Source organism: Aureispira sp. CCB-QB1 (assembly GCF_000724545.1).
Taxonomy (GTDB): Bacteria; Bacteroidota; Bacteroidia; order Chitinophagales; family Saprospiraceae; genus Aureispira.
Genome location: NZ_JHBV01000041.1, coordinates 115,344 through 230,686 on the forward strand (window position 1 = coordinate 115,344; position 115,343 = coordinate 230,686).

General features: G+C 36.8%; 84 protein-coding genes (2 of these 84 cut by a window edge). 42 read left to right on the forward strand and 42 right to left on the reverse strand.

Going from position 1 to position 115,343, the window contains the following annotated elements; all coding sequences use genetic code 11:
* Window positions 1-1,294, forward strand: partial view of an XrtN system VIT domain-containing protein gene (locus CG11_RS20995; protein WP_052598812.1) — the 3' portion only. The gene continues 1,208 nt to the left of window position 1, outside the view; 1,294 of the gene's 2,502 nt are visible here — the last part of the coding sequence; its start codon lies beyond the left edge, outside the window; its stop codon occupies window positions 1,292-1,294.
* A 23-nt stretch (window positions 1,295-1,317) separates the two neighbouring features.
* Window positions 1,318-2,616 (forward strand): exosortase N, encoded by a 1,299-nt coding sequence (xrtN, locus tag CG11_RS21000; protein WP_052598813.1) that lies wholly within the window; start codon window positions 1,318-1,320, stop codon window positions 2,614-2,616.
* A gap of 18 nt (window positions 2,617-2,634) precedes the next feature.
* On the opposite strand, the gene CG11_RS21005 is transcribed toward xrtN, so the two are convergent.
* Both CG11_RS21005 and msrB read right to left on the reverse strand, forming a co-directional pair.
* On the reverse strand, window positions 2,635-3,804 hold the full coding sequence (locus tag CG11_RS21005) for a hypothetical protein (protein WP_052598814.1): 1,170 nt from the start codon (window positions 3,802-3,804) through the stop codon (window positions 2,635-2,637).
* 126 nt (window positions 3,805-3,930) lie between these two features.
* Window positions 3,931-4,464 (reverse strand): peptide-methionine (R)-S-oxide reductase MsrB, encoded by a 534-nt coding sequence (gene msrB / locus CG11_RS21010; protein ID WP_231512825.1) that lies wholly within the window; start codon window positions 4,462-4,464, stop codon window positions 3,931-3,933.
* 280 nt (window positions 4,465-4,744) lie between these two features.
* Between msrB and CG11_RS21015 the strand changes: the two genes are divergently transcribed.
* From CG11_RS21015 to CG11_RS21040, 6 genes are all read left to right on the forward strand, one after another.
* Window positions 4,745-5,569: an enoyl-CoA hydratase/isomerase family protein gene (locus CG11_RS21015; protein ID WP_052598815.1), complete on the forward strand. Its 825-nt coding sequence runs from the start codon at window positions 4,745-4,747 to the stop codon at window positions 5,567-5,569.
* Between the two features lie 357 nt (window positions 5,570-5,926).
* Window positions 5,927-6,550: a class I SAM-dependent methyltransferase gene (locus CG11_RS21020; RefSeq protein WP_052598816.1), complete on the forward strand. Its 624-nt coding sequence runs from the start codon at window positions 5,927-5,929 to the stop codon at window positions 6,548-6,550.
* A gap of 391 nt (window positions 6,551-6,941) precedes the next feature.
* Window positions 6,942-7,652: a leucine-rich repeat domain-containing protein gene (locus CG11_RS21025; RefSeq protein WP_052598817.1), complete on the forward strand. Its 711-nt coding sequence runs from the start codon at window positions 6,942-6,944 to the stop codon at window positions 7,650-7,652.
* A gap of 104 nt (window positions 7,653-7,756) precedes the next feature.
* Complete coding sequence (locus tag CG11_RS21030) at window positions 7,757-9,148, forward strand: acyclic terpene utilization AtuA family protein (protein WP_052598818.1); 1,392 nt, start codon at window positions 7,757-7,759, stop codon at window positions 9,146-9,148.
* 10 nt (window positions 9,149-9,158) lie between these two features.
* Window positions 9,159-9,464, forward strand: coding sequence for a hypothetical protein (locus tag CG11_RS21035; RefSeq protein ID WP_052599047.1), 306 nt, complete (start codon window positions 9,159-9,161; stop codon window positions 9,462-9,464).
* A 3-nt stretch (window positions 9,465-9,467) separates the two neighbouring features.
* On the forward strand, window positions 9,468-9,860 hold the full coding sequence (locus tag CG11_RS21040; protein WP_052598819.1) for a group III truncated hemoglobin: 393 nt from the start codon (window positions 9,468-9,470) through the stop codon (window positions 9,858-9,860).
* On the opposite strand, the gene CG11_RS21045 is transcribed toward CG11_RS21040, so the two are convergent.
* Entirely contained in the window at window positions 9,844-11,316 is a 1,473-nt protein-coding gene (locus CG11_RS21045) for a PLP-dependent aminotransferase family protein (protein ID WP_052598820.1), read from the reverse strand. The genes CG11_RS21040 and CG11_RS21045 overlap by 17 nt on opposite strands.
* A 172-nt stretch (window positions 11,317-11,488) precedes the next feature.
* Between CG11_RS21045 and CG11_RS21050 the strand changes: the two genes are divergently transcribed.
* The 4 genes from CG11_RS21050 (at window position 11,489) to CG11_RS21065 (ending at window position 15,040) form a co-directional block, all read left to right on the forward strand.
* Window positions 11,489-12,217 (forward strand): JAB-like toxin 1 domain-containing protein, encoded by a 729-nt coding sequence (locus CG11_RS21050; protein WP_052598821.1) that lies wholly within the window; start codon window positions 11,489-11,491, stop codon window positions 12,215-12,217.
* Window positions 12,218-12,391: 174 nt separating this feature from the next.
* Window positions 12,392-13,063 carry a pyridoxamine 5'-phosphate oxidase family protein gene (locus CG11_RS21055; protein ID WP_052598822.1) on the forward strand — a complete coding sequence of 224 codons (672 nt, stop codon included), beginning with the start codon at window positions 12,392-12,394 and terminating at the stop codon, window positions 13,061-13,063.
* Window positions 13,064-13,414: 351 nt separating this feature from the next.
* A complete protein-coding gene (thiH, locus tag CG11_RS21060) occupies window positions 13,415-14,527 on the forward strand; it encodes a 2-iminoacetate synthase ThiH (protein ID WP_052598823.1) in 1,113 nt (370 codons plus the stop codon).
* Window positions 14,528-14,554: 27 nt separating this feature from the next.
* Entirely contained in the window at window positions 14,555-15,040 is a 486-nt protein-coding gene (locus tag CG11_RS21065) for a GyrI-like domain-containing protein (protein WP_052598824.1), read from the forward strand.
* Between the two features lie 47 nt (window positions 15,041-15,087).
* Here CG11_RS21065 and CG11_RS21070 read toward each other — a convergent pair whose 3' ends face one another.
* The 5 genes from CG11_RS21070 to CG11_RS21090 form a co-directional block, all read right to left on the reverse strand.
* A complete protein-coding gene (locus CG11_RS21070) occupies window positions 15,088-15,609 on the reverse strand; it encodes a hypothetical protein (protein ID WP_052598825.1) in 522 nt (173 codons plus the stop codon).
* Window positions 15,610-15,853: 244 nt separating this feature from the next.
* Window positions 15,854-16,411 carry a thioredoxin family protein gene (locus CG11_RS21075; RefSeq protein WP_052598826.1) on the reverse strand — a complete coding sequence of 186 codons (558 nt, stop codon included), beginning with the start codon at window positions 16,409-16,411 and terminating at the stop codon, window positions 15,854-15,856.
* A 2-nt stretch (window positions 16,412-16,413) separates the two neighbouring features.
* Window positions 16,414-17,436 carry an endonuclease/exonuclease/phosphatase family protein gene (locus tag CG11_RS21080; RefSeq protein ID WP_052598827.1) on the reverse strand — a complete coding sequence of 341 codons (1,023 nt, stop codon included), beginning with the start codon at window positions 17,434-17,436 and terminating at the stop codon, window positions 16,414-16,416.
* A 77-nt stretch (window positions 17,437-17,513) separates the two neighbouring features.
* Window positions 17,514-19,154, reverse strand: coding sequence for a T9SS type A sorting domain-containing protein (locus CG11_RS21085; RefSeq protein ID WP_052598828.1), 1,641 nt, complete (start codon window positions 19,152-19,154; stop codon window positions 17,514-17,516).
* Between the two features lie 207 nt (window positions 19,155-19,361).
* Window positions 19,362-20,732 carry an MBL fold metallo-hydrolase RNA specificity domain-containing protein gene (locus CG11_RS21090; RefSeq protein ID WP_052598829.1) on the reverse strand — a complete coding sequence of 457 codons (1,371 nt, stop codon included), beginning with the start codon at window positions 20,730-20,732 and terminating at the stop codon, window positions 19,362-19,364.
* 172 nt (window positions 20,733-20,904) lie between these two features.
* On the opposite strand from CG11_RS21090, the gene CG11_RS21095 reads away from it, so the two are divergent.
* From CG11_RS21095 to CG11_RS21105, 3 genes are all read left to right on the forward strand, one after another.
* Window positions 20,905-21,984: a glycosyltransferase family 4 protein gene (locus CG11_RS21095; protein ID WP_052598830.1), complete on the forward strand. Its 1,080-nt coding sequence runs from the start codon at window positions 20,905-20,907 to the stop codon at window positions 21,982-21,984.
* Window positions 21,985-22,156: 172 nt separating this feature from the next.
* Complete coding sequence (locus CG11_RS21100; protein WP_052598831.1) at window positions 22,157-23,245, forward strand: bifunctional 3-deoxy-7-phosphoheptulonate synthase/chorismate mutase type II; 1,089 nt, start codon at window positions 22,157-22,159, stop codon at window positions 23,243-23,245.
* Window positions 23,245-24,063, forward strand: coding sequence for a sulfurtransferase (locus CG11_RS21105; RefSeq protein ID WP_052598832.1), 819 nt, complete (start codon window positions 23,245-23,247; stop codon window positions 24,061-24,063). Before CG11_RS21100 ends, CG11_RS21105 begins: the two co-directional genes overlap by 1 nt.
* A gap of 97 nt (window positions 24,064-24,160) precedes the next feature.
* Here the strand turns inward: CG11_RS21105 and CG11_RS21110 are convergent, their stop codons facing one another.
* The 3 genes from CG11_RS21110 to CG11_RS21120 form a co-directional block, all read right to left on the reverse strand.
* Complete coding sequence (locus CG11_RS21110; protein ID WP_197043902.1) at window positions 24,161-26,281, reverse strand: T9SS type A sorting domain-containing protein; 2,121 nt, start codon at window positions 26,279-26,281, stop codon at window positions 24,161-24,163.
* 224 nt (window positions 26,282-26,505) lie between these two features.
* Complete coding sequence (locus CG11_RS21115; protein WP_052598834.1) at window positions 26,506-27,507, reverse strand: bifunctional heptose 7-phosphate kinase/heptose 1-phosphate adenyltransferase; 1,002 nt, start codon at window positions 27,505-27,507, stop codon at window positions 26,506-26,508.
* Window positions 27,508-27,748: 241 nt separating this feature from the next.
* Window positions 27,749-28,588 carry a LexA family transcriptional regulator gene (locus CG11_RS21120; RefSeq protein ID WP_052598835.1) on the reverse strand — a complete coding sequence of 280 codons (840 nt, stop codon included), beginning with the start codon at window positions 28,586-28,588 and terminating at the stop codon, window positions 27,749-27,751.
* 471 nt (window positions 28,589-29,059) lie between these two features.
* Here CG11_RS21120 and CG11_RS21125 point away from each other — a divergent pair, with 471 nt between their 5' ends.
* From CG11_RS21125 to CG11_RS21140, 4 genes are all read left to right on the forward strand, one after another.
* Window positions 29,060-29,356 (forward strand): hypothetical protein, encoded by a 297-nt coding sequence (locus tag CG11_RS21125; RefSeq protein WP_052598836.1) that lies wholly within the window; start codon window positions 29,060-29,062, stop codon window positions 29,354-29,356.
* Window positions 29,357-29,841: 485 nt separating this feature from the next.
* The gene (locus tag CG11_RS21130; RefSeq protein ID WP_063833176.1) at window positions 29,842-33,552 is read left to right on the forward strand and encodes a T9SS-dependent M36 family metallopeptidase; all 3,711 of its coding nucleotides are present in this window, start codon (window positions 29,842-29,844) and stop codon (window positions 33,550-33,552) included.
* A 275-nt stretch (window positions 33,553-33,827) separates the two neighbouring features.
* Window positions 33,828-37,574, forward strand: a complete 3,747-nt coding sequence (locus CG11_RS21135) for a T9SS-dependent M36 family metallopeptidase (protein ID WP_052598838.1) — start codon at window positions 33,828-33,830, stop codon at window positions 37,572-37,574.
* Between the two features lie 377 nt (window positions 37,575-37,951).
* Window positions 37,952-41,716: a T9SS-dependent M36 family metallopeptidase gene (locus CG11_RS21140; RefSeq protein ID WP_052598839.1), complete on the forward strand. Its 3,765-nt coding sequence runs from the start codon at window positions 37,952-37,954 to the stop codon at window positions 41,714-41,716.
* Window positions 41,717-41,751: 35 nt separating this feature from the next.
* Here the strand turns inward: CG11_RS21140 and CG11_RS21145 are convergent, their stop codons facing one another.
* The gene (locus CG11_RS21145) at window positions 41,752-42,534 is read right to left on the reverse strand and encodes a hypothetical protein (protein WP_052598840.1); all 783 of its coding nucleotides are present in this window, start codon (window positions 42,532-42,534) and stop codon (window positions 41,752-41,754) included.
* Window positions 42,535-43,084: 550 nt separating this feature from the next.
* Between CG11_RS21145 and CG11_RS21150 the strand changes: the two genes are divergently transcribed.
* The 6 genes from CG11_RS21150 (at window position 43,085) to CG11_RS21175 (ending at window position 50,705) form a co-directional block, all read left to right on the forward strand.
* Window positions 43,085-43,441, forward strand: a complete 357-nt coding sequence (locus CG11_RS21150) for a hypothetical protein (RefSeq protein WP_052598841.1) — start codon at window positions 43,085-43,087, stop codon at window positions 43,439-43,441.
* Window positions 43,435-43,998 carry a T9SS type A sorting domain-containing protein gene (locus tag CG11_RS21155; protein WP_052598842.1) on the forward strand — a complete coding sequence of 188 codons (564 nt, stop codon included), beginning with the start codon at window positions 43,435-43,437 and terminating at the stop codon, window positions 43,996-43,998. The genes CG11_RS21150 and CG11_RS21155 overlap by 7 nt, the downstream gene beginning before the upstream one ends.
* Window positions 43,999-44,116: 118 nt before the next feature.
* Entirely contained in the window at window positions 44,117-45,586 is a 1,470-nt protein-coding gene (locus CG11_RS21160; protein WP_156039847.1) for a vanadium-dependent haloperoxidase, read from the forward strand.
* A 104-nt stretch (window positions 45,587-45,690) separates the two neighbouring features.
* Complete coding sequence (locus CG11_RS21165; protein ID WP_052598844.1) at window positions 45,691-46,053, forward strand: DUF4180 domain-containing protein; 363 nt, start codon at window positions 45,691-45,693, stop codon at window positions 46,051-46,053.
* 65 nt (window positions 46,054-46,118) lie between these two features.
* The gene (locus tag CG11_RS21170) at window positions 46,119-47,396 is read left to right on the forward strand and encodes an alpha/beta hydrolase-fold protein (protein ID WP_052598845.1); all 1,278 of its coding nucleotides are present in this window, start codon (window positions 46,119-46,121) and stop codon (window positions 47,394-47,396) included.
* Between the two features lie 186 nt (window positions 47,397-47,582).
* Window positions 47,583-50,705 (forward strand): hypothetical protein, encoded by a 3,123-nt coding sequence (locus tag CG11_RS21175; protein ID WP_052598846.1) that lies wholly within the window; start codon window positions 47,583-47,585, stop codon window positions 50,703-50,705.
* 27 nt (window positions 50,706-50,732) lie between these two features.
* On the opposite strand, the gene CG11_RS21180 is transcribed toward CG11_RS21175, so the two are convergent.
* The 8 genes from CG11_RS21180 to nusB all read right to left on the reverse strand — a co-directional run bounded on the left by CG11_RS21180 (window position 50,733) and on the right by nusB (window position 58,302).
* Window positions 50,733-51,686 carry an acyltransferase gene (locus CG11_RS21180; RefSeq protein WP_052598847.1) on the reverse strand — a complete coding sequence of 318 codons (954 nt, stop codon included), beginning with the start codon at window positions 51,684-51,686 and terminating at the stop codon, window positions 50,733-50,735.
* 122 nt (window positions 51,687-51,808) lie between these two features.
* Window positions 51,809-52,807, reverse strand: coding sequence for a CdaR family protein (locus CG11_RS21185; RefSeq protein ID WP_063833164.1), 999 nt, complete (start codon window positions 52,805-52,807; stop codon window positions 51,809-51,811).
* On the reverse strand, window positions 52,758-53,132 hold the full coding sequence (gene yajC / locus CG11_RS21190; protein ID WP_063833165.1) for a preprotein translocase subunit YajC: 375 nt from the start codon (window positions 53,130-53,132) through the stop codon (window positions 52,758-52,760). Before yajC ends, CG11_RS21185 begins: the two co-directional genes overlap by 50 nt.
* A 67-nt stretch (window positions 53,133-53,199) precedes the next feature.
* Window positions 53,200-54,405, reverse strand: coding sequence for an ankyrin repeat domain-containing protein (locus CG11_RS21195; protein ID WP_052598850.1), 1,206 nt, complete (start codon window positions 54,403-54,405; stop codon window positions 53,200-53,202).
* Window positions 54,406-54,410: 5 nt separating this feature from the next.
* The gene (locus tag CG11_RS21200) at window positions 54,411-55,616 is read right to left on the reverse strand and encodes an ankyrin repeat domain-containing protein (protein WP_052598851.1); all 1,206 of its coding nucleotides are present in this window, start codon (window positions 55,614-55,616) and stop codon (window positions 54,411-54,413) included.
* Between the two features lie 106 nt (window positions 55,617-55,722).
* On the reverse strand, window positions 55,723-56,274 hold the full coding sequence (locus CG11_RS21205) for a DUF1573 domain-containing protein (protein WP_063833166.1): 552 nt from the start codon (window positions 56,272-56,274) through the stop codon (window positions 55,723-55,725).
* A gap of 276 nt (window positions 56,275-56,550) precedes the next feature.
* Window positions 56,551-57,186, reverse strand: a complete 636-nt coding sequence (locus CG11_RS21210) for a hypothetical protein (protein WP_052598852.1) — start codon at window positions 57,184-57,186, stop codon at window positions 56,551-56,553.
* Between the two features lie 177 nt (window positions 57,187-57,363).
* A complete protein-coding gene (gene nusB, locus CG11_RS21215) occupies window positions 57,364-58,302 on the reverse strand; it encodes a transcription antitermination factor NusB (RefSeq protein ID WP_052598853.1) in 939 nt (312 codons plus the stop codon).
* Between the two features lie 181 nt (window positions 58,303-58,483).
* Here nusB and CG11_RS21220 point away from each other — a divergent pair, with 181 nt between their 5' ends.
* The 7 genes from CG11_RS21220 (at window position 58,484) to CG11_RS21250 (ending at window position 66,463) form a co-directional block, all read left to right on the forward strand.
* Window positions 58,484-59,239 carry an acyl-[acyl-carrier-protein] thioesterase gene (locus CG11_RS21220; RefSeq protein ID WP_052598854.1) on the forward strand — a complete coding sequence of 252 codons (756 nt, stop codon included), beginning with the start codon at window positions 58,484-58,486 and terminating at the stop codon, window positions 59,237-59,239.
* Window positions 59,240-59,390: 151 nt separating this feature from the next.
* Window positions 59,391-61,544 carry a tetratricopeptide repeat-containing sensor histidine kinase gene (locus CG11_RS21225; RefSeq protein WP_052598855.1) on the forward strand — a complete coding sequence of 718 codons (2,154 nt, stop codon included), beginning with the start codon at window positions 59,391-59,393 and terminating at the stop codon, window positions 61,542-61,544.
* 1 nt (window position 61,545) lies between these two features.
* Window positions 61,546-62,202, forward strand: a complete 657-nt coding sequence (locus tag CG11_RS21230) for a response regulator transcription factor (protein WP_052598856.1) — start codon at window positions 61,546-61,548, stop codon at window positions 62,200-62,202.
* 257 nt (window positions 62,203-62,459) lie between these two features.
* Window positions 62,460-62,657: a hypothetical protein gene (locus CG11_RS21235; RefSeq protein ID WP_052598857.1), complete on the forward strand. Its 198-nt coding sequence runs from the start codon at window positions 62,460-62,462 to the stop codon at window positions 62,655-62,657.
* 2 nt (window positions 62,658-62,659) lie between these two features.
* The gene (locus CG11_RS21240) at window positions 62,660-64,678 is read left to right on the forward strand and encodes a hypothetical protein (RefSeq protein WP_052598858.1); all 2,019 of its coding nucleotides are present in this window, start codon (window positions 62,660-62,662) and stop codon (window positions 64,676-64,678) included.
* Entirely contained in the window at window positions 64,656-65,648 is a 993-nt protein-coding gene (locus CG11_RS21245) for a hypothetical protein (protein WP_052598859.1), read from the forward strand. The genes CG11_RS21240 and CG11_RS21245 overlap by 23 nt, the downstream gene beginning before the upstream one ends.
* 62 nt (window positions 65,649-65,710) lie before the next feature.
* Complete coding sequence (locus tag CG11_RS21250) at window positions 65,711-66,463, forward strand: hypothetical protein (protein ID WP_052598860.1); 753 nt, start codon at window positions 65,711-65,713, stop codon at window positions 66,461-66,463.
* Between the two features lie 596 nt (window positions 66,464-67,059).
* Here the strand turns inward: CG11_RS21250 and CG11_RS21255 are convergent.
* Complete coding sequence (locus tag CG11_RS21255; protein ID WP_052598861.1) at window positions 67,060-67,638, reverse strand: Crp/Fnr family transcriptional regulator; 579 nt, start codon at window positions 67,636-67,638, stop codon at window positions 67,060-67,062.
* A gap of 19 nt (window positions 67,639-67,657) precedes the next feature.
* On the reverse strand, window positions 67,658-68,125 hold the full coding sequence (gene ybaK, locus CG11_RS21260) for a Cys-tRNA(Pro) deacylase (RefSeq protein ID WP_052598862.1): 468 nt from the start codon (window positions 68,123-68,125) through the stop codon (window positions 67,658-67,660).
* An 88-nt stretch (window positions 68,126-68,213) separates the two neighbouring features.
* Between ybaK and CG11_RS21265 the strand changes: the two genes are divergently transcribed.
* A complete protein-coding gene (locus CG11_RS21265; RefSeq protein WP_197043903.1) occupies window positions 68,214-69,164 on the forward strand; it encodes a hypothetical protein in 951 nt (316 codons plus the stop codon).
* A gap of 50 nt (window positions 69,165-69,214) precedes the next feature.
* On the opposite strand, the gene CG11_RS21270 is transcribed toward CG11_RS21265, so the two are convergent.
* Window positions 69,215-70,315 (reverse strand): pectin acetylesterase-family hydrolase, encoded by a 1,101-nt coding sequence (locus CG11_RS21270; RefSeq protein WP_052598864.1) that lies wholly within the window; start codon window positions 70,313-70,315, stop codon window positions 69,215-69,217.
* A 721-nt stretch (window positions 70,316-71,036) separates the two neighbouring features.
* Between CG11_RS21270 and CG11_RS21275 the strand changes: the two genes are divergently transcribed.
* Window positions 71,037-74,339, forward strand: coding sequence for a glycosyl hydrolase (locus tag CG11_RS21275; RefSeq protein WP_052598865.1), 3,303 nt, complete (start codon window positions 71,037-71,039; stop codon window positions 74,337-74,339).
* Window positions 74,340-74,421: 82 nt separating this feature from the next.
* On the opposite strand, the gene CG11_RS21280 is transcribed toward CG11_RS21275, so the two are convergent.
* The 3 genes from CG11_RS21280 to argH all read right to left on the reverse strand — a co-directional run bounded on the left by CG11_RS21280 (window position 74,422) and on the right by argH (window position 78,965).
* Window positions 74,422-76,137, reverse strand: coding sequence for an ABC transporter substrate-binding protein (locus CG11_RS21280; protein WP_052598866.1), 1,716 nt, complete (start codon window positions 76,135-76,137; stop codon window positions 74,422-74,424).
* Window positions 76,138-76,495: 358 nt separating this feature from the next.
* The gene (locus tag CG11_RS21285) at window positions 76,496-77,458 is read right to left on the reverse strand and encodes an amidohydrolase family protein (RefSeq protein WP_052598867.1); all 963 of its coding nucleotides are present in this window, start codon (window positions 77,456-77,458) and stop codon (window positions 76,496-76,498) included.
* A gap of 172 nt (window positions 77,459-77,630) precedes the next feature.
* Window positions 77,631-78,965, reverse strand: coding sequence for an argininosuccinate lyase (gene argH, locus CG11_RS21290; RefSeq protein WP_052598868.1), 1,335 nt, complete (start codon window positions 78,963-78,965; stop codon window positions 77,631-77,633).
* Between the two features lie 269 nt (window positions 78,966-79,234).
* On the opposite strand from argH, the gene CG11_RS21295 reads away from it, so the two are divergent.
* A complete protein-coding gene (locus CG11_RS21295; RefSeq protein WP_052598869.1) occupies window positions 79,235-80,401 on the forward strand; it encodes a lipopolysaccharide assembly protein LapB in 1,167 nt (388 codons plus the stop codon).
* 100 nt (window positions 80,402-80,501) lie between these two features.
* Here the strand turns inward: CG11_RS21295 and CG11_RS21300 are convergent, their stop codons facing one another.
* From CG11_RS21300 to CG11_RS21335, 8 genes are all read right to left on the reverse strand, one after another.
* Window positions 80,502-81,053 (reverse strand): hypothetical protein, encoded by a 552-nt coding sequence (locus tag CG11_RS21300; RefSeq protein WP_052598870.1) that lies wholly within the window; start codon window positions 81,051-81,053, stop codon window positions 80,502-80,504.
* Between the two features lie 424 nt (window positions 81,054-81,477).
* The gene (locus tag CG11_RS21305; RefSeq protein WP_052598871.1) at window positions 81,478-82,068 is read right to left on the reverse strand and encodes an FKBP-type peptidyl-prolyl cis-trans isomerase; all 591 of its coding nucleotides are present in this window, start codon (window positions 82,066-82,068) and stop codon (window positions 81,478-81,480) included.
* A gap of 134 nt (window positions 82,069-82,202) precedes the next feature.
* Entirely contained in the window at window positions 82,203-84,017 is a 1,815-nt protein-coding gene (locus CG11_RS31015; RefSeq protein ID WP_052598872.1) for an FKBP-type peptidyl-prolyl cis-trans isomerase, read from the reverse strand.
* 109 nt (window positions 84,018-84,126) lie between these two features.
* Window positions 84,127-84,612, reverse strand: coding sequence for an FKBP-type peptidyl-prolyl cis-trans isomerase (locus tag CG11_RS21315; RefSeq protein ID WP_052598873.1), 486 nt, complete (start codon window positions 84,610-84,612; stop codon window positions 84,127-84,129).
* Between the two features lie 106 nt (window positions 84,613-84,718).
* Complete coding sequence (locus tag CG11_RS31020) at window positions 84,719-86,071, reverse strand: FKBP-type peptidyl-prolyl cis-trans isomerase (protein WP_052598874.1); 1,353 nt, start codon at window positions 86,069-86,071, stop codon at window positions 84,719-84,721.
* A gap of 254 nt (window positions 86,072-86,325) precedes the next feature.
* On the reverse strand, window positions 86,326-89,445 hold the full coding sequence (locus CG11_RS21325) for a T9SS type A sorting domain-containing protein (RefSeq protein WP_052598875.1): 3,120 nt from the start codon (window positions 89,443-89,445) through the stop codon (window positions 86,326-86,328).
* A gap of 4 nt (window positions 89,446-89,449) precedes the next feature.
* A complete protein-coding gene (locus CG11_RS21330) occupies window positions 89,450-90,709 on the reverse strand; it encodes a hypothetical protein (protein ID WP_052598876.1) in 1,260 nt (419 codons plus the stop codon).
* Between the two features lie 424 nt (window positions 90,710-91,133).
* Complete coding sequence (locus tag CG11_RS21335) at window positions 91,134-92,078, reverse strand: FKBP-type peptidyl-prolyl cis-trans isomerase (protein ID WP_052598877.1); 945 nt, start codon at window positions 92,076-92,078, stop codon at window positions 91,134-91,136.
* 274 nt (window positions 92,079-92,352) lie between these two features.
* Here CG11_RS21335 and CG11_RS21340 point away from each other — a divergent pair, with 274 nt between their 5' ends.
* On the forward strand, window positions 92,353-92,754 hold the full coding sequence (locus CG11_RS21340; RefSeq protein ID WP_052598878.1) for a hypothetical protein: 402 nt from the start codon (window positions 92,353-92,355) through the stop codon (window positions 92,752-92,754).
* A gap of 72 nt (window positions 92,755-92,826) precedes the next feature.
* Window positions 92,827-93,618, forward strand: a complete 792-nt coding sequence (locus CG11_RS21345; protein WP_052598879.1) for a DUF4625 domain-containing protein — start codon at window positions 92,827-92,829, stop codon at window positions 93,616-93,618.
* Window positions 93,619-94,360: 742 nt separating this feature from the next.
* On the opposite strand, the gene CG11_RS21355 is transcribed toward CG11_RS21345, so the two are convergent.
* Complete coding sequence (locus CG11_RS21355; RefSeq protein WP_231512826.1) at window positions 94,361-97,321, reverse strand: pitrilysin family protein; 2,961 nt, start codon at window positions 97,319-97,321, stop codon at window positions 94,361-94,363.
* Window positions 97,322-97,711: 390 nt separating this feature from the next.
* Here CG11_RS21355 and CG11_RS21360 point away from each other — a divergent pair, with 390 nt between their 5' ends.
* Together CG11_RS21360 and CG11_RS21365 are read left to right on the forward strand one after the other, a co-directional pair.
* Window positions 97,712-99,727, forward strand: a complete 2,016-nt coding sequence (locus tag CG11_RS21360) for a M1 family metallopeptidase (protein WP_052598881.1) — start codon at window positions 97,712-97,714, stop codon at window positions 99,725-99,727.
* Window positions 99,728-99,759: 32 nt separating this feature from the next.
* Window positions 99,760-100,647: a hypothetical protein gene (locus CG11_RS21365; RefSeq protein ID WP_052598882.1), complete on the forward strand. Its 888-nt coding sequence runs from the start codon at window positions 99,760-99,762 to the stop codon at window positions 100,645-100,647.
* A 15-nt stretch (window positions 100,648-100,662) separates the two neighbouring features.
* On the opposite strand, the gene murF is transcribed toward CG11_RS21365, so the two are convergent.
* From murF to topA, 3 genes are all read right to left on the reverse strand, one after another.
* Window positions 100,663-101,970: a UDP-N-acetylmuramoyl-tripeptide--D-alanyl-D-alanine ligase gene (gene murF, locus CG11_RS21370; protein ID WP_052598883.1), complete on the reverse strand. Its 1,308-nt coding sequence runs from the start codon at window positions 101,968-101,970 to the stop codon at window positions 100,663-100,665.
* 200 nt (window positions 101,971-102,170) lie between these two features.
* A complete protein-coding gene (locus tag CG11_RS21375) occupies window positions 102,171-102,920 on the reverse strand; it encodes a class I SAM-dependent methyltransferase (RefSeq protein WP_052599049.1) in 750 nt (249 codons plus the stop codon).
* A gap of 158 nt (window positions 102,921-103,078) precedes the next feature.
* Window positions 103,079-105,715, reverse strand: coding sequence for a type I DNA topoisomerase (gene topA, locus CG11_RS21380; RefSeq protein ID WP_052598884.1), 2,637 nt, complete (start codon window positions 105,713-105,715; stop codon window positions 103,079-103,081).
* A gap of 786 nt (window positions 105,716-106,501) precedes the next feature.
* On the opposite strand from topA, the gene CG11_RS21385 reads away from it, so the two are divergent.
* From CG11_RS21385 to CG11_RS21395, 3 genes are all read left to right on the forward strand, one after another.
* Window positions 106,502-107,035, forward strand: a complete 534-nt coding sequence (locus CG11_RS21385; RefSeq protein ID WP_052598885.1) for a DUF4442 domain-containing protein — start codon at window positions 106,502-106,504, stop codon at window positions 107,033-107,035.
* 99 nt (window positions 107,036-107,134) lie between these two features.
* Window positions 107,135-108,100 (forward strand): DUF1152 domain-containing protein, encoded by a 966-nt coding sequence (locus CG11_RS21390; RefSeq protein ID WP_052598886.1) that lies wholly within the window; start codon window positions 107,135-107,137, stop codon window positions 108,098-108,100.
* Window positions 108,101-108,123: 23 nt separating this feature from the next.
* Window positions 108,124-108,660: a hypothetical protein gene (locus CG11_RS21395; protein ID WP_052598887.1), complete on the forward strand. Its 537-nt coding sequence runs from the start codon at window positions 108,124-108,126 to the stop codon at window positions 108,658-108,660.
* A 61-nt stretch (window positions 108,661-108,721) separates the two neighbouring features.
* On the opposite strand, the gene CG11_RS21400 is transcribed toward CG11_RS21395, so the two are convergent.
* The 4 genes from CG11_RS21400 to CG11_RS21415 form a co-directional block, all read right to left on the reverse strand.
* Entirely contained in the window at window positions 108,722-111,847 is a 3,126-nt protein-coding gene (locus CG11_RS21400; protein ID WP_063833167.1) for a glycoside hydrolase family 2 TIM barrel-domain containing protein, read from the reverse strand.
* A 220-nt stretch (window positions 111,848-112,067) separates the two neighbouring features.
* On the reverse strand, window positions 112,068-114,185 hold the full coding sequence (locus CG11_RS21405) for a fibronectin type III domain-containing protein (protein WP_052598889.1): 2,118 nt from the start codon (window positions 114,183-114,185) through the stop codon (window positions 112,068-112,070).
* A gap of 270 nt (window positions 114,186-114,455) precedes the next feature.
* On the reverse strand, window positions 114,456-114,920 hold the full coding sequence (locus CG11_RS21410) for a GNAT family N-acetyltransferase (protein WP_052598890.1): 465 nt from the start codon (window positions 114,918-114,920) through the stop codon (window positions 114,456-114,458).
* A 46-nt stretch (window positions 114,921-114,966) separates the two neighbouring features.
* A protein-coding gene (locus tag CG11_RS21415) for an acyl-CoA dehydrogenase (protein ID WP_052598891.1) crosses the window boundary here: on the reverse strand, window positions 114,967-115,343 show its end. It continues 1,924 nt past the right edge of the window; the window shows 377 of its 2,301 coding nt (coding positions 1,925-2,301); its start codon lies beyond the right edge, outside the window; it ends in the stop codon at window positions 114,967-114,969.

Below are 115,343 nucleotides of genomic sequence, written 5' to 3' on the forward strand. Positions count from 1 at the left end.
ACCCTCTCGGCTAACCACTAGAGGCAAAGCGGATAGTGCTTATGTCAATATTGTTGGTGTTGAAAGAAGAGATCCTGCTCTGTTGCATTGGCAAGAAGGCAACCAGTTGACGGTGACTGTTTTTCCTTGTACCTCCAAAGAAGATCGGATTTTTAAGATTGGTATTACTAGCCCTTTAGTAGTAGACGACTCTGAATTGGTATTGGCTCCCATCACTTTTGAGGGACCTACTGCCGTATTTGCCGAAGAAGAGCAACAAGTGGACTTTCCGATACAAAGAAATAAAACGTACCAAACCCACTTCAATGGTTCTATCACTTGCGATAAAATACCACTCAGTAAAGAACCTTTTTATTTCAATCACCAAAACTTTAACGTACGGGAATATCAAACCCAACAACGACATTTTGAGCCTCAGCACATCTACTTAGATGTCAACAAAAGTTGGTCGGAATCAGAATTCACACAAGTGTGCAATAGTTTTATCAGCAAGCCTATTTTTATGTTTGATAATGGTGTGTTAATACAAGTTGATGCCTATAGTTTAGATGCTTTTAAAAATGCTCAAAACAACAATTTTAGTTTGTTTCCTATCGAATTGATTGAGCATCCTGAAACAGCGCTATTGGTGAGCAAATCTACTTCAAAGTCGCCCAATTTAAGCGATTTAAAAGAGACCCATTTGGGGCATACAACGATGACTTATTTAGAACAAAAAGAAGCTCCTATTGCCTTTTACAATCTCTCTTCTACCTTATCTCCCTATTTGCAAAGTCTAAAAGAGTTTTATGTATTTGACTATGCGCAAGGTTCGATTCAAGAACTGAGACAATTGGCAAAACAACATCAATTTCCTCTGCAAATTACCAATTCAAAACAAGTTGTTCTACATCAAGCCAATATGCTGATACAACAAAAAAGCACTGACAATCCAACTATTTCTAAAGCACCAGATCATTTAATGCGTTTATTTTCTTACCACCAAATTCTCAAAAAAATTGGCAAAGGTTATTTTTTGAGTGGCTACGAAAACCAAGATTTGGTCAATATTGCTAGTACGGCACATATTGTTTCGCCTATTTCAAGTATGATTGTTTTAGAAACTCAAGAAGACTATGAGCGATTTGATATTGAAGCAAACGAAGAAGGATTGGGCAACGCTTCTAACAAAAAGGGGCTTAAAAATGCTTCTAACAACAGTTCTGGTGCGGTTCCTGAACCACATGAATGGTGCTTTATCATCTTGATTACGCTTGGTATTCTATTCGTTCAAGTCAAAAGAATTCGCCCTTAAACCTACTTTTTATATCTTTTGTAATGCTAAACTCTAAAAACAAATTAATTGGAAGTTTCCTAGCACTGACCTTGCTTATTGGTATTCCTGTCTGGCAAGATTACCTGCATGGAAACTTCCTTTTTTATTTTACGCTTTTATTGGGTCCTTATATCCTTTATGTTCAACAAAAAGAAGTGGCTAGTACTCGCTATGCGTGGGCTAGTATTTTGTGTGGAATGGGGCATTTAATTTTAGGAATTAATATTTTATACCTGAGTGCTGCTTTGTTTTTTGTCCTATTTATAATTGAGTGGCAATATGGCAAATTGAATGCCCTATCTATTTATTGGATATTCATTTTATCTCCTTTAACCATTTTTTTGTTTGGTGTTTTTAGTTTTCCTATTCGGTTAGAATTGTCTAGGATAGCGAGTGGGTTACTGCAATTCGTACAACCCAATTTAACTTGTCAAGGCAATATCATTGTTTTAAATGGGGCAGAATTTTCTGTAGACGAAGCCTGCATGGGATTAAAAATGGTCAGTTACAGCTATCTAGTCTTTTTAGTATTCATTGCCCATTTTGAAAAAAAACACCAAGTCATCTTATCCAAACCCTTTGTAATAATGCTCTTGAGTGTAGGAACACTTCTAATTTTGTTTGCTAACCTTATTCGAATTATTACCATCATCCTATTTCAAGCAATGCCTGACACCATCCTACACGAAGGTATTGGTTTGATTAGCTGGCTGGCTTATGTCATCCTTCCTTCTTTTTGGTTGATTCGTTTTAGCATTTGCTATTTTGGAAAAAATTATATCATCCAAAGTCCTAAGCAACTTCCAGTAAAATCAGTCCTCTTGGTATCAACTACTGCTCTTGTTTTATTAACCTTGGGCAGTTATCAAGCACTTACAAAAGATAAAACACCTCCTAAAGCAACAATTCCTATTCAACTCAAAGGCTTTGAAAAACGTATTGCAAAAGATGGTGTGGTACAACTAAGGAACGAAGTAGCACTAATCTATATCAAACCCTCTTGCGCTCCGTATCGTGCCGACCATGCTCCCAATATCTGTTGGAAAGGCAGTGGCTATAGTTTTAGTAAAGAACAACTAAGAACAATAAAAAACAAAACGGTACTAGCCGCCCAATTAAAAAAAGGAGAAGATATACTTTATACCGCTTGGTGGTACGACAACGGTCTGCACCAAACAGCTAGCCAAGTTGAATGGCGTTGGAATACACTACAAGGCAACGGCAACTATCAATTGATGAATGTAACGGTAGAAAGTCCTGAGTTGTTAGATGATTATATCTGCTTATTGATGACACAATAATCTAAATTTTTATTTGAATTACTTTGTAGGATCTGGCAACATTTTAATATCTATCAAAGCTTTTCCTTCTTCATAACCAATCGTGGTCAACATTGGGCGGTCGATCACCCACCAAGGTTGGGTTGGATTCACTTCTAATTCTGCCTTGCCATTTTTCCAACGAACCGTAACACTTCCTGTAGCATTGTTATTTTGCCCCGCAATATCTAGTACAAAGTTTGAGGTGTAAGCCCCTTCAAAGGGTCTTCTCAGGTCAGGTAATGCAGGCGAAAAAGTAATGGTTGCTCCCGCTTTTTCTTTGTTCCATTGTTGCACATAAGCAGATTTAAGCTCCAATGTTTCTGTGCCCTCAAATTCATAGACCAATGAACGGAATTCATTTTGTTGTTTGACAACTGTTTTATTGGCTGCCTTTTGGATCGACCAATATTGCAAAACAGGTTTGCCCGTAGAAGGGTGCACTGTCGTCAACCTCCCTTCTCCCTCCACTCGCATTTCAAAAGCACCAGAACTCGCCCCTCCTTGTGTTTGTGTCAATGCCATTTGAAAAGGAACCAATCCTAGCAACTTATCCATTTTGTAGGGTTGACCATTGTACGATATCCCCGCTTTTTTGCCAAAATCTCGATATGGCAAATGCAATGCAACCAATAATTGATTTCTAGAATGCCCCATCGTAGAGCCATTTTTCTTTTTCAATTCTGTTTGAGGTCGTTTGCCTTGATACCAAGCTTCTACTTGTTCTCCTTTTATATTTTCATAAGAAAATGATAAATCCAACATCTTATCAGTACTCTTATCGTTTACTTTAACAGGGTAAGACTTACGCACAACAGGAAGTTCTGGCAACCAAGCTTCTATATTCGGCAAATCCGCTACAATATATTGATCTAAAGAACCTTCCTCTGCGTCTTTCATAATCCACAAATCCCCATCAGGGGTCTCTAACTTGGCATATTCATGCATATTCCAATCGGGATGCTTCGAAACTAATATCAAATCCAACTCATATGTTGCTGCCCAAATTTGTATTGGCAGTACAGGAAACCCTACCAAAGGTGCACCTTGATACTTGACCGAATGTGCCTCTTGATTTAAAACTTCTTGGCGTTCTTGTGATGTCAAGGCAGGTCCTTCGGGCAGCATTCTTTTCAAGCTTTTGCAAGCGGTTACAAATTGAAATAACATAAGTAGTAAAAATAGTTTTGATAAAAATTGCATAGTAAATACGAAAAATTCGAGGTATAAAAAACGAAAAAGAGGCTACCTATTTTAGGTGCCTCAACAAGATATTAAAAGATTTTATAATTTTGTCTACTTTCCTGTTTTCTCAAAATTCAGAGCAGCGGAATTAATACAATAACGCAAACCTGTTGGATCTGGACCATCGTCAAAGACATGCCCTAAATGACCATCACAACGACCACAGGTAACCTCTGTCCGAACCATTCCATAACTATTGTCTCTATATTCTGTTACATTTTCACTGGCGACAGGTTGATAATAGCTAGGCCAGCCTGTTCCTGATTTAAATTTGGTATGCGAATCAAATAAAGGCAAGTTGCAAGCTGCACAGTGGTACATTCCTTTCTCTTTATGATCCCAATATTTTCCAGAAAAGGCACGTTCTGTCCCTTTTTCTCTTAAAATTCGATATTCTTCTGAAGTTAAGATAGCTTTCCATTCTTCTTCCGTTTTTTCTATTTTTCCAATCCCACTACTATCAGTCAGTATACTTCTTGTCGCATTTTGTTCGACTTTGGTAGGAACAGCTTTGGTTTTAGATTGACAAGATATCAAGGCTATAATAGCGATTAAGATACTTGCACCAAACAATAATCGATTCATTAGCATATATTTAGAATTAATAATTAACTGCATAGCATTTTCAAAAAACACATACCAAATTACTAAATCCGACTCTCAAAGGAACGAACGAACAGCACATTGGGGTATTTATGAAATATTATTTTCACACAAAATAGTGTTAAAGCAGTTTACAAAGTATTCAATATTAATACCTCAAACAATACAAACGCTATATTGTTATTAATAGTCCACTAATTTTTTAGTTTTTTAACTATCTTGTAACAGTATTCACCAAATAATCATCCATCCTTCACCATTTATGATTTACACCAAAGCACAAACAAAAGGTATTCATCAACAAACATTTGCCTATCTCAATGTAATAGAACAAAACCATGTCTTGAATATCACCTTAAATCGTCCCAAACAGAAAAATGCACTTAACGAAGTCCTTACAAGAGAGTTAGCTTATGCTATTTCATACGCACAACATGATAACAATATTTGGGTCGTAACGCTCGGTGCAGAAGGCAATGTTTTTTGCGCAGGCGCTGATTTAAAAACTTTTATGGGGCACAAAGATGTTGATTCTGGCTCCACTATCCCTGATACAGGGCAAGAAATTATCTTAGGAGATTTATTTGATAATTTGCACAAACCTTGTATTGCTAAAGTTGGTCATCCTGTCTATGCAGGCGGCTTCTTGTTATTAGCAGGCTGTACGCACGTTGTGGCTACTACCTCTAGCACATTTACTTTATCAGAGGTTAAGCGAGGAATTTGGCCCTTTCAAGTAATGGCAAGTTTATTAAAAATCATGCCCGAGCGGAAGGTCTTGGATTGGTGTATGACAGGAGGCAGCTGGTCTGCACGATATGCTTTTGAAGCGGGATTGGTAACCATGCTAGTTGAAGATGGCGATTTAGAAGAAAGTGTGGATGCTTTAGTGACTCAAATTTGCAAAAACTCACCTTCTGCCATTCGCCTTGGATTAAAAGCCCTTCAAGAATTAAAAGAAGTAGCACCTCAAAAACAGCATCAATTTCTACACCAACGCTTGATGGAAGTGATCCAAACTAAAGATGCTCAAGAAGGTATAAGTGCATTTCGAGAAAAGCGTCTCCCTAACTGGTCTGGTGAATAGATTAATTGGATAAATTTATTACTTCTGTTCAAAAATTAATATAAAACGGTTAGTAAAGGTAATAGTAGTTCGTTGCTTTTTTACTTTTTTAGCTCGCTACGCTCGTGAGATCGCAAGCTTAGTTACCAAAAAGATAAAAAAGCACATTTATATTAGCTTGATAATCAAAATTTTAACACAAAACGCAACAAAGGCGCAACTTGCTGATTATCAACTGCGAAGCACTCATGCAATAAACTAATAAAGTTTACTTCGTGAGCGCTGCGCTTTTAGTTAGCTTCGCTGCTACTGCGTGGTTTCAACGAACTATTGGGTAAATGAATGGAGAATTAATTGAAATCGAGAAAAATACAAATTATGAAATGGTATGACATTTTTTCCAACATATACGACTCGTCATTAGAAAAACTCTACTTTGAAAGTAGAAAGAGGGCTGTTGAGTTGTTAGACTTGAAATCGGGTCAAACCCTTCTTGATGTTGCCTGTGGAACGGGAGCCAACTTCAAACACATTCAAGAGGCCAATAATGAGATAAAAATTTATGGAACCGATTTTTCGAGTGGAATGCTTAGAAAAGGGCAAAGTTTGATTGAAAAAAATAATTGGATGAACATCTCCTTATTTCAAGCAGATGCAAGAGAACTAACCCCCGATTTTATAAAGAAACAGATTAACAGAGAACAATCCTTTGATAGAATCATTTGTGTTTTGGGACTGTCCGTAATTCCTGATTGGGATAATGTTTTAGATAAGTTACTTCTGCTGTTAAAAGAAAATGGAAAAATTGTAATCGTAGATGTTTTTGCAGAAAAAAGAAATTTTAATACATGGCTTGTAGAAAAAATTGCACGAGCAGATTTGAATAGAAAAATATGGCAAACGCTCAAAGAGAAAACGAACAATTTTGAATACGAATATTTACCAGTAAAAGAAAGCAAAGTAGGAGGAAAATTATTTGTTGCTGTTGGAAATAAAAATTAGAAACTACTGCAATATTGTGTATAAGTAATAGCAATTTAAGTAATAAAACGAAAGTATAAACATAAAATAAAGCCCCGTATAAACCTGAAAAGTTAGTGAGTAGAAATCCGCTACTACTCATACACGAGAACGTTTATGTACGGTTTTATAAAAAATCATTACTCCGTTGAAAAATCGTATTAGTTTGATTATCAGCAAGATGCACTTTTATTAACCTTTACACTAAAAGACTGATAATCAAACTAATGCAAGATGCTTTTTTACGTTTTTCATAGGAAAACTAAAAAATCAACGGAGTATTAAAAAATAATACAACATCGAATTACAAGAGAAAATATTACAGCTTTTAAAAAGCTCTGATTCCGCAAATTATCAACTTGGCTTAACTCTATTGTCAGCCAATCCTGCCTATCTCAATCGAGCAATTAAAAAATGGCTTTTGCAAGATACGTTGCTTACAAATGAAGATTTTGATTTGTATTTTTCTAGTTCTAACTACAACGGGGCAAAGTTACTTAAACTTGCTCGGCATAATTTGGCAATTGTCATTAATAAACTAGAGCATATTGATTTGAGTTGCGTTCAAAATTTTGACGGTTTGGAACAATTAACTCAATTAAAAGAAGTGCGTTTTTTTGACAACAAACTACAAGAATTACCTACACCACTTTTTGCCCTAAAAAATTTAGAGAAATTATACATTCGTACCAATCCACTATTGGACTTTGAACAAGTTTGTTTACAACTTAAGAGTTTTCCTAAATTAAAAGAGTTGTATTTAGAAAACAATACTTTGAAAACTGTTCCTAATAATTTAAAGCATCTTCCACATTTGGAACACTTGCGGTTCAACAATCGACAATTTCGTTTACAAAATGAAATTCAAGAAATTCCTAGTTTTCTACTCACATTTAAACAGTTAAAAGCCTTGCATTTTGAAAAAAATCCCATCCAGCAAATACCTTCTAATCTATTTGACTTTGCACAACAACAATTAAAAGAATTCACACTTGGCAACTACGCATTCAATAATGGGCTTGAAGCAAAAGCCTATTTAAACCTATTCAAAGTACATGGTCTAAAAACCTGTCAAGACAATTAATTTTTTTCCAATTCCTTGATTTAATTCTCCTCAACTCTTATAGTTTTTGTATCTTTCTGATATTGGGCAACCAAGCTATTTTTAGATTAAGAAACCAACTATAAATGAGCAATAAAATCGTTCGGATTGCAGGAACACAAGGCTTTTATGGAGATAGTCCAATGGGAGCAATTACAGTGGCTATGCAAGAAGCAGCCGACTATCTGATGCACGATGCATTGGCAGAGCTGACCTTATCCATTTTGCAAAAAGATAAACTCCGAGATCCTAATTTAGGCTATGCTAGAGATGTTGAATTTCATGCTGCCAAATTATATCCCATCACTTTGGCTAAAGGCATAAAAGTAGTTACAGATTCTGGAGGACTAAATCCTCATAGTGCCGCTAAAAAAGTACAAGAAATTTTACATCAACAAGGCATAAAAGACGCTAAAATTGCTGCAATTGATGGCGATGATATGTTGACGAAACTAGAACAACTAAAAGCAGATCAACTTCCTCTTATCAATTTAGACACAGGCACCTCTTACCACGACTCTAGTTTTCCTCCCACCCATGCCAATGTCTATATTGGTGCTCAATGTATAAAAGATGCCCTAACACAAGGTGCTGACATTATTCTAGCTGGACGAGTTGCTGATCCTTGCTTGGCCTTAGGAATTTTAGCGTATGAATTTGACTGGGATTTGGAAGGAAAAACACAGAAAACATTGGATCAACTTGCCAATGGAATTATGGTTGGGCATATTTTAGAATGTGGTGGGCAAGCTTCTGGTGGCAATGCCTATTCCGAATGGCTTGGAAGAGATTACCAATTTAGTCATTTGGGCTATCCAATTGCTCATGTTGAAGCCGATGGTAGTGCAACAATTACAAAATTAGAAAACCAAGGCGGCAAAGTAACTCGGAATACCATTCGAGAACAATTGGTCTATGAAATCCACAATCCTCGAGCCTACATTACTCCTGATGTAACGGTTGACTTTAGTCAAATTCAGGTTCAAGAAATTGCGTCCAATCAAGTTCGGGTTAGCAATGCAAAAGGGAAGCCTCGCCCTGAAATGCTAAAACTTTGTATTGGTCAAATGGAGGGTTACGTTACAGAACAGTTGTTTTATTTTTCTTACCCTTATGCTTATGATAAAGCCAAAGCCTTTGTTCAGGCAGTTAAAGAAACTTGGGCAACGCTTCCTTTTCAATATGAGGAATTGCGAGTCAATTATCTCGGTATTAATGGCATTCACGAAGATGCTGCTCCTATACTCCCCAAAGATACGATTGATAACATGAATGAAATTGGAGTGAGAATTGCGTTTCGCCATCAAGATAAGAAAGTTGGCAAACTATTGATTCAATCGATTGTTTGCTTAGGATTAAATGGTCCTCCAGGTTTGGCAGCCAGTATGAATTGGGGTAAAGCTGCGTCCATTCGTCTAGGATTGTTTCCTACCCTCATTCCAAGAAAATATGTTGTTCCTAAAATTACGTTGTATTAACATGAAAAAGATAAAATTAATTGACCTTGCAGCTGCCCGTTCTGGCGATAAAAATGATATTTGTAATATTGGTGTTCTAGCCAATAGTTTGGAACATTATCACTTGCTAAAAGAGCATCTGACTGCTGAAAAAGTTAAAGCACACTTTGGTAACCTTATCAAAGGAAAGGTGGTGCGTTACGAATGGGATGCTTTGGAAGCACTCAACTTTGTTTGCTACGAAGCACTAGATGGTGGCGCTTCTCGCTCCTTGCGAGTCGATACTTTAGGGAAAAATTTCTCTAGCCACTTATTGCGAATGGAATTAGAAATTTAACAGATGACTTCAACAAAAGATATACAAACTAGAGCTGACGTAGAGCACTTGATTAGAACTTTTTATGAAAAAGTATTGGTAGACAAAACCATTGCCTTTATTTTTATAGATGTTGCTCAAATTGACTTAGACAAGCATTTTCCTCACTTATTTGATTTTTGGGAAAATATTTTGTTAACTCCCAATGGATACAAAAGAAATGTGTTGAAAGTACACTTAGATTTAAACCAAAAAGTTCCCCTTCGCCAAGAGCATTTTGAACGTTGGCTAGAACTATTTACCAACACCGTAGATGAGCTTTTTGAAGGAACAGTTGCCAATAATGCCAAAAATAAAGCCTTGTCTATTGCTACGGTGATGCAAACAAAATTGCACCGGTCTAAGGGTTTGTTGTAACGATAGATTTTTTAAAAATAAGAACCGCTTCTTCCAATTCATCCAGCGTCATAGAAGTAAATCCCAATCGAGTTGCTTTTAGGTTCGGTACATTAATAGTATACCCCTCTCCTGAAGAAAAGAAAAGCCCTTGTCGAAGGGCTTTTTGGGCACTGCTTTGCACATCTATTTGGTTGTCAAAAACAGTCCAAATGGCCATTCCTCCATTGGGTTTGTCAAAATAAACGACATCACTCATATAAGTTTTTAGCAATTCATCCAAACGATCTCTTCGCTGCTGATAGATGCGCAACGATTTTCGAATGTGTCGCTGAATTTCTCCAGTTTGAAACAGCTCTGCTATCGCTTTTTCGAGCGGAAAATCTCCTTGTCGATCAATAACCCTTCTCAACCTAGCCATCTCATTAATCAAATCAGGATGGGCGGCAACAAAACCTACCCGAAAAGCAGGTGCCATTACTTTACTCAAAGAGCCAATATAAATAACGTGCTTCAACTGATCGATACTCGCCAAAGGCAGGATTGGATTTCTCTGATAATGAAAGTCATAATCGTAATCGTCCTCTATAATAGCAAAACTATGCTCTTGCGCCAATTTTAATAGTTTTAATCTCCTATCAGCACTCAAGGTCACCGTTGTTGGATGATGGTGGTGGGAAGCAACATAAATTGCCCGTATTGGTTTATGCCGACAATACTGTTCCAACTGCTCTACAACAACTCCTTGCTCATCAACATCAATATAAACCAATTCTGCCCCTAATTCTTGAAACATCATATTTGCAGTACTATAATTTAACCTACCAACGACTACAATATCTTTGGGTTTCACTAGAATCTGCGCTACCATATAAAGCCCCATGACAGAACCTCTCGAAATTAACATATTATCTACCCCTAGTGCAATTCCCCTCGTACTTTGAAGATACTCTACCAATTCTGTTCTCAGCTCCAAGCCTCCTTTTGTTGTTCCATATACCAATCCTTTTTTAAAACTAGAGCGCTGAATGACCGATCGGTACGCCCTTCCCAAAGCTGTCAACGGAGCCAAACGAACATCTGGTACGCCATCATTGAACTGCAAACGACTAAGTGGCATAGGATGAGCAGGCTTTATATACCTAAGTGGTTGTATCGCATAACCAATTTTATTAGAAGCTGTATTTCCTTCTCTTTTCAACTCTTGTGCCTTTATGGTAGGAATTTTTTGATGTACAAATACACCACGCTTCGGACGTATTTCTACCCAGCCCTGCGCCTCTAATTCCTCATAAGCAACTGTAATGGTATTTCTGTGGACTTCTAACAATTGCCCCAACACTCTAGAACCTGGCAATTTTGTTTCTGCTGATAATTTTCCTTGTTGGATTAGCTTGGCAAATGCTTCTACAATCTGTAAATAAATAGCTGTCTTGCTTGAGCGACAAATTGGAATTAAGTTTTTGTAAGGCAACATAACTGGACTATTAAACTTATAAAAAGTGGACTAAATAAATAGTCCTATAAAGCTATAATTTTGTGTCTACAAGTCCTAATTAATCGGATAAAATTCTTTCAACAGTTCCGTCTATCATTCGTCCATTTGTCGAAGTTTATTCCATCTATTTTTAACACGAACAACACGCTTTATGAGTACCACAATGCCCCTTCATTGGATAATATTTCTAAGTACCTTCTTTACCATCAACTCTAGTTTACTAGGCAGACCTTATAGCACTTTATTACACGACTACACCATCAACGAGAAAGGTCGTATTAATCTTATTAAAGAGACCAAAGATAGTTTTGATCGGCTGATTTTGGTGATTGGAAAAAGAAGCAACATCTATTATCAAAAACAAAAAGGAACCATTTTAAATCGTCACATTTTATTAAAAAAAGGCATCTTACAGCATACAATACCACTCAAAGGACGAGCCAATGGACAGCATTTTAAAGGATTGCAAATCTCCTTTAGAGAAGATTTTGAAGGAGCAAAACGCTTATTTGAATTCTTAGCTGATCATACTTCCATAGAGTGGTCTTTGCTTTCTATTGGAATTAATAAACAATCCAGAAGTTTTATCTATACGACCTATAGCGACAAACTAGAATTCTTTGGGTCTATAAAAGTTCATCACCTACTCAATTACCCCAAAAAGATTGACTTTTTAAAACATTATCACAATCATCCTAGGGCTGTAAATGATCCAATAGGCAAACACGCTTTCCCTTCTAATTCAGATTTAGATTTCAGGAATAAAGTATTAAAAAAGGAACTTTCATTGGTGGAGTTTCTGATTCGAACGGATGGTTTTTATGTAGACTATAGTAACCCTAAGGAGTGGTATAAAAATAAAACAGAAGAATGGTTGTAAACCTATTGTTTCAAAAGTGACCTAGTAACTTTATAAAAACTGGATTCAAAAAATAGTCCTAAAACAGCATAGATTTACACTCTACTTTACGGCACAAAAAACGAAAAACCACAACCACGTAGTAGAAACATAGCTAAACTCAATATATACGAATTCTAAAAACACGATTGACTAATGGAAAAAAAATCATTGCAAAGTCCCCGCACCAAAATAAAAAGAGTCCCCAAACGCGGCTTATACGATCCAACAAGCATCTACAACGTTTTGGATGCAGCTTATTTAGCCAATATTGGATTTAATTACCAAGAACAACCGTTTGTCATTCCAACGCTCTATGGTCGGTTGGGAGAATACTTATATATACATGGTGCTGCTAGTAGTCGTATGCTAAAAAGCATTGTTAGCCAAACTATTTGTCTAAGTGTTTCATTGGTTGATGGCTTGGTATTAGCCCGTTCTGCATTTCACCACTCCATGAATTACCGTTCCGTTAATTTACTAGGCAAGCCAATTGTTGTTGACAGCCCCGAGGAGAAAGAATTGGGGTTAAAAATCATCTCCGAACACTTAATTCCCAATCGCTGGGACGAAGTTCGTCCTCCAAATTCAAAAGAGTTAAAAGGAACGACTGTTTTAAAACTAAAAATTGAAGAAGGGGCTGCCAAAATACGAGTCGGTCATCCCAAAGATGAAAAAGAAGATTATAATTTACCCATTTGGGCAGGTCAAATTCCATTGCAAACAAGTACTTTAAAAGCTATTCCAGATGATCGGCTTGATCCTACTATTCCTATTAGTAATAGTGTCCAAAAATACATTCAAAAGCATTCAAAACTTGTTGAATAGTTTGCATATTCAATATACAAGCCCTTTTAAGACCCTATCTTAGAGGGGCATTTTTCCATCTCATAGATTTAATTTGATTTTGTGTAGAATAATCATTTTATAAATAACTGTTTATAATGATAATCAAGCAACTCACCTTCATTGTTATATAACAATTCTACAAATTGCTTTTTTCATACGCTAACTTTAATCCTCCAATAAATAGCTTTTCTAATATCTATCCTTTACTTTTGTGGTTAGTAGCTTGTGCATTTCTTTAACAATCATATTACAATCCAAAGCACATTTTGCACAGACTATTGACATACAAGCATTCTAAAAAGAAGTATTTGAGAACAGAGTAGAGAAACAATGAGTAGTTTTAAAACAATATTTGATCAGCACGATTGGAATACCGTGAAAGCTAGTATTTACAGCAAAACTAGTGTAGATGTAGAACGTGCTTTGACTGCCTCTAAACGTACCATAGAGGATTTTAAAGCCTTAATATCCCCAGCAGCGGCCCCTTATTTAGAGCAAATGGCGCAGTTGAGTCATGAGTTAACACTCAAACGGTTTGGGCGAACGATGCAACTCTACATTCCGATGTACTTGTCCAACGAATGTCAAAATATTTGCACTTATTGCGGCTTTAGTTTAGACAATAAAATTGCACGACGCACACTTAATGGCTTTGAAATCTTGCAAGAAATTGAAACACTAAAAGGCATGGGCTATGAACATGTTTTGTTAGTAACAGGAGAAGCCAACAAAACCGTAGGCGTTGATTATTTCAAAAAAGCATTAGAAATTGTTACCCCTCATTTTGCGCATGTGTCTATGGAAGTTCAACCGCTAGACCAAGCAGATTATGAGGTTTTACTTCCGATGGGCTTGAATACCGTTTTAGTCTACCAAGAAACGTATCATCAAGAGGATTATAAAAAACACCACCCTAAAGGAAAAAAGTCTAATTTTTATTATCGTCTAGATACGCCCGATCGTTTGGGCAAAGCGGGGGTTCACAAAATTGGCTTGGGTACATTAATTGGCTTGGAAGATTGGCGGACAGATAGTTTTTTCACGGCTTTGCATTTAGATTACTTAGAACGAACCTACTGGAAAACCAAGTACACCATTTCGTTTCCTAGGCTGCGTCCTTTTTCGGGGGGCTTAGAACCAAAAGTAGCTATGAATGATAGAGAATTGGTACAATTAATCTGTGCGTATCGCATTTTTAATGAAGAGGTAGAACTTTCTATTTCTACTCGTGAAACAGAAATTTTCCGTAATAATATTATTAAGCTAGGGATTACTTCTATGAGCGCAGGATCTAAGACAAATCCAGGGGGCTATACGGTAGAACCTCAATCTTTAGAACAGTTTGAAATTTCGGACGAACGCTCTCCCGCTACAATTGTTAAAATGCTAAAAGAACAAGGCTACGAACCCGTTTGGAAAGACTGGGAAATGGCTTACAATTAACTATATTTCATTTAGATATTAAAATACATGGAACCAAGAATAGAGTTTTTGCCACAAAAAAAACTAGTCGGCAAATCAGTAGAAATGAGCCTAGCCAATGACAAAACGGTTGAGTTATGGAAAAGCGTGATGCCTTTGGTCAAAACCTTGCCTAATAGTGTTAGTAATGAGTTGTTTTCGATCCAAGTATACGATACAGCAATTAGCTTTGATAACTTTACTCCTGAAACCAATTTCACCAAATGGGCAGCCGTTGAGGTTAGTCATTACAAACAGATTCCCGAAGAACTTTCCTCTTTTACATTGAGTGGTGGTCTGTACGCTATTTTTGTGCACAAAGGCGCTCCAGAGGACTTTCCTAAAACGAGCCAATACATTTTTGGTCAATGGCTTCCGCAATCCGATTACGAATTGGATCAACGAGAACATTTTGAGTTGTTGGGCGACAAGTACAAGAATAATTCTCCCGACTCTGAAGAAGAAGTCTGGATTCCTATTCGTTTAAAACGATAAGATTGTTTAAACTGGGCTTTAAATATTAAAGCCCAGTTTAAACAGCCTTAACTAGCCCCTTCATACAATCGACAAACAACAGCCCCAGAGTCGCCTGTTAAAAACAAAACTCGATATGTCTTATCTGCTGATAGGTTATATACCAACATTCCATCTTCTCGAACTTCGTTAGGCTCCCCCAATAATTCTTTTAAGTCGTTCACAGACATCACTTGAACCGCTTCGTCTATATTTGGCTCTACTATATTATCCTCTAACAAATCAACAGGGCAACTCGGTAATATTGTTTCAAATTTATTAAAAACGCCTTGCCTATCGGCACCATCCAATGCTTTGAACTTGACACACAAACCCAATACATCATTGGTTAGTTGACTTTGATCAAAGGTAGCTTGAGGCTCCGTCTCTACAACCTCTTCCTTCATAATGTCTTTTACCAATGCCTTGTCCGCCTCCGATAATTCTTTGGATGGCTCTGCATCTTGTGAGGTTTCAGAAGGAGTATTTTCACAAGCTACAGTTATCAATAAAAATAATGTTACTATAAAATAGAATCGTTTGGTACTCATTTTTTTGAATATTTATGGTGATTAGAATGTTTGTTGACCATTATACACAAAAAGAACCTACAGTCAATAGTTAGAATTGTAGGTTCTTTTTGCTTTTGGTACGCTACATAATGCTTTCTTACATAACAAATGAAATGCACATTTTGTTAAACAAAAGTCAGCTTATGTGTAAATCATACTCTTGCCTTCTATCCTATTAGTAGTTAGCTACGCTGCTACTTCGTGGTTTCAACGAACTATTGTCCTATTTCAACCATTTTATATTACAACCTGCGCTAGGATATTGTTTTTCTGTTACAGGCTCTCCTGCCAACACAGCATCAATTGCTGCTCTCAAATCCTCTCCAGTGACAGGAATATCGGTGTTGGGGCGTGAAGTGCACAAACGTCCTCTATAACGCAACTTTAGTTCTCCATCAAAAACGTAAAAATCTGGTGTACAAGCAGCATCATAAGCCTTAGCAACTACCTGCGTAGCATCGTACAAATAAGGAAAAGGATATCCCACTTCTTCTGCGAGTTCTTTCATTTTTTCGGGACTATCTTGTGGATAGTTCTCCACATCATTTGAACTAATAGCGACAAAAGAAACACCTTTTGCCATGTATTCAGTAGACAATTTTACTAATTCTTCATTCACGTGCAAGACATAAGGACAATGATTGCAAGTAAACATAATAACCGTTGCCTTATCAGATTGGATGGATTCCAAACGAACTTCTTTTCCTGTAACGGTATCCAATAATGCAAAATCGGGAGCTTCTGTTCCTAACGGAAGCATATTAGACTCTGTAAGTGCCATTTTTATTGTTTATTTTTATAATGATTATAATCACGATCTTCTAGCTCTATTGTTGCTACAACTTGAGCATGATCTGATTCCCAACAATTTATTTTATTATTTGCAAAGGTTTGATCAACAATATGATCGTTAAAAGTACGGACATAAACAACTCGACCAACTCTATTCGGATTTTCCTTTACCAGCTCTTGGCTAACCATAATGTGGTCCAAACTTTCGTAATGCCCATTATGAATATGCGTATAATAAACATCTTGCGAAGACTGTCGAGCTTGAATATCTTTGACATGATACAACAAAATATCCCATAATTTTTTCTTTTGCTCCATTGACCAAAAGCGTGGTGGCGCTTGCCCAGATATAATCTGTGTGGTTACCGATGTATGCGTATCGTTCAAATCGCCCAAAGTAATCACAGGATGGTCTCGCTCTCTCAAGCTTTCCATCAAAATAGTACGCAAGGCATTTGCCTCAGAAGCTCTTAACAACAACGATCGCGCTTCTCCTTTGGATATTTCTAGTGGATCATGTCGATCCACAACGCTATCGGGAATTAGAGGACGCTTAGACTTTAGATGCGCTACAAATACAGTTAAAGGTAGCCCTGAAGGTAGTTCTACCTCCGCCTTCAATATCGGTCTAGAAAATTCGGTAAAAGGAACAACCAAACCATCAACCTCTAACTGTTCTGGAAAATCGGAATAGACCGTATAAGAACGAATGGGGTATCTAGAAACAATTGCTACAGCGGGACTACCACCTTTTCGAGCTCCCATAACAATATCGGCACCTTTATACAAAGGATGCTGCTCTACAATTTCCCTTAGAGAAGTTTCATCAAATAGCTCTTGAAAGCCAACAATATCTGCATCCATTTTGGTAAGCTGCAAAGAAATCCAAGTTTTTTTCTTCTCATATTCCTCTTGAGTATAAAAACGTTTACCGTAGAATTTTGTATTCGGCTGAATTAAGTTCAACAGATTAAAAGAGGCAACTTTTAATGTTTTTATATTGTGATGACCCATAATAGATTTTTGTTAAAGTTATTTGTTCTTGTTTTCTATAAGCATTCTCATCCTAAACATATCTTTTGATAGAAATGTTATTTCACAATAACGACTTTATGTGATTCTACATCTTTGTCTGTCACAATATTAATAAAATTAACTCCTGAACACAAATTAGAAACATCCACTTTAAAATTTTGATCCTTTACATTGGTGTGTGATTGGCAGCGTTTTCCTCTAGCATCATAAATTTCAATCGTTACAGCTTCCGTCAACACTTCTTTAAAGCGAACAGTCACATAATCTTGTGCTGGATTAGGGGCTACAACTGCTGCAGGTGCTCTTGGTACATCCAAAACTTTATTAGTTGCCAACAACAAAGGATTATAATTGGGTATAATAATGCATTCCGAACCATTTGCTGGACGCCACAAAGGAACGCCTGTTGGTAATAATGTTCCTTGATCATCATCCAACAATTGAGGCACATTTGCCATGCTATCAGGAAAAGGAACTACGGTTTTGATTTGAATACGTTGCTTATTAATATTTACAAAAAAGAAACCACTAATTTGCTCTACGTCCTGTGTTACATTGGGAATTGGCGCATAAGCCGTTCTTGGAGGTGCTCCCCAAGATCCATCTCCTAAAAAGACAGCTCCAATGCTATCGTCTCTCACTAAATTATGATAACTACTACTCGCTGTTGCATCATACTTAAGTGGATAAGTCGTCTTGAGTACGTGCGTATGCGATTCACAAGCCAAACGTACGCCATAAGTAGCAAATTCCGAAGCCCAACAGTTAATTAAGTCTGTACGAGCCGAATAGTTAGCATGTGGTACCATTGGTTGGTGGTACTGCACAATCTTCCAATAAGGAGTGTTAGAAGGCATGCTATTTTGCTGCAAGTCATTCACCAACCAATTTTTTTGAATAACATCTGTGCACGCATCAGAAGGCTCTGAATTTAAGGTGTACAAACGAAATAAATTGCCTCCAAAATTAGTTGCATAATAAATATCTGTATTAGAAACATCAAATAATCTATCCAAATCTACAGCATCTTCGTGATTTCCCAAAGCATGAATAATTGGTGTGATACGTCCATCGGGACCATTTGCCAAATCCCAGTCGTTCATCCACTCTTCCCAATCATCATCACTATCAAAGGGAAAGACATCATAATTTCGAATATAATCACCTGTAAACGCTACAAAATCAGGGCGTATTTTTCCAACGATTCGGTTCAGATCTTGTCGAGTTTCACGACAACCATTTCCCCAACAAGCAGGATCGCCTACCCCAAAAATATTTACTCGTTGCCGAGAATCACCACCCGAAATAAAAGAAATAGGTTGATTTGGATCATCCGAAATTGTACGGAAAGAATACCTTGCAGAAACGGAAGAACTTCCATGCTGAATAACAAAATAATAAACGGTTCCTGGTTGTAAATTTGTCAAACGAACAAAGTAATGATTATTTCCTTTGTGGCTTGTACTTCGATCAACTGTCTTTGTTAAAGCGTAAGCGGCATAGTTGGTACCATGATCCGTTGTATCATAATAAACAGTTCCTACTATTCCTGACCAACCCAAAGCAATCGTTGTAGATGGATCGTCTCGATAGGTCGCTCGAATCCATTTCGGTTGCGCAAATGCTTCTTGAACAAAAAGAAGTATAAATAAAGCCAACAAAAGTTGGTATGCTTTTTTAGTGTATGCTATCTCCATAGTAATTGACTTAACTTTTTGGTTATTTTTTTTATTAAGCTTAAAGGTACTATAAATATGTTGATTTGAAAATTGCTTTTTGTAACTATTTATTTAATTTATATGGTCTTTTAAATTAACATTCATATAGCATTGGCAACTTAAAAACATTACTGCGTGGCTAGATGGCATTGCATACATGCTACACAGTTCATTATCTGATACACCTTACTCCAAATCATAATTTTCTCCCAAACTTGGAATCTCAATATTATTAAATCCTCGTTCTTCCAAATATTGCTTAAATTCCGCTTGCACCTTGTATTCTCCATGTACTAAAAACAGTTTTTTTAAGCTCCTTTGGTTTTGCAAAAAGTTAAAAAGCTCAACTTGATCAGCATGAGCAGAAAATGAAACCAAACGCTTTACATTGATACGTACATTTTTACGCTCTCCATATAGATAAACGGTTGAATCCCCTCTTAGCAACTTTCCTCCTAACGTATTAGGAGAACAATAACCGACCATCAAAACGGTGTTCTTAGAATCTTCTACCAAATGAAACAAATGACGTCGTACCCGCCCAGAAGTCATCATTCCAGAAGAACTAATAATAATACAAGGCTCCTCCGATTCTGCAAGACGGTTTGCCAAACCACCACGTTTTACATAATTCAAGCCCGAAAAGCCAAAAGGATTAGGATCTTCCATCAAATAATCGTGCAGCTGTTCATCATAACATTCAGGATGGGTTCTGAATATATCAACAGCATTAATAGCCAGGGGGCTATCGATATACACAGGAATTTCAGGCAACTTCCCAGCAGTTTCTAATTGATCCAACATATAAATAAGACTTTGTGTTCTTCCTACACTAAACGCAGGGATTAGCAATTTCCCTTCATTTAAAACACAAGTCTCCCTAACAACATACAATAAGTCATTTAAGTCTGCAGTAAGATTCTGGTGTACCTTCCCTCCATAAGTAGATTCGCAAATCAGATAATCTACCTCTGGCATAGGAATAGGATCTTTTAAAATGGGGCGTTCATTTCTACCAATATCACCTGTAAATCCAAATAAAACTGGCGCAGCACCTTCTTCTTCTATCTTTAGAGTGACACTTGCCGAGCCCAAAATATGCCCCGCATCTCTGAAAAACACCTCTAATCCTACTTCGACAAAATGCCAACGTTCGTAACTTAAACCTGTAAAGAAATAAAGTGCTATTTTGGCATCTTCACAAGTAAACAACGGAGGATTGTTCTCATCTGCCTCGTTTTCTTGAATTTTGCCTGCATCCATCAACATAATAGAAGCCAAACTTCGTGTAGCGTGCGTACAAAGAATCTGCCCTTTAAAACCATCTTTTACCAACTTAGGTACTCGTCCAATATGATCAATATGCGCATGTGACAGAATAAGAAAATCAATTTCTTTGGGGTTGAAATAGGACCACTGCTCGTTGAAATTATGCATATCCGCTTCATTTCCTTGATACAAACCGCAATCTAGAAGGATTTTATGTCCATTTTTTAAAGTCAACAAATGACAACTACCTGTTACGTCTTGAGCAGCACCACAGAATTTTACGTTCATATCTTTAGGACTTTTTATTGTGAGAAGATTAGTTTAAAGTAATCATTTTTTTTACAATCTCATGTAGTTCACCCAAAAAGATTCTAAAGCGTTGATTAAACATTATTATATTCTAATCCATCTCACTTTTTTTATAGCTTTGCAGCTCGGTTTCTTCCGATAAACAACAACTATGAAAAAAGTACTATTTATGGGACTACATCGTCCCGACCGTTCTCCTTCTCAACGTTACCGCTTTGAGCAATTTCAACCCTATTTAGAAAAGCAGGGATTTGAATTTGAATATTTTTATTTGATTCGTGCCCAAGACGACCAAAAGTTTTATGGTGCAGGCAATTACATCGCCAAGATCGGCATTTTAATTCGCAGCATTTTAAAATTGTGGTTCAAATCTTTTCAGGCAAAAAAATACGACTTTGTTTTTGTGCAACGAGAAGCATTTATGTTGGGAACTGTTTTTTTTGAAAAGCGTTTTGCAAAAAAAACAAAGATGTTGTTTGATTTTGATGACTCTATTTGGTTGCAAAATGTCTCTGAAGGCAACAAAAAGCTTAGTTTTTTAAAAGATGCTGCTAAAACTCAAAAGTTAATCGCTATTTCAGATATGGTTTTTGCAGGCAATTCTTTTCTAGCAGACTATGCCAAACAATTTAACCCCAACACCAAACTAGTTCCAACAGTAGTTGATAGTGATAACTACAAGCGAGCAACAGCTGCCTCTAAGGAAAAAATCTGTATTGGTTGGAGTGGAAGTTTTTCGACCATTCCTTATTTTGAATATGCCTTGCCTGCTCTAAAAAAGATTAAGGAAAAGTATGGGGATAAAGTTTACTTTAAAGTTATTGGGGATGCCAACTACTATAATAAAGACCTTGATATACATGGAGTTGCTTGGTCTAGCAATAGTGAAGTATTTGAATTGTCTGAAATAGATATCGGAATTATGCCATTGCCTAATGATGAGTGGACAAAAGGTAAATGTGCCCTCAAAGGTCTCTTATATATGTCTTTGGAGCAAGCCGCTATATTATCGGATGTTGGTGTCAATAGTGAGGTTATTGAAGATGGAGTCAATGGCTTTCTTGTTTCTACGACAGAAGATTGGGTAGAAAAACTTTCTTTACTTATTGACAATCCTCAATTGCGCCAAGAAATAGGCAGAAAAGGTCGCCAAACAGTCTTAAATCACTATTCTGTTTTATCAGAACGAGATAATTATGTCCAATATTTTAATGAATTGTTGGCTTTATAAGCCTTCCTTTATTTATTCACAACTATAAATTCTGATTGAATATTATTAATAATACGCACGACTACTAATTGGTTGTGAGATACCGCAACTCTAGACGGTATTTATTGTTACACTAAAAATTACTTTATCGTTGTAGAATATTGCTTTTAAAAATACCTTTTTATATACACATATGAATATAATCAACATAAAAGACTGGAAATTAGGAATTCAATTATCCAAAGAAAAACCTTTTCTAATCTCTGGTCCTTGTTCAGCAGAAACAGAAACACAAGTATTGCAAACCTGTACTCAGATTGCCAATTTAGGAGTAGATGTTTTACGTGCTGGAATCTGGAAACCAAGAACTAGACCTGGTTCCTTTGAAGGAATTGGAAAAAAAGCGTTGCCTTGGCTTGTAGAGGCGGGAAAACAAACCAACTTACCAGTTTGTTGTGAAGTTGCCAATGCAAACCATGTCGAAGAAGCCTTAAAACATGGCATTGATATCTTATGGCTTGGTGCTCGTACTACGGTCAACCCATTTGCTGTTCAAGCAATTGCGGATGCTCTACAAGGTGTAGACATTCCAATTATGATTAAAAATCCTGTCAATCCAGATTTAGAACTTTGGATTGGTGCCATTGAGCGCATTGCACAAGCTGGCATTCAGAAAATTGCTGCCATTCATAGAGGTTTCTCAGTTTATAATGCTCCTAAATATAGAAATCAACCACAGTGGGAAATTCCTATTGAGTTGCGCAGAAGGATAGCTAACTTAGAAATTATTTGCGACCCGAGTCATATTGCTGGCAAGAGGGACTTATTATTTGAAATTGCTCAACACGCCCTTGATTTAAATTTTGATGGGTTGATGCTAGAAAGTCACATTACTCCAGACACCGCTTGGAGTGATGCACAACAACAAGTCACTCCAGAAGGATTGCAAACTTTAATGAAACAACTCATCACTAGGCAGCTAGACACGGACAACCTAGATTATTTAAACAAAATAAACCATTTTAGGACTTTAATTGACAATCTGGATACACAAACGCTGCATTTGTTATCTCAACGCATGGAAATTGTCCGACAAATTGGGTTACACAAAAAAGAAAGCAATATTGCGATATTACAAATCGAACGGTGGCTCAATGTGCGCAATAGCGCCTTAGAAAAAGCTGCTTCCTCTAACTTATCCGAATCTTTTGTTGAGGATATTATTAATACGATTCATAAAGAATCTATTCGTCAACAAACAACCATCATGCGTAAAGACTAATGAATCAGACTATCGTATCTATTGATTGGCTTTTTCAGCACATAGGCGATCCCAACCTAGTAATTTTAGATGCCAGTCTAAAGCAAAACCAAGCAAATTTGAAAACGAATTTTTCCAATCTAAAGATAAAGGGAGCTCGTTTTTTTGATTTAAAAAATATATTTTCACGTCAAGACTCCGATTTACCAAACATGGTCTTGTCTCCCCAATATTTTGCTTTAGAATGTCAAAAATTAGGCATTAACCAAGATAGCACTATTGTTGTTTATGATAATTTGGGCATTTACTCAAGTCCTAGAGTTTGGTGGATGTTTCAACTTATGGGGCATACCAATATCGCTGTTTTAGATGGAGGACTTCCTGCTTGGGTATCCGCCCTATACCCTACAGAAATTTATTCAGCCGATTCGACCACATATAAACTAGGAAATTTCATAACAAACTATAACACAGGGTGGTTGGTGAATCAATCGCAGCTTACACAACACTTATCCGACACAACAGCCATAATCATTGATGCTCGAAAGGAAGCTCGTTTTTGGGGCAAGGCTCCAGAACCTAGACCGAATTTACGTTCTGGTCATATTCAAGGTTCGATTAATATTCCCTTTACAAAAGTTTTGCACAGTGGTTTTTTCAAAGAAAAAGAAGCTTTATTAACACTTGCACAGTCTTTAAATTTAGGTAAAAAACGACTTATATTTAGTTGTGGGTCTGGCACTACTGCTTGTATTCTTTTACTAGCATTCCAAACTGTTCTAAAAAATCCTATGGCACTTTATGATGGTTCATGGTCCGAATGGGGAATTAAAAATTGATACATAATATAAAAAAGCACAAGATACCAAAAAAAAGAAGGGCAGCCCCAATAGGCTGCCCTCTTTCATTATATGTTGAACTGTAGTAACTTCTAGATTAGTCTACTACTACTTTTTCAGTCCAGTTTTTATTTCCAGCTTTAGCTGTAAGCATATAAACACCTGCAGGCAATTCAGAAATATCAATGCTTTGTGTTTCTTTAGTAACATTTAAACTTTGAGTAACGTTTAATACGCGACCAGCAATATCCGTTAAAATGTACATAACATCTGTAGCTTCTTCTGCTTCAAAGTTAAAGTTTAATACATCTGTAGCTGGGTTAGGGAATACACTAAATGTAGCACCTTCAGCAGCATATACAGTAGATACAGAAACAGGATTCACAGGCTTAACTCCCAAGAACAATCCGATAGAAGGAACGATATCTGCTCCAAAACCAGTCCAGAACCAATCTGTTGTACCAGCAGCATCAACAACCTTCAATGGAGAAGGGTTGTTAACAGAATCTACACGAGTCATAGCTGCGTTCATGTAGAAGTTATTCTCATCAGCACCCAACCATGGCACATCGTCACTATCAAATGTAGCTGGACCTGTTGTCAAACTTGGATTTGTCAAGATAGAAACATAGTAGAAACCATTGTCTTTCAATCCTGGCATTGCTCCAGAACCTGTTGCATTAACAAAGTTAGTAACTGTAGTTAAACCATAATCACCAGCTGCTACAGTAGTACCCAAACCTGTCAATGAAATTGTTCCAATACCAATTTGAGTCAACAAAGCACCATCATTCAATGTTCCTGTAGAAGGATCCATCTCATATACATTACAGAATAATGTTTGGCTAGCAGCTCCAGAGAAATTATTTGTTAAACGGTAACGGAAAGAAACAGAATCAATTGTAATTGTATCACTTTCACCTCTAGGGAAGAAATATACAGAACCGTACTCCCAAGAAGAGAAAGGACCACCACCTGGGAAAATAGATCTAGAAGAGAATACAGCACCATCGTTAGCTGATAATCTAGCTTTAGAAATATAGTTTCTCAAAGGAGCAGCATCGTCTGTAATTGTAAACGTATGTCTAGCAGTGTCATTAGCAGCATTTCCGTCTGCATTTTTGTGATCCACCCAATAAGTAACACGGTAAGCACCTGCACCATATGTGTTGATGAAGTTGATGTCATCCAAATAGTCAATTTGAGTTTCTCCACTTACATTACCACCAGGTAAAGAATCATAGTACATTACATCTGTGTAAATACCTTGAGTAGTTGCTCCTGTAACAGCATCTGTAAAATCAATATTGATGTGAATAGCAGCAGAATCACTAGGAACGATGTCTTTGTATCCTACGTTGATTGCTTTAGATCCCCAGAACCATTCTCTGATGTCATTGGCATGAACGATGTTGTTCAATGCGTTGTATGGGTTTCCACCAACTTTTACATTGTCACCGCTACCAATCAATAAGTTACTTCCTGCCTCAGCACCACCTAGAGCAATATCATAAACTGGTGCTGTTTCAATTGTAACGTCATCAACGATTGCAAAGTAGTAATTGCCATCAAAAGTGAAACGAATACGACATTGAGACAAGTTAGCAACACCTGCTGTCACGTTTGTAAATAAAACACGAGCAAAATCTTGTGTTAAATCTGGAACTGCTGATCTAAAATCTTCTGTTGCAGCCCAAGTTTGACCATCATCTACAGAAACAGCAATAGACAATTCAGTCATTTGGAAGTTTCTATACAAAGTGTAAAATTGGATTGTCAACGCAGAATCGGTATAACCAGTAAGGTCAATTCTTGGAGAAATTAACTCACCTCTGTGAGCAGCAGGAGAAGTCCCTGTACCTTGTACTCCACCACCACCATTATCCAAGAAGTCTGAATCAAACATCGCCACACCATTAGGTTGAGATGGAGAGCTAATAGGAGTTGTTCCTCCCCAGTATGCTCCTGAAGAGTACCCGTTAAGATCTCTTGTCCAGTAAGCATTACCAGGAGTAACAGCCCCACCATTTTCATTTACACTTAGAGCAGTCCAAGTTGTTGGATTGTCTCCCGCTGTAAACGAAGTTGCGTTCGTGAACGGATTACTGAACTCAGCATCTGCAACACCGGTTGCAGAACCTACGCCCCAAATTTTAGTTTGTGCGTCAGCAGTTGTTCCCATAAAGAAAACAGCAAATGCTAATGCACAAAAACGCATAAGATTAATTTTAACCATAATAGATTTGTACTTTAATATAAATTAAATAATGAATTCGCAAAATTTATGTACCATTCCAATTATTCTTCGGCAAATTTAAGATTCTACCGATTTAATAATAGGTAAAAGTAAATCATTTTTTCCAAAGTTGTAAATTTACTCTTAATATTTTCATAACATTCATATTTTTTTGACGTTTGGCTGACGACTCGAAGCCTAAGAATTTACATTTTATTAATCAATTCTTCATATTCGCTTAACAAAGCTGCTTTATCAACAGGAACCACTCCTACCTTCTCGCAAACCTGCCCTCCTGCAATATTTGCCAACGTCACAGCTTGTTTTATCTCCAAGTTAGCAGCTACCCCCAACGACAAAACACTAATTACAGTATCTCCAGCCCCGCAAACATCAGCTACTTGTCGCTCTTCTGTTGGCAACAAACCATCTTCTTTAGGAGTGTGATAATACATACCTTTTGCTCCTAGTGTTATTAATGTATGTGTATTTTTTAAATGCTTTTTGATTGTTTGAGCAGCTTCCCTAAGTTCAGGTAATTCTGGATTGTGTTCTGATATCGTCAAATTCAAACCTTCGTTAATCTCTCTCAAATTAGGTTTAAACCAATCCACTCCCAAATAAGCTAAAAAATTTGCCTTTTTGGGGTCTGCTAAGGTTTTTATATGTTGTTTTTTTGCTATTTTGAGTATTTGAAAGATAAAATTGTCCGTCAATAAGCCTTTATTATAATCTTGAAAAACAATGGCATGTATCGTTTCTTTCTCCAAAAGGGCGACTACCTTATTAATAAGTTTAGTTTCCAGATCTTTCCCAATCCAAGCGGTCGTTTCTCGATCGTATCGAAGTAATTGTTGATTTCTTGCTAAAACTCTTGTTTTACAGCTGGTTGTTTTTGCCCTATCTTTTGTTATTAAAGCTGTATTTAAAGCTGTATTTTCTAACAACTTGATCAGTTGTTCACCATGCTGATCTGTTCCAATAACAGATAATAGATAAGGAGTTGCTCCCATTGATTGGATATTTAAAGCAACATTTGCGGCCCCGCCTAGTCTGTACTCTTCCGTCTGATGGACAACAACTGGGACAGGTGCTTCAGGCGAAATACGATCTACTTTTCCTATCAAATAATGATCGAGAATCACATCTCCAATAATTAAAATTTTCAGATCATCAAAACACGTCTTCCAAAGTAGTTTGTCTGCCATTAAAAACAATTTAGCTTACATCAAAACAAAACATAAATACAATAGTTCACAAACAAACAGAATGTTTTGCTTAAAACCAATAGATTTCGGAATCTTTTTTTGAGTTTTGAAAGCATTCCAAAATTAGGCACAAGCATCTATGCAGTTTAAAAAACTAACAATCAAACAATTAAAACTACTTAATAAAAACATAGCCCAAAACTCCCCCCCCTGCTTCAGACTCGAAAAATCATAGGGCTACTTATTTCTTTTTAATCGAGGCTAATTCTTCTATAGTTTTGTAAAGATTTTCTATAATTGTAGATTGTTGCATCATGGTATCTTTTAAATCACCGACTTCTTCTCTTAGAATATTTTTAATATTCTGAGGAGAAGGTAAGAAAGGGCTTATTTTAGCTCTGACATACCATATTTCTTTAATTTCGCTTAATTTGACATCGAAGGGTTCATAATAAGCATTGTCAGAAAATAGTGTCAATGCTTTATCAGCTTTAATTTTATTGTGGACTCTTTTAACCAAAACATCACCATGTGTCACAATAACATACACATAATTTTTCTTAACTGATGTTTCCCAAAGAGTCGGCTCCAAATAGCTACATATAACCTTATCTCCTTCATAAAGTGTTGGCTCCATACTATCTCCTGCTACATCAAAAGATCGATGAGTACCTACCTTATACTTGTAATCTGGTAAGGAATAAGAGGGCAAATTCTGTACAAAAGTTGGATCACCTAGATCGGAGGCATACCCTGCCTGTGCAGGCATAGGAACATGCACAATTCGTTCGTCATTCTGTGGATCTGTTACGATAGTCAACACGCGAAAATCTTTGTGAGCTTCTTCTTTCATAAACATAGGTCCTTCTCCTGTAAACAAATAAACAGGATTGACTTTATATTTCTCTATAGCCTTTCGAAGCAACTCTATTGTCACATCTCTTCGATTTTTAAGAATTTCGCTCAAACTTTGAGGCAAATAATCTAAAGACAGTGCAAATTGACGACTAGAACGTATTCTTTGGTCTTTCTTTAACTTATTGTGACAATTTATAAAACGCTGTGTTACAACACTATTCATAACCTTAATACTTTAAAAGTAGAAAATATTGATCCCTTCTAATATGAGTAGGCTCAAAAATCAAATCTAACAGATAATCAACATGATGTATTTCGAAAATACAAAATTTTTAGAGATTTGATTTTTATTGAGATTTAACCTTTAATTATATTGCGTATTGAATCTACGCAAAAGACTGACAACTGTAAATGTAGCAGATTATAGAGGAATAAGCAATTATTTACGCAAATAAATTAAACAATCTATTATTTTAGTATAAAAGTGATAGTTTTTATCTCTTTTTTAGAACACTTGTCTCTGATTTGAATTGTACATTAATTTAAAATGTACTTTAAGTTAAATAGGAATTAAATTTCTTTTCCTCTCTCTATTTATTTTTTTTTACATTCTCTCAACCCATGAATCAATAATTAACTGCATTGCTAAGTAAATAAAACTACTTAACTAATTACTAACAAGACAATAATTTTCATGGAACAACTATATATGATCGAATTTGAGTTGTTGAATGCTTTTACAAAAGAGTTTACTGACAACATTCCACATCAACAAGTTTTTGTCAATTCATTTATAGAAAAAGGCATTATAAAATCGTACACCTTGGCATTGAACCGTTCTAAGCTTTGGATGGTCGCTAAAGCAGACAATGAATTTGAAATTATGACCTTGATCAATCAACTACCACTGACTGAATTCATGATACCTTCAATTTCACCACTAATGTTTCACCATACAAAGGAACGAAAACGCACTTTTTCTCTAAACTAAAGACAACCTTTCTAGAACCCCTTATTATAAAGTTCTCATTGATTACTTTTTTTACATTTTTGCCCGAAACATAAAAACCTCAAAAAAAAGGTTTCTAAATTTCTATTCCTTTTTCTTTGAGTCTCTTTTTTTGTCATTTTTTTTGCTTTTAAGTATTTATTTAATAGAGTTTAATATAAAAAAGGTATTTCTATCAAACTATTTTTATAATAGATATAATATTGAGTCTTTGGAGAACAATTTCACTTTGTCATATTCCTATCAAATAATTTGGATTCCTTTTTTATCCCCCTATAAACACGTACTTTGAGCAACACAACAAATTCATATTAACGAGTTCCTTACTTTACATATACGATCTACAAATTATGTCGTTTTCATGAAATCAACTTTAGTCAAGTTGATCAATGTTCAATTGGGTAAACATTTACAACAACTCAGAAAACGATGTTAATTCAATAGATCGTATAAATTTATATCTCAACATGAAAGTACTACAAATTGCACTATTGTACCTATTAGGAAGCACCTCTCTTTTTGCCCAGAGTTCATCAGAAATCATTCAAGCATTTTTAGAACAAAAACAACAAGAACTTCACCTTACCTCTGAAGACATCACAGGATGGACAGTTACTAACCATCACAAATCTAAGCAAAGTGGCGCTACACATGTTTATATACGGCAAATGCATCAAGGTATTCCTGTTTTTAATGGAGTAGCCAACTTTGCGCTCAAAGATGGTAAAGTCTTTAGCATGGGGAATAGATTAGTAGATCATATTGCTCAAAATAGTAACTACACAACACCTACAATCTCTCCCCAACAAGCCATTCACTTAGCAGCCAAGGCATTAAATTTGCCTAAACCGACAGGATTAAAAACGATTGACGCCTTAAGCAATAAACACTTCATTTACAACAGCGGTAATATTTCACTAGAAAACATCCCTGTTCAACTAATGTATTATTCAACAACAACAGGAGCCATTCGATTAGTTTGGGACTTATCAATTTATACCTTAGATGCTGCTCATTGGTGGTCAGTACGTCTTGATGCTCAAACAGGTGATTTATTAGATCAAAACGATTGGGTAACCCATTGCCGTTTCGACAACTCGCCTTTTAGCAAATGCAAGCATCATACGCATCAACCGCAATCTTACCAAGCACCAGAAAAAATGTTGGCTCCAAACCAATATACAGTTTTTGCTTTGCCTACCGAAAGTCCTTCTCATGGAACTAGATCTATTGTTACGGCTCCTTCCGACACTGCTGCTTCTCCTTTCGGTTGGCACGATACCGATGGCAATATTGGTGCTGAATATACAATTACAAGAGGGAACAATGTGCATGCCTATGAAGATACTTCCGATACCAATAGTCCTGGCTATAGTCCTGATGGTGGCTCTATTTTAGAATTTAACTTCCCTTACACCAATGGAGCTCAACCTCCAACGTATATAGATGCCGCTGTTACAAACCTCTTTTATATGAATAATATGATGCATGATATTTGGTATCGTTATGGGTTTGATGAAGCTAGTGGCAATTTTCAACAAAACAACTACAATAATGGTGGATTAGCAGGAGACTATGTTCGTGCAGAAACCCAAGATGGTAGTGGAATCAACAATGCGAACTTCGCCACTCCTCCAGATGGGTTACGCCCTAGAATGCAAATGTATATTTGGCCATTTAGTAGTAATACTGGGCATTTTTTAACCATCAATAGCCCAAGCAATCTAGCTGGTACTTATATGGCTTCAAGTGCAGCCTTTGGTCCTGAACTTCCTGCTATTCCAATCACGGCAGATCTTGTTGTGTTAGAAGATGCTGTATCTCCAACCAATGATGGTTGTGACAGTATCGTCAATGCAGCACAATTAAATGGAAAAATTGTACTAATAGACCAAGGTACTTGTAGTTTTGCAGAGAAAGTTTTGGCAGCACAAAATGCTGGTGCAGTTGCCGTTGTTATTGTCAATAACCTAGGCTTTCTTTTTGTAATGGGCGGTACCCCTAGTAGTCCTATCACAATTCCTTCGATTATGATTTTGCCATCTAGTGCGAATCCTATCAAAACAGAACTCCTCTCTGGTCCAGTTTCTGGTTCTATTGATAACGCTGGCATTAGTGACAAGGACAGTGACTTAGATAATGGAATCATCGCACATGAATATGGTCATGGTATCTCAACTCGTCTTACTGGTGGAGGAAGCAACTCAGGATGTTTACACAATGCAGAACAAATGGGTGAAGGATGGAGCGACTGGTTTGGTCTCATGTTGACCTTAGAACCTGGTGATCAGGGCACAGATGTTAGAGGTATTGGCACTTACGTCAAAGGAGAACCCAATACAGGACCTGGTATTCGTCCTGCACCTTATTCTACTGATTTTGCTGTCAATCCATATACTTATGGCAATTCTAATAATGCTAGTGCAATTTCTCAACCTCATGGCGTTGGGTTTATATTTGCTACTGCTCTTTGGGATTTGAACTGGGCTTTGATTGATTTTTATGGCGGTACGCCTGACCCAGATGTGTACAATGGTACAGGAGGAAATAATATTGCTATGAATTTAATTATTGAAGGATTAAAATTACAACCTTGTAGCCCTGGTATGATTGATGGTCGAGATGCTATCTTACAAGCAGATCAATTGTTATACAATGGCGCACATGAATGCCTTATTTGGGAAGTTTTTGCCAAGCGGGGCTTTGGTTTTAGTGCCAATCAAGGAAGTTCTGCTAGTCGAGTAGATCAAACGGAAGCATTTGATCTTTCCCCTGTTTGTATGATTGCCGCAGCTCCACCAATTGCAGCATTTACACCTAGTTCATTAAATAGTTGTGTTTCTATAATTTCATTTACAGATTCTAGCACCTCTACTCCTCAACAATGGTTGTGGGACTTTGGCGATGGTGCTACCTCTAACCAACAGAATCCATCTCATGCTTATATCTCAGATGGTGTTTATGATGTTCAATTGATTGTTACCAATAATATGGGCAGTGATACGATGACACAACAAATTACAATCACATTACCGCCCGCTCCAATTGCGATTGGCGATGAAGTATGCCCAGGAGATACAGCTATGTTAGTCGCTACAGGCAGTGGAACTATTCAATGGAAAGATATGACTAATACGATTATTCAACAAGGAGATACATTATGGGTTCCTAATGTTGGCTCTATCCGAAGATACTACGCAGAAAATCTAACAGGCACTCCCTCTCAATTTATTGGTGCTCCGGATAGCTCTATTGGTATGGCTACGCTAGACAACTCTCCTTATGGTGCTTTAAATTTCAGAGCTGATCAAGCTTTAGAAATTGTTTCTACGTGGGTGTATGCCGAAGGAGACGGTGTACGAACCTTTCTCTTAGCAAAAGACGAAAATACAACGGGAACTGTTCCAACAACTGTTATAGATGATGCCACTGTATTTTTGCGTGCAGGATGGCAAGAAGTGTTGCTTAATTTATCTGTTCCTGATTCTGGAAATTATAATTTAGGAAGTGAAACACCCGATCTCTATATCAACACAACAGGCGCTTCTTACCCGTACACTATTCCTGGTTTAATATCAATCAATAGCAGTTCTTCTTCAAGTGCACCAAACGATAGTTATTATTATTTTTATAACCTACAAGTTAGGGAACCGCGCTGTGTGTCTCCTCAAGATACAGCATTTGCTATTCCAGTATCTAGTTACTTCACCTATACAAATACCAACAATACATTTACTTTTTCAGACGGATCTTCTGGGGCAACTTCTTGGTTTTGGGATTTTGGTGATGGAACAACATCTACACAGCAAAACCCTGTACACACTTACCCCAACGGAAATGCTTATACAGTGTCGTTAACAATCAATGGTGACGCTTGTACTTCGACTCAAATTATCAATGGCATTTTAGGTGTTCGTACTCCCAACCAAACGATGCCAATGGTTACTTTGCTTCCAAATCCCGCTAGTGGCTGGGCTACGTTGCGCCTAAATCAAGCTGCATCAGAAGACTTGACAGTACAAATTTCAAGCATTGAAGGCAAGGTGCTTCAAACAGCGACTTTAAAAAGAGGTCTGACAGAATTCACAATGAACATAGAACAATTGCCTAGTGCAGTGTACATCGTGTCGATTTATGGCTTGAACTTCTCTGAAGTAAGAAAATTAATTAAAGAATAAAATACCTTGGGCAAAAGTCCATCATAATACATTTCCAACCAATCCCTACTATTGAAAAGTCAACAGTAGGGATTTCCTTTTTTCCAAAACTAAGGTTTCACAAAACAATCCCATTTAACTTTTTGTAAAATTTTAGCCATATATTTTCTATTTACTCAATTGATAATTTCAATCAAGTGAGTTTTTACCAAATAAAAATGTATTTTCACAACATCTCCCCGTAATACACCAATCTGATATTTTTTTACAGTACAACAAATTCAATTGTTACTATTATGAAACAACTCGCCTTTATGCTACTGAGTTTTTTGCTCAGTACAGCAACGCTTCATGCTCAAAACACTTCTACGGTTATTCAACAATTTCTAGACAAAAATCACAAAGAACAAAACTTAACTTCTCAAGACATCCTTCATTGGAGTATAACTAGTCATCATACTTCAAGTACTAGTGGTGTAACACATGTCTACATACAGCAAGAGCATCAGGGAATACCTGTATCCAACGGAATAGCAAATTTTGCTTTGAAAGATAGTAAAGTTCTTAGCATGGGAAATCGCCTAATAACTAGACTTTCTCAAAAGGCTAACTACACAACTCCAACCATTAACCCAGTTCAGGCCATTCAGCTTGCTGCCAAACAATTGGAATTAAAAACACCAACAGCTCTAAAGGCTCTAGAACCTATCAGCAAGCATCATTTTATATACAATACAGGAGGCATTTCAAAAGAAAACATTCCCGTACGATTAATGTATCATGCTAACTCTGATGATGAGGTAAAACTGGTTTGGGACTTATCCATTTACACGTTAGACGCAGCACATTGGTGGTCGGTACGAATAGATGCCCAAACAGGTATCTTGATTGATAAAAACGATTGGGTCATTCACTGCAATTTCGTTCATTCCCCATTTTCAAAATGCAATAATAAAAACCATAACACCTTTTTGAAACCACCAACTAATTTTAGTGCGCCTGAAACAATGCTGCAGCCTGATCAATATACTGTATTTGCACTACCTTTAGAAAGCCCCAGTCATGGAACTCGTTCGATTGTAACCAATCCTGCCGATACGCTTGCTTCGCCATATGGTTGGCATGACACCAATGGGGCAAATGGAGCAGAGTATACCATCACAAGAGGAAACAATGTTTATGCTTATGAGGATGCTGCTGATAATAACGCTCCAGGTTTTAGTCCTGATGGAACCAATGTTTTGGAGTTCAATTTTCCTTATAATGCAACAGCCAATCCTAGCACTTATCAACCTGCTGCCATCACCAATCTATTTTACATGAACAACATGATGCACGATATTTGGTATCGTTATGGTTTTGATGAAGCAGGTGGTAATTTTCAGTTCAACAACTATGGGCGTGGAGGCATAGCCGACGACCAAGTTTTGGCAGAAGCCCAAGATGGTGGTGGAACAAACAACGCCAACTTTGCAACACCTCCAGATGGCGGAAACCCAAGAATGCAAATGTACCTATGGAACAGTGCAGGTGGCAGCGGCGGCAATTATTTGGATGTCAATAGCCCTTCAGGCATCGCTGGTAGTTACAATGCAGCTGATGCCTCCTTTGGTCCTGGACTTCCAACGACTCCTATTACCGCTGATTTAGCTTTGATAGAAGACAATACCGCCCCTATTAACGATGGCTGTGAAACAGTTACAAATGCCGCTTCTTTGTCAGGAAAAATTGTGGTTATTGATCGTGGAAACTGTTCTTTTGTTGCTAAAGTTGAAGCTGCACAAAATGCGGGCGCTGTTGCTGCTATTATTGTGAACAATGTAGCAGGTGCTCCTTTCCAAATGGGAGGAGCTAGCAACACTATTACCATTCCATCCATTATGATTGAGCAAAATGATGGCAATGCCATTAAAGCACAAATGGCAGCAGGAATTGTTAACGCAACCATTAGCAATGGAGGGACACCTAGTAATGTAAAAGATGGAGATTTGGACAATGGGATCATTGCTCATGAATATGGGCATGGTATTTCAACTCGTCTAACAGGTGGCGCTAACAATGCCAACTGTTTGAGCAACGCAGAACAAATGGGAGAAGGCTGGAGCGATTGGTTTGGTTTAATGTTAACCATTGAGCCTGGCGATTTGGGCGCTGATGTCCGTGGTATTGGAACTTACGCATCCAATCAACCTGTAACAGGACAAGGCATTCGACCTGCGCCTTACTCCACAGATTTTGCTGTCAATCCCTATACTTATGGTGCATCTAATAATGCAGGTCAAATATCAGAACCGCATGGGGTAGGATTTATCTTTGCTACAGTGCTTTGGGATTTAACATGGGCACTAATTGACCAATATGGTGGTATCCCTGATCCTGATTTATACAATGGAACAGGAGGCAATAATATTGCTATGAACTTAGTGATCGAAGGTTTAAAACTACAACCTTGCAATCCAGGTATGATTGATGGACGAGATGCTATTCTACAAGCCGACCAATTATTGTACAATGGTGCACACAGATGTTTAATTTGGGGCGTTTTTGCTAAGAGAGGCTTTGGATATAGCGCGGATCAAGGAAGTCCAGCAAGCCGCTCTGACCAAACAGAGGCCTTTGATTTGCCTCCTATTTGTCAAACAGCAACTGCTCCGCCTGTGGCTGCATTTAGTCCCAATAGCAACAATGCTTGTATTACTACTATTTATTTTACAGATAATAGTACGGATATACCTCAATCTTGGGCATGGGATTTTGGAGACGGCAATACATCTACCATACAAAATCCTACACATACCTATAGTGCTAGTGGTGTCTACACTGTAAAACTAGTTGTCACCAATACAGTAGGCATGGACTCTACCACTCAACAAGTAACTATTGCCTTGCCTCCTACTCCTGTTGTTAATAATATTGAAGTTTGTGCAGGAGATACCGCTTTTGTTCCTGCAACAGTTACAGGAGTGGCGCAGTGGAAAAACATAGCCAATAACATTGTTTACATTGGTGATACATTGGCGGTACCTAATGTTGGTTCTACTCAAATTTATTATGTTGAAAATGCGGTTGGCGCAGCTTCTCAATATGTTGGTCCTAGTGATAATACGATTGGAGCGGGTGGCTATCATGCTTCGGCTTATCACGGAGCATTAAACTTTACAGCCAATCAAAGTTTCGAAATTGTCTCTGCGTGGGTAGACGCAGACGGTGCCGGTCCTCGTACATTCTATCTAGCCAACGGTACAAACAATGACGGAACGCCTCCTAGTGGCAATGGTATCGTAGACCAAGTCACTGTAAACTTGGCAGATGGTGTTCAACGTGTCAACTTAAATTTGATGGTGCCTGCTGCTGGTAATTATAATATAGGTGGTAATAATGTCAATTTATACAGAAATAGTAGTGGAGCCAATTTCCCTTATACTTTGGGAGGATATATGATCATCAACAATTCCTCGGCAACGACCAATCCTACTGGTTATTATTACTATCTATACGATTTTGAAGTGCGAGAGCCTCAATGTATCTCTGCCCTAGACACCGTTACCATCACTCCAGTTGTTAGTAACTTCTCTTATACCAATAACAATAATATTGTCAGTTTTACAGATGCATCTATTGGGGCAACAAGCTGGTTTTGGGATTTTGGAGATAACACGACTTCTACTCAGCAAAACCCTACACATACATACGCAACCGCAGGCTCTTACACAATCACACTAACCATTAACAACGGAGCTTGTACCAGTACACAAACGTTTTCAGTTATTGTTGGCATCAATCAAACCAACACTCAACGACTCAATATTTCCTTACTACCCAATCCAACGAGTGGGTTAGCTAGCATCCTACTAAACAAAGCCGCTAAAGAGGATTTGAATGTTTTGATAACGGATATGAGTGGTAAGACCATCCAAACAAGTTTAATTAAAACAGGGCAGAGTCATCTAGATTTAAATTTATCGGAACTCCCTGCTGCTGTCTATTTGGTGCAAATCAAAGGTGAACATTTTTCAGAAATCAGAAAATTAGTGCTTCAATAATCCCCCCTTTTTACAAGGACACAACTACAAGCCGCCTCTTTTATGCTAAGGGGTGGCTTTTTATATGTCAATAGTTCGTTGAAAAACTTTATTAGTTTGATAATCAATAAGTTGTAAATTTATTGCATTTTGTGTTAAAAATTTGATTATCAAACTAATATAAATGTGCTTTTTTATCTTTTTGGTAAAAAAGTAAAAAATCAACGAACTACTAATATGTAAAAGTCAAGTATTATTTGTTCATTTTAAGTAAAAAAAAACGAATTATTTAATTTTTTCTTAAGTCATAATCCACATCTTCTCGCTTTTCACCAAACAAAAATGTATTTTTACATGCTGCGTTCCCCTATTATAATAAAGTATATAGTTTTTTACGTATGAAATTTACCTTCCTTGTTATACTCAACTTATGGTTCCTCGTTCCTATAATAGCACAGCATCCCCAAATCATTATTCAAGATTTTTTGGAAACACATGCTGTTGAACAGAAGTTGCACCCTTCGGACATTTCTAACTGGCAAATAACAGATATGCACACATCTAGTGCCAGCAACGCAACTCATGTTTATATACAACAAACACACCTAGACATTCCCATTTCAAACGGGCTTGCTAACTTTGTCCTAAAAGAAAACAAAGTGCTCTACATGAACAATCGCTTAATAAACAATGTTCATCAAAAGGTAACTCAAACAGTTCCCACGATTTCTGCTTCACAAGCAATTCAATTAGCCGCCCAGTATTTGCAAATGGACAGTCTTGAAACACTACATAAAATAAAAACAATTCATTCTACGCATTTCATTTATGACAAAGGCAATATTTCTAGAAAAAATATTCCTGTTCGTTTGATGTACACAGCTACTACCGACACAGAAATCAAATTAGTATGGGACTTGTCTATTTACACCTTAGATGCTAAACATTATTGGTCCCTACAAATTGATGCCCAGCAAGGGACTCTAGTTGCCCAAAACGATTGGGTTTCTCATTGCAGTTTTGCACATCGGTCTTCTTCTTCTTCTTGCACCAATCATCCTACAAATATCACCAGACCTTCAACACCACAAGGCACTTTTGCTGATTTAGAAATGCAGCCCGATCAATATACCGTTTTCCCGCTTCCTATTGAAAGCCCCATTCACGGAAGCCGTTCCCTTGTTTCTAATCCCGCAGATATTCTAGCTTCGCCTTATGGATGGCACGATACAAATGCCATCGCAGGTCCTGAATACACCATTACTAGAGGAAATAATGTTTATGCTTATGAAGACACCAACAATAACAATTTACCAGGTTTTAGCCCTAATGGAAATAGCTCTCTAGAATTTAATTTTCCTTATAACCCAGGCACACACCCAAGTACCTATCAATCTGCTGCTATTAGTAATCTTTTTTATACCAACAATATGATGCATGACATTTGGTATAACTATGGTTTTGACGAAGCATCTGGAAATTTTCAAAACAACAATTATGGACGAGGAGGAAGTCTTGCATTGGACGGAGACGAACTTTTAGCAGAAGCACAAGATAGTGCCAATATGAACAACGCTAGTTTTATGACGCCTCCAGATGGAAGCAAACCTAGAATGCAACTGTTTTTATGGAATAGCACAGGAAGTAGTTTAGGAAATTATTTAACGATTAATACTCCTTCTAATATAGCAGGAAATTATACAGCAGCAGGGGCTACTTTTGGTTCTGGTTTGCCTCAAACAGCAATCGTAGCTAACTTAGTTCTAGTCGAGGACAACCTTCCTCCGATCCACGATGCCTGTGGAACCATTATGAATTCAGCTGCTTTGTTTGGAAAAATTGCTCTTATAGATCTTGGGGGTTGTAACCTAACAGATAAGATTGAAGCTGTCGAAAACGCAGGGGCTATTGCTGTTGTTGTTATAAACAATACGTCTGGTCCCCCTTTCCAAATGCTTGGTACCAATACCAACATAAGTATTCCATCTATTATGATTAGCCAAAACGATGGCATTGTCATAAAAAATGAACTTGTCAATAGTACGACCATCAATGCCTCTATAAGCAACAATGGTACGAACAACAATCTTAGAGACAGTGATTTTGATAATGGAATTATTGTTCACGAATATGGGCATGGCATTTCGAAGCGTTTAACAGGAGGCGCTAGTAATGTTAATTGCTTGACGAATCCAGAACAAACAGGCGAAGGTTGGAGCGATTGGTTTGCTCTTGTCTTAACCATTGAGCCAGGAGATCAAGGCGAAGATTCTAGAGGCTTTGGCACCTATGTCTCCAATCAAGTCTCTACAGGTTCAGGATTACGCCCAGCACCTTATTCCACAGATTTTGCTGTCAATCCATATACCTATGGCGCTTCTAATAACACCACTCAAATTTCGGCACCACATGGCACAGGTTTTATTTTTGCCACCGTATTATGGGACTTAACATGGGCTTTAATTGATGCGTATGGAGGGGTACCTGATCCCGACTTGTATCATGGCAATGGGGGCAACAACATAGCCATGCTCTTAGCCATGGAAGCATTAAAAATTCAGCCTTGCAATGCGGGTATGCTTGATGGTCGAGATGCTATTTTGAAAGCAGATTCCATTCTATATGGTGGTGCTCATAATTGCCTAATTTGGAATGTTTTTGCCAAGAGAGGCTTTGGATATAGTGCAGAGCAGGGTTCTGTTTTTAATCGTTCGGATCAAATCGAAGCCTTTGATTTGCCTATCAACTGTCAGGTAGTAACCACAGCACCTACGGCAGCCTTTAGTACCAACAGTGTTTTTTCTTGTAAACCGACCATTTCATTTTTTGATAATAGTACTGATGTACCTCAATTTTGGTTTTGGGACTTTGGAGATGGGTATACTTCTACTGCTCAAAATCCTGTCCATTCTTATCAGAATAGTGGCTCCTATATTATTAAATTAATTGTCTCGAATGGAATGGGGGCAGACTCTACTACTCGACAGGTTACTCTTAGCAATCTTCCTCCTACTCCCTCTGTAGATGATATAGAACTTTGCTTGGGAGATACGGCTGTTATTGCTACCTCTGTTTTAGGGATAGTCTATTGGAAAGACAGTGCCCATCGAGTCATTCATATTGGTGACACATTAACCGTTCCTAATGTTGGGCAAACGCAAACTTACTATGTGGAAAACGGTAGAAATGTCTTCCCATTCACTACTGGGCGTTCGTACAATACAGGAATTGGAACGTACCATTCTAGTCCCTATTTTGGAGCACTTAATTTTAGAGCCAGTCGAAGTTTTGAAATTGTTTCTGCGTGGGTAGATGCAGATGGTGCTGGTCCTCGAACCTTTTACCTCGTTAAGGGAACAAATCACGATGGGGCAATTCCTACCCCTAACTCCATTGTTGACCAAGTCACCATCAATTTAGCGAATGGAGGGCAACGAATAAATTTAGATTTTTTAGTTCCTGAAAGTGGTTATTACTATATCGGTGGCAATAATGTAGATTTGTATCGACATGAGTCCAATTCAAATTATCCTTATGTCCAAAATGGCTATATGAGCATCAATAGTTCTTCAGCCAACAACGGGGATTCCTTGAGCTATTATTACTATTTTTATGATATAGAAATTCGAGGTCCTCAATGCATTTCTACGTTGGATACCGTTACGATTACACCGATAACTAGTTTATTTTCCTACACCGATAATGGTGGCGGGGTATTTAATTTCAATGACCTTTCCTCAGATGCTAATAACTGGCTATGGGATTTTGGAGACAATACTACTTCTACCCAACAAAACCCTACACATACTTATAATAGTTCAGGTAGCTATACCGTTCGCCTAAGTGTAAACAACGGTGCTTGCACAAGTACTCAAGTCATTTCTGTAATAGTTGGTTTGCAACCTATTTCTCAAAAAAAATGGGGATTCAAAATCTTGCCTAATCCAACAGAAGGACTAGCACAAATTCTTTTGGACAAACCACTGGACGAAGATTTGGAAGTTAAAATAATGCACCTTGCTGGCAAACATATCCAAAGTTTCAACATACCTAGTGGTGCTTTGGAACTCAGCTTGGATTTGTCAACCCTTCCCAATGCTGTTTATTTGGTTCAAATTCGAGGAAACGAATTTGTAGAAGTTCGAAAATTGATCGTAAAATAACCAATACTGTCAAGCACTCAACTGCCATCATTCATTTATTCGATAGAATCAATTTTTGCTTTAATATTAACTATTTCCTCAGGAATCCAATCAAAAGAAGCATCCAATTCATAGGCTTTCTGTTTTAGGCTTAAAGCCTCTTTATATTTACCCAATTGCAATAGTAAATCAGCTTTTGAGTCATAAGGATTCGCATTTTCAGGTTCACACCTTATAAAATTATCAAATGCTTTTTCTGCTTTGTCTAGTTCCTTATTGTTGATATATGCATATCCTAAAATATTATACCCAGAACCATAATTCTGATCTAGTCTAACAGCATTTTCACCAGCAACAATTGCCTGTTTGGGATTTTTCCGAAACAGTAAAAAACAAATGGTATGGTGTAGATATTTATCTAGAGGGCACATTTCGGCTAATTTGAATAATTGGCGTTCATTATTATCCTCTGGATTCTTAAATCTATATTCTGTAGCTTCCACTAAGATTTGTTCCTCTTTAGATACTAGATGCTTGTATTTTTTGGCAAGGGTGTGATTTATCTTCTTTATCGAATCATCTGGTGAATAAATAGAAATAAAATTATACATTCTAACAAAAGTACTGTCTAGTTCTATTCCTTTTTCATAATGCTCTATCGGATTGCCATTTATCCCATTTTGAACTAAAAACCGTGCTTTCTCAAAATGCTTCTTTGCTGCTTCTGATGCTGTTGTAATCGGCACGAGACCTAATTCTACTTCTTTTTCATCCATTTGATTATTTTTACAAGATGCTGTTAATATGATTAGAATAAAAATTAAAACGTATAATTTCATTTTCCTTTTTTTATAATAAAGGTTATTTAAGTAAATTTTGTATGAGCAATAAAAAATGACCGTTAACGAAGCTTACTCCGTGAGGGCTTCGCCGTTAGACAATGATTTAGCTCGCAGGCTCGTGAGAGAGTTCTGCGCTGCTACTGCGTGGTTTCAACGGAGTAATGTTTTTTAGAATGCGCTAGGATAATTTGAGGTATTGTAACAACATACTTATAACCATAAATACTTTGTTTATTTTTGGCTTATTATCCTATTTCTAAAGTCCTCCCTACTCTAATATACATTTTTTTCACTATTTTTTACATCTTTCTAAAGCAGCTAAGTGCTGCGTAAAGTAAATTGCTATTGTCTTTATTTTGCGTTCTTATATTCTCTTGTAAGCAAAACATTTGACCTAAAAACCAAAGTATCATATATAGATTAGCAACATTTAAACAATTTTCGTCGTTATAGCAATAAACAACTTATATTCGTTCCCCCGAATAGCTGCTCTTTCTTTTACCTAGAGAAGGAGTTTTGCGCTCCTATACTCTGCAACACACATTATATGAGATATAGATTTTTTTCAGTTGTCGTTATTTGTATTTTGTTTACCCAATTAAATTTTGCACAAAACTATCAAACTATTTTTGGTTCTGACACAACACAATGGGATGTAAATTTTTGTCAATTAGGACAAAGTAGAACCGTACATAAAATAGCCATTGAAGATACCTTAATCAATGGTCTTTCATACTATAAAGTTGGAGAAAAAAGTAACCAGTCTATTGATTATAACTTAAGTGGAAACGTAGGTATTACCAATGGCTTTTTGAGAGAAGATACTAGTTTAGGAAAATATGGTTCATTGGAACTATTAATTCTTCGAGCACCTCCTCCCTTGATACAATTGAGCTATTGGTAGCTGATTTGTCTCTTAGCTTAGGAGATACTTTTGTTGTTAGACATGACAATAGAGACAGTACGGTCTTAGTCTATTCTGTTTATTACGAATCGGGTTTAAAACGGGTTCGCTTGAATTATGTTTTACCTGCTATAGCACATTTATCCAAAAAAGTAACATTTCTAGAAGGTATTGGCACCAACTTTGGCTTTGCCTATATGCATGCAACTCTTAATTTGTGTCCTTGCTTGGACTCCTATCGCAAGAATAGCACTACTGTTTATTCAAATTTTGCATGTAGCGTTATTGGTAGTACTTCTAAGGTAAATGAGCACCAACAAGCCATTCGTATAGCACCACACCCCATTCAACATAGTAGTCTTTTTTCTTTTAAGAATCCAACTTCGCAAGAAGCTCAATTAATTATTTCGGATATCTCAGGTCGAACAGTACAAACGTACACAACTACTGAAAACAACCTTCTTATACAAAAAGAACGTCTTAGTGGCTTGTACTTTTATCAGCTCAGAATAGCCCAGCAACACAATGCGCAAGGAAAAATACTTTTCTTGGACTAAGAATCGGATAAAAAAACAACAGGTATAAAAAAACATAATTATTGTATATATTGCAGTATAATACAGGCATTTTTTTACAAAAATGCCTATTTAATATATATAATCATTAAAAATAATAATGCATAAAACTTTCCTAATATTCTTAGTTGCTTTCTCCTTATTGGGATGTACCGAAAGTAAACAAACAAACGAACATAAACTCAAAGAGTCCAAAGAACCCAAAGGGGTCGAAAATGTAGCTTATAAATGGGGAAAAATAGCTCTAACAGCAACAGCAAACGACACGGAATACTTTAGACCAAGACCAACCATAACATCTCGATATTTGGCACTAATTTTTGTTGCTATTTTTGATGCATGGTCAAGATATGATGAAAAAGCCATTCCCGTTTATTTAAAAGAAGTAGACAGGAGACCAGCCAATGAACAATCCTTAAAAAATAAAGAAATAGCCATAAGTTATGCTGCATTTAGAGCCATGAACGAATATTATTACTCTGATAAAAAGCTATTTGAAGATTTCATGAGGGAATTGGGATTAGACCCGAATAATGAAAGCTTAGATCCGAGTACCCCTGAAGGAATTGGCAATTTAGCCGCCAAAACTGTTATAAAATCACGAAAAGGAGACGGAGCAAATCAATATGGAGAAGAAGAAGGTTCAAATGGTAAGCCTTATTACAATTATATGGGTTATAAACCTGTTAATTCTGTGGATAAGAATGTAGATATAAATCGTTGGCAACCAAAATACTTTTCAGATGGAAAAGGAGGGAAATTTGCTCCAAGTTGTTTGACACCTTTTTGGGACAAAGTAAAACCTATTGCCCTTAAATCTGGCGACCAATTTAGACCTGGTCCGCCACCAATGGTAGGCTCTGAACAACTAGAAAAAGAAGTTCAAGAAGTAATTGAAATGCAAGCTAATTTGACCGATTACCAAAAGGCATTGGTGGAATTTATGCGAGATGGTCCACAATCCGTACAACAAGCAGGGCATTGGCTAAAATTTGCGCAAGACGTTTCAAGAAGAGACAATCATACACTTGATCAAGATGTAAAAATGTATTTTTATAACCAAGTTGTAGCGATGGATGCCTTTATAGCTTCATGGGACTCCAAGATGCACTATGATTATGCCAGACCGTATGCATTGGTTCACCAATATTACGATAACCAAAAAATAAAAGCTTGGGGAGGTGAAGGAAAAGGCATGATTGAAATAGAAGGAAAACACTGGAGACCTTACTCCCCAGAAACATTTTTATGTCCTCCTTTTCCTAGCTATGTCTCAGGGCACAGCACCATAAGCGGCGGATGTGGAGAAGCTCTAAAAATTTGGACAGGAAGTGATGAATTTGGCTCTAATGCTCAATTGGTGGCAGGGGCAATGACAGAACCTGATAATTTAGGAGATACGATAACATTAGAATTTCCAACTTTTACCCAAACAGCAGAAATGGCTGGGATTTCCAGAGTATTGGGAGGTTATCATATTCAAGCTGATAATGTAGCTGGACTGGAATTGGGAAGAAATGTGGCTAAAGAAGCTTGGAAATTTTATAAAAAACATACTGGAGAAGAGTAACGAGATATGACTAAAACTAAACTAGTAGCAGTCCCTACTTTGGGGTTGCTGTTTTGGCTGGCTAAATATTAACAATATTAAAACAAAAGATACCTTAGCTTAAAATGAAGATAAAAACACATGAAATAAATCACTTGAAAATTGCTGAAATATCATCAGAACAAAACCTTATCAATCATGTCGAGGATGGATTAAACTTATTAGGAAATATCTACTATCAAGGATTTGACAAGGTCATCATTCATCAAAAAAACATTACTCCAGACTTCTTCGAACTCAAAAATCGAATGGCGGGTGAAATTCTTCAAAAATTTTCGACTTACCGTATTCAATTAGCTATTGTGGGAGATTTTTCAATATTCAATAGTAAAAGTCTAAAAGATTTCATTTACGAAAGTAATCAGGGCAAACAAGTTAACTTTGTTGCTTCAACAACTGAGGCACTGAAAAAATTATCAGAAAAATGACTTAGTCCCAATTATTTCTGAGCAATGATTCAAACTTAAGAAGAAAACATCGAACGATACAAAAAATGATCAACAAAGTAAACGCACTATTAATCCTAGGAGGCTTCATTTTCTTTCAGCAATTTCTAAAAGCTCAAACCAATCAACCTCAACGCTTTTTGCACAAAGTTGGTATCATAGATAGTCTTTATTCGCAGGAGTTAAATGAATCAAGAAAAATTCACATACAACTACCCAGAGATTATGACCCTAATAAAAATCAAAAATATCCAGTCGTCTTTATTTTAGATGGAGAAATATTTCTGTCTACGGTTAATGAAGTCCAAAACTATTACAGTGGTGGTTTTACTCCTGAAATGGTTCTTGTAGGCATCTCGAATCAAAGCAATAGAACTAGAGATTTGACGCCCTCAACAGTAAAGGTAAAGTATGGAATGCCGTTTCGTGACGAGAGTGGAAAAGCCGCTGTATTCAGTAAATTCATTGAAAAAGAACTCATCCCCTTTATTGAGAAAAAATATCCTGTCACTAATTTTAGAACATTAATAGGACATTCCTATGGCGGCTTGTTCACCATTTATACCCTAATACATCAACCTCACTTATTTACAAACTACTTGGCTATTGACCCTAGTTTGGATTGGGATAATCAACAACTATTAAGAGAGTCTGAAAAAATACTTGCCACGCAAAAATATAAAAACAAATCTTTGTTTATGTCTTTGAGCGGGCAACTGCACCTCCAAAATTCAACAATAACAATTGACAACGTGCTACAAGATACCACAGATTTCACATTGTTTGCCCGTTCAAATATTGCTTTCTCAAACTTGGCAAGTAAAAATGATAAGAATGGGTTGTTTTTTAAATGGAAATTTTATCCCAACGATTTGCATGGCACCATTCCACTTCCTTCTATTATGGATGGTCTAATTGCCATTTTTGAATGGTACCAGATGGAGAGTACCGACAAAATAAACTCCTTTGACACTTCTCAAGAAGAACTTCTTCGCATTATAAAACGAAGAGCAAAAAAACTCCAAAATCATTTTGGATATCCCAATCCGCCTTATCCAGAAGCGCTCTTAAATATGTCTGGTTATATGAATATGGATATGCAACAATATGAAAAAGCAAAAATGTACTTTGAACTTGCCATGCAGTATTATCCTCAAAGTGCCAATGCTTTTGACTCTATGGCTGATTATTATGAACAACAAGGCGATTATAACAATGCCATTAAATACGTCACCAAGGCACTTGAGTTAAATGCTACTAATTATTACAAACAAAGACTCGAAAAATTAGAGCAAAAAAGAGAAGAGATTAATAATGAAAAATAATCGGAAAATTTGATTCACAAAATACTTGAGGAAATAAGCAAAGAACTAAATCTATGATAAAGCCTCAATGATCTTAGAGCTTTAGCTACTAAAAAAAGTATACAATTAAAGGACTATTATAGTATAATTATGTACATTTAAGTTGCTTTTTGTTGAAACAACTGTTACATAATTATCATTTACAGAATGGAGAATCAGGAGAAAATAGCCCAACCAACTAACTATATCAGTGCTTTACCTTATTTATCAGTACTTCCCATCACCGAACAATGTTTAGACTTTTCGATCATGGACAAAGTTCAACTGGGCTTAACTGAGAATATTCTTCAACAACTCTTAAGTGAAGAAACAGAGGTTAGTGTTGCTATTCCATTGGGTATAGAAAAGAATACCGCTCCTTCTAAAATTAGCCAACACAAGGCATTACAAAAAACATTTGAAAACTTTCAACAACAAAGAAATGGTCTTTCAATTGGCTACCCTGTTGTTTTAATGGACGATGACAAATTAGGTCGTCCTATTGCTGCCCCTCTTTTCTTGTGGCGAGTGGAATTAAACATTACTCCTGACAGCAATATGGATTGGACATTGGTAGCCAATAATAATAATAAAGGTTATTTAAATCCTATTCTTAAAAATTACTTAGAAGCTCGATTTGAGTTGGATTGGGAACAAACAATAGGTCTAATAGATACTGTTGATGCTAAAGTAGTCGCAGAAACTTGTGCCACTTTAGCCACTCAGTTAAAACTAGAACACGATGTTAGTGTTCGCATTGAAGCCTGTCCGCTGCCTGATCAAATTCCAGAAAACATTATTCTGAATGCTATTATTCTAGGCAACTTTGAGCCTATTACCTTAAAAGAAGCCAAGAAACTACCCAAAAACTTAAAACCTAGGGAACGAAAGCAGTGGAAAACCAAAGTTCCAGCGCTTCCTAGCAACTCTGCACAAGACGAACTTATTGGTACTATATTCGATGGGCATCATGTTGTTGCAGAAGGAATTTCTAATACAGGAAAGACGCACATCATTGCTTCTATTTTGCCCAGTTTGTTAACAGACAAAGGAGCTGCCCTAATTATATCGCCTCAATTTTCCTCCTTTAAGGACATTCAACATCACTTAGAGCATCTTGGGATTAAAGATATTGGCATACTGTCTCTACAAGATGAAGTGCTGGACAAAGAGCGTATGATAGAGTATCTAGAGTCTATGCCCAAACGCACACGCACTATTTCTAATTTTGACAATGTCACTTATAGCAAACAGCTCAACAAATATATGCTGCTTCGATCTAAGCTAGAACAAGCTTATGATAGTGTTCACGATGCCACCATCAATAGTTGGAATTGGACAGAGCTAGTGGGGCAATGCTTGTTGAATCATCGCAAAAGTGACAAACAAATCCTAGGTCGTTTTTTGGATAATAGCTTATTTTCGTTTACAGCCAAAGAACACTATATTATCAGTCGAGAATTGAGCGAGCACTATGTTTATTACCACAAACTCGATGCCTTAAAACATCCTTTAAATGCCTTGCATGGGCGTTTTTTTAGTGACGAGAGCAGTATTGAAAGTACTCGTTCGGAAGCAAAAACAGAATTAAATCTTTATCGTTACAAAACCAATAGTTTATACCAAAGCTTTTTAGTTTTTGTTGGCAATTATGGAGAATATTTGAAGTTTCAATATCGTGACTTTGTGGCAAATATGGAGCAACAAATCGATAAAATTGAAAGTGATTTGCACCTTTATAATGATTTGTATGGAGAAGCATTTGACAAGCAAAGTAGTTTTCAGAATGCCAAACTGAAATTATTGAGTGTTTTCTCTAGACGACACCAAGAAATTCGAGCCGCTAAAGAACAATTGTTGGAAGATTACCAAACCTTACAGGAAAGTTATAAAAACAATACTTTTTTCAAAACAGAATTTCCCGATATCAAAGCAGAGTCAAAACTTGCCGATATTGAAGGGAAGTTAGAAAAGGTAAGAACTGCCTTACACGATTGGGCTTTGACAATTCCTACCTTGGTCAAAAAACGCACACAAGAATTATCAAAAGAGACAGCCTTTCCAGAAACTTTCCAAGAGCAATACGAAGAACTAGAAAGCTGGCTACAGAAGCTCATTCAACAAATTAATGCTGCGCAGTTGTTGCGCAAGGAGGTTACTGAACCCAAAGGCAAAATTTCAGCAATCGAATCGGCTTTGTTTACCATTTTGCTCCAATTTCAAAAACTGGAAAATGAATGGAGAGACATAGATGCTTATTATCAATGGCGCCGCTCTTGGTTAACCATCGATGCGAAGACTCAAAAAGTTGTTCAAGCTTTAGTAAATGCAGGTACTCAAGACTGGGTTTCTGGCTTTAGTAGTTGGTTTTATCATCAAATTCTCACACAACAATACTCGATTCATTTACCATTAGGAACTTCCAATCAGGCATTGCCTTTTGATGCCTATATTAATACCCTACAAGACATTCAAAAACGCATTAGCCAAAAAGCAAATGTCATTACCAAAGAACGTCAAGGGGAGCAAATCAAACGCATCAAAAAAGAAAAGGATTTGACCTTAACGAATGCCCGTCCAATTTTCAAAAATAAAAAAATTAAAGACCTTTTGCAGTGGATTGGATTAGAGCATATTGGTGATGTTTTTCCAATTGTTTTGGCAACACCAGAAATGGCACAACAATTACTTGGCTTAAAAGTTTCCACCTTTGATTTGGTTATTGTTGATAATGCCCACGACATTTCTTCCAAAATTGGAGTTGATTTACTAAAATTGGGTAATCAGCACCTAGTTTTAGGCAGACCAATAAATGCTGAACAAACAGAGCAAAAAAGTCTCTTGCAATGGATGTTGGCACAAAAAGGACGCCGTTACCAATACCTAGAACACATTCACTCTAAAGACGCTGCGGAACGAACGCGCATTAATAAAGGAAGTGTGCAAGATCCTAATGCTTTCCAAATTGCCGTCGCAGAATCGCTTCAAGAATATATTGCTGCCGATCGTTTGGAATTCAACAAATCAATTGAAGGAGTTGTTGTTGATTTGGTTATTACCCCCAAGTATTCTGGACAACATCCTATTGCTGTGGTTTGTGACGGTGGCTTGTTGTCTCAAGCAAAATATGATTTTCAATTGGCAGTGGATAAAATTCGCATTCTAACCAACCAAGCTTACCAAATTCAATACATTTGGTCGGTGGATTGGTGGAAAAATAATGAAAAAGCTTTGAGCCCTCTATTGGCCTTTATCATTCAATGGGATAAGCAACATGCTGGAGGAAACTAAGGAACTAATTTTGATATAAATGATGTTCTAAACAACCCAACGATTTAGGCGGGCTATCAGTGGTTTTTCAACAAACTGATGCAACAACAAACTCAGCCCCCAAACACCTATAACAATTAAAAACTGGTTCGTTTGTTTTAAATCTGGCGTACTCGAAAAATAATGTATAATGGGTATATGAACCAAATAAGCTACATAAGAAGCATTCCCTAGCTCTATAAATAGCAAAGGCAATTGAGGGCGTTTTAACGTTTCTAAGGTTAGAATTCCGAATAAAAGCAAACTACTTCCTATACCTACCGTAGCGAAAGACAAATTGCTGTAATAATCAACCACACTTAAAAACAAACAAAACCCTACAAGTATACCAAACAAACAACCATGCAACCTTCTTTTTACTGTCCATTTTTGACTTTGTTCATAAAGTATACTAGTAACAACGCCTGATAAAATCAGCCAAATATTCTGCCCCACAAAAAAGTTTAAAGGGGTTCCTTTTATCGGATAATTGGTATACTCCAATCCCAACAACAGAAACGTACCTATCCAACAACCAATTGCTATGTGTCGTGCTTTTTTCTGGCTACAATACAAAATAGCAATTGCAAATAGACTATAAAAGTACAACTCAACCGAAAGGCTCCAAGTTACTTCTAGAAACGACTTATGACCTGGCAATAAAAATACATTGGCTAAGAAACTCCAATTGAGTTGTACTGGATAGATACCAGCAAGTATTAAGATAAAAAATAGTGTCCAATAAAAAGCAAAAATTCGGATACACCGACGCTTCATAAAATAAGACGCCCTCTTTGTTCCTTTTCCAAGTTTTTCTCGGCTTGTCCAATAGATAATAAACCCACTGATCACAAATAAAATGTCAATTCCCTTGTAGCTATGACTGCCAATTCCCATATGAGCAAAAATCACAAATGTAGCTGCTATAAAGCGCAACAACTGAATGGATTGAAAATAATTCATATCAGAGAAAACTAGGATTAAGTAAAAGCATATTCAGAGTTTTAATAAGACTTTCCTTATACAAGATGCAGTCGTTACTCCAAATTACACCTTTTGTTGAGGCACAGCTAAACCTTATTAGTTTACTTTAGATTTCGACTGCGTATAATGTAATCGACCTTTTTAGGAATGCACTTTACTTGCTTGGCATACGCAGGTTTTTCTTTTAATAAAACACGAATAGAACGTTCTTTGAATATATCAATTTTAGAAAAATCAGCAATGACCTTAAAATCTTGTGCTGCCAAACGATCGTAATCACTCAAGCCAACTTGACTAGATACCTCTACCGTTTTGGGCAAAATAATCAACAACAAACTATCTGGAACATTAAGCACCTCAACAGGAACTTCTATTCGTTTTTCAGTTACCTCTTCCACTTTTGCCATACAACGAATTTTATTCGTAGATAGCGCAATACTTCCATTAGGATGTGCTTGGAGACCTATTTCAACATCTATATCTTGGTTCACTTCCGAAGGAGGTAACAATACATTGGTACGCCATTCGTTAATATCCCTAATAACAGAAGCAGGTCCCTTTATTTCAATCTTTTGAGGTTCTATTTTTATAGAATCAACAAATTGATACAAAGGTGCTAGACGCACTTGCTCTTCCAAAACAACAGGAATTACTTTGGTAGCAATATCTTCCATTTGAAGTTTAATGGTTTCTGGGTGGATGTTTAGAATTCTTGCTTTGGGAATTGATTTAAGTACTTTTGCATTCAAAGAAGAAACAGAGATTACGCGAATTTCATTGGCAGAGACAGGAATGTTGACGACTCTCTCTTTATTATAAAAAGCAAAGCCTAACAAATCCCAACCTTTGCCCTCTATATCTACCTCTAATTGGGTAGCAGGTGGATTGGTAAAAATTTTGTCTGCTGGCGTTTCATAATTTAGCTTGACAATCAAAGTATCTTTATAAGAATAGGATAATTTTGTCATTAGCCAAAAAACAAAAGCAATACTAATGCAAATCATTAGTATTGCTCGATCCGATTGAAGGAATTCTTTTATATTTTCTTTACTAAGCTTTTGCTGGCTCTTTTGAGCTGTTGGTTGCACTGGAGCTTCCATAAACAGATTTCGTTTGTTCCAAAGAAATAGCGCTTCTTTGAACAGTAATAACAGTTTTAGGCGCTATTAATAAAGTAATTTTGTCTTCTTCTAAAGAGGCAATTGTACCGTGTATGCCTCCTATCGTAACTACTTTAGAACCCTTTTTTAGATTACTAGAAAATGATTTCTGCTCTTTTTGTTCTTTTGCAGACGGTCTAATGATAAAAAAGTACATGACCAAAATTGCTGCTAACATAAATGGCCAAAACAAAGGGTTAGCACCAGCTACACCTGCTGCTTCACCTCCCGCCTCTTGCCACAAAAACAATATATTATTCATCATTTTGTTTTACAATTTAATGTTGTGTTTTGTTTTTTTAATAAAATGAAGTGGACAAATATACAAACTTCTAAGCCAATTCCATTGCTAAATCCATATCTTTCCAATGTAAAGCAATTTTAGGAGCTGTAATTCCCTCGGGGAAATGTGCCGTGGCTTGAGTAGATTCAATGGTTGTATCAGCTCCTGCTTGTTTTAGTAATTCTGCCATCTCTAATGGTCCTCCCGTATCTGCTAAATAGTGTGTTGGTGTCCAGCCATTTGCATCTTGTGCATTGACCATTTTATTTTTTGATAATTTGAAAAATGTTTTCAAACCATCTATTCGACCACTTCCTGCCACTTGGTGCAACAGCGTTATTTGATTCCAAGGTTTTTCTTCAAAACTAGCACCATGTTTATGTAATAACTTTATAATATCGCCCACTCCCGAAGAACAAGCTACTCTCAATGGAGAAATCCCTCTATCATCACTTCTTATTACCGATACGCCACCTTTTACAAGCACTTTGACAACAGCTAAAGCATTCAAATATTCTCTATGTTCAAAAGGCGCCCATTCTTGACTGGCAATTCTCTGTTGTTCCTTCAAGGTCATTAAGCGACCAGGTTTAGGCTTGTATTTATTATAATCATAATAGTACGCTAAGTAACCTTTTTGCAAGGTACAACGTACAGGCACGCCATTTACCTCATCATCATGCACCCAATTGTCCACTCTAGTACTATACAGCGTCCAAAGTGCCTGCAACAAAGCCGTGCTACCATTAGCAGTCACAGCCGAAGTATCTGCTCCTAGTCTTAACAATGATTTTACAACCCCGACATTACCTAAAGCGCTCGCAATTAACAAAGGCGTATTCCCATCTGCATCTTTAGCATCTTTGTCACAACCATTTTTCACCAAAGCTACCACCAAGCTTGCAAAGTTAGAAGCGGCTGCCAAATGAATGGCCATTGCTCCTGAAGTCGTCTGTTGAGTCTTATTCGCTCCTGCTTTTAACAATAAAGTACAAATTGCTTGATGTCCTTCCTTTGCAGCTAAATGAAGCGGATATAACTGATCTTTATCTGGCAAATTGGGATCAGCACCTTCCTTTAACAACACCTTGACTACCTCAGTGTGTCCCATCAATGCAGCAGAATGCAAAGCACCAGTATGTGCTCCCAACGCATTGGGATTAGCCCCCCTTTTTACCAAAGACAAAACATCTTTGGCTGCTCCTCCTTCTACTGCCAAAATCATCTGCTCATCCAATGAGCTTAGCTTTTTCATTCCATTTATTTTAGTACTCTTGCCAATTTAGTATCTTTCCAATGCAACGCAACTTCTTCAGCAGTACAACCAGGTGGCATACCTGCTCCTCGTCCTTCTTTGCTTTTGATGGCAGGATCAACGCCTTTTTCAAGCAATAAAGTTGCCATCTTCAAGGGTCCTCCAATATCTGCCAAATAATGCAAAGCCGTCCATCCAAAATCATCTACAGCATTTGCGTCTATTACTGCCCCTAGCTTCAAAAATTGCTCTAACCCATCTAAGCGACCACTCCCAGAAACTCGATGTAGTGGAGTAGCATTTTGATACCCACGAACATCTAGAACTGCCCCCTTGTCGTAAAGTTGTTGAATGACCAATGCCTCCCCAGTATGGCAAGCCATATTGATTGGAGTCTGTTTAGTATCATTAGCAGCATTGACATCCGCCCCTGCTTGGATCAAAAACATAGCCGTATCTAAGGCATCCAAATACCTCAAATGATTTTTAGGTCCCCAATCTTTGTTTGCGTATATTCTTTGTTCCTCAATAGTCAACAGATCGCCTAATTGATCTGCCTCACTTGGATTATAATCTCGATCACATCTAAAGCAACCCTTTTTGATTTCATAACGAATCAAGCGTTCATCTTCTTTCTCTTCGTATATCCACTCTGCTGTTCTAGTGCCGTACAACTGTCTCAAAGCCTTGATCAATGGCGTATCTCCTCCTAAGTCTTTGTTGTTCGCGTCTGCTCCTGCATCTATCAAAAGGCGAACAACTTCTGTGTTCCCCAAGCTTGCAGCAGCAGCCAAAGGGGTCAAACCATTAACATCCTGTGCTTCTATATTGGCACCTGCTTCTAACAACACAGGGATTACCGCAGCATAATTGGACGCAGCGGCTACATGCAGTGCCGTTCCCTTTTGAGAGGTCAAGGCATCAACATTAGCACCAGCATTAATTAATTGTTTGGCAATTGCCACGTGCCCTCTACTAGAAGCTAGATGTATCGGATAATATCCTTGTACATCGTTTGCATCTGCTTTTGCTCCTTTGCTCAACAACAACTCAACAACAGTACCATGCCCATTGAATGCAGCACAATGCAAAGCCCCCGAGTTGGGTCCCATTGCATTAGGACTAGCCCCTTCTTCTAGAGCTTTTTGAACTCCGTCTAAATTGCCAGTTTCTGCGGCAACAACTATTGCTTGATCTAATGTTTCATTCATAGCTTGATTTATTTAATAAGTAAAATTGTTTAATAGCCGATGAGAATTTTCAGTAGGAATACCAAAGCTCATCGGCTAGCAAATTTTAGAGCATAAAAAATAAAACTTAGCTATTTTCTTTTTCCTCTCGAGCCGCTTTGTTCTCTAATTCTTTTTTCTCCGTTTCTGGATTTTTTTCTACAGCACCGACTATTCGAATCTTCGTTTTATTAGGAATTGTATTGGCTGAAATAGTCACGGTTTTATCTTGTTCTCCATTCTTACCTTTACTACTAAACTTCACTCTGATTTCTCCACCATCACCAGGAGCAATTGGTTCTGAAGGCCACTCTGGTACTGTACATCCACAGCTTCCCTGTGCATGACCAATAATCAAGGGATTTTTCCCTACATTCTTAAACTTAAAAATATGTTCTACGGATTCTCCTTCTACTAACGTTCCAAAATCAAATACCTCTTCTTCAAATTCAATTTTAGCAGCTGTTTCTGGTGAAATAGCTTCGTCTGCGGTTACAGGATTGCTAATTAGTGATGAATTGCTAATGCCATCCATTTGTTGAACTTCTGTAGCAGTAGGCACTGTTTTTTTAGGTTCATCTGCCGATGAACAAGCCGTAAATACATAAAGGACACTCAATAACAAGATTAATTTACTCATTGTTTATTATTTTATACTATTAATTTTAGTACTTCGTGGATTAGCTCCCTGTGGTCGTGAGAGCGCAAGCTTAGTTTTTTAACTTTTTTGTAAAAAATTAAAAAAGCATCTTTGCATTATTTTAATTATCAACCCTTTAAAGAATATCGATAATCAAACTGATGCGATTTAGCTGCGCTGCTACTGCGTGGTTTCCACGAAGTAATGAATTTTTGACACTTCACAAGCTTCCTGTAGCCAATTAATGCGACAGACACCACTATGAAGCAATATTTTTTATATTTTATCTGGCTTTGACTGTTTCGAAAACTCCAATAGCCAAAGTATTCCCCCTGATATAGCCAAATTATCTTTTTGAATAACCAAAGATTTTCGATACTCAAACTGTGCTTGCAAATACAACATTTTTGACAGCCTGATGTTCACTCCTGCCCCCATGGGAATTTGAAAATCAAAATTTCCATTTCTTTGGGACAAGTACAAGCCTCCTACTCCCAACAAAATATAAGGTGCAATCAAAAAGTCTTCTTTCAAAAGGTAATCATTGTTAAACTTATAAACTGCTACCAAATCGCCTCCAAAAAACAACTCATTTCTTTTTCGCCTAGAACATGGTTGACACAAACTATCTGTCGCATCAAAAATGAGGTGATGTGCATCTATACTACCTATTCTCAAAGGCAGTCCTATATTCAAAGATTTATTAATATGCCTAAAAAAACCTATTTCCCCAGCATAATTAACATCCTCTGGATGCAATATACGCCCAGGGTTGGCTACTTGAAAAACGGTATCTAAAGTATTGTAATCTGTAATTACAAACTTATAAGTTAAGCCGTTTTTGGTTGTAGATATTTGGGCAACCACTTGCAGAGACAGGACACAACAAAACCATAGGAAAATAATACGCATTGATTGGTAGTTTGGTTAAGATTTGCTCACATGAGATGACAAGCTCTATTATTTACAAAAACTTATTCGAGCACATCCACTCAAATAAGTTTTTGTCTATTAAATGTACTAAAAATTACTACATGAAAAAAGTAATTTAATCTAGCAAATTACTACTTTTATTTAGTTTCTATTGAATCAATTTTCTTTGAGTCCTCTGCCCTCTTTGCTAATCAACCCCTTTTCCATCAAATCCTTCATCAAACGATCCAAGATACCATTAATAAAACGCTTACTTTTGTCCGTGCTATAATCCTTCGCTAAACTAACATATTCGTTAATCGTCACTTTGGTTGGAATTGATGGGAAATATAAGAACTCACAAATTCCTAATTTGAGCAACAACATATCCAACACAGCAACTCGGTCTTCGTTCCAGTTTTTTAGTTTATCAACGACTAAGTCGTGTAATTCATCGTTGTGACGAATAGCCTTGTACAATAACTCCTTTCCAAAGTCATGCACAAATTCCTCATTAGGCAATTGAGCAATATAAAACTCATCCTCTTCTGGCAAAGAACGTACAGAACGTTTGATAGCACCAAAGATCAAAGATTGATCGTCTTCTGAAGTTGGAGAAATATCTTCGAGGTGTTCCAAGAAGTGCTCATTCTCCAGCATAGATTTATATAAGTTCACCAAACAATACTGGTGTTCTCTAGCTGGCATAGGAGACATTTCTAGGTAGGAATTATAATATTCTGATTTCGCAAAGTTTTGATACAACTTGCGCACCAAGTCATCGTCAATGATGTTACTCAATTTTTCTTTTCTAATCCTAGCATGAAAATCTTCGTTCTCTCGAAGAGCTTCTAAAACAGGATTTTCATAAAGCCTAAGAGAAGCTTTTTTATCTTCTTCTGTAGGTACAAATTTTTTAGATTTTATGTCAAAATCTTTCTTTGAATAATTAGCAACCCTTATCAGGTAAAGCATATTCAACAAATACAAACGATAACTCTCTTGGACTGCTTTGAGATAATCTTTCTCTGCAATGGCAGTATTCGTATGTTCGCTTTGTAAATAAGCATATAATGTTTGCAATACCTTGATACGAATATTGTGACGACTAAGCATACTAAATTATAGATATAAGTATAGTAGTGAGATAAGAACTATTTACATTGAAGTGCAAATGTACAAAAAGTTTATAAATGCGTTGTCAATTTACTTTCTTTTTTAAGAAGAGTATTTAATTTTGTGTCCCATAATAAGACTTTATTTAAATCTATTATCCAAATTTACTCAAAATAACACCATGCCCGTTCCTAAAGAATTTATTTACGAAGGTGAATTTACCATTCGAACTAGTGAAATTGATCGCGCCAAAAAAGTCACAGCAACGGCTTTTATTGATTTAATGCAAGAAGCTGCCATGCAAAATGTTATTGAACTCAAAGTTTCTGTTTGGGACATGGCTGAGAAAAACATCTCTTGGGTTTTGATGCGCAAAAATCTTAAATTATATCGCTTACCTTCTCTTGGAGAAACCATCAAAATACAAACGTATCCTGCTGGTTTTGACAAATTATTTACTTATAGAGATTATAAAGTTTTTGATCAAAACAATACGTTGTTAGCTGAATCTTCTTCGACTTGGTTGTTAATGAATACCATTAGACGAAGTATAGCTAGAATTCCCGAAGAAATTCGTGTGAGAGGTGATTTTGACACCTCTAAATGCCTTCCTCATGCCAAAAACAAATTGCCTAAATTAACAAGAGTGGATCTACAAAAAACATTTGTTGTCAACTGGCACGATATGGATTTTAACGAACATCTTAATAATGTACGTTATATGCAGTGGATGTTTGAGACCGTTGATTATTATTTAAAACATACAGGCAAATTAGAGGAACTGGATATTATTTACAAAGCAGAGTGTTATTGGAAAGATACAGTAGAGGTAAGTACACAAAAAGTAGATGAGACGGTCTATTTACATCGTTTGGTGCGCTTATCAGATGGGGAAGAAATTGCTTTGGCAAAAACGACATGGAGCCAAGTCTTATAAATTTATATTAAAAAAATACAACTAGCCTACCCTTTTTTTCGTCCTAAAAGCAAGTGTCCTCTTTTGGTATATAGAGTATCTTTTTTATATTAAGGGTTGCTAATCAATCGTTCCCAAAGCTACAGTATTTTTTTTACTAAAAATAAGATGCATGCACCACCAATTAATTCTTGTGTTAATATTAGTAATGGCATTTCCCAAACTAATATTAACAAAATCCCCTTTGTCTCAGCTCACTTTGAGCAATTACCGAAACTACTTCTTATTCATTGCGCTCTTATTTGTTTTTAGTGTTTCAAAATCTTTTGCTCAAGAAAAGGACAACCCAGAGGCTCAACACAATCATGTAGACCAAGCCTTAATCAACCGCCTTTCTCAAAAAATCGAACAGGCAGAAAACGACTCTATAAAAACGACCTACATCATGAAACTGGCATATGCCTACCTGTACCATCTCCCTGATTCTACTATCAATGTGGCTCAAAGAGGGTTAAATATTCTAGAAGGGGATACATCTTCGTGGGTACCTGCTATACAAGTACAACTGATTGCGTTTGTAGGTCATGCCCATCGATTTGGAAGTAGTTTTACAGCAGCAGTTAATGCTTTTCAAAAAATGCTAGCGTATAGTATTTCTTGGAATGATAGCAACCTGATTGTACAATCTTATTTTAACATAGCTGCTAGTTACGCAGAACAAGAGAAACACGATTCTGCGGTTATTTTTGATTTAAAAGCATTAGAAATACAAGAAGCAACTCATTCTAACCAGTTAGGAAAAAGCTATAATAGTGTTGGTTTGGATTATTTGAATGCCAAACTATTTGACCAAGCTTTGATCTATTTTAATAAAAGTATTGCCCTAAAAAAAAAGAACAAGCAAGATAATTTATTAGGAAATACATACTTTAACCTAGGAACTACCTATAGAGATCTCGCCAAACAAGATAGTGCCCTTTATTTCTATGAGTTGGCACTTAAAAATGCCAAGATATACAAAGATAGTATCTTCATTATGCAATCTTTAGAAGCCATAGGTATCATTCACTCTATCAATGGCGATTATGCCCGTGCAAAAGAATACCTATTACAGGCTATTTCTCTTTTTAATTTTTTAAAACTTCCCTATAACAGTCGAATTGTCAATAGTTATCAAGAGTTGGCAAGGGTTTATATTACAGAGTCTAATTTTGAAGAAGCCGAAAAACTATTAAACAAAAGCAAACAAATACTTTATAACAATAAGGCTTCTATCAGCAATAGAATGAAGCAAAATTTAGAGCTTTGGCAGTTATTGGCTTGGTCAAAAAAAGATTTTGCCAATGCAAGAATTTATTCGCAAGAATATGCAGACCTAATAGATACACTGCACCAACGAAATATAGACCAAAAAGTATACAAACTTTTACTTACATACGAAGATCAACTAAAAGAGCAACGAATCAAGTCATTAGAGCAACAACAAGAAATTTCGAATTTAAAAAACGAACGACTCAACCAAAGTCTTTACTTCATGGTGATTATCATTATCGTTATGCTTCTTATTGTTGGATTTTTGTATCGTCTGAATAAATGGCGTTCAAAAGTCAATTTGGAATTGGAAACATTAAACAACACCAAAGACAAGTTATTTAGTATTATTGCTCATGACTTAAAAAATCCATTGTCTGCGTTTCGTTCTATTACTCAATCGCTATCCGAAGACATTTTTGACATCAGCCGAGACGATTTAGATTATTTTATCAAACAACTCAATACTTCTGCTAGCAATCTCTTCGATTTGCTTCAAAACTTATTGTATTGGTCTATTTCTCAAACAGGACGTCTAGAATTTCAGCCTCAGAAAATTACTTTAACTGAGACTACCGACGATGTTTTTAGCCTATTAGAAAGTAGCGCTAATATTAAGAACATTGGACTATCCAATACCATCTCCACAGAAACTGTTGCCTGGGCAGATCAAAAAATGACGCACACCATTTTAAGGAATTTAATAGCCAATGCCATTAAGTTTACCCCTAATGGAGGGAACATATCTGTTTCTTCCAACATCAATAATTCGATGTTGACTATTTCGGTGACTGATACAGGAAAAGGAATCTCACCCCATATTGCCCCAACACTATTTATGCTCAATTCTAGCAAAAACGAACGAAATGAAGTGGAAGGAAAAGGAACAGGCTTAGGACTTATACTATGCAAGGAATTAGTAGAGCAACAAGGCGGAAATATATGGTTAGAAGATACTTCTTCCTTAGGCAGCACCTTTAGTTTTACGCTTCCCACTCCATCCAAAAATATTTAAAATGAAAAGTCCCATTCATATTATCATTGTTGATGATCACCAAATTGTCATTGACGGTATTCGTGCCATGCTACTAACGAACAAAACCATCCGAGTAATTGGTACCGCCTTAGAAGCTCAAAAACTCTGGGAACTGTTGCGCCACAAACAACCTGATGTCTTGTTATTGGATATGAATTTGCCGCTTGTTAATGGCATTGAAATTACAAAAAAAATTATTGAAGAATACAACAATATACGAATATTGATGTTAACCGCCAATACAGATAAAAATACAATTTTAAAAGCTGTAAAAGTAGGTGTGCATGGTTTCTTGCCCAAAGAATGTCGAAAAGAAGAATTGCTGCTAGCTATCGAGCGTATTGCCAATGGAGAACATTATTTTGGAAAAGATATTGCTCCTATCGTGTATCAAAGTTTTGCCAATCAAGTCTCTGGAAAATCCAAACTTATCACTAATTCCAATTTAACAGAACGAGAAATTGAAGTCGTTCGAGGTTTTGCCAATGGGCAAAGCTATAAAGAGATAGGCATGGCTTTGTTTATAAGTCCTAGAACAGTCGAAACGCATAAAAAGAACATTTTCAAAAAACTCAATTTTCAGAATCAAGCCGACTTAATCAAATATGCTATCAAGGAAGGTATCATTGAGCTTTAGCCTATTCATTGAGCTGAGCAACGAATCCATATTCTAGTAAAAATACGATAGACTTTAAACCTTTCTGATATCCATCCGTAATTTTACGGACAAGAGAAATCCCGAAAAAGCGGGATTTCTCTTTTTTATTTTTTGATCGAAATTTGGTTTAAGGGAGTGAGTATTACACTAGACTTCTCCTAAACACAAAAATATTGATTGCCTCACCCAATTCAATACAAAGTATTCTCATTATCATCCTTAAAATTATTACACCAATGAAAGAATTGATTTTACTCCTCCGTAATGTAGGAGTCGAAAAGCTGCTTTTAACCAAAGCAATTCCGCTCAGTATTGCTCTATTATTAACCGAAACCTTCGTTAAGTTGGGCAGTTTCACTTTTGAATTTTTTGCTTTTGCTCTACTCTTTTGGGGATTGTCTACAATTGGTTCACTTTTCATCAAAACACCTTAATTATGAATACAATCATTATCAAAAGAATGCGGTGTTATGAAAATGAAGATGATCTTGGAGACGACGAAATCAAATTAAGAATAAAAGCGGATGGGCATCGAGGGGTTACCCTTCGAAATAGTGATTTTGACAATGGTCAAACTTGGTCGATCAATCGTTCTTATACCTTTGAGCACAAAATCACTCTAGAAGTATATGATGAAGATCCCTTAAGTAGCGATGACAAATTAGGCGTGCACACCTTTGATGGTCGGGTTTCTATGTACGATGCAACCGCTTCCTTTACTAGAGACGAGTCTGACTACGAGCTCATTTTTGATTTAATTGTGGCAGAAGATGCCCCTCAACTATTTGAGCCCAAACTAGGACGTCTTAATATCCGTGACTTCTTTAGCCGCATGGGTAGAGGACTCTTAGATATTAAACAACACCGTACTAGAATTTTAGAACCAAGCATTTATCAAATCGGAAATGAAGTGATTAGCCTAAGGGAAACGTTTAATCGCCATGCCTCGCAAGATGGTGCTAAAAACAACACGGCTTCGGTTAGAGAATGGGTGCAGACACATTGCAATTTTTTTAGTAAAAAGACCTACCATTCCAATAAACCACGTTCAAGTCAAAGAAGAACGTTTTTTCATGGAGACAATTGGCACAAGGTTTCCAATGAATTGAGCCATCAAATAGCAGGTTTTCAAGAATATAGTCGTGTTACAGCTACCGACAACCCAACTAGTCACGAAACACGCGACTGGAATTGGGACTTGTTTCCTGATCCTCAGTTTATGTATCTGCTGGGTGAAGGTATGAAAACAAAAGGGCAAGGCAACGAAATGGTTCCTTTTATACACAACGAATCAGAAACGGGATCTTTTCCTGTTCAATGGCGACCTTTTTGGGGAGAATATATTACCTTTTGGGGGCGGCATGTTTGGGATACAGGACACGCTCCTGTTCGCACAGAAATTCATCCCATGCACACCATGATCCGAGAACATACTACAGCTAGTCATATTGGTAACAATGGTGCTATTGTTCCTGTCAATCAAGCTTACATTGGAATGGGTCTATCTGGCGGCTTTCCTAATGGCACCAAAACAAGATGGAAACACGAATTTGGTGGCATTCCTAAAGGAGTTACAAGCGACTCGAAAGATTGTTGGGCTACCAATCTAAAAAAACATCCCCTCAAGTTTAAATTTTATCCTCCTGTCAAACGCCCTAGCCCTACAGCTTCTTTAGTTTTTAATATAAAGTTTTGTCAACATATTACTGTTAAGGATGGGGAGCAACTGGACGATTTTTTAAGCTTAACGCAATACGACAACCCTTCTAAAGGCGGCAAACACAAAGGATTTAGAGATTGGCATAGTATAACGGGCTTTACTCCTATTGATACTCCTATAAACTTTCAGCCAAAGGCCACTTTAATCCATGGTCCTGATGGTGCACCTGCTTACTTTGAGGTAGAGGCCAACCTATCTGGCATGACTGATATTCCTGTTGGCTATTATGCTATATTAGAATGCGGTTGGAGTGAATTAGGTTTCCATTTACTACAGGAGTATGAAGTTACTTTTGAAGAAATGAAAGTCAATATCAAAGGCAGTACGTTTGGCAATGAATGGCATTTATATTATGGTGTTAATGGCATGTGGTCTGCTTGGTGGAATGGCAAAATTCGTGCAGGCAAAACATTTAAGAAAAATACAACACACCGAGTTTGGGTCTTAGATAGAATGCCGCTTGTCATTAGGGATTGTGGAGTTGAATGGTATGGCACCGACTGGGGCAATGAAGCAATTGATAATATTAACGTTGTTATGAAAGGACCGAAACATCTAGATGCACTCAACGAAGATTATATCATAGGCGATCCTCGACACTTTAGTTTAATTAGAAGCGATAATCGTTCTACCAGATTAAAAATAAGAGGACAAGGTCGTAACCGCTTCACCTCACATGAATGGATTATTAACATTGAACGGACACAAAAACATGGCTACCTTGAATCACTCTAACATACAATCTGCCATCTTAGGGAATTCCAAATTTATGGTTGGCGACAATCCTCATTACTGGAATCCTATCGAATCGGCAATATCTCTACTAGTCACTATTTCTGGTGGTCATCAAGAGGTTTACGGCTATTACTCTGCTACAGATAATTATCTAAAGGTTCACCCTGATATTTTTAGGCAAATTTTGAAAAATACAGCTTATCAGATTTTCAAACATCAAGAAAAAAACATTGTTGATTTAATCAAAGAACATCGTTTTATAAAAAATAAAATCACAGCAGGTCCTTTCGAGAATTTGGAGAATGAACACCAGACAATTCATGCCTTGAGTCTTTTGTTAACGGATATTTCTTTTTATCAAGAATTACGTCGCAAAGGATATATGGATTGGGATGATGGAACGTATGAAGCTGCAATTATTATAGGCTATGGTTGGAGAAAAATACTCCCGATAAAAGTTAAGTTGACTCAATCTAGTGCAGACGTTCACTTTGAAACACGACAATTGATACGAGATGCTTTAAAGAGCTATCCTAAAAATACTTATTTGCAATTTGTAGCGCAGCGATATAGTTTGTCTTGGTATACGAAGAACAACATACAATTACAACAAAGTTTGGGCTATTTTCAAACTTTAGCTAACTCTAGGAAGCGGTCAGAATTAGCTGTGACTATGAAGACACTGGGACAATCGTCTTTGGTTGATATAGGGCTTAGGTATCAAAAACCTGCTTTGATTCATTCTTCTCTCAAAAAACTAGAACGAAGATTTTCATCAACGCAAAAAAATCAAAATATGATTCTTTTTGCAAAAGCTTGGGCTAGTGTTTATGACAATAAAAAAACACAGGCTAAAACGCTTGCTTTAAAAATTGCTGCCAGTCACAATTCTTTCTTAAAACACCAAGCAGTACATATCCTAAAGACACTTGGTGAAACTCGAAAAGCTGCTAGTATTTTAAAACAATAGTCAACCGACCAACTCCAATACTACTTACCAACCTAACCTTCAAATTAAAAAATTAAATTATTATGAATAGCGATATAAAATTAGATAACTCAACAATAGAAATCCTTGGCGACAATACCAAAGTGACAGGCTTACAGTTGGAAATCAACAATGAGAACAACCAATTTAAGAATAAAACAACAAATAAAATCTTTGTAGAAATTAATCCCAAACAAAGAAGCATGAATATTAAAAACGTCTTGGGAAAAGACACTATAATATTTAATGGAGATAATGCCTCCTTGGTTTTGGGAGATGCAGAGGGTAAAAATGATGGTGATTTATATATTAAAAATAGCGCAGGAAAGACAACCATCCATTTAGATGGGCAATATGGCAACCTAACACTTGGCACTAATGGCAAGGATGGTAACCTTTATCTTAGAAATCACGCAGGAAAAATAACGTCTAAGCTCGATGGTGATACCGCAACGCTTAGCTTAGGGCGGCAAAGAAGCCCTGGTAAACTTCTTCTTAAAAGTAATACTGGAGAAGATTTTGTACAGCTAGATGGCTTATTAGGTCAAATAAATTTGGGTGCTCAAGGTAGCGAGACAATTCGAATGAATGGGCTTTCAGGAGCTCTTATTTTGGGCAATAAGGAGCAAGATGGAGAACTTATTATCAAAAATCGCCAAAACAAAACAACAATTTCTATTGACGGCAATAATGGCGACCTCAAATTTTTGACAGCAAATGGCACCGTAGCTGTTTTAGCAGAACTCAAAGCATTAAGAGCAGAAATCGAACGTTTAAAGGCTCAAATCGAGCCCTAAGAATGTTGAAAAATAAAAAACTAGCACCACACCAGTGCTAGTTTTTGTCTTTACATCCCGAAATTAATATAATTAGAATTTATTACCCCTAACAAACTCTATAAGTAATTCTCAGTATTATAGGGACTTTAATACTTGATTTAACTTGTGGTTATTTGCTAGTTATAGTACTTTATGAGCCAATCATATTATTTAAACAAACCTAATAAATCGTTTATTCTCACTTTAAAAAAAGAACCAAGAACATATTGCACCGCACTTGCAACATATCCTTGGTTTTTCCTTTTAACTTTCTTCACAATTCAAAGATGCAATAAATTTACCCCACAAAAAAAGACTTTTTACAGCAATTATCTGATTTATAAAACCACAAATTATCTAAAAACACACTCCTAAAGCCTTACAAGGAGATTTTTCCCTGAAAAAAGATCCGACAATTTAGATTTATTCAAATATAAAAACCTTTATTTTTTTTGCAAAAATATGTACGTACTCCATCAGTAGTACTGTGTGAGTTCAATAAATCATTAATTACTGTAGTTAGGAATTATCTTGTTAAGGTTTGCTTTTCTTTTTAAGAATCTAGACATCCGTCATCAATGCTTTTTACTCATTCTAGAACGTAACCGAGACAGAGAGACAGGAGTAATGCCTAAGAAGGAAGCCAAGTGTTTTTGCTGAACACGCTGCATTAAGCTAGGTTCTTCTCTAATCAACCACAAATACCGCTCTTCGGGACTACAGATTAGAAAAGTTTCTAATCGTTGAAGTACTTTTACAAGAAAATCTTGAATAAATTGATTGCGCATTTGATCTATTCTAGGATTAACAGTGGCCAACCGCTCTATATCTCGATAGTCAAAAACTAACATGGTTGTAGGTTCCAAAAACTCTACAATTTGGCGACTCGGTTCCTCGTAAAAAATAAGCTCATGGGTAGAAGCAATTTCTCCTTCTTTTGCAAAAATAACAGATACTTCTTCTCCTGAACTTTTAATGCTATACCCTCTTATCAGTCCTGTTTCTATGATACCAACCTTTTTGCGAGTGGCTCCAAGTTTGATAAACTGTTCTCCTGTTTGATAGCTTTTCATAACAGAAATGGCTTCAATTTCAGCAATATCATCTGCTTTTAAAAAGGGAAAATGACTAAAAAACTCTGTTATTTTGCTCATTTATACATTCAAAAGTCAATTAAACAATTTCGACCCATTCTGCTTGAGCCAAATTATACAAATCTTTGGGTACAAGTCCAACCAAGAGACCTCTAGTTCCTGCATTAATATACAACTTTTCTAAGTCTTTTGCTTCTTCTGAAATATAAACTGAATATTGTTTTTTCATGCCAATAGGTGAGCAACCGCCCCGAACATAACCAGTATGCTTTTGCAAATCTTTAACCGCAAGCATTGCTACTTTTTTATTTTGGCTTACAGCCGCCATCTTTTTTAAAGACAAAGAAGCATCGCCAGCTACTAAGGCAACAAAAACGCCTGTCTTGTCTCCTTTCAATACTAGAGTCTTATAAATATGCGTCAAGGTTAAGCCGTTATCTTCAGCTATTTTTTGTACGTTCAAATTCTCACTATCATAAGTATACTCTATTGTATCAAAAGTTACTTTTTTCTGCTGTAACAACCGTATTGCATTGGTCTTTTTCATTCTTATTTTGTATTTTTAATATCTAGCACAACCATTTATCAACTTGATGCATCTATTTTAATAGATTTCTACTTACAAAATAATGAATATGCTACAAAGGTTCCTTCTCTTTTACTTTATTTTAATTTTTGCTAGTACAAACACCTTTGCACAAGACGGAACGTGTGTATCGGGCAATTGTCAAAATGGCTACGGTCGATTTGAATGGCACAGCGGGGAAGAGTATATTGGGAATTTTAGCAATGGCAAAATGAATGGTTATGGTGTTTTTTATTGGCAAAACAAGCGCAAATTTATTGGGGGTTGGAAAAAAGGAAAAATGGATGGAGAAGGCATTCTTTTTTATGAAAATGGTCAAATAAAAAAAGGCATTTGGAAAGCCAATACTTTTGTTCGTTTGTTGCGCAACGACTTTTCTCTTTCTAGAGAAAATATTCAGCATGGTGAGCATGAATTGTTGCAAATGTTGGTTGATCGACCTGCTCTTGCTGATATTGTCCAAAAAGATGATCTTATTTGGCAATGGGTTCTTTATAAACTAGCTGGCGAAGATGTTCAATCTCCTATTTACTGGCAAGCAAACTCAAACAAAAACTTTCCTATTCCAACTGGTGTCAATGCTGTGCATGCTTATCCTACTCCCAAATCAGAAGGACGTGTTTGGGTGGCAGATGATATTACATCAGAGGAAATGTGGGCTGGTATTGTCTATGAATTGCACAACATCAAAAATGGTCCTGAGTTTCAAAAAATTGAACGAGATGCCAAATACTTTGCTTGTAGCAGAAAAGATTATATCATGCGCTATGCTCGTTTGGAATATAAAGCAGCCCAAGAAACAGCTATTTTTTATCGTACCATCTGGCTCCCCTATTGCCAAAGCAAAGGGATCAAACCGCAACCTCAACTTTGGTTTTATTACCTCCCTGATACCTTTGAAAAATGGGCGAAAGGCTTCAAAGATCCCAGTAGTTATCCTTGGCACCCTTACTCAGGTTATTACGATCAAATTGTAAAAGACGTTGTCAAAAACTACTAACATAATCTTTCGATTTACCTAATTGACATCTGCTTAAGATTTATCGACCACTACTCATAAACATGCGTTGCTGTTCGATTTCGCAAAGCATTAATCCACTGACCATACTGCACCCCATTCACTTCTTTTTGCATGGTTCCTGGCAATAAATTAAAGGTGTGGCTCGCATCATTAACATAAAATGTCTTCCAATTGGTATGTCGTGAAAAGACAGAGTCTCTCAAATAAATTAAAGCATTTTTATAATCTATAGCAGGCAAAGGTGCAGGAACAACTGTAGACTCGGCACAATTATTAACACCATAACCATAAAATTCTCGAATAACGATATCCTCCAACGCAGATATTAACCCAAACTGAACATTGGGATGTTTGTTGCTTAGATATTCATAGATCGATTTCATAGAAGTGCTGTATTGCCCAGAAGTATAATCTGCAAAATCATCAGGGATATGGGTATGAAAAATTCCTTGCCACAAATCATCCAAGCAGTCGGGTTGAACGTTTTGATCCATTAAAACAGGACCAGAATCGTCTAAAACAGTTGCTGTAGCATTCGGAAAAGCTTCTATCACTTGATTGGCATTGATTAATGTTCCATATCCACCAGCACTAGACCCTGTCAAAAATACTTCATCCAAACGAGTTCCAAAATACGTTTTTAAAGCCTCCAAAGCCAAAGTAATGTTATTATGTCCAACCATTTTTTGATCTTGGTGTACAATATTAACATATGAATTATAACTTGTTCCACTGTGTACATCTCCCGTACAATAAGGAATATAGATATAGTTCCAGTCTTTAAATGGGTTGTAAGAACTCCCTTTGTCAAAAATTCCAAACTGCAATCCTACTGTTTGCCAACTGTCAAAAGAGATTTGACCAAAAGCACTTGGATTCGCAACACAAGTAACCGCATTAAAACAGCCGCCGCCTCCCTCTAAATAAATAATGACCTTATTGGAATTGTTCTTTAGACGTACTCCAATCCCTGTATTGCTATTGTCACGACAAATCATTCCTGGAATGGGGATAAAATGCCAAGTTTCTTTTTCTGCGGCTTCTTCAAATTCTTCTTGCAATGTTTTTTCTTTCTCGCAACTAAGGGCAGTTAAAAATACTAAAGTGATTACAAATAGGTAGCGTAGCATTGGTATCATTTTGTGGTTCGATGTATTAATTTAGTAGTTCGTTAATTAGCTCCCTGCGGTCGTGAGATCGCTATCGCTTAGTTGTTTACTTTTTTACCAAAAAGATAAAAAATCACATTTATATTAGTTTGATAATCAAAGTTTTAACACAAAGCACAACAAAGGTGTAACTTGTTAATTATCAACTGCGCAGCACTCACGAAGTAAACTAATAAAGTTTACTTCGTGAGCGCTGCGCTTTTAGTTAGCTTCGCTGCTACTGCGTGGTTTCAACGAACTATTGTTAATTTAAAAACATTTTTTTAGGTATCTAGCGAGCAGCTTACTAAAAGCCATTACAAAACAACACTATAGGAATATTAAACTAAACCTTCTTATTTTTATTTTTTTTGGGAAGGGAAATTGTAAATAATTACTTGTGTCCGTGTTTATTCTAAGGCTCATTCCATCTACTTAAACGTCAGACCTTTATTTATATTGTACAAATCTCAAATAGGACTTCAATGAGTTTAAACGTAGGCAACCTATCCATCCTACAACTATCGTTTTGCATTGGTATAAATTTCAAAATTGCTCATCGAAAAAAAACTGTGATTCAACAAAAAATATCTTTAAAATGAAAATATCTTCATATTTTGAGTAAGAATTCGGGAAACCCTCACCTTAGGTCCCCATGTCATGGCTCAACATTTCGTTTTAATTCAATTATAACATACACCTAATGAAAAAACTATTTTTATTCCTTGCCCTATGGGCAATGCCAACGCTATTTTTTGCACAAAAAGGCAAAAAGTCTAAAAAGGAAGACAAGGAACAAACAGAGAAAAAAGACAAGGGACCTAATTTTAATGCCTTAAAATTCAGGTCGATTGGTCCAGCTTTTACATCTGGTCGAATCATCGACATTGCCGTTAATCCTAAAAAACATGCGGAGTATTATGTCGCTGTAGCTTCTGGAAATGTCTGGAAAACAACCAACGCAGGCACTACTTATGAGCCTATTTTTGAAAACTATGGCTCTTATTCTATCGGCTGTATTACCTTAGCCCCTAGCAACGAAAATATTGTTTGGGTTGGAACAGGAGAAAACAACAACCAACGTTCTGTGGCTTATGGAGATGGGGTTTATAAATCGGAAGATGGGGGGAAGTCTTGGAAAAATATGGGGCTTCAAAAAAGTGAGCATATTGGAATGATTCAAGTGCACCCACAAAATCCAAATATTGTTTATGTTGCTGCCTATGGACCTCTTTGGAGTGCAGGTGGAGAACGAGGTTTGTACAAAACAGAAGATGGAGGAAATACTTGGAAAGCTATTCTAGAAATTGACGAACATACTGGAATTAGTGAGGTGCACCTTGACCCAAGAGATCCGAATGTTTTGTATGCCGTTTCTCACCAACGCCGCCGTCATGTATTCACTTATTTGGGGGGTGGTCCTGGCTCTGGTATTCACAAATCAGAAGATGGAGGAAAGTCTTGGAAAAAATTAACCAGTGGTTTGCCTTCTGGTGATTTTCTAGGTAGAATTGGCTTAGCTATATCGCCTGCTAACCCAGATTATATTTATGCAATTGTTGAAGCTTCTAAGGGCAAGGGAGGTACGTATCGCTCGACAGATAGAGGTGCTAGCTGGACAAAAAGAGGAGGGTATAGCACTTCTGGTAATTATTATCAAGAAATCTATTGTGACTTAGAAAATGTAGACAAGGTCTATTCTATGAATACTTGGTTTCATCATTCATTAGATGGTGGAAAAACATTTAAAAGAACAGGAGAAAAACACAAACACGTTGACAACCACTGTATGTGGCAAGACCCGACCAATCTAGATCACTGGATTGTAGGTTGTGATGGAGGTATCTACGAAACTTGGAACCATGCCCAAGATTGGCAATTTAAAGCCAACCTTCCTGTCACACAATTTTATAAGGTGGCAGTAGATAATGCGACTCCTTTTTACAATATTTATGGCGGGACACAAGACAACAATTCCATGGGTGGTCCAAGCCGTACAACCAACTCAGCGGGAATTGTCAACGCAGATTGGTACATTACTAATGGTGGCGATGGTTTTGAATCCCAAATTGACCCTACCAATCCTGATATTGTTTATGCACAGGCACAATATGGTTGGTTGGTGCGTTACGACAAAAAGAGTGGCGAGCGTGTGGGAATCAAACCTAGACCAGGCGAGGGTGAACTAGCGTATCGTTGGAACTGGGACGCTCCTTTGTTGATTAGCCCACACAACCCTAAACGCTTGTATTTTGCTGCCAACAAAGTATTTATGAGTGAAACCCGTGGCGACGATTGGACCGTTATTTCTGATGATCTAACGCAAAAAATAGATAGAAACGCATTAAAAGTTATGGGGCGTGTTTGGTCGGCAGAGGCTGTTATGAAAAATAAGAGTACTTCTATTTATGGTAATATAGTTGCTTTGGACGAGTCGCCTTTGCAGGAAAATTTACTATACGTAGGCACAGATGATGGATTAATACAAGTTTCTGAAGATGCTAAAACATGGCGAAAAATTGACAAAGTAGGCGCAGTTCCTACCAATACTTATGTCAATGCATTGGTTGCTTCCCAGCATGACAAGCATACGGTTTATGCTATTTTTAATAATCATAAAAATGGCGATTTCAAACCCTATATTTACAAGAGTATTGATAAAGGCGCAACATGGACGGCTGTGCATGGGGATTTGCCCAAACGTGGTAGTGTATATGACATTGCCGAAGATCATGTTGATAAAAATCTTTTGTTTGCAGGAACGGAATTTGGTGTTTTTTATAGTAAAAACGGCGGCAAGAATTGGCATCAGCTAAAAGGAGGTTTGCCTACTATTGCCATTAGAGATATTGAAATTCAAAAACGGGAGAATGATTTGGTTTTGGCATCTTTTGGTCGTGGCTTCTATGTCTTGGACGATTATACTCCTTTGCGTAATTATAAAGATGAGGACAAAAATAAGTTGGCTACTTTATATCCCATTAAAGATGCTTGGATTTTTATTGAAAGAGCTCCCTTGGGCTTGACGGGCATCGCCTCTCAAGGAGAATCCTACTATGCTGCTAAAAACCCACCTGTTGGTGCTGTGTTTTCGTACTATTTCTCGGATACGACGCTAATGACGTTAAAAGAATCTCGCTACAAATATGAGGCGCAGTTGACAAAGGACAAAAAAGATATTCGTTACCCAACTTTAGAAGAATTTCATGCCGAGGATTGGGAACAAAAACCATTTGCTATTATGACAATTACCAATAAAGCGGGTGAGGTGGTTCGTAGAATCAAAACAACACCCCACGAAGGTATGAATCGTTTGGTTTGGGACTTCCGCTATGAGTCTTTGGTTCCTGTTCAATTAAAAGAATCAAAACCTGGTCGTTATAGCTCTGCTCCTAGTGGTGCCTTGGCGGCTCCTGGCGAATATTTTGCTCAACTGTCTAAAATTCAAGCAGGGAAAGTAACCGTTTTGACGGAAAAAGTTCCTTTTACCATTAAATCACTCAACAATGCTACGCTAAGTGCCCAAGACAAGGCGGCATTAACTGCTTTTGAGGTAAAATTAACTAAAATGCGTCGAGCAGGGCGCGCTGCTAGTTCTGTTTATAACACAATGGTCAATCGCATCGATCACTTACAAAAAGGTATCTTAGAAACGCCTAATGCTGACTTAAAATTATTAGAACAAGCAGAAAGCATCCGCATTCGACTAAAAGAAATGGGTGTTGAGTTATACGGTGATGGTAGTTTGAGTGGTCGAGATATTGAAGCAGAACCAAGTTTGTTGGAGCGCATGGAAAGTCCTATTTGGAATATGTGGGGAGCTACTTCCGCTCCTTCTCAAACTGCTCAAAAGAACTATACCTTGGTTGGTAAAATGTTTGAAAAGTTTTTGGTTGATTTAAATAATCTGCGAGGAGATATTAACAAATTGGAAGAGCAATTGAATGACTTGGGTGGTCCTTATACGCCTGGTAGGATTCAAATACCTGATTGGAAAATGGAATAATCCAACGCAAACACTCTAAAGCAATAGGGCAATTGGATATATCATTCCAATTGCCCTATTTTAATTACTTTTCGTAGTTCAATTATTTCTGTTGAAACCAACGCACCACAAAACCAGGGCTAACAGGACCTAGTTCAGGATAATCAAACCCTTTTCGAATCATGATTAACTGATTGGGCACTACTAGAAATACATAAGGATGTTCTGCCACAATCTCCTCTTGCAATTCGAGGTACAACTCTTTTCTATGCTGTTCATCCAAAGTGACTAAGATTTCATCAATCATTCGATCTGTTCTAGCGTTGCCAAAACCTACCCGATTTCCACCGCCATCAACATCCGAAGACGTGTGCCACACATTTTTTAAATCATCAGAACCCGGTGTATTGACCCAAGCTAAAGCGATAATATCGAAGTTTCTTTCATTGGCAGTTGCCAACAGATCCGCAAAATCAATGGGGTACAAATCCATCTTTATCCCAATCTCTGCCAAGCTAGTTTTTAGCATCTCGCCAATCGCTTTGCGAACCACATTTCCTTTGTTGTAGTTATATTTCAAACGCAACTTTACTTGCTTGCCATCAATTTTTTTATCTAAAATATCATCTCCATCAGAATCTTTCCAGCCCGCTTTTGCCAATAGTTCTTTTGCTTTATCCAGGTCATATGTCACACCTTTTATATTAATATTGTAGTGCATTCGATGGGGTGAAATTGGCGTTTTGGCTTTCATTGCAGCACCACCGAACAATTCATTAACAATTCTATCTTGGTCTACAGCACAAGCAATTGCCTCCCTTACCCTTTTGTCTGATAACTTTGGATTTCTAGAATTAAATGCCAAATAATGATACGCAAATTGAGAAGGATCGTGAAACTCTGTCATTTTCAAATAAGCCTCATCTTCCTTAGCTTCCTTAAAACGCTTCGGAGGAACATTTCTAATAATATCCAACTCCCCCTTTTCGAATTTAGAAAATGCCCATCCTATAGAGGAAATGATGTGGTAATTAATTTTGCTGGGATAAGCTTTTAAGTATTTATTATCCACTTGGTCACCCCACCAATCGTTTTTTCGCTCCAAGCTTATCAAATCCCCAGTGGACCATTCTACCAATCGATAAGGACCGCAACCAACAACAAAACCTTCTTCACTCGAATATTTGGCAGAATTAAAATCATCAGCAAATTCATTCACGGCTTCACTATATGCCTTTCGTTTATCATCCAATTCGGGAATTGAAATTCCACGCAATACTTTTTTAGCATCATAAACGTACTCTGGCAAAATGTGAAACGAGTTGCCACTAATTGCCTCCGCCATAAACATCACTTTTTTGGAATAAATGGTAAACTTTTTAGGATCAGAGGGGTCAACCTCTACGTCTACAATAAATTCTGCTCTCAAGCGTCTACCTCCACTTTCTACCTTCTGATGCTTTAATGCTTTGATTGTGAACAAATAGTCGTTCCCTGTCACTGGACTCCCATTGTCCCACACTGCTTTGGGGTGGATTTCATAGCTTAGAGACATTCCACCTTTATATTTCCCTTTATCTAGAGTTTTGATAATTGGTCTGCGAACTGCCAAAGCTGGTTCTAGCTGAAAACTTTCTCGATTGAACTCCAGTAAACGACAAAACAAATTATCCTCAATATTCTCCGCATTGGCGGCTTTTGAGGTCAGTGGGTTCAAACCATCGGGGTCACCTGATTCGTGAACATTGATGGTAAAGTCCTTTTGCCCCAAAATAGGAAAACAAAACAACGCAATTAAAAGGGTTATTACGTATTGCATTTAGTTAAAAATTTAGTTAGAAAATATCATATTAAGCTGCCAACAATGTGCCGACCAACTCTTTCCTTATAAGCATTCAAACTAGTTTTGAAACTCTTGTATGGAATAAGAGAAACATCGCACAAAGCAATCCAGCACTCTTTCTTTATCAAAGAAATATCCAAAAATTAAGAAAAAGCTTGCTTCACACAAAAATAAAAGATAAGTTCTTATTAATCAAGGATAAAAAATCAAAAAAAACTCCTTTACAGTAATCCCTATTTATTTTTAGAGCGTCAAACTTTGGCTACAGCTAAAAAAAAGCTGCTTGAATGAAAGGTCATTCAAGCAGCTTAGAATTTTATCTTAAAAGGCTTTACTATTTCTCAATTCCCAAAACCTTCAAACCATTTTCAGTAGCGATTTTCACTAAATTATCAACATCATAGTAATGACATGCTTCTAACATCACACGCATTTCTGTCCACAAATCAGCATCAGAGAACGGCTTGTAGATATCACAAATATTATCTGTACCAAAAGCAACGGTTAAACCAGCTGGAACCATCTCATCTACTGGAGTAATTGAGTTGTGGCTTACTTGCAAACGCTCTGTACGGTTGTGGTCGATCCATGCCGTAGGACAAGAAATAATGTGCATATCCGCCTCACGACACAACTCATATACTTTGTGACGATATTTTTTAGGATGTGCCGCCAAAGAAATACAGTGGATAGCCGAAACTTTTCCTTGCATACCATGCTCAATTGTTTTGCGTGCCAATTGCTCTGTTTCCTTTTCTTCGTCCGTATTAAACTGATCAACATGTACGTGTACCAACTTTCCATGCTCTTTAGCAGCAGACATTAAAATATCTAAATGCTCCTCTTCACGACCAAAATCTTTTGCTGGCAAACCACCCACAATGTCCACAAAGTCCAAAGACATATCAAACCAATAACGAGCCTTAGGATCAATTACTCCTTTTAGTACCTGACAAGCAAAACGCATTTCAATGTCTTTACCATAAGTTTCACGCAATTTGTGTGCAGCTTTGATCGCTTTGTCCTCTATCTTCTCATCTACATCTATAAATGTACCCATCGCCTGTGTGCCTTGCTCCAATAAAACTTCAGTAGCTTTACACATACGTCTATAAATATCATCTACGGTTGCTGCCTTTTTCATTTCATCAACCAAATGCCATTTCTCTTTTAAGTAAGAATAAGAATAATTAAAATTATCCTCATTTAACGTGTAAGCTCTGTCCAAATGTGCATGTGTGTTTACCCATCCACCATTGGCTTTGATTTTGTCAAGAATTAACTGTTTTGGATTCATTGTTCTATAGATTATATGAAATTATTTTTAATAGAATTGAACTATAATTGTGCCGCAAAGTTAAAATTTTGTTTTGTAAAAGCACGAAATTCAACAAGGGAAATAAATAATATTTTGCCAAGTCAAAGCTATTCTCTCAAAATCAAAAACTTTGCATTTTGTTCTTTTTTAATTATTCGCCTAACAAATTAGCTAAAGCAGTATCCATTTTATCAAAAGAAAACTCAGCGACAACAGCATTCATCATTGCCGTAATTTTGTCGTTACACAAGTTCCCCATACTACCTTCGTGCGTATGTTGCAAATCCATAATTGGTTCAAAATTTCCTGCTTCAATATCCAAACCAACTTGTTTGTAAGCATCTCTAAAAGAAGTTCCATTTAGTACCATGTCATTAACAACATCAACACTAAAAATATACTTGTACTTTTCATCGTGAATGGCACTGTCGTTCACAATAATATTTTCCAACATGTACTTACTGATGTACAAACAGCTTTTCATGTTTTCAAAAACAGGTAAGAAACTCTCTTTGATAATTTGTAAATCTCTATGGTATCCCGAAGCCAAGTTGGTGGTAATCATGGCAATTTCGATTGGCAGTGCAATCATTTTATTGCAACGTGCTCGAATTAACTCAAATACATCAGGGTTCTTTTTGTGTGGCATAATACTAGAACCTGTTGTTAAGTGATCAGGGAATTTTACAAAAGCAAAATTTTGGCTGTTGTACAAACAAATATCTTGCGCCAACTTGCTCAATGTGCTTGCTACAGAAGACAAAGCTTGCGCAACAGAGCGCTCTGTTTTTCCACGCCCCATTTGAGCATAAACCACATTGTAGTTCAAATCGTCAAACCCTAATAAGTTTGTCGTCATCGTACGATTTAGCGGGAATGAAGAACCATAACCAGCAGCAGACCCCAAAGGATTTTTATTTGTAATACGATACGCTGCCAACAATGTGTGCATGTCGTCTACCAAACTTTCTGCATATGCTCCAAACCACAATCCAAATGAAGAAGGCATGGCTACTTGATAGTGTGTGTATCCTGGGATTTTAATGTCCTTGTATTGATTACTTAACGTAATCAACTGTTCAAATAAAGGGACAATCAATTCTACTACTTCACGCAACTCCGTACGAGTAAACAACTTTAAATCCACCAAAACTTGATCATTTCTAGAACGACCACTGTGAATTTTTTTACCCACATCGCCCAACCGTTGTGTCAAAATCAACTCCACCTGAGAATGTACATCTTCTACCCCATCCTCGATTTCAAAATTTCCAGCTAAAACTTCCTTATAAAGTCCTCTCAATTCCTTTACCAACGCATCCAACTCTTCTTTTGTCAACAAATCAATACTTTCAAGCATTGTAATATGCGCCAAAGTACCTGTAATGTCATGTTTTGCTAACAAAACATCCAATTCACGATCTTTTCCTACTGTGAATCGTTCAATTTCTTTGTTAATAGCTCCTTCTTTTTGCCAAAGTTTCATGCCTACTAAGTTTATCTTTTTTGAATAAGGTTCGAAATTGACCGCAAAGCTAACGCATTCAATCCAAATAACCAAGTAAGCAAATTTGAAGATTTATTTTTTCTTGTTTTAATGAACGATTCTTGTATACTCTCTCCGCAGCAACTTAAGTTGCTTTTGAACCAACTTCTGGACAGCCTAATTCCCAATAACTGCTATTGTTGCTTTTATTTTTTTTACAAGGACGCTCATCTCTTGCAAAAGCACTAGAAATAAATTATTTTTAAACCATGAGTTTTACAAAACAAGAAATCACACAACTAAGCAACCTCCTATTATCACCTGAAGATACCAATAAAAGTATTGCTTTAGGTCTCATTCAAAACAGTCCACAAGTTGTCAATCAATTACAAATTCCTTTGACAATTGTCGCTTATTTATCCAATGACAACCAAGCGCATATAGAAGGCTTGGCACACGATTTACTGATTCAAAATTTGCCCGAAGCTTGTGTTAGAGATTTACAAGATCAAATCTTAATTCTGAATTATGCTCAATACAAGTTTAAAGTTGTTGAAGGTTGGAACACCTATAAAAATCCACTTCGTTTGCTGTTAGAACTACATGAAAATGCGATAGAGAAGTATATGCCCTTTTTTCGTATCAATCCAGCTCCTTATGCTAAGATATACACACTTTTGGCCAATAGAATTAAAAATGAGTGGAATAATTATCAGAAAGTGCTCTTTTTTTATGAAAAGGCAATGGAACTAGATCCTGACAACACGCAAGCTTCTTTTGGTTTTGCTTCTATTGTACACACACACTATATCAAAAAAGGACAACGCTTGGAAGATGTTGATCGAGTGCTTAACTATTACATTCGTTCTTATAAAACACCTCGGAATATCGTTTCATATAGAAATGCGGCTTTATTGTGTCAAGATATTGGCGCTATTCAACGGGCGGTTCATTATTATGAAGAAGGTTTAAAACTCTGTCCTGATGATACTATTTTGCTTAATAATTATGCGAATCTTTTGATGCACCCGATTCGAGATTATCACAAAGCGCAAGCGTTTGCAGCTAGAGGGCTTGATATTCTGCCACATGATCCGAGTTTGTTGGATACGATGGCTAATATTCAAATGTACGGTTTTAGAAACTACGAAAAGGCAGAACAACTTTTTTTTAAAGTCATTCAAAAAGGAGACGAACACCACTATTCTTTTACAGGATTAGGAGACCTTTATCTTAGAATGCAAGATTATGACAAGGCAGAAAAATATTATTTAAAAGGCTTGCACAACGGACTCCAATATACTTCTAGAGAAATTCATGAAATTATATTAAAGTTAAAAAAGATTGTCCGTTTCTATGCCCACTATTTAAACGATTCTTTGAGAGCAGAACATTATTATCACAAATTAGTGCGACTAAAAAACAAAACACATTAAGTCACGGTAAAACAAACCTCCATTTTGAATAACGCTACAAAACGAATTTGATGCTTACACCTCTGTGAGCCTTGTCAAGAAATCTAAGCATCAAATTCGATTAGTTTTTCTTGTTTATTTTTGCGGATAAGGCGGCTTCTGCGGCATCAAACTTCTCTTGAGTTACCCTAAGTTTTTCTTTGATGTCATAAATTTCTCGTGTATTCTCTATAGTACTTTCGCTCTGATTTTCTTTGAGTCTCTTGACCCAATTTTCGATAGCTTCCACCAAGTTTTGAGATAAGACAGCCACTTCTAAAGCATATGATTGATACCTTATTGAGGGAACAATTTCCGTTACATTTTTTAATTTTTTGATGGCTGCTTCATTGCTTTCTCTAGCCATTTCGTACATTCGGTCTAATTCTACAAAATTAACTTCATAAGTATAATTGCCACCAGTGAGAATTGCTATATCCTCATCAAACTGTTTGATGTACTTTTCATAAGAAGTATCCTCCCGTTTAATAATGTTCTCAATTTTCTTTTTGTAAGCAATCAATGCTTCTTCGGTAGGCTCTCCTTTCGAGTTGGTATCATCAATTTTAGTATTTTCATTACCACAAGCCACCAAAAATAGGATGAGCGCCGAACAGATAATTTGTAATTTCATAACTTCTTATTTATTAACACTTCGTGGATTCATAAAAACATAAAAAGCCACGAAATACTGTGTGTTACTGTATTATTTTAGCGAGTTGTTTTTTGTGCAGCATTCTTATTAATAGTAGTTCGTTGATTAGCTCCCTGCGGTCGTGAGATCGCTATCGCTTAGTTGTTTACTTTTTTACCAAAAAGACAAAAAATAACATTTATATTAGTTTAGCTTCGCTGCTACTTCGTGGTACTTCGTGAGTGCTGCGCAGTTGATAATCAAAATTTTAACACAAAACAAAACAAGGGAACAACTTGCTAATTATCAAGCTAATAAAGTTTAGCTGCGCTGCTACTGCGTGGTTTCAACGAACTATTGTATTAAAAAAAATAGGAGTTATCCCCTAAAGAACAACTCCTAATATCATTGAACGCTTATTTTCTTAGCGTGTAATTTGCAATAACTCCAAATCAAAAATCAAAGTAGCATTTCCAGGAATATCATTTCCTGCTCCTCTTGCCCCATAACCTAGGTTAGAAGGAATGTACAATCTCCATTTAGAACCAACAGGCATAATTTGTAAAGCTTCTTGCCATCCTTTGATCAAACCGTTAACAGGGAAAGTAGCTGGTTGTCCTCTTTTGTAAGAAGAATCAAAGATTTTACCTGTCAACAATTTACCTTCGTAGTGAGCAACTACTTTTTCGTGAATTTTAGGGATAGCACCATCACCTTCCGCCAAAATCTCATATTGTAAGCCCGAAGCAGTTGTAACAACACCTTCACGAGCACCATTTTCAGCCATAAAATTAGCTTCTTCTTCACCAGCTTTCATGGCCATTTTAGCAGCTGACTCTTGTAGAAACATTTGAGCTGTATAGTTTGCTTCTTCCTCTGTCATTTCCAACTCTCCACCTTTCAATACATCCACAAGACCTTTACCCAATGCATCAAAATCCAAACCTTCCACATCTACTTGCCCTACTAAATTATTTCCCAACAAAATTCCTAAACTATAACTTTGCTCTCTCATTATTGTCTTTTTTTAAAATTTATAATTTGTAATATCTACAAGTCACAAAGGTAAAAATATTAATTTATAATCAAAAATATAGCCTCTGAACTGTCGCCAATAAGTATAAAATGCCGCTTAGACATTAGAATAAACTAGTTTATTTTAATCAACTCAACGTCGAAAATTAAAGTTGAGCCAGGACCTATGGTTGCTCCCATCGCTCTATTGCCATAAGCTAATTTGGCTGGAATAAAAAATCGATACTTTGCCCCTACAGGCATCAAAGGAATTCCTGCTTGCCAACCTTCTATAACACCATTTAATGGGAAAGTAGCTGGTTCGCCACGCTCCACAGAGCTGTCAAATACAGTTCCGTCAATCAATGTACCATGATAATGTGTTGTAACTTTATCTTGTAAAGTAGCTCGAATCTCATCTTTTGCTCCTTCTTTTAGAACCATATACTGCATCCCATTTTCCATCTGAACAACACCCTCTTTTTTGGCATTTTCTGCCATAAATTTCTCACCAGCAGCAATATTAGCCATCGCTTCGGCTTGTTGTTCTGTTTCCATACGCTCTTTAAACGCTTGTTGCTTAGGTTCAAAGTAAGTCTTCAAAAAACCATTCATTTCTTCATCTGAAAACTGAGAATCTTCTCCTTTTAGTGCCGTAGAGTATCCTACTCCCACAGCATTAAAATCAAATTCCGTAGAAATAGCTCCAATTTGTGTAGCAATTCCTGCCGCAGAAGAAAAACCAATTCCAAAAGCAATTTTCTTAGCCGCTTCTACATCTTTGGTTGGCTCTCCTGCTTCCATTCTTGCTTTCAACAAACTTTCTACAACGGCTACATCTTGTTGCGCTGCATCAAATCCTTTGGCAAAACCTTGCACAAATTGATTGGGACTTTTTTCGTCTGCACTAAAGTTAACTCTCTCAAGGCTTTTCCCAATCATGTAACCATAAGAGTAACTCATTTTACTTTTGGCGTTGCTGGTTGCAGGGTCTTCTTCTTTGATATCAATCAATTCAACATCAAAAATCAACACAGAATTAGGAGGTATAGAAGCAGGACTATTTTCACCATAGCCCAAAGCAGCAGGAACAAACAAGCGGTAACGGCTTCCTTTTTTCATCAATTGAATACCTTCTTGCCAGCCTTGAATTACAGCATTTAGAGGGAATACAGCAGGCTGACCTCTTTCAATAGAACTGTCGAATACTCGTCCGTCCATTAATGTTCCTGTATAATGTGTAACAACCTGACTCTTTAAGGTTGGGTATTCTCCTTCACCTTCTTTGATCACTTGATATTGCAAGCCTGAAGCGGTTGTCTGAATATTTTCCTTTTTAGCATTTTCTTCCAAAAACTTTTGTCCCAATGCCAAATTTTGAGCCGCTTCTTCTTTTCTTTTTGCCAACATCTTTTCTTGCATGGCAGTTTGTTTCTCTTGAAAATAAGCATTCAACTTATCATTCCTTTCCGTTTCTGTAAACTTAGAATCCTTGCCCTTTGTGAAATCCATGTACCCTTTTTTGATGCAGCCATAATGAAAATCTGAGCTAGGTAGTTCTAACATAACCATCATATTCGCAATGGCATTATATCCTAAGTGATAAGCCGTTTTTTTTCCCTCTTCTTCTGTTTTAGCGGGTGTTTCGCTGTTTAATCGTTCCTCTAAGTGGCGATTGGTTTCTGCTAACTTAGCAGTATCTGCTTTCAAACCGTCTTTCAATCCTTTTAGCACTTCCTTTGCTGCCATTTCATTCGCTTCAAAGCTTGATTTTTCTTTTAAATCTTTGGCAAAGCTATATCCATAAGAGTAGCTAAATTCTTTGATAAGAACTGCTGGACTTGGCTTTTTAGTTGTTTGTTTCGTAGAATCCGCCTTCGGTTCTTGGGCTAATAAACTTCCCACTAAACCAAGGATAAAAAAGCCAATCCATCCCAATTTATTCTTCATATTCTGTGTATTGTTTTATTAGGCAGCCTTTTTTAATACAATAATAAATTAGCTGCTTATTTTCTGATAAGTGTTTCTATTGTTTAATACTCCGTTAGTTGTTTAGAGGTTATCTAAAACTAAGTAGCTCTACTTCAAAAATGAGTGTAGAACCAGGAGGAATAGCAGGCGAAGGAGAGCGCATTCCATAAGCTAATTCTTGTGGAATGTAAAAACGGTATTTTGCCCCCAAAGACATCAATGGAATTCCTTCTTGCCAGCCTTTGATCACACCATTTAATGGAAACTCTATTGGTTCTCCTCGCTCTACAGAACTATCGAATACAGTTCCATCAATTAAGGTTCCATGATAATGAGTTTTCACTTTTGAAGACAACACAGGTTGATCACCACTCCCCTCTACAAGCACTTCATATTGCAGTCCAGAAGCAGTTGTCACCACATTCTCCCTTTGAGCATTTTTTTTCAAAAACTGTTGTCCGTCAACAATTGCCTTCGCCGCAGCCTCTTTTTGGCGTTGCATACTTTTCGACATCCACATACCAACAATGACAATCAAAACAACGACAACACCAACTACCAATACTTTATTCATAATAATTTTATTTCTATTATTTCCTTTTTTTACAACGAACACTGCCAAAAAAATTACCAACCGAACCTAAATAGTTCGATTGGCAATGTTAACTATGTAAAAAGATTTACTTAGGATTAATCTCAAATAATTCTACGTCAAAAATCAGAGTAGAACCACCCTTTATCTTTGCCCCTGCACCTTGATTGCCATATGCTAAATTAGCAGGGATAAACAAACGGTACTTTGCTCCAGGAGACATCAATGGAATGCCTTCTTGCCAACCTCTAATCACCTGATTAACACCAAAAACTGCTGGCGTACCACGATCTACAGAACTATCAAATACAGTTCCATCAATCAGGGTTCCATGATAATGAACTTTGACACGATCAGTCAAGCTAGGCTTAGGACCATCTCCTTTTACAATTACTAAATACTGCAAACCACTTGGCAAGGTAACCACTCCTTCTTTTTTTCCATTTTCTTCCAAGAACGCTTTTCCTTCTGCTAAATTTTTCTCAAGTGCTGCTTTGGCAGGATCTACTGTAATATCTAATAATTCCACTTCAAAAATCAAGGTGGCACCTGCTGGAATTTTTGGAGACGGAGATTGTAAGCCATATGCCAATTCTTGAGGAATGTAAAAACGATATTTGGCTCCTACAGACATCAACGGAATGCCTTCTTGCCAACCTTTTATCACACCACTTAACGGAAATTCTATTGGTTCGCCACGATCTACAGAACTATCAAAAACACTTCCATCAATCAAAGTTCCGTGATAGTGTGTCTTTACTTTATCAGTCGCTTTGGGTTTAGGTCCTGTTGCTGGTTTGATAACTTCATACTGCATACCATTTGCCATTGTAATAACCCCTTCTTTTTTGGCATTTTCTACCATAAATTTCTTACCAGCCTCAATATTCTCGGCAGCCTCAGCTTCTTTTTTAGCTTTTAATTTGGTTTGATATTCCTTGTTTTTAGGCTCAAAATAGGCTTGCAATACAGCATTCATTTCTTCTTCACTCATTTTTAAAGTTTCACCTGCCTCTGCTGCTACAAATGCTTTTTTCATAACTTTAAAATCAAAATCAGATAGAGGAATGTCTACTTCAGTAGCCAAACCTCCGATAGCACTTAATCCTAAATTAAAGGCAATCTCTCCAGCTGCTTTGTCATCAGCAGATACTGTTTTCGTTTGCATCCTTAATTGTAAGACACTTTGTGCCTTTTGAAAAGCTTCTTTATTACCTTTCGTTCCTTCTTTTATTCCTTCAATAAATTTATCTGGATTTTTTTCTGCTTCGCTCAAGCCCATTCTAGTTATACCTTTAGAAATCATAGCTCCATAAGCATAACTACGATTTTCTACGGCTTCTTTTTTATTTTCTTTAGGAGCTTCCTGTGCAAATAAACCTGTTGTCAAAAACAAGAACGCTGAAAAGCATACCATCCAGTATGATGTTTTCATAATCATTACTATTGTTAAGTTTTAATAATTAATAGGATAATTGGTAATTCCTCTACTATTTTTCAGAGGATAAAAATACATATTCGTAACACAACTAACGAAAACAATGCCATCTATCTTTGAAATTGTCTGGTAATAGACAAAAAAACAGAGCAAAACAGGACTGCTTTGCTCTATTTAAATAAATGTTAACACTTCTTCTAAATATATTGCAACCAAAGTTTTTAGGACTTCTTATCACATTCCATTTAGAAAAAATTTTATTCCTTAATAACTTTATTATAAAGAAGATTATCTCCAGACTTAAATAGAATAATATACATTCCATTCGGTTGGTCACTTAGATTAATATCGACTTTCTCTGTAGAATTTTTCAACGATTCAAAAATCACTTTTCCTGTTAAATCAATGACTTGCAAAGAGTAATATTCATCTATATCATCAAGATCTACCTCTACGGTAAAATGACCGTCACTAGGATTAGGATATGTCTTGATACCTAAATCTGCTGATTCTTTGATTTCAAGTGCTTCTTGAGGACTCGCTCCATTTGAGTTGTCTAGTCGTTTAAAGCTATTTCCTGGTTTGTCACAACGATGAATAAATGCATGAAAAACAGAATTTGGTTTCGCTTTAAAACCTGGCTTCAAATGCACAAAAGAACCTGCCCGATAACGAACATCTAGTGTTGGGCTTACGACTGCCGTAGAATTAATATGATAGATAGCCTCTAAATATTCATCAGAAGTATATACACCACTTTCATTAAAACTTAAATCATCAGGACAATGCAATTCATGTTCCCATACTCCTCTTCCTACAAAACTCATGCGTATTCGATTAATATCATAGGCAATTTCCATACCTGAGGCTCTAACATAAGGAAGGTTGGTTCCAAATCGTTGCCAATAATCTCCTGATGCAATCAAATTGTTATTGATATAAAAAGCTCCCACTCTAGTCGCAAAATACATTCCTCCATTGGAGCCTTGCTCAATAGATAGCACCTCATGAGATGTGTTGCTTCCTTGGCTACTAGTAGGCGGCAAATTAAACGTGTAATCGGTACAATTCGCACCTGTACTACAATTTACTAAAGCAGGATTGGTATAATCCATCTTAAAAAGAATCTTTTCACCACAACCATTGTTATTAAAAACAGGACCACTACTCAACCCTGTTGTATATACAACATAGACAATTTCAGGGTTTTCGGGATCGACTTCTATATCCGCAATCCAAGAATTGACCAAAGGAATGGGAAGCTGTTCCCAAGAATTAATAATAGTAGTAGCATCTTCGTTTATTTGTTTGGTTCTAAACAATCTCCAAACACTTGGACTATTTGCTGGCTGTTCTAAAATTGTAACATACAGATAATTATCATTACTTCGTGCTTCTTCTATTTCTGTAACGTGCCACCCAGGTGTAATGCCTGCCAAATCTGGATGACTGTGAAAATCTGTAATAGGATGATAGGTGTCGCCATGATCAAATGAGCGTCTGATATTGGCTCCTGAAATACCTGAAACAGTATTTCGATAAGCCCCAAAAATCGTCTTAGGATCATGTGCATGCTGTCCCATACTGGCCGTCCAGCCAGAACCACTTGCTTGATAACTAAACGTATTTGCTGCACCTCCATCATCTGAATAAGCCTGTTTACCACCTTGAGTATTCACCCAAACATGCTTAGAATCTGTTCGATCTACCATAGGTGTTACGCCATCGCCTCCATAAACATGGTGCCACTCTGGATCCCAACCATTGTAATGCCCTGTCGTGGTAATAGATGAACCATCATGATAAGTTGCAATAACCAGTTTAGAAGCATCGGTTCGAGCAGTCATCATATCCATTATTTCTGCTACTCCAAGCCCATCCGTTTTGGTTTCCCAATTCACTCCTTTATTAAGTGACCTCGCGACCCCACCATGATTACACATCCAAACTTCGTTTGGATTGGTTGGATGACTGACAAAATCCTCTAAGTCTACATGGTACTCGAATTTATTAGCACTACCAGAGGTATAAGTACTAACACTTCCATTATCATATACTTTGTAACGATCTCCATTAGAATAATAAATTAAGTTTTCATCAAAAGGAGAAATTCCAAAGGTATGCCCAGAACCAAAATTAATAGTTGAACTTGGAGTTAATGTTGTCCAAATATTTGTATTAACATTATATCTATGAATCCCATAAGGAGGCGCTCCCGCATACAAAAGTGTCACAATATCTCTATTTGCCTTCGTCATTTCAATCGTTAAATGAACTAGGTTATCAATACTAGACGGTGTTACGACTTCAGACCATGTTGCTCCACCATCATTAGATTTCATTAGCCTCCAAACATATTTTTTTATTAGCTCTCCGCTAACTGTTTTTGTTCCATAAAAACGCACACTAGCATATAAATCCTGTATAGAACTTCCTGGACTAGAGGGATTGATTGGTCTAAATTCTAAATCGTGAACTCGATGATCTAGACCTGAAAAATCAAACGTAGGATACGCACTTGTTACAGAAACTGGGGCAGTAATATTCAAACGTGTCCAAGTCACACTTGCCGATAAAACATTCGTACTTTTGTACAATCCATACTGTGTATTGGTGTAAGCAATATTGGGGTCAATTAGATCGAATTTCACGCCAAACAAAGCATTATACAACCAGTTTAACTGCAATTGACTTCCTATTCTTTCCCAAGTAGCTCCTTGATCTACTGTTCGATAAATCCCCCCTGTATACCCTATTACTCCCCCTTCTCCGTTATTATTATCGACAGAAGTCGCCAACCAAATATTGGGATTAGAAGGATGAATATCCGCAGAACTACACCCTGGTTGTGGCCACTTGTCACTTCCCGATTGCAACCAATCATTTCCACCATTGGTAGAGTAAAACAAACCTCCAGAAAGTGAAGCCACTAACATTACTAGTGGATTAGAAGGTGCAAAAATCAATTGTTCGGTTGGTCCAATTCCATCCGCTGTTCCTCCATTAGAGGGATCTTCAAAGGGACCTACAGGTTGTTCGGTTGGTCCAATTTCTAACCAAGGGTTGGAGTTAATGACATTGGGATTACAATTGGGATTCGTTTGGAACATTTTTTTCTCATATTCAAAATATTGCCTAAAACTACCGTGTGTTGCCACTCTAGGTTCCCATTTTTCTTTCCATCGTTGAAATCGATTGTACTCACTCCCCTCACCCTCTAATTGTCTAGGTGGTAGTCCTGCAAAATATCGCTCTTTCTCTTCTACAATTTCAAAATACGTCTTGGTTCTCATATCATCTACTGAGACAACCTGTGCCGAAGCAAACCATGGAGTGACACAGCATAGAAGCAAGACAGCTTTTTTTAATATATCCATTGGTTTATTGTTTAGATTTTAAACGTTCGATTTCTTTTTGCATTTCCTCAATCAACTCTTGTTGTTTGATTGTGTAGAGCGTTAGTTCCTCAATTTTTTGGAGTAAGGTGGCATCCATTTCAGCCATATTAATCCCATTTTTCACAACATCCGAAGCACTTGGCACGTCTGGCAAATGTTTATTCTCTTCAATAAACTCCTTAACTTCTTTTAAAGGTTTTAACTCATAATCTATGTCAAACACAAAATCTGCCCAATCAGCTGTGCTTCTTAATGCCACTTTTACTTGTTCGCACAAGATTCCATCATCTACAAATAATTTATATCCAGGAACAAATTCAGACGGATTGACACCAATCCCTACTTGTCCTCCATCACTAATAAACATCTGATAGTTCTTTAGACCAGCATTTGAACCAAAGGGTTTCCAAAAATTTAACCCTCCTAAAGATCCCGTCTCGTTGGTTGAAAGATACTCAATCCCATATTGACCATATACCGAAGAAGAATGCTTGTCAAAAAGTACAGAGGCTTGATCTCCATCAAACAAAGCAAATCCATCTGCGACATGAAGTTTCACATATTGATCCAATACATCTGTTGCGATTCCTACTCCTCCCTTATTACCATTAAAATGAAAAATAGTATTAGCTGTTGGGCTTCCTGGATTTACAAAACTTGGATCAGCACAGTTGATAAAAAGATTGCCACTAGTATTCGAAGAATAAATGTGATTCTCTGGTGTTGCCCCTCCTCCTAGGTTCGTTTCATCAATGTAAATAGAGTTGTTTCCTACTTTAATAAAATCCGTCGCATACAAGGAAGTAAAGATATTAGAGTGAACTGCTGCCGTTGTCTGTACCGTTCCATCTGGAAATACAAAACCACCTCTAAGAGACTCTATTTTGCCTTCTACACTCAATGGATTGTTTGGACTATTGGTTCCTATGCCTACAAAGCCTTTCTCATTCAATCGCATCCACTCCGTGCCATTTGTAAAAAATCGAAGGTTACCTTTTTCTTTCAGATTGAGTGAGATGTCATTATCCAGCAACTCTATAAAGAATCCCCCATTAGAAGCACTCGTGTTCCTCAACATTATTTGCACGGCTTGATTGCTTCGTTCGTTGATTTCTAAGTGACTGCTAGGAGTAGTTGTTCCTATACCAGCATGTCCATTTGAAGGAAATACATTTTGGGAATAGCCTGAAAAAGACATGGCGCTAAAGATTGCCAAAGGGGCAATGATTTGTTTAAAATGCATAATTTGGTTTTAATTTGGTTTGATAATATATTATAAATAGTTATAATCTAAAACCGTTTTTAGCTTATGAAAATAACTACTTATCAATTTCCGAATTATTTTTTTTTATATATCACCATTTTTATCCATTTCTTACAACTGCTCCCCACTAAATTATTACCAAAACGTATATTGATCTAGCCTATAGATGCTCATTCACAGCAGATTAGTTCCTATTCAGAAGTTTACAGTTTATAGCGATTAAATTTTAGAAAAAAAACCTCAATTACTTTATTATTATCAAATAAATGGAAGGGTTCTCTAAAGACATCAAAAAAAGGAAACCTTAGCAAGCTAAGATTTCCTTTTCGTTCTTTGGTTAGTATCAAAAATGAGTCTATATTTTAGAGCTATTTTTATCTAACCATTTACCTATAAAATCAAATTATTCAGGATTTACCTCAATCAACTCTACATCAAAAATCAAAGCAGAACCCGCTGGAATTTTTGGAGATGGTGCTTGCATTCCGTAAGCTAAGTTTTGAGGAATGTAAAAACGATATTTTGCGCCCTCAGACATCAAAGGAATACCTTCTTGCCACCCTGGAATTACTTGTCCAACGCCAAATGTAGCAGGCTCTCCACGCTCTACAGAACTATCAAATACAGTCCCATCAATCAACGTACCGTGGTAGTGTGTTTTTACTCTATCAGCAGCTGTTGGTTTAGCTCCTGTTCCCTCTTGGATAACCTCGTATTGCAACCCAGATTCTGTTGTAATAACACCTTCTTTTTCTTTGTTAGCAGCCAAGAAAGCTTCTCCAGCCTCAATAGCTACAGCTGCTTTAGCTTCCGCTTCCGCTTTCATGATATTTTGATACTCTGTAAATTTAGGCTCTAAAAATGCTTTCAAAACACTATCCATTTCTGTTTGAGTCATTTCCAATGAATCTTTTGTCAATCCATCAACATAACCATCTTTTACTCCTTGGAAATCGAAAGCAGACGCTGGAATATCTACTTTTTGTGACATATCTCCCAAACCAGATGTAAGACCAAAATTGTAAGCAATCTTACCGCCTGCTTCTGGTGTTTCAGATGGTTTTTGAGATTGCATGCGTGCTTGCATTTCTTCTTTTGCTTTTGCAACAGTAGCCGAATCTCCCTTTAGAGCTTCTTTCATCCCCTCTACAAATTGATCTACATTTTTTTCGTCTTCAGTGAACATAGTTGCTTGCTTCAATGATTTTCCCATTTGAGCACCATAAGCATATCCTAAGCTATATTCTGGAGTGTTCTTATTACTTTCTTCTTTTCCTTCGTTTGTACAAGAAACCATTGTCAAAGACAATAGGAATACAGACAAAGCCAACAAATTTAAAATTTTCATAAAATGAATAAATTTTTATTTAAGTCAATACAATGATTAATATCCCCCAAATAATTGGGCACCTAGAATGTTTAGGCGTGCGAATTTAGCATTTTATATTTTAAAAACTCAAAGAATGGTTCTCTGATTTTTGTTCAAATATGGAGATAAAATAAATTCAGGGAATTTTTATGCAACAAAAAACGCAACAGTGTTGCATTAATAAAAATAATCTTCTACCTTTGTTGCAACAGTGTTGCTTTAAGCTTTAAACTAAATAAAAAAATTATTAATCATGCACAAGTTATTTAAACTATCTATTTTAATTATTATCCTTTTCAACTTTATCAGTTGTACACAAAAAGAGGAAGAAGTACACAACCACATTACCATTGATGTGCTTTCTCCTACCAATAATGGTACTGTCAGCACTCCTAATACGACAGCTATAAAAATCAATTTGACTGCTGATGTTGAATTGCATGATGTAGAGGTTACGTTAAAAGATTCTAATAACAACTCTATCGCTCCTTTTAATCCACTAGATGTTCATTCGCACACCAAATCCACTACAATCGATGAAGTAGTAGATCTTTCAAGTTACGCTGCTGGTGAAAAATTCACCTTGACTATTGAAGCTTGTGAAGACCACGATTGTTCGGAAAAAGAAACCGAAAGTATCTCATTTAGTATTTAAAACATTTGACAACAGCACTCCATATATGGCGTGCTGTTGTTGGCTTTCAGCTATTTAAAATTACAATTGACTATGAAATTCATTTACTTACTGGTAGGAGCTTGTGTTATTTTTTCGGCTTGCACAGAACCCAATATTGATATCGCCAATCCTGTTATCAACATCCAAAATATCAGTCCAAATCCAGTAAGTGGATTGGTTTGTGGCTCTATGGAAAGTAATGTTATTTATGTCAAAAGTGCTGAAACCATTACATTCGACTTTGTTTTTGAGGATGATGAAGCACTCTCTCAGTACAAAATTGATATTCATAATAATTTCGATTGCCATGGCCACAGAGGACCTATCACAGTAGACTGGAATTTGCAAGAAGTAATCAATTTAAGTGGTCAAACAAGTTCCATTACAAAAAGTATTACTGTCCCTAATGATGTAACAGCGGGAAGTTACCATTGCTCTATTTTGCTTTTGGACGAAGCAGGAAATCAAGCCCCAACTATTTTTTACACATTAAAAATTCAAAATAGCACCGATACCATCCCTCCTACGCTCCATTTAACTCAACCCACTAGTTCTAGTATAAACATCAACAAAGGCAATACCTTGAATGTGCAAGGTTCCTTGATGGATAATAATAATTTGGAAAACGGTCGACTCGAATTGATTTATTTTACGCCTTCTGGCAATAAAGGAACCGCTCAGTCTCTTCGTTTAGACAATACCGTTAGCAATACCTATAACTACAATTTAAATTATACGATTCCAAGTTCATTTGTTAGTGGCACCTATGATTTTGAACTGAGAGCTTACGATGCTGTAGGCAATATTGCTAATATTGCTACTTTTCAAGCTATTGTTCTCTAATATTTAACTACGCCAATTGTCCTATTAAAATTCATAAAAATAACATACCATACAATCCCAATTCATAGCTATTCAACCCTTACCCTGTCAAGTAATATACTTCCAGGTGAGTATTATTTGGTTATAGGTGGCAAGTCATCATAATTGGCTATTTAATGACTTCCACCTTTTTTTATTCCTGTCTTCTTTCTAACATTACTCCGTTGAAACCACGCAGTAGCAGCGCAGCAAACTAAAAGCAAAGCGCTCACGCAGCAAATCGTATTAATTTACCACACGAGGGCTTTTTTCGTTGATTATCAGCAAGATGCTTTTTTATATTTTTACTTCCTGAGCCTACGGGTTCGTAGAAAAACTAAAAAACTAAGCTTGCCGAGTAGGCTTGTGCCAGTAGCACAAAAGCCCAAGCTCATGACCAGAGGGAACTAGCCTTGCGCTCTCATGAGCGTAGCGAATAATAAACAACAGAGTATTATTGTAAAAATACTTCATAATAGTAGTTCGTTGATTTTTTACTTTTTTACCAAAAAGACAAAAAAGCACATTTATATTAGTTTGATAATCAAAGCTTTAACACAAAACACGGCAAACTTGCAACTTATTGATTATCAAACTAATAAAGTTTTTCAACGAACTATTGTCATAAAAAAGCCTCTTCTTAATAAATTCCCTTAGGAACTCTTAAAAAGAGGCTTTTAATCATTGGCTTAGAAATTCAAAATTTCACGATGAACTTCTTCTCTTATGGCTTTTTAGTAGCTTCGCTATCTCCAAAAATTTCATCAATAGTAAATTCTTCCACTGTTCCCAAAGATTCCAAGAACTTCATATCTACTTTTTCTTTATCTCCCAAGACCAAGTATGTATATTTACGTCCCTTGATTTTTTCTTCTTGAAACTTTTTGATAGCAGCAATTACAGCTTCTTTATCTTTTGCCAATGCACTAACTTTATCATAAACATCTTTACGAATATCGTGGTCAACGCCTTTCTTTTTATTGTTTCTATACGTCCAATAAATACCGCTTTTCGTAATGCGCTCTGACTCAATTTTCTTAGTTAATGCTTCTGCAGCACCTTGCATCAAACCTTCAGAAACAGGCATTTCCTCAACAATTTCTTTCATAGCAGGAATTGCTTGATCCATTTTATCGACTTGAGTTCCTACAAATGCTCTAAAGTAATGTGGTTCATCCTTTTTATACGGAGTAGTATTACTAGCATATGCAGAATACGCTAACGCTCTAGATTCTCTGATTTCTTGAAATACAATTGAGGAAAGTCCACTACCAAAATATTGATTGTATAAACGGCTGTCTACATACTCATTCAAATCAAAGTGATCTGTTCCTTTTGACAACATCATAATCTCTGCTTGTGTCATATCAGGAAAGCTTACAAAAATCACTTTATCCTCATTCGTATCCAATTCTTTATATTCTTTCTTAGCAGGAATTGGTTTTAGTTTTGCAGGAACTTCGTGATGTGTGTCTAAGATTTTAGAAACCTCGGCAGGTGTCTTGGTACCATAGTAGAAAACATCGTGCTCATAAGAAGTCAAGTTATGAATTTTATCAATCAATTCACTAGCAGCAATATCATCTAAAGCCTTTTCCGATAAGCGATCCATCAAAGGAGAATTTTTACCGTATTTAGCATAATTCAACATACCATTGTACAAAATAGCTCCTTTCTCTTTCTTTTGATCTGCACGGCTTTTCTTGATAGAAGCAATCATATTCTTTAATGCCTCTTCGTTTCCTTTTGCATTCGCCAAAATGTGCTCAAACAATTCTACCCCTTCTTCCAAAGAACTTTCCAAACCTGTTAGCGTAACATAAGCAACATCATTGGCAGCAAATACATCAAAACTAACTCCTAGTTTATAAAATTCTTCTTGCACTTCAGCAGGAGTATATTTATCAGTTCCTAAAAATGGCAAATACTTAATAGCTATTGGCAATAGTTCATCATGCTCTGATCCCATATTCACAATATAATTCAAAGAGAATGTTTTATTGTATGGGTTAGTAATATGATCTAGCTGAATGCCATTTGACAATTTAGTGGTAACAATTTGCTTGTCAAAATCTAAAAACACTGGTTGCAAAGCAGGGGTCTTTATCTTATCCCATTCTTTTTTGAATTCAGAGATAGCCTCTCTATTGACTTCTACAGGCGTAATTTTAGGTTTTTCTACTGTATAAATATCTTTTGGCTTGCCCTCTCGCTTATAAATAACAGCGTATTGACTATCCTTCAACTTTTCATTAGCAAATGCCACCAAATCTTCTTTGGTTAACTTGCGCATTTTATCATAATGATTCACAATATCCTTCCAGTCTTGATCGTACAAAAACGCATTTAGCATTTTGTCCGCACGCCCATAGTTGGACTCCATTTTTTTGATTTCGCTATATTCCTTATCATTGATAACAGCATCAATCAACCAATCTGGAAACGCTCCTTTTTTCACCATTGCCAATTGACCTAACAACAATTTTTGCACTTCTTCTAAGCTCTGTCCAGTCTTAGGCTGCCCAGCCATACAGTAGAAACTATAATCGTATGCACCACTAAAGTAAGAGTATGTTCTAGCTCCAGTACGCTGTGTTTTGACTAAGTTTAAATCAATTAGACCAGCACTCCCATTAGCAACAATCATATCCATCAATTCACAAACCAAAGCCTCACGACTACCAATACCGTCCAATCTCCAAGCCATTGTCACTGTAGGGCTCTCTTTACTAAACACGTCTCTTTCTACTGGCACCTTAAACTCTGGTTGGGCAGGATTCGTCCACTTCGGTACTTCTTTGCTTTTATAATCTCCAAAATGTTTTTCAACCATTGGGATAACATCATCTGGATTAAAATCCCCTGCCAAAATAATGGCCATATTATTCGGCACATAATAAGTATCAAAATATTCATGAATCTTTTCCATCGAAGGGCGCTTCAAATGCTCTCCTTTTCCAATGGTTGTTTGTTGACCATAAGGATGGTTAGGATATAGGCTTTCCATCAAAGCTTTGTTGACTTTACGAAAAGCATTGTTTTGGCTAATATTAAACTCTTCGTATACCGCCTCTAATTCTGTATGAAACAATCTCAACACCAACTCACTAAAACGCTCGCCTTCTAGTTCCAACCATTTCCCTAGGGCATTAGAAGGAATATCATTAACATATACGGTCTGATCCAACCAAGTGTAAGCATTGGTTCCTTTTGCCCCTAAAGAAGAAACCATTTTGTCGTATTCATTGGTAGCAACATACTTCGCTGCTTCATAAGACAAGGCATCAATTTTTTCTAAATTAGCCTTGCGCTCTGCTTCATCAGCAGTTCTATTTTTTTCGTACAAATCAGAAATTTGCTTCAACAACACCTTCTCTTTTTCCCAGTCCAAAGAAGCTATTTTACTCGTCCCTTTGAACATCATATGCTCCAAATAGTGTGCTAATCCAGTCGCATCAGAAGGATCATTTCTAGAACCTGTTTTGACAGCTACAAAAGTTTGGATTCTAGGAGCATCTTTATAAACGCTCATGTACACTTTCAAGCCATTTTTAAGGGTATAAATTTTTGTTTTTAAAGGATCTCCCTCTACAGTCTCATATTGGTATTTCCCACTCTGTGCCTGAGTAGCACAAATAAAGGACACCAATAAAATTGCAGAAAAAAACATAGTTGCTAATTTCATTATTTTGCGCTTTTGTGGTGAAAAGGTTTTACTTAACTACGAAGTATTAAGTAATCGTTCAGAAAAAATCATATAAAAATAAGTCTATTTTTTAGCTATATTTTTTTCTGCCCACTTACTTAAGATATTATAATGCAATTTTAGCGAAAAGTATTCAAGCAAAACGCTTGCTTCTTATTCTTCTCTATTTTTTTGCATCACAAAACTTCTTATTGTTTCTAGCAAAACTAAGTTTTTTTTATGAGAATACACTTGATTTACAACCACAATATCGACCAGTGGCTATATACTATCCACAATCAACAAATAGTCTGTCGAAAACATTGGTTCTTTATTCTATTTTAAACTTGTTATTAGTATGTTTGTTGTTATGATCAAAAGGACTATACTATGAATTTTTATAAACCACTCCTCGTACTTTTACTATGTTTAGGACTTGGAGCTTCCACTCAAGACTCCAAATTAGCAACCCCACTTTCTCTTAGAACAGCCAACTACGAAATTGACTTAACTTTAGATGTCGAAAAAAAGCAAGTGCATGCTAGCCAATACCTAACCTTCAAGAATCCATCGTCAGACACCATTTGGACGATGCCTTTCCATATGTACTACAATGCGTTTAAAAATAATAAAAGCACCTTTGCCTTAGAAGCAAATAGTATCTTGGGCACCAAGAGTCAGGAAGACATCGAAAACGGCATTTGGAGTTGGATAAAAGTTGATGAAGTAATTGACCAACAAGGAAATATTTTATCAGACAGCCTTCATTTTGTTGCTGTAGACGATCAAAATGAACAGGATCATACTGTTTTAATCTTACGTTTAAAAGAACCTATTCTCCCACATCAAACCTACGGTATCCAGATGAAATGGACTTCTCAAATTCCTAAGACATCCATCCGAACGGGTTATAATAGAGATTACTTCTTCATGGCGCAATGGTACCCCAAATTAGGAGTTTACGAGCCTGCTGGCAGCCGTTTTGCCAAAACAGGACAATGGAACTGCCATCAGTACCACGCCAACACCGAGTACTTTGGTGAATTTGGAGTCTACAAGGTAAATCTGACCGTTCCTGACAACTTTGTGGTCGGTGCCAGTGGTTTTTTAGTAGAAGAAAAACCTACTCCCAATAAACTAAGTCTCCAACGCCCTCTAAAAACATATACTTATTTGGCAGAAGATGTCATTGATTTTACTTGGACTGCTAGTCCACACTTTACAATTATAGAAGAAACATGGAAAGGGGTAAAAATCAAGTTGCTAATTATGCCAGAACACATTTGCAACAAAGAACGTTTTTTAACGGCAGCCAAATACACCCTTGATTTTTTTGAAGCCTACCTCGAAAAATATCCTTACCCAACCCTTACCATTGTTAGCCCTCCTTATTATGGATTATTTTCAGGCGCTATGGAATACCCTACGCTATTTACTGCGCCAACTTTATGTATTTTGCCGCCCAACATTCGAACTACCGAAACCTTGACCATGCACGAGTTAACGCATCAGTATTTCATGCAAATGCTTTCTACCAACGAACAGGAAGAGGCATGGATGGACGAAGGTTTTACAGCGTTTTTTGAAGCAAAAATGATGGATAAATATTACCCCAAAGGTGTTTTTTATTGGGATTATATGAACATCAATGTAGGATCGGAAGAATACCGTAGGGGGCGCTTTTTTAATGCGGACAATATTAAAATTGGTCCAATGAGTCAATTTGGATGGCTGTTTAAACATGGCGGACATCGAGAAATTGTATATGGCAAGGCAGCGGTTTGGCTAAAAACCCTAGAAGGAATGGTTGGCGAGGCATGTATGCAAGATATTATCAAAACTTACTTTAAACGTTGGAAATTCAAACATCCCTGCCGATTCGATTTTATAGATATTGTGAATGAAATTGTTCCGCAACATCACGGAGATCTTTTTGGAACCGATATGAATTGGTTTTTAGATCAGGTAATTTATGGAACAGAAGTATGTGATTATAGTGTCCATTCTATTACAAACAAAGAAGTCGTTGAGCCATTGGGGTACTTTGATAATACAACTCAAGCCCTCGTTCCTACCAACAAGACCTCTAAAACTTATGAAGCAAAAGTAGTCTTGTATCGCTTGGGGGAATTGTGGTTACCTCAAGATGTTAAAATTACATTTGACAATGGTGATGTGGTACTTGAACGATGGGATGGAAAAGCAAGGAGCCACGACTTTACTTATATTGGCAATCGAAAAATTGTTGCCGTGGAAATTGACCCAGCTTTAAAAATTCCATTAGACAAAAACCTTATCAATAATAGTTATGTTGTAGAACCACAATCAGCTGGAATTACTCGTTATTTTACGTCTTTTTTAACTTGGATGCAAGGGGCTATGGTTACAGCAAGTGCTCTCATTTAAATATAGATTGTACGTTATATTACTTTAATACTATGAATTTACTCCAAGCATTGCAACAAGGAATCAAGCGAACTTGGCAATACAAGCCAATGATTTTTTTCTTGTATTTACTAACTTTTCTACTGGCTGCATTTGTTGCATACCCGCTCAAAAGTTTACTTGAGTCTACTGTTGGGCATTCAATGATGATTACTGACCTAGTAAAAGGCTTTGATTATACATTCTTAAATGACTTTAAAAACGCACATGGCGATGGTTTTCTACCTATCATTGATCAATCTATTGTCATCTTAATACTCTACCTACTCCTATTTATATTTGTTACAGGTGGTATTTTCGCAACATTTATTCAGCAACCACAGACCTATAATCGAAGTATTTTTTGGGGACAAAGCGCCGAGTTTTTCTGGCGATGTTTACGACTGACCTTTTATTTTTTGCTAATACATAGCTTTGTTTTTGCACTTTTTGCCTTTGTATTTTATACTTCGTCTAATGGCTTATCTCCCTTTACTTTAGAAAATGAAGGAACCATAGCGTTTAATTTCAAAATTATTGCTCCCATTTATATCTTAGTCGCCGCTTTCTTTTTTATGTGGCAAGATTATGCTAAAATATTTTTGGTAGATCAAGATAAAACATGGATTTTTCAATCCCTCTGGCCAGCATTGAAATTCATAATTAAACATCTAAAACAAACCTATGGTCTCTATCTACTGAATTTGGGAATATGGTTTGTAATGGTCTTTATTAATTATTGGATTTCGACTCAGATTGAGTTCAATTCTGAAAATGCCATTTGGCTTTCTTTTGCAATCTCTCAGATTTTTGTCCTCTTCCGATTGAGTTTGAAATTAATTAATATAGGAAGTGCTGTTGCCTTGCATCAATCTACTCAAGAGAATTTATCTCATTCCTAGCACCTTGCTAAAGATTTATACAAACAAGTTTTCTAAACGATTTCCTCTTGAGCCTTTGACAAAAAAGTACCTTTGTTGATAATTTTGAGCAGCAATAAATGCCTTTGCAGTTACCCTAGTCTCAAAATGTTGAATGTTACCTAACTTTGGAAGGTGAATATTGGCAAATGACTCACCAACCAACAAGACCTTTTCAAATTGAGCATAGTCAATGCGATTCACAAGTTGCTGGTGTTCGTCCTTGCTATACGCTCCCAGTTCTAGCATTTCGCCTAAAATTAGTATTTTAGCCTCTTGCAGATTACTTTGATGGATTTCATCTAGAAATACTTCCATGCTACTAGGATTAGCATTATAACAATCCAACAAGACTTTGTTTTCGTTCCAACTAATCTGCTGAGAACGCAGTGCCGCAGGTTGATAACTTTCCAAACCTTCTTTTATTGCCACCCCTTCTATATTGAAATAATGCCCTACAGCCGCTGCGCCAAGTAAGGCATCCAACCAAAATCGACCAAATAAGTTCGTTTGCACGTCCCATTGAGTTTGATTTATCGACAACACCAATTTCAAAAATGGCGTATCAGTAATGGTTCCATCCACCGTACACCCATTTCCATAAAAAACTCGTTGAGCGACTTCCTTAGATATATCTACTAATAAAGCATCATTTTTACAAACAAAAGCCGTCTTATTCGTTGCTGCTAAAACATCGTATAGCTCTTTATTAGCATTGATAATATTTTCAATAGAACCATATTCTCCCAAATGATCTTTCCCACAATTAGTAACCAAACCATAATCTGGTGCCATCAATTTTGCCAAAAACAATGTTTCTTTCAAATGATTGGCACCTATTTCCAAAATTGCCATCTCATAAGTTGCATCAATAGAAAGCAAACTCAACGGCACTCCCAAATGATTGTTCAAATTCCCTTGTGTAGAAAAAGTTTTGTACTGCTGTCCCAAAACACGATGCAACAATTCTTTGATTGTTGTTTTACCATTAGAACCAGCAATGGCTAAAATAGGGCATTTTAACTGCTGTCGATGATACCGCGCCAAGTCCTGTAATGTCACTTCACCATCCTCTACCAAAATATACCGTTGGTCCAATTCATGTTTTTCTTTTAGTTCAGGATCATTAATAATGGCATAAGCTGCTTTTCCGCTATTAATTGCCAATTCTGCAAATTGATTTCCTCGATGTACACCACGAGTATCTTTTTGTCCCACAGCTACAAAAATGCCATTAGACAACTCTTTGCGTGTATCAATAAACACAAAAGGATGGTTCAAATAATGTTGGTATAATGCTTCCATAAAGGTTGTTTGATCTTGGATTTATTGCGAATCAATTCAATTGCTCAAAGCTAAAAAAAATGCACGGATAGCCCTAAAAATAATAGGTAATAATAGCGTCCTTCCCGTCAAGCTATAAAAGAGGGTAGTTCAACGTTAACAAAGATAAACATTGGGATTGACCCTTTATCACATCGATTCATTAAAATCATACACCAATTTTAAGTAAGGCGCCCTATTTTCAAAAAAATAGGAAAAGAAACTTCTTTTATTTCTTCTTTTCCCCAATAAGCTTCTATTTGTTTAATTACCGTGTCAACAGGATTGGTTGCATGTTCCCTTAAATATTTTTGTAAGCTTGACCAAGTGTTCAAATACCCCTCTAATTCATCTAGCTTCCACTGAAGGTCTATTGAATAAGAACGATTGATTTCGAGCGATTCAAATGGAAACGGAATGGAAGTGTAGTGATTGTCAATATGCTTGCGTTCGACATCCCAATAAGGTCCAATAATTTGTGTATAATAATCATCTATCAGAACATCAATTTCTTCACTGATTCGCAACAAACCATATCCCCAAATAGCAAGAATGGCATTTTTCTTAGCAACTCGCTGAACTTCTTTATAAAAAGCATCAAAATCAAACCAATGCATTGCTTGTGCAACCGTAATCAAATCAAATTGATTGGCATCAAAAGACGTTTTTTCAGCAGCTTGTACGCTATAATGAATATTATCTTTAGGAATAGCGTATTTAATTTGTTCTGTGCTAATGTCTGTTGCTCGAACTGTTTTAAAAGCAGTAGATAAGGCTGCGGCTACCTGACCATTCCCTGTTCCACAATCCCACAAACAAACATTATTTTCGGGCAATTCTGCCAACATTTGCAACAAAGCTTTAGGGTACTGGGGTCTAAATTTTCGGTATAAATGCGCCTGCTTCGAAAAATTTTCTTTTGTTCGTTTCATCTCCCTTTTAATGCTATGTAGTTCAATAAGATCGGTCAATAGAAATCTAATATAACTAAAAAAAAATGATCCAAGTAACTCATCCGCTCCTTGAATCATTTTGTATCTTATAAACTATATTAATAGCAACATGGCTAAACTATTACTATACCGTATCTCTATTTTTTTGTTGTCGTTTTCTTCTTGGTTCCCGTTGTTTTTTTCTTCGTTGTTTTTTTCTTTGCCGCAGGTTTCTTTTTGGCAGCCTTCTTCTTTTTCAACACCCCTCCTTGTTCTTCTACCAATTGAATAACATACTCCAAAGTAACTTCTTTCGCTTCTTCAGGAGTCATTTTCTCTCCCTTCTTATTCAACAACTTATAACTCTTACGATCTTTATCAATTTTGATAAAAGGTCCCCAACGACCATTTTGAACAGACAAACCTTCTTCGTCCCATTTGTGAATATAACGATTGGCTTCTTTCTCAATTTTAGCCTTTACTAGAACAATCGCTTCTTCTTCTGTAATCGTTTCTAACTGAAAGCCTGAGCCTTTGGTAATCGAACAATACAACCCCTCCCATTTCACAAAAGGACCAAATCGACCTTCTCCCTTTGTTATTGGTTTATCTTGATAATACCCAATTGGAGCATCTGCCTTTTGTTTTTCTTTAATCAATTCGATTGCTCGTTCCATCCCAACTTGATGTACATCTTCTGTTCTAGGGATAGAAATAAAAGCACCATCATATTTCACAAAAGGTCCATAACGCCCCTCTCCTATAACAACTTCTTTGCCTTCATATTCTCCCAAGTTTTTAGGAAACTGGAACAATTCCATCGCTTCTTCAAAGGTGATCGTTTCTATAGATTGCGTTTCTTTTAAATTGGCATATTGAGGTTTTTCTTCGCCCAATTCTTCTGTCAAACCAATTTGAGCAATAGGACCAAATCGACCAATTCTCACCAATACCGACAAGCCAGTTTTGGGATCTTTGCCCAAAATCCGTTCCCCTGTAACACGATCTGCATTTTCCAACGTATCTTCTACTTGATCGTGAAATGGTTTGTAAATATCATCCAACATCTTTACCCAATCCTCTTTTCCTTCTGCGACAATATCTAGTTGATCTTCGATTGCTGCTGTAAAGCTATACTTCATGATGTTCGCAAAATGTTCTGATAGGAAATCGGTTACTTGCATTCCCAAATCACTTGCAAACAATTTATTTTTTTCGTATCCCACATGTTCCGTCTGAGTAGCCGTAGCAATCGTTGTTTTTTTGCCGTCCAACGTCAACACTTTGTATTCTCTATCTTTTCCTAATCTAGTCTGTTTAACCACATAACCTCTATTAGGGTCCATAATTCGGCTAATCGTTGGCGCATAAGTAGACGGACGACCAATCCCCAATTCCTCTAGTTTCTTAACCAAACTAGCTTCTGTATAATGTGGTTTGGGGCGAGTAAAACGCTCTATGGCATCCATTTTTTCTAACATTAATGGTTGCCCTACGGTCATTGGTGGCAAAATTTTATCGTCCGTATTATCGTCATCTTCTTGCTCGTCTTCTTCTTTAGACTCTAAATAGACCTTCAAGAAACCATCAAATTTTAACACTTGCCCCGTAGCGACCAATTTTAGGTCATTTATCGTCGAAATATCAATATCTATTGTTGTCTTTTGCAACTGAGCTTTTGCCATCTGAGACGCAATGGTACGTTTCCAGATTAAATCGTACAAACGATTCTCATCACTGCCCATGTTTACGGCACTATTCTCAGCATAAGTCGGACGTATTGCCTCATGCGCTTCTTGAGCAGAAGCTTTGTTATTGGTATATTGTTTTGTATTTAGATAATTGTCACCGTATAATTTCTTAATTGTATCTGCCAAAGCCGCCAAGGCTGTTTCGCTCAACGTAGTAGAATCCGTACGCATATAGGTAATGTGTCCCGCTTCGTACAGGCGTTGTGCAACAGACATTGTTCTGGAAACAGAAAAACCTAATTTTCGACTAGCTTCTTGTTGTAAGGTAGATGTCGTAAATGGAGCAGCAGGTTTTCTATACGCAGGCTTAACAGCAATATTGCCTACTTTATAATTAGCAGGCGCACATTTTTCTAAGAATGCTTGTGCTTCTTTTTCAGAATCAAAATTCTTGTTTAGGTTCGCTTTGAAATGAACTGTTTTATTTTTTGAATCCTGAACTTCAAATTGTGCTACTACCTTAAAAAAGGGCTTGGGGGTAAAATTATTAATTTCTCGCTCTCGCTCTACTACCAATTTCACAGCAACAGACTGCACACGTCCTGCCGATAATTTCCCTCTAACCTTGCGCCACAACAACCCCGACAGCTCAAACCCGACCAAACGATCCAATACACGTCTTGCTTGTTGTGCATTGACTAAATTTATATCTACTCTACCAGGGTTTTGAATGGCATTTTGCAAAGCAGGTTTTGTAATTTCTCTAAACGAAATCCGCTTGGTAGAGTCCAAGTCCAATTTTAACACCTTTGCTAGATGCCAAGAAATAGCCTCTCCTTCGCGGTCTTCATCCGTTGCCAACCACACTTCATCCACTTTCTTGACCCAATCTTTGAGCTCTTTAACTACTTTTTGTTTGCCTGTAGAAATTGCATAATTAGGTTTGTATGAATTGTCAACCTCTATGGCTTTTTTATCTTTCGAGTCTTTGATTAAGTCACGGATATGCCCATAACTAGATTTAACTGTAAAATCTTTTCCTAAAATTTTTTCAATTGTCTTCGCTTTAGCGGGAGACTCCACTATCAATAAATGTTTTGCCATGTTGCAAAATCCGTTTTTCCCTAGTTATATAAATATAGTCGTTTGTTATCCTTGCAGTTTCGAGCGTTCTAAACGGCTATTGTATTAGCTTATAATAGTTCGTTGATTTTTTACTTTTCTACCCAAAAAGACAAAAAAACACACCTACAACAACTTGACGATCAAAGCTTTAACACGAAACGCAATAAATCTACAATTTATTGATCATCAAACTAATAAAGTTTACTTCGTGAGCGCTGCGCTTTTAGTTAGCTTCGCTGCTACTGCGTGGTTTCAACGAACTATTGAGCTTGAGTATTGCTACTTTTTCAAAATTTGGTGACAGTCTGCAAGTTAATAAGCCAAGTCCGCTCCTATTGCATGGTTTTAGTAGATTATCAAAAATAGTAATTTATTGATTGTCATTAATCCCTAAAATAGCTCAAACCATAATTCTCACCAAGATGTTTATTCGTTGGATTTAAGTAATCGTTCAAAAAAATTATATTTATTAAATCCTTTTTATGCGCATTCAAACGCCTCTTTTAACTTCGAAAGATCCTATTAGAATGCAAAAGTACAATTTTTTTTTAGACCTCAAAATATAGTTTGAACGCCACAGTATACAAAAAAGGTCGTAAAATAAACTATCAATACACTAAAATTGTTGCTTTCGGGGTTGTTTCTTTTTATAAAAAACACACTAAAATTTACATAAAATTCATCTTAGAGTATAATAATTATCGTATTCTGTCTTATTTTAAGGCTGTCAATTCGACATTATCATCATATCATAAAAAATCATCAATGGCAATCACCAATAATCTAACACTCCCTTTTGACAATAGTAACCCACACATCAAAAAATACCTCAAACAATTAAGTAATCCTGTTTTGCAACGCTTGTTTTTGCTTGCCAAACTTCCCGCTGCATTTTTTATGGGTGTTAAAGTCCAATCTGTAAGCCCTCAAGAAGCAAAGGTTACGGTTCCCTATTCTTGGCGTTCTCAAAATCCATTCAAGTCTACTTATTTTGCGGCACAAGCGGCAGCCGCTGAAATGTCTACTGGCGTCTTGGCTATGTTGGCACTTCAAGGACGAGGTAAAATATCAATGCTGATTACCAAAATGGAAGCTACGTATGGTAAAAAAGCTGTCAGCACTGCTACATTTACCTGTAAGGAAGGGGATAAAATCATAGCGGCTGTTCAAAAAGCCATTGAGACAGGAGAAGGGCAAGAGGTTAGCATACTAACTATTGGTACTCAAATAGATAAAAATGGACAGGAAGTAGAAGTATCTAGATTTACATTTACTTGGTCTTTTAAAGTAAAACAATAATGGAAACTGGTTAACAATGATTTTTTGCTCAGAAAAGCAACGTAGAACAGTACCTTACGCATTTTTCTCATCAAATTTATAAACTATAAAACAAAACCCATGAACCATTCATTAACTAAAATCCCCTTATTTCAAGCTTTAGAAAATAGCCAACATATTTTACTAGCAGGTGCTGGTGGGGGCTTTGATATTTACGCTGGCATTCCGCTTTATTTTGCGCTTAAACAATTAGGCAAAACCGTAACATTAGCCAATTTTTCTTTTACATGGCTGGATCACACAACAGCGAAAGAAGTCTGCTCCAAATGTTATCAAATAGAAGCTAAGGATATAGATCAATCAGGGCGAAATTATTTTCCTGAAAAATTTTTAAAACAATGGCTAGCCCAACAAAAGGAGTTTCCCGCATTGTATGCCTTTGATAGAATGGGAGTCCAACCTCTAAAAGAGGCGTACATCTACTTACAAAAGAAACATCAAATTGATAGCGTCCTTTTGGTAGATGGAGGCACGGATAGTGTACTCTTCGGAGACGAAGAACTCTTGGGTACCCCTCAAGAAGATATGTGCACAATTGCAGCCGTTCAAGAAAGTGGTATTCCAACTCAATTGCTCGCTAGTATTGGTTTTGGCATCGACCATTTTCATGGGGTATCTCACTTTCGCTTCTTAGAAAATGTTGCGGCACTCGCCAAAGAGGGTGGTTATTTGGGCTTATTTCAGCTCACACAAGAAATGCCAGAGGCACAGCATTACATGAAGGCCGTTCATTTTGCCAACCAACAAATGCCCCAAGCTCCTAGTATTGTCTCCAATTCTATCGTAAGTGCTCTACAAGGAGCCTATGGAAATATTCATGCTACGACCAGAACTATAGGAAGTGAACTTTGGATTAATCCTTTGATGACAATTTATTGGTGCTTTGAATTAAATGCTCTAGCTAGCAAAATAGAGTATCTAGAAGCCGTAAAAGATTCTGTTACGATGGGTGATTTTAATAAAAAGTTAGCTCAATATAGAAGTGGTTTAAAACAGACAAGACCTTACAAACAGCTTCCCATTTAATAAAACAATTACTCCTCTTCAAAATGAGAACTTTATTAACATTCATTGCCTGTTTCTATTTCTTTAAAGCTTCATTGGCTTGTAGCTGTGCAGAAATTCCCTCTATCGAGGATGCTTATTTTATGACGCAAGTTATTTTTTCAGGCACCGTCATTCAAATAGAAAACGTTTCTTTGTGGGAAACGGTCGCTTCTGACAAAAGAATGCAGGTTCGAAAAGAGTATCAGCAACGGCATCCCAATGCAGCCTTTTTTGATAATGCAATCATTCAAAAAGTAAGTATAAAGAGCACCAAGGTTTACAAAGGAGAAAATATAAACGATACCCTTATCATTTTTACTCCTCGTTCGGGGGCGGCTTGTGGTTTTACATGGTTTAAAGTTGGGGAAGATTTTACCATCTACGCCAGCATTTACAACAACTATCTTTACAACTATACTTCTTTTACGGATTTAAAAGCACTCCAACTCCCCAACAGTTATTGGACCAATCAGTGCACTAGAACATTTGTCTATAGGGAGCAAGAAGCGAAAACATTACTCCAACTGAGTCGAGATTAATTGATGGTATTCAATGAGCGATTACAACAAGAACTCAAAATCATACCGAACTAGACAACTTCTATTGGTTCCAATCATTAATCGTGTTGATTGGTTGCATGACAAATTTATACCTATAGATACGTTCTGTTAAACGGTATTTTTTATGTGGTTTCTGCCACCACGAGTCATCGCCCCCAAGACCTTGTTGTACGCAATCAATTTCCAAAGCGACTAAGTCACGTTCCTTAACGTCTATTGTATGCCGATTCTTTTCGTTTTGTCCACCTAATGCACGGACTTCAGATTGGAAATCTTCAGTTAAGTAATGCAATGCAGACATAGAAAAAGGCTGTTCTAAAGCTGTTACTTTTAAACCAACACCTTCTTTGTTGGTCAATGAAAGCCATTGTACATCTGTTTTGTTAGCGTTTTCTTGTGGGCGAATATAAGGCACATATTGTTCTGCAACGGTACTTTGGTAAAGGTCTACAAAAGCCGCTGATTTCCTATCTTGATAATTTTCAAAAGGTCCTCTCCCAAACCATTTTAATTGATCGTACTCTTTGGGCAATTGCATGGCTAAACCAAATTTGGGCAACGCACCAAATCGAATTAGTCCTCGTTTCAATTCACTGCTAACCATAATTTGACCACTGCTATACACATCGTACTGCACCACCAATTTCCCATTCGTACCCAATCGATAAACCACTTCAATTTGAGCTTGTTTAGCATTCGCAAAGATTAAGCGTGCTTTATTGGCTTTGGCTCGGTTGCTAGCACGTTTCCAATTACCTGCCCTTAATAATAAGAAATTGCCATAATCATTATCCGTCATACCTCGCCAAAAACTAGGCGCAAAACCCTTTTTGATCAATTCTTTTCCATTCGTTTTCCATGAAACAATATTGCCTAGCTGCAAATCAAAACGGACGCTAAATTCGTCCCCTTCTATCCTCAAATTATCTTTATTCGCCAATACTTCTATAGAACGATTAGGAATGGTATCAATAGAAATGTTAAAGGGTGGAGTATTCACTAAAAATTGTTCTCTAGCCATGATATGCCCTATTTGGGAGACTGCTGTTGACCTATTTCCAATCAACTGAATATTCAAAAAACAAGCTTCTTGTTTTGTTCTATTCAACGCCTCATATTCCAAATCAACTGTCAGGCTATCACCTGCCCTTACATCTATTGCTTTTATTATCCCTTCTTTGAGAATACGCCCTTCTGTTTTTAATTGCCAGTGCAAATCAAAGTTAGAAAGATTCACAAATGCATAATTATTATAAACTTTAACTCGTCCTTGATTTAAGTCTACTGCTTTGATTTGAGCATATTGATAGACCTTTTTGACCTCTTGTAAGGCTGGTTGCGGGCTTCGATCAGGGAAGACAATCCCATTCAAACAAAAGTTGCCTAGGCTGGGAATGTTTTTAGGACCAAAATCGCCACCATATGCCCAATACCGCTCTCCTGACGCACTAACTTTCTCTAGTCCTTGATCGACCCAATCCCAAATAAATCCGCCTTGTAAAGCATCGTATTGTTCAATTAAGTTCCACCAATCTTGAAAATTTCCTGTGCTATTCCCCATTGCATGCGCATACTCACACATAATTAAAGGTTTAAGAGACTCCGACTGAGCATATTTTTTTACCTTGTCAAATAGAGGATACATAGGCGCATAAATATCTGAATTTCGCCAATTTAAATGCGCTTGTTCGTATTGTACGGGGCGAGTAGTATCTCGTTTTTTTAACCAATCATAACTGTACAAAAAGTTGGTTCCATTCCCTGCTTCATTTCCCAGAGACCAAATAATAATGGATGGATGATTTTTATCTCGCTCAACCATTCTTCTTATCCGATCCCAATGCGCCAATTTCCACTTCGGGCGTTTTGCCAAAGAGGCAGGACCATAGCCCATTCCATGTGATTCGATATTGGCTTCATCCACCACATAAAATCCCATAGCATCACACAATTCATAAAATCGTTCGGGTTGAGGATAATGAGAGGTTCGAATAGCATTGATATTATTTGCTTTCATTAACTCCAAATCTTTCTGTAACAAAGCCTCTGTTACAACATGAGCAGTTTTAGGATCGTGTTCGTGTAAATTCACTCCTTTTAAATAAACGTACTTTCCATTCACCAATAATTGCCCATTTTTGATTTCCGAGGTACGAAAACCTGTTTTGCAACTAACCGTTTCTAATTGAACGCCATCTTTATCTAATAATGTCAATACAAGGGTGTATAAATTAGGTGTTTCGGCAGTCCAAGGTTTTATTGTAGGCAACAGGTCAGAAAAATAAACGATAGCCTCGTTTGGTAGTTGCACCCGTTTTATTTTTTTCAGAATAGTCTTATTGTTTTCTAACAATTCTAACTGCAAATTAAGCTCCGAATTACCTTGTAAAATAACCTGAGTCTTTAACTGCCCTTGTTCGTAGTTTTGAACCAAACTTGCTTGTACCTCGAAGTCTATTATTCTTTCTTTTGGAGCAGCATAAACATACACAGAACGCTCTATACCACTCACTCGCCAAAAATCTTGACATTGTAAATAACTCCCATCTGAATACCGATACACCTCTAGTGCAATTGTATTTGTTCCCTCTCTAACATAAGCCGTAATATCAAATTCTGCGGGGGTCTTACTCCCTTGTGAATAGCCTACTTTTTGTCCATTTATCCAAAGGTAAAAGGCAGAATTAACGGCTCCAAAATGTAAAATAACATCTCGTTTCAGCCAAGCAGCATCTAGTTCAAAAGTATGTCGATAAGCACCTATTTCGTTTTTACCTACTGGAATATGAGGTGGATTTTTTGCTTGAAACGCATACGCTTGATTAACATAAATAGGAACACCATAACCATTCACTTCCCAATTTCCTGGTACTGGAATAGTTCCCCAATTACTAATATCATAGGTAATTTTGTAAAAATCTTTTAAGCGTTTACGCTCATCTTTCACCCAATAAAAAGCCCATTGCCCATCCAAACATTGATAATATTTAGACCCTGACTTGTCTCCTTGTAATGCTAATTTTCTTCGTTCAAACGAGAAGAAATCAGCGTGGGGTTCTAATTTATTGATTGCAATGACTTCTGGGTTTTCCCAATCATTTTTTTGAGCAACAGAATTATTAAAATACAACAATAAAACGCAAACGATGCAGAACAGTAACTTCATATAAAATGCTTTTCTTTTACCCCTTACTCTGTTAAAACCACGTAGTAGTAGCATAGTTAAACTAAGCGATAGCGATCTCACAAAGTAAGCTTTATAAACCAAGAAGTGTGTAAGAATAGTTGCCTATAAAAAGAGCAGAACGACAATAATGTTGTTCTGCTCCTACCTAAATTAGTTACACTGAAGTTCAAACTCTAATTAAACATGAACTTTTTTATCATTATCGTATAATTTGAAATGGTTGACCAACAATATGATCGACATCTAAGAAATACATTCCTGGCAGGATGTCTTCTAGATTTATTTTTATAATTGGTTGATCTATCCTACCTTCTTTAACAATTTCGCCCGTAATTCCCACAACTCTATAAGTAGAGCTATTCAAAGATTCAGGAAGCTCTAAATACAAATCTGTACTTGTTGGGTTAGGATAAATATTTAGTTGTAATTGGAGCAGTTTCGATATTGAGTTAAGATCTTCTGTTCTAAAGCTCCATGCCGAACTCCACGGACCAGCAGTTGTCCCATTTAATGCTCTAACTTTCCAGAAATATTCTGTTTTAGGTTGAAGGTTGTTTACAGTCCATGTAGAACTAGAAGCAGTATATGTTTGTGGATTACTAGCAAAAGTAGCACTGGAATCAATCAACATTTCATAAGAAGAAGCTCCCACAGCTGTTGTCCAATCAAATACTAAATTCACATACACTTGATTGGTTGCTAAATCAGCTGGTGCTATCAAATTAAAGTTATCCAATGAATTTGTTGTAAAGCACCATACAGCGCTATATTGCCCCCATGAAGTACCATCTGTTGCACGTACTCTCCAATAATACTTTGTGCTAGACAACAGACCACTTAATCCTATATTTGTATTTGAACTCGTATACGTTTGAGCTGTCGCAAAGCTTGGCAATGTATCTACGTCTATTTCATAAGAAGTAGCTCCAAAGGCAGTCGTCCAAACCAAAGGTAAGGTGCTGTAACTTTGCTCGGTTGCCAGATTCGCAGGTGAGGTCAATTGAAAAGAGTCCAACTGAGGAATATCTGTTCCCAAATATCTTGCTATTGCAAGATCATTTCCTGTATATCCAACAGCAACAATTTTGTTGTCAGCAGGCTGAACAAGCACGTCAAAGCTTTCACTAATTGAATTGTTGTTAAAAGAAGTATGTACAACTCCCCCGTTGCCAAAGGAAACATCCAAATCATAATTACTAGATTCCAAAGTTCTAACAATTGTAAATTCCTTAGAAGTATATCCACTTGATCCTGCTAAAATAAATTGACCATTGTTATCTTCTGCAAAACCATAGGCTACATCGTACAAATTTCCAACATCTTTTCGTGTTTTAGGGCCTTTAATTCCCCCTGCATCGTCCAGCTCTACCAAAGAAAATTTATCCAAAGCCAAACTTTGATGACTCGTTCCGATCAAAAGTATATCACCATCAGGGCGAATGGATACAGAATAGGCACGATCTTGATCTCTACCATCTATACTCCCTCCATAATCATACGACATAACACCATCTGCTGAAAAAGTATTGTCCATTGTTCCATTAGAATTGATGCGGGCAGCATAGAAATCGGAGTACCTTGAAGACGATACAATATCTCTCCATCCTGCCGCTACTATTTTTCCATTAGGTCGAACTTCCAAATCCTCAATACACAAATAATAAGTATTACCTAAAGTTGTACCAATTGGCAGTTGTTGAACTCCAAAGGTCAAATCCAAATTTCCTGTAGACAGGTAACGTGCTACAATAGGCTTTGCTTCGTTAGAAGAAATTTCAGTATTTCCTCCCACTATAATATTTCCAGTCAATGCATGAATTTTGACAACTTTAATTTCATCTTGTTGGTTAGAAACAAAGGTACTGATAACAATTCCATTTGTACCAAAAGTACTATCAATAGAACCATTGGTATTATAACGAACTAATGCAGCATCTTTTTTGGTTCCATTATCACTAGATCCTGCCAAAATAATTTTCCCATTGGTTTGGATAACCAAATCATATGCGACATCCTCACTGCCTATTTGCAAATCAGTTGTCACGATTCCTCCATTTCCAAAAGTGCTATCAAGTGTGCCATTCGTATTATATCGAGCGCAAACAAAATCTTTGCCTGTAATCGAGCTACTAGAATTACCTGCTACTACGATTTTCCCATTGGTTTGAATAGCAACACCATGAGCTTGGTCTAAGCCATTTGTAATTGAAGTAACTACTTTTCCACCTATGCCAAAACTTGGATCAAGGCTTCCCGCTTGCTGCGCAATAAGGTTTGAACATAAAAAAGATAATAAAATGAGTTGTATTGTTTTCATTTTGTTTGTTTTGGTGATTAAAGTTTTCTTAGGAACTAAAACCTTTGAAGCACAAGCAATAAGAATCTTGCTGTCCTATCAAAGTAATTAATAAGCTCTTAATTTTAAAGCCCCCAAAAGTAATCAAAAAAACATATATTAACAACAAGCCTTTTGTAACATCTCTATTTCGCTTGCCATCACCAACACAGCCCTAGCCTACAACAATCTAATTATCAACAACATACACTTCACTCCGACTTGAGTGTTAAAAATTCCTTAGTTATAACACTAAATCTTAAAGGCATGAATTTGATTTACATCAAAATCACAATTACTCCATTCATTATCAATATCTGCACCGCATTTTTTGTACAACGCAATAGCAGGCTCATTCCAGTTTAACACTTGCCAACGTACTCGTTTACAATTATTTTCCTTCGCAGCTTCAAAAAGCAATTCTAATAATTCGGAACCAATTCCATGACCACGATAAGCTTTCTTAACATACAAGTCATCTAAGTACAAAGATTTCCCCACCCAAGTATAATAGGCAAAATAATACAATGCCATGCCTATAATTTTACGATCATCCAACTCTACAACATAGCACTGAAACAACTCCTGTTCCTCCTTCATTTGCTCGACCGTATTGAATACTTTTTCAGGGGCATTCTCAAAGGCTGCCAACTCTTTGATAAGTCCTAATATGGCTTCAAAATCATTTTCTGTTGCCTTTCTTATGGTATAATTCATTCTATTTTTTGATTATTCATTATAATTAACGCCTACTCTCCCCCCTCTAAAAAACAGCAATGGGTGCCGCGAGACAAGCATCAGGAATACCAAATGCTTCCACCAGCGCAAAAGCATCGTTGCGAACTTCCTTACAGAGCTTGTCTACTACCCTTCTAATTGCTCTCGTTTTAGCACCAGACATACAGCCTTGTTCCAAGTACCATCCTTTATTTTCTTCTATGGTATGCAATGCATATAGATCGCAAAGCATTTTTAATGTTTTTTTGAGTGCAGCATCTTCACAACCCTCAATTTGTGCTAAAAACTGCTCCAAGATAATACGATCAATATAAGCATGAGCGACCTCTATCATATGCGTCTGACAACGCAGAAAGGCTTGATAGGAAGGAATACCTCTCTTGATAAATTTCCGCAAACGCT

Bases quoted from the DNA above. Each gene is read 5' to 3' on its own strand.
- CG11_RS21375 (WP_052599049.1), bottom strand. From the start codon at position 102,920: ATGAAACGAACAAAAGAAAATTTTTCGAAGCAGGCGCATTTATACCGA.
- CG11_RS21030 (WP_052598818.1), top strand. From the start codon at position 7,757: ATGAGCAATAAAATCGTTCGGATTGCAGGAACACAAGGCTTTTATGGA.
- CG11_RS21205 (WP_063833166.1), bottom strand. From the start codon at position 56,274: ATGAGTAAATTAATCTTGTTATTGAGTGTCCTTTATGTATTTACGGCT.
- topA (WP_052598884.1), bottom strand. From the start codon at position 105,715: ATGGCAAAACATTTATTGATAGTGGAGTCTCCCGCTAAAGCGAAGACA.
- CG11_RS21230 (WP_052598856.1), top strand. From the start codon at position 61,546: ATGAAAAGTCCCATTCATATTATCATTGTTGATGATCACCAAATTGTC.
- CG11_RS21280 (WP_052598866.1), bottom strand. From the start codon at position 76,137: ATGCAATACGTAATAACCCTTTTAATTGCGTTGTTTTGTTTTCCTATT.
- CG11_RS21020 (WP_052598816.1), top strand. From the start codon at position 5,927: ATGAAATGGTATGACATTTTTTCCAACATATACGACTCGTCATTAGAA.
- CG11_RS21065 (WP_052598824.1), top strand. From the start codon at position 14,555: ATGGAACCAAGAATAGAGTTTTTGCCACAAAAAAAACTAGTCGGCAAA.
- nusB (WP_052598853.1), bottom strand. From the start codon at position 58,302: ATGCTTAGTCGTCACAATATTCGTATCAAGGTATTGCAAACATTATAT.
- CG11_RS21180 (WP_052598847.1), bottom strand. From the start codon at position 51,686: ATGAATTATTTTCAATCCATTCAGTTGTTGCGCTTTATAGCAGCTACA.
- CG11_RS21040 (WP_052598819.1), top strand. From the start codon at position 9,468: ATGACTTCAACAAAAGATATACAAACTAGAGCTGACGTAGAGCACTTG.
- CG11_RS21135 (WP_052598838.1), top strand. From the start codon at position 33,828: ATGAAACAACTCGCCTTTATGCTACTGAGTTTTTTGCTCAGTACAGCA.
- CG11_RS21315 (WP_052598873.1), bottom strand. From the start codon at position 84,612: ATGAATAAAGTATTGGTAGTTGGTGTTGTCGTTGTTTTGATTGTCATT.
- CG11_RS21195 (WP_052598850.1), bottom strand. From the start codon at position 54,405: ATGAAAAAGCTAAGCTCATTGGATGAGCAGATGATTTTGGCAGTAGAA.
- CG11_RS21140 (WP_052598839.1), top strand. From the start codon at position 37,952: ATGAAATTTACCTTCCTTGTTATACTCAACTTATGGTTCCTCGTTCCT.
- CG11_RS21175 (WP_052598846.1), top strand. From the start codon at position 47,583: ATGGAGAATCAGGAGAAAATAGCCCAACCAACTAACTATATCAGTGCT.
- CG11_RS21005 (WP_052598814.1), bottom strand. From the start codon at position 3,804: ATGTTATTTCAATTTGTAACCGCTTGCAAAAGCTTGAAAAGAATGCTG.
- CG11_RS31015 (WP_052598872.1), bottom strand. From the start codon at position 84,017: ATGAAGAATAAATTGGGATGGATTGGCTTTTTTATCCTTGGTTTAGTG.
- ybaK (WP_052598862.1), bottom strand. From the start codon at position 68,125: ATGAAAAAGACCAATGCAATACGGTTGTTACAGCAGAAAAAAGTAACT.
- CG11_RS21250 (WP_052598860.1), top strand. From the start codon at position 65,711: ATGAATAGCGATATAAAATTAGATAACTCAACAATAGAAATCCTTGGC.
- CG11_RS21075 (WP_052598826.1), bottom strand. From the start codon at position 16,411: ATGGCACTTACAGAGTCTAATATGCTTCCGTTAGGAACAGAAGCTCCC.
- xrtN (WP_052598813.1), top strand. From the start codon at position 1,318: ATGCTAAACTCTAAAAACAAATTAATTGGAAGTTTCCTAGCACTGACC.
- CG11_RS21340 (WP_052598878.1), top strand. From the start codon at position 92,353: ATGCACAAGTTATTTAAACTATCTATTTTAATTATTATCCTTTTCAAC.
- CG11_RS21165 (WP_052598844.1), top strand. From the start codon at position 45,691: ATGAAGATAAAAACACATGAAATAAATCACTTGAAAATTGCTGAAATA.
- CG11_RS21330 (WP_052598876.1), bottom strand. From the start codon at position 90,709: ATGCATTTTAAACAAATCATTGCCCCTTTGGCAATCTTTAGCGCCATG.
- CG11_RS21335 (WP_052598877.1), bottom strand. From the start codon at position 92,078: ATGAAAATTTTAAATTTGTTGGCTTTGTCTGTATTCCTATTGTCTTTG.
- CG11_RS21055 (WP_052598822.1), top strand. From the start codon at position 12,392: ATGGAAAAAAAATCATTGCAAAGTCCCCGCACCAAAATAAAAAGAGTC.
- CG11_RS21245 (WP_052598859.1), top strand. From the start codon at position 64,656: ATGGCTACCTTGAATCACTCTAACATACAATCTGCCATCTTAGGGAAT.
- CG11_RS21105 (WP_052598832.1), top strand. From the start codon at position 23,245: ATGAATCAGACTATCGTATCTATTGATTGGCTTTTTCAGCACATAGGC.
- CG11_RS21225 (WP_052598855.1), top strand. From the start codon at position 59,391: ATGCACCACCAATTAATTCTTGTGTTAATATTAGTAATGGCATTTCCC.
- CG11_RS21130 (WP_063833176.1), top strand. From the start codon at position 29,842: ATGAAAGTACTACAAATTGCACTATTGTACCTATTAGGAAGCACCTCT.
- CG11_RS21400 (WP_063833167.1), bottom strand. From the start codon at position 111,847: ATGAAGTTACTGTTCTGCATCGTTTGCGTTTTATTGTTGTATTTTAAT.
- CG11_RS21050 (WP_052598821.1), top strand. From the start codon at position 11,489: ATGAGTACCACAATGCCCCTTCATTGGATAATATTTCTAAGTACCTTC.
- CG11_RS21125 (WP_052598836.1), top strand. From the start codon at position 29,060: ATGGAACAACTATATATGATCGAATTTGAGTTGTTGAATGCTTTTACA.
- CG11_RS21235 (WP_052598857.1), top strand. From the start codon at position 62,460: ATGAAAGAATTGATTTTACTCCTCCGTAATGTAGGAGTCGAAAAGCTG.
- CG11_RS21305 (WP_052598871.1), bottom strand. From the start codon at position 82,068: ATGAGAGAGCAAAGTTATAGTTTAGGAATTTTGTTGGGAAATAATTTA.
- CG11_RS21395 (WP_052598887.1), top strand. From the start codon at position 108,124: ATGAGAACTTTATTAACATTCATTGCCTGTTTCTATTTCTTTAAAGCT.
- CG11_RS21100 (WP_052598831.1), top strand. From the start codon at position 22,157: ATGAATATAATCAACATAAAAGACTGGAAATTAGGAATTCAATTATCC.
- CG11_RS21345 (WP_052598879.1), top strand. From the start codon at position 92,827: ATGAAATTCATTTACTTACTGGTAGGAGCTTGTGTTATTTTTTCGGCT.
- CG11_RS21390 (WP_052598886.1), top strand. From the start codon at position 107,135: ATGAACCATTCATTAACTAAAATCCCCTTATTTCAAGCTTTAGAAAAT.
- argH (WP_052598868.1), bottom strand. From the start codon at position 78,965: ATGAAACTTTGGCAAAAAGAAGGAGCTATTAACAAAGAAATTGAACGA.
- CG11_RS31020 (WP_052598874.1), bottom strand. From the start codon at position 86,071: ATGATTATGAAAACATCATACTGGATGGTATGCTTTTCAGCGTTCTTG.
- CG11_RS21015 (WP_052598815.1), top strand. From the start codon at position 4,745: ATGATTTACACCAAAGCACAAACAAAAGGTATTCATCAACAAACATTT.
- CG11_RS21325 (WP_052598875.1), bottom strand. From the start codon at position 89,445: ATGGATATATTAAAAAAAGCTGTCTTGCTTCTATGCTGTGTCACTCCA.
- CG11_RS21385 (WP_052598885.1), top strand. From the start codon at position 106,502: ATGGCAATCACCAATAATCTAACACTCCCTTTTGACAATAGTAACCCA.
- CG11_RS21270 (WP_052598864.1), bottom strand. From the start codon at position 70,315: ATGCTACGCTACCTATTTGTAATCACTTTAGTATTTTTAACTGCCCTT.
- CG11_RS21085 (WP_052598828.1), bottom strand. From the start codon at position 19,154: ATGGAGATAGCATACACTAAAAAAGCATACCAACTTTTGTTGGCTTTA.
- CG11_RS21220 (WP_052598854.1), top strand. From the start codon at position 58,484: ATGCCCGTTCCTAAAGAATTTATTTACGAAGGTGAATTTACCATTCGA.
- CG11_RS21095 (WP_052598830.1), top strand. From the start codon at position 20,905: ATGAAAAAAGTACTATTTATGGGACTACATCGTCCCGACCGTTCTCCT.
- CG11_RS21080 (WP_052598827.1), bottom strand. From the start codon at position 17,436: ATGGGTCATCACAATATAAAAACATTAAAAGTTGCCTCTTTTAATCTG.
- CG11_RS21150 (WP_052598841.1), top strand. From the start codon at position 43,085: ATGAGATATAGATTTTTTTCAGTTGTCGTTATTTGTATTTTGTTTACC.
- CG11_RS21120 (WP_052598835.1), bottom strand. From the start codon at position 28,588: ATGAATAGTGTTGTAACACAGCGTTTTATAAATTGTCACAATAAGTTA.
- CG11_RS21405 (WP_052598889.1), bottom strand. From the start codon at position 114,185: ATGAAAACAATACAACTCATTTTATTATCTTTTTTATGTTCAAACCTT.
- CG11_RS21410 (WP_052598890.1), bottom strand. From the start codon at position 114,920: ATGAATTATACCATAAGAAAGGCAACAGAAAATGATTTTGAAGCCATA.
- CG11_RS21285 (WP_052598867.1), bottom strand. From the start codon at position 77,458: ATGAATCCAAAACAGTTAATTCTTGACAAAATCAAAGCCAATGGTGGA.
- CG11_RS21355 (WP_231512826.1), bottom strand. From the start codon at position 97,321: ATGAAATTAGCAACTATGTTTTTTTCTGCAATTTTATTGGTGTCCTTT.
- CG11_RS21265 (WP_197043903.1), top strand. From the start codon at position 68,214: ATGCTACAAAGGTTCCTTCTCTTTTACTTTATTTTAATTTTTGCTAGT.
- CG11_RS21115 (WP_052598834.1), bottom strand. From the start codon at position 27,507: ATGGCAGACAAACTACTTTGGAAGACGTGTTTTGATGATCTGAAAATT.
- CG11_RS21090 (WP_052598829.1), bottom strand. From the start codon at position 20,732: ATGAACGTAAAATTCTGTGGTGCTGCTCAAGACGTAACAGGTAGTTGT.
- murF (WP_052598883.1), bottom strand. From the start codon at position 101,970: ATGGAAGCATTATACCAACATTATTTGAACCATCCTTTTGTGTTTATT.
- CG11_RS21045 (WP_052598820.1), bottom strand. From the start codon at position 11,316: ATGTTGCCTTACAAAAACTTAATTCCAATTTGTCGCTCAAGCAAGACA.
- msrB (WP_231512825.1), bottom strand. From the start codon at position 4,464: ATGAATCGATTATTGTTTGGTGCAAGTATCTTAATCGCTATTATAGCC.
- CG11_RS21160 (WP_156039847.1), top strand. From the start codon at position 44,117: ATGCATAAAACTTTCCTAATATTCTTAGTTGCTTTCTCCTTATTGGGA.
- CG11_RS21070 (WP_052598825.1), bottom strand. From the start codon at position 15,609: ATGAGTACCAAACGATTCTATTTTATAGTAACATTATTTTTATTGATA.
- CG11_RS21295 (WP_052598869.1), top strand. From the start codon at position 79,235: ATGAGTTTTACAAAACAAGAAATCACACAACTAAGCAACCTCCTATTA.
- thiH (WP_052598823.1), top strand. From the start codon at position 13,415: ATGAGTAGTTTTAAAACAATATTTGATCAGCACGATTGGAATACCGTG.
- CG11_RS21360 (WP_052598881.1), top strand. From the start codon at position 97,712: ATGAATTTTTATAAACCACTCCTCGTACTTTTACTATGTTTAGGACTT.
- CG11_RS21300 (WP_052598870.1), bottom strand. From the start codon at position 81,053: ATGAAATTACAAATTATCTGTTCGGCGCTCATCCTATTTTTGGTGGCT.
- CG11_RS21110 (WP_197043902.1), bottom strand. From the start codon at position 26,281: ATGCGTTTTTGTGCATTAGCATTTGCTGTTTTCTTTATGGGAACAACT.
- CG11_RS21145 (WP_052598840.1), bottom strand. From the start codon at position 42,534: ATGAAATTATACGTTTTAATTTTTATTCTAATCATATTAACAGCATCT.
- CG11_RS21170 (WP_052598845.1), top strand. From the start codon at position 46,119: ATGATCAACAAAGTAAACGCACTATTAATCCTAGGAGGCTTCATTTTC.
- CG11_RS21365 (WP_052598882.1), top strand. From the start codon at position 99,760: ATGAATTTACTCCAAGCATTGCAACAAGGAATCAAGCGAACTTGGCAA.
- CG11_RS21185 (WP_063833164.1), bottom strand. From the start codon at position 52,807: ATGGAAGCTCCAGTGCAACCAACAGCTCAAAAGAGCCAGCAAAAGCTT.
- CG11_RS21210 (WP_052598852.1), bottom strand. From the start codon at position 57,186: ATGCGTATTATTTTCCTATGGTTTTGTTGTGTCCTGTCTCTGCAAGTG.
- CG11_RS21275 (WP_052598865.1), top strand. From the start codon at position 71,037: ATGAAAAAACTATTTTTATTCCTTGCCCTATGGGCAATGCCAACGCTA.
- yajC (WP_063833165.1), bottom strand. From the start codon at position 53,132: ATGATGAATAATATATTGTTTTTGTGGCAAGAGGCGGGAGGTGAAGCA.
- CG11_RS21240 (WP_052598858.1), top strand. From the start codon at position 62,660: ATGAATACAATCATTATCAAAAGAATGCGGTGTTATGAAAATGAAGAT.
- CG11_RS21255 (WP_052598861.1), bottom strand. From the start codon at position 67,638: ATGAGCAAAATAACAGAGTTTTTTAGTCATTTTCCCTTTTTAAAAGCA.
- CG11_RS21200 (WP_052598851.1), bottom strand. From the start codon at position 55,616: ATGAATGAAACATTAGATCAAGCAATAGTTGTTGCCGCAGAAACTGGC.